The organism is Burkholderia sp. AU28863 (assembly GCF_002223195.1).
In the GTDB taxonomy this organism is placed as follows: domain Bacteria; phylum Pseudomonadota; class Gammaproteobacteria; order Burkholderiales; family Burkholderiaceae; genus Burkholderia; species Burkholderia sola.
Map to the genome: position 1 here is coordinate 338,065 of NZ_NKFE01000004.1, position 111,529 is coordinate 449,593.

Below are 111,529 nucleotides of genomic sequence, written 5' to 3' on the forward strand. Positions count from 1 at the left end.
TCGCGGCGGCGGTCGGCCTGAAGGAAGCGACGACGGGCGACACGCTGTGCGATCCGGCGAAGCCGATCATCCTCGAGAAGATGGAATTCCCGGAGCCGGTGATCTCGCAGGCGGTCGAGCCGAAGACGAAGGCCGACCAGGAAAAGATGGGCCTCGCGCTGAACCGTCTCGCGCAGGAGGATCCGTCGTTCCGCGTGCAGACCGACGAAGAGTCGGGCCAGACGATCATCTCGGGGATGGGCGAGCTCCACCTCGAAATCCTGGTCGACCGGATGAAGCGCGAGTTCGGCGTCGAGGCGACGGTCGGCAAGCCGCAGGTCGCGTATCGCGAAACGGTGCGTACGACGGCCGCGGACGTCGAAGGCAAGTTCGTCAAGCAGTCGGGCGGGCGCGGCCAGTACGGCCATGCCGTGATCACGCTGGAGCCGAACCCCGGCAAGGGCTACGAGTTCCTCGACGAGATCAAGGGCGGCGTGATTCCGCGCGAGTTCATCCCGGCCGTCGACAAGGGCATCACCGAGACGCTGAAGAGCGGCGTGCTCGCGGGCTACCCGGTCGTCGACGTGAAGGTGCATCTGACGTTCGGTTCATACCACGACGTCGACTCGAACGAAAACGCGTTCCGGATGGCCGGCTCGATGGCGTTCAAGGAAGCGATGCGCAAGGCGAAGCCGGTGCTGCTCGAGCCGATGATGGCCGTCGAGGTCGAGACGCCCGAGGACTTCATGGGCAACGTGATGGGCGACCTGTCGAGCCGGCGCGGCATCGTGCAGGGGATGGAGGACATCGCGGGCGGCGGCGGCAAGCTGGTGCGTGCCGAGGTGCCGCTCGCGGAGATGTTCGGCTATTCGACGTCGCTGCGTTCGGCCACGCAGGGGCGCGCGACGTACACGATGGAGTTCAAGCATTACGCGGAAACGCCGGCGAACGTGTCGGAAGCCGTGATCAACGCGAAAGTGAAGTAAGCGCCGCTCGCTCGCGCTCCGGCGCATGCGCGCAAGGCCCGTCCGGTTCGTTCCGGACGGGCTTTTTTTCGTCCGCGCGCATCGCGTTCGCGGCGGGTTGATCGGCGCGCCACGCTTTTTTTCGCGTGCCACAATGGATGGCGATTCGTCAGATGGAACCTGCCCGATGCCGCCCACCCCTGCCCTGCGCCGCCTGCTGACCCTCTATGCCGGCCTGATCGCCGCGAACGTCGCCGTCTGGCTGTGGGCGCTCGCGGTGCTGCGCGACCATCCGCTGCTGCTCGGCACCGCGGCAATCGCATACGGGCTCGGGCTGCGTCATGCGGTTGACGCGGATCACATCGCCGCGATCGACGTCGCGACGCGCAAGCTGATGCAGGACGGCCAGCGCCCCGTGAGCGTCGGCCTGTTCTTTTCGCTCGGTCATTCGACGATCGTGATCGCGGCGACGCTCGGCATCGCGCTGACCGCGTTCGCGCTGCGCGACCGGTTCGATGCATTTCGCGAGATCGGCGGCACGATCGGCACGGCGGTATCGGCTACCTTCCTGCTGGTGCTCGCGTGCGTGAACCTGACGATCCTGCGCGACGTGTGGCGACGCTATCGCGGCGCGTCCGGGCACACGCACGACGGCGCGCACGAGCATCGTCCCGCCGGACTCGTATCGCGGTTGCTGCGGCCGCTGTTCCGGTTCGTGTCGAGAAGCTGGCACATGTATCCGGTCGGCGTGCTGTTCGGGCTCGGTTTCGATACTGCAACCGAAATCGGCCTGCTCGCGATCGCCGCCGCACAGGCGAGCCAGGGGCTGCCGGTCTATACGGTCATGCTGTTTCCCGCGCTTTTCACCGCGGGCATGACGCTGATCGACTCGACCGACAACGTGCTGATGATTCAGGCGTACGGCTGGGCGATGGACGATCCGCAGCGCAAGCTGCTCTACAACGCGAGCATCACGTTCGTGTCGGCGGCCGTCGCGCTGGCGATCGGCGGGATCGAGGCGGCCGGCCTGCTGGCCGACAAACTGTCGCTGACGGGCCCCGTGCGCGACACGCTCGATGCGCTCGGCGAACGCTTCGGCTCGATCGGCTACGGCATCGTCGCGCTGTTCCTCGTCTGCTGGATCGCGTCGATCCTGTTCCACCGCTGGCAACGCGCGGCCGACGCGCCGGCGCGCTGAACGACTCCTCCGACGTTTCATTCCGGAAACAAAACGCTCCCCTACGACGTTGCACGCGCGGTCACGCGACTGCGCCCGCCTTTTGCGACGGGCCCCCGCGGCCGATGGCACGAATCTCGCAGAGTGAGATTCGCACGGCGGGCCCGCGTGCCGATCCGCGTTCGCGGCTGACATCCAGCGTCGGCCCGACGGCGATCGGCCGACGATAGGACTACGAATCTTTTACGCCCCCCTGCACCACACGTAAATCGTCGCGCGGCTACGAGGCATCGCGCGCATGGGGAGGCCATGATGCATAAAACGAAACAACCGTTCCGCGCGGCGGGACGGCGCCCGCGTGCAACCTTGCTGGCCGTGGCCGCGTTCGCGTGCTGCTGCTCGTATGCCGTCGCACAGAACACGACGCCTGACGCCGCGCCCGACGCGAACGCCAGCGCGGACACCATCATGACGCTGGTCGAGAACGCATCGCCGTGCGCCGCCAATCCGGCTGCGTGCGCGGTACACGTTTATGCCGGCCGGGGCATCGGCAATGGCGGCGCGGGTGCGGGCGGCAGCGGGAACGGCGGCGGCACCGGGAACGGGAACGGTAGCGGCGGCAACAACGGGAACGGCGCCGTCGGACCCGCCGGTGTCGGCGGAACGACGGGCGGAACCTCCGGCAGTACGAACGGCACGGGCCGCGGGGGCAATGCGTCCGGCAACGGTGGTTCAGGTGGTGGTACTTCGGGTGGCGGTACCTCGGGTGGCGGCACTTCGGGTGGCGGCACTTCGGGTGGCGGTACTTCGGGTGGCGGCACCTCGGGTGGCGGTACTTCGGGTGGCGGTACCTCGGGTGGCGGCACTTCCGGTGGCGGCACTTCCGGTGGCGGCACTTCCGGTGGCGGCACTTCCGGTGGCGGTACTTCCGGTGGCGGTACTTCCGGTGGCGGTACTTCGGGTGGCGGCACTTCCGGTGGCGGTGGCCACGGCGGTGGTGGCGATGGTGACGGCGGCGGTCACGGTCATGGCGGCGGCCACGGCGACGGCGGCGGCCATGGTGGCGGCGGCGGTCACGGCAACGGCGGCGGCCATGGTGGCAACGGTGGCGGCGGCGGCGGCGGTGGCGGTGGCGGCGGCGGCGGTGGCGGCGGCGGCGGCGGCGGTGGTGGCGACGGTGGCGGCCGCAGCATCGACAACGGCGGCAGCGGCGGCAGCGGCGGCAGCGGCGGCAGCGGCGGCAGCGGCGGCAGCGGCCATGGTAACGGCGGCGGTGGCCACGGCAATGGCGGTGGTGGCGCGGGCAATGGCGGCGGTAACGGCAACGGCGCCGGTGGCAATGGCGGCGGAAACGGTAACGGCGGGAGCGGCGGCGCAAACGGCACCGGCGGCCACGGCAACGGCGGCGGCAACGGTAACGGCAATGGCAGTGGCGGCGCCGGCAACGGCGGGGCCAACGGCGTCGGCAACGGCCGTGGCGCCGGCAACGGCGGCGGTCATGGCAACGGCGGCGGTCACGGCAACCACTGACCCGAAGCGTTGCCCTGCCGAAGTCGGTCAGAGCATCTCGAGCGCGCGCTTGCTGCGCGGCGGACGGAAATACGCGTCAAGCTGCGCGCGCTCGTCATCGCTGAACACGACATCGAGCGCGGCGCGGTTGTCGCGCACGTGCTCGATTCGCGACGCCTTCGGAATCGCGAATACACCCGGCTGCGCGAGCACCCATGCCAGTGTGACCCGCATCACCGACACGCCGCGCAGCCGCGCGATCTCGTCGAGCGGCGAGCGTTTCGGCAGCCGCCCGTGATCGACCGGGCTGTACGCCATCGCCGGGATCCGATGATCGGCCAGCCACGGCAGCAGGTCGAACTCCGGGCCGCGTCGCGCGATGTTGTAGAGAATCTGGTTGGTCGCGCACGCACCGCCGCCCGCTTCGTCGACGAGCTCGGCCATGTCGGCCGTATCGAAGTTGCTCACGCCCCAGTGACGGATCTTGCCCGCACGCTGCAACGCGTCGAAGCCCTCGACCGTTTCCGCGAGCGGCACCGAACCGCGCCAATGCAGCAGATACAGGTCGACGCGATCGGTACGCAGGCGCTTGAGGCTCGCGTCGCACGCGGCGACGATGCCGTGCCGGCTCGCATGGTGCGGATAAACCTTGCTGACGAGGAACACGTCGTCGCGCAGGCCCGCAAGCGCGTCGCCGACCAGTTCCTCGGTCGCGCCGTCGCCGTACATCTCGGCGGTATCGACCAGCGTCATCCCGAGTTCGACGCCCTCGCGCAGCGCGGCGATCTCGTCCGCGCGCCGCGCCGGCCGCTCGCCCATTTCCCAGGTGCCCATGCCCAGCTTCGGAATCGTCTCGCCGTTCGGCAAAACGACCGTGGCGATCGTGTCTGTCATGCGTTTCCTCGTTGCGGATTCGTGGCCCACACCGCGGCCGAAGCATCGGATACGACGCATCAGTGTAGTCAATCGGTGCGCCCCCGCCCTATTACGCGGCAAAAACCGGCTATAACGGCGCGGCATGATGACTTAGAATGGCCGCAACCTGATCGATACCCATTGTATGAAGGCACCCACGGACGACCGCTGGCAGGACCTGCGCCCCGACCCCGACAACGATACGCCGCTCTACCTGCAGCTCGCCCGCAAGCTCGGCGACGCGATCCACGACAACCGCTGGACGGCCGGCGAGGCGCTGCCTTCCGAGCGTGTGTTGTCCGAAGCGCTCGGCGTGTCGCGCATCACCGCGCGCAAGGCGATCGCGCTGCTCGTCGAGCAAGGCTTGATCCGCCGCACGCAGGGCGCCGGCAACTTCATCCAGCCGCGCTACGAGGATCCGCTGTCGCGGCTGTCGAGCTTCAGCGAAATGCTCGAGCGCCGCGGCTTCAAGCCGAGCTCGCAGTGGCTCGCACGTGAAATTCAGCCCGCGAACCGCGACGAGGTGATCCAGCTCGGACTGTCGCCGGCCGCATCGGTTACACGCCTGAAACGCCTGCGCCTCGCCGACGGCATCGTGATGGCCGTCGAGAACTCGACGTTCCCCGCGACGCTGATTCCCGATCCGCAGGCGATCGTCGGCTCGCTGTACAGCTATCTCGAAGCGCGCGGCACGCCGATCGTGCGCGCGCTGCAGCATTTCCGCGCGGTCAACGCGACCGACGAGATCGCCGAGCAGATGGGCATCGCCCCGCACGACGCGCTGTTGCTGATCACGCGGATCGGCTATACGTCCGACCAGCGCGCGATCGAACTGACCGATACCTACTGCCGCAACGACTACTACGATTTCGTCGTCGAACTGCGCAAGTAACGCGACGCGCGTCGCCGGCGCTTACAGCCAGCGCGGGTCGTCGGCGCCGAGCGGCACGGGCGGCCGCGCGAACGACGGCGGTGTCGCCGACAGTCGCTCGGCCGGCCGCACGGTGTCGAGCACGCCGAACGGCGACGCGATGCGGTCGATCCGGTCGCGCACGTCGGCCAACACGAGATCGGACGCGTGCAGCCCGTCAGGCACGGCGCCGAACGACTGCAGCCAGCGCCCCGTCTGCGCGAGCGACATCCGCACGTGCCAGCTTCCCCCTTCGCGCGCGCGCCGCGCGAGCGCGATCATCGCGCCGAACGCCGCGAGATACCCCGTCGCATGATCGAGCGCCTGGCACGGCAGATGGCGCGGCCCGCTCGCCTGCGCGGCCTGCTGCTCCTGCCATGCGATTCCGCTTGCCGACTGCACGAGGCTGTCGAACCCGCGCCGCTTCGCCCACGGCCCGGCGTGCCCGTACGCCGACACCGACACGTAGACGATGCCGGGCCGCCGTTCGGCCAATGCCTGCGGCGCGAAACCGCGCGCCGCGAGCGCGCCGGGCCGGTACGACTGCAGAAACACGTCCGCCTCGCGCACCAGTGCATGCAGCGTATCGACGCCTGCCGCGTCGCGCAGATCGATCCAGGTCGAGCGCTTGCCGCGCCCGTTGTCGATCACGAGCGGCGCGATGTTCGGCAGGTGCGGACCGTTGACGAGCAGCGTCTGCGCGCCGTGCGACGCCAGCGTGCGGCCCGCGACCGGCCCCGCGATGATGCGCGTCAGATCGAGCACGCGTACGCCGGCCAGCGGCTGGCCGGCTTCGCCGCGGCCGATCGGCTCGGCCGGCGCGTCGCCGATCCGCTCGATTTCGAACAGCGGCAGCGACGCGATCGCGCGCGCCTGCTCGTGCGCTGCCCATTCGTCAGGGGTTCTGATCAATGCCGCGCACAAGCCGGCGTCGGCCAGCGCGGTATCGAGCGCCGCGCCGTCCCACGTATGAATCGCGGCAGCGACGTCGGCGGGCCGCGGGCCGCAGCCGAGCACGTCGAGGATGCCGTACAAATGATGCGGGAAGTTCGCGTGCAGCTGAATCCAGCGCCCGTCACCCGTCTCGAAGAAGCCGGTCACCGGGTGACGCAACTCCGGCGGCGGCCCGTCGTCCACGCGCAGGTAGCGTTCGCTGCGGAACGCCACGAGCGCGTCGCGCACCGACACGTCGACCGATTGCGCCGCGCCCGTTCGCAGCCGATGGCATTCGGCAGCCGCGAGGCCGGCGGCCGCGATCGTCGCGACGGCGAGCGTGCCGACGTGAAACGTCGACGGCAGCGTCGGATCCTGCCCCGTCAGGGTCGTGCGGGCCAGCGCGTCGCGCTCGCCATGTGCGAGGTGCCAAAGATGCGCCAATGCGGATTCGGGTGTCATGGTGGAGGAGACGCCGTTGAGGAGACGGAATCGAGTCTAGAATTCGCGACAGGCACGATCAATCTTGATTGCGCGAATCAATACATAACGAATAGTTGTAGCGCGCCCGCGCTTCATGCGCGGCGACAGGAGCCACCGGCATGACATCCGTCAGTGCACAGGAAGCCGCCGGCATGCTCGGCGTCAGCGTGAGCACGCTCTACGCGTACGTGAGCCGCGGCCTGCTGCGCTCGCTGCCCGACGGCGCGACCAAGCGCCGCCGCTACGACGCCAACGAGGTGCGCCTGCTCGCGCGTCGCCGCGCCGATGCGAAGCGCGCGGGCGGCGTCGCCGAACGTTCGCTCGACTGGGGCGTGCCGGTCCTTGAATCGCGGATCACGCAGATCGCCGACGGCCGCCTGCGCTACCGCGGCGTCGATGCAATCGCGCTGGCCGACGCCGCGACGCTCGAGGAAACGGCCGCGCGGCTGTGGGATTGTCCGCCCGCGCGGCTGGCCGCCGCGTCGCTCGCTTCAAGCGGTTTCGACAGGGCCCAGTGGGACGACTGGGCGCGTCGCTGGGCGCATCTCGCGCCGCTCGAACGCACGCTGGTGCTGCTGCCGGCCGCCGCCGCATCGCTGCCGCGCCTGTGGGCGCAAGGGCGCGATGCGCAGCTCGATTCCGCGGCGCTGCTGTTGCGCGTCGCGACGGCCGCGCTCGCCGGCAGCGCGCCGGGCGACGCGCCCGTGCACCGCCAGCTCGCGGCCGCGTGGCGCGTGCGACGGCGCGACGAAGCCGACCTGCTGCGGCGCGCGCTCGTGTTGTGCGCCGATCACGAACTGAATCCGTCGACCTTCGCGGTACGCTGCATCGCATCGACGGGCACCCATCTGTTCGGTGCGATCTCGGGCGGGCTCGCGGCGCTGTCGGGGCCGCGCCACGGCGGCGAGACGTTCCGCGCGGGCACGCTGCTCGACGAAGCGGCCCGCGCCGCCGATCTCGATCGCTACCTCGCGCTGCGGCTGGCGCACGACGAACGCGCGGACGGCGGCCGCACGGCCCTGTCCGGCTTCGCGCACCCGCTGTACCCCGACGGCGACCCGCGCGCACGGGCGCTGCTCGATGCGCTGCATGCGACGGCGCCCGACCGGCCGGCGCTGCGCGCGGCGCGCGCGCTCGCCGCACGCGTCGAAGCGGCCACGGGCCTGCGGCCGACGATCGATTTCGCGCTCGCGGTGCTGGAGCGCACGCTCGCGCTGCCCGACGGCGCGGCGTTCACGCTGTTCGCGGCCGGCCGCACGGCCGGCTGGATCGCGCACGCGCTCGAACAGTACGCGGACGGGAAGCTGATCCGGCCGCGGGCACGCTACGTCGGCAGCGACGCGGCCGTGTGACGCCGCCCGTCGCGCCACGCGGCGAACGCGCGCCACCACGCGGGCGCGGTGCGCGCGGCCGACACCGCCAGCGGGCCGAACGCGAACGTCGCGCCGCGCGGCCCGGCACTGACCCACGCGCGCGTGCCGGGCAGCAACGTCAGCGATGCGCCCGCGCCCAGCCAGTGATCGTCGGGCCGACCCTCGACGGTCACCCACACGTCGCCTTCGGCCACTTCGAGCAGTGTGCGATCGACGATCCGCCACCGTCCGGCCGGCTCGTCGCCGTCCATTACGTAAAGTCGCAGTTCGCGCATCGCAGCCTCCTCATCGCATCGGTTCGATGACACCAGTATTTCGGAGAGCGGCGGCACACGGACAGATACGGCCGCGGACGGTTCTGGCTGAACTGTACTGGCCGCCCGACGGGGACAGACATCCGGTCGCGGGCCGCGCCGGCCCGGGTCCGGCCGGAACCGCGCGACATACCGCCCCGAACCTGCACGGTGCGGCGGCTTTCCCTACAATGTCGGCTGTCCCGCGCCACCGCCCCCGCCCTCATGTTCCAACGCCCGCCCGCCGCCGCTCCCGGCGAAAAGAACCTCACCGTGATGCTCTGGCTCGTTGCGACGGGCTTCTTCATGCAGACGCTCGACGCGACGATCGTCAACACGGCGCTGCCGTCGATGGCCGCGAGCCTCGGCGAATCGCCGCTGCGGATGCAATCGGTCGTGATCGCGTATTCGCTGACGATGGCGGTGATGATCCCCGTGTCGGGCTGGCTCGCCGATACGTTCGGCACGCGGCGCGTGTTCTTCAGCGCGATCCTGGTGTTCTCGCTCGGCTCGCTGCTGTGCGCGAACGCGCATACGCTGACGCAGCTCGTCGCGTTCCGCGTCGTGCAGGGCGTCGGCGGCGCGATGCTGCTGCCGGTCGGGCGGCTCGCGGTGCTGCGCACGTTCCCGGCCGAGCGCTACCTGCCCGCGCTGTCGTTCGTCGCGATTCCGGGCCTGATCGGCCCGCTGATCGGCCCGACGCTCGGCGGCTGGCTCGTGAAGATCGCGTCGTGGCACTGGATCTTCCTGATCAACGTGCCGGTCGGCGTCGCGGGCTGCATCGCGACCTTCTATTCGATGCCCGATTCGCGCAACCCGGCCGCCGGCCGTTTCGACCTGAAGGGCTATCTGCTGCTGACGATCGGCATGGTCGCGATCTCGCTGTCGCTCGACGGGCTCGCCGATCTCGGCATGCAGCACGCGGCCGTGCTGGTGCTGCTAATCCTGAGCCTCGCGTGCTTCGTCGCATACGGGCTGTACGCGGTGCGCGCGCCGCAGCCGATCTTCTCGCTCGAGTTGTTCAAGATCCACACGTTCAGCGTCGGGCTGCTCGGCAACCTGTTCGCGCGGATCGGCAGCGGCGCGATGCCGTACCTGATCCCGCTGCTGCTGCAAGTGAGCCTCGGCTACTCGGCGTTCGAGGCCGGGCTGATGATGCTGCCGGTCGCGGCGGCCGGCATGTTCTCGAAGCGGATCATCACGCGCCTGATCACGCAGCACGGCTACCGCAAGGTGCTGCTCGCGAACACGATCATGGTCGGCGTGATGATGGCGAGCTTCGCGCTGATGCGCGACACGGTGCCGGTGTGGGTGAAGGTCGTGCATCTCGCGCTGTTCGGCGGCTTCAACTCGATGCAGTTCACAGCGATGAACACGCTGACGCTGAAGGACCTCGGCACCGGCGGCGCGAGCAGCGGCAACAGCCTGTTCTCGCTCGTGCAGATGCTGTCGATGAGCCTCGGCGTCACCGTCGCCGGCGCGCTGCTCGCGACGTTCACCGGCATGCTGCGCACCGTGACGCCGAGCAACACGCTGCCGGCGTTCCATGCGACGTTCGTCTGCGTCGGCATCATCACCGCCGCGTCCGCGTGGATCTTCGCGCAGCTCGCGCCCGAGATCCGCAGCACCGCGCGCAAGACCGACCCGTCCGAGCGCGCGTGACCGGCGGCGCGCGCGGAATGGGGGCCGTGCGCACCATCGCGGTGCAACGCGGCCCGGCACGCGTGCGCGTATCGGCCGCGACCGGCGGCCGCACGTGGCGCCCTGCCGTGCATGCTTCTTGCTCGCCTATTCTGTAGGTAAACTGGCAGTCTTCCTTCGGCCGACATCATGAGCATGATCGAAATCGATCCCCCCGGCTTTCAGCCGCCCCGCCCGGTCGCAGGCGACGACGGGAACCGACGCACCGTGCTGTACGGCGGCTACACCGTGTTCAGCGTGTTCCAGCCGGTTTTCTCGGTGTCGCACCGGCGCGCGATCGGCTATCACGCGTCGCTGCGCGCGCACGACGAGGAAAGCCGTCAGGTGGCGTCGCACGAGGTGTTCACGCAGGCGGCGCGGCGCGGCGACCTGCTCGAGCTCGGCCGACTCGCCGAATCGTTGCATCTCGGTAACTTCCACGCGTTCGACAGCCACGACGAATGGCTCTTCCTGAGCCTGCATCCGGCCGCGCTGATGGACACCATCTACGGCGACGCGCTGCTCGCGAACCTGAAGGCGCTCGGGCTGCCGCCGCACCGCGTGGTGCTCGAGGTGCCCGAGCAGGCCGGCGGCGAGACGCCGCGCTATGCGGCGATCATCGACGGGCTGCGCAAGGCCGGCTTCCTGATCGCGCTCGTCGGGTTCGGCGCGAAGCACTCCAACGTCGATCGCGTGTGGCATCTGCATCCCGACATCGTCACGCTCGACCGCGGCATCCTCGCGCAGGCGAGCGAGCACTCGCATCTCGAACGCGTGCTGCCGGGACTCGTGTCGCTGCTGCACGAATCCGGCCAGCTCGTGCTGATGGGCGGGCTCACGACCGAACGCGACGCGCTGATCGCGCTCGAATGCGACGTCGATTTCGTGCAGGGCCAGTATTTCGCGGGGCCGAGCGTCGATCCGGTGCAACCGCAGGCCGCCGCGGGCTGCATGGATACGCTGTCGGCCGCGCTGCGGCTGCGCGTCGCGCAGCGCGAGCGCACGCAGGCGGAACGGCTCGCGCCGTACGTCGCCGCACTCGAGGAAGCGAGCCGCCGGCTCGGCGCGGGCGAATCGCTTACCGATGCGGCTACCGCCGTGCTCGGACTGCCCGAGACCGCGCGCTGCTTCCTGCTCGACGCGTCGGGCCGCCAGATCGGCGACAACGTGCTCGCGCGCGGCAGCGTGTCGCAACGCGCGAAGCGCTTCCGGCCGCTGCTGCATTCCGAAGGCGCGAGCTGGGAACGCCGCCCGTACTTCATCGACGCGATGCGCGCGCCGGGCCGCGTGCACCTGACGCCGCCCTACCTGTCGATCAACGAGGCGCACCTGTGCGTGACCGCGTCGATCGCCGCGCCGGCCGCGACCGGCATGCAGGTGCTCTGCGTCGACATCAACTGGGAAGCGGCGCTCAGCCGCGAGTAAGCGCGCCGGCGCGCCGCGTTCAGGCGTCGCCGCCCGTCTTGCGCACGATCAGCCGATGCACGCGCTTGCCGGACGACGCGCTGACGACCTCGTGTTCGTCGATCACCCACACGCCGGCGCCGAGCGCCGCATGCATCCGCGCCGAGTCCAGCGGCGTATAGAGGCGACCGCGCTCGTCGCGCAACACGCCGTTTCCGGCCACCCGCCAGCTCAGGTACAACGTGCCGCCCGGCATCAGCAGATCGGCCAGCCGCGCGGCGGCGGCGGCCGCGTCCGCCTGTTCGAGATGCATGACGACCGTTTCGCACAGCACGTTGCGAAACGCGCCGGACGGTACGCCGGCCAGCGCCGGCAGCGCGGCCAGTTCGAAAGTCAGCCCGCGATGGCGTCGCCGCGCCTCGTCGAGCAGCGCGGCGCTCGCATCGTAGCCGCACACGTCGAAGCCGCGCGACGCGAGCCACGCGGTGTCGCGCCCCGCCCCGCAGCCGACGTCGGCGGTCGGCCCCGGCGTGAAATACTGTTCGAGCAGCGCGTACATGTCGTCGGGCGCAGCCTGGTCGAGCCAGTCCTGCGCGTATTGCGCGGCATGGGTGTCGTAGGCATCGAGAGTCGGGCGATCCGCCATGGCGAGTGCTCCGCAAAGGCGTCGTATGACGCACTCCGCATCTTAGTCGCTGCGCGCGGTCCGCGCCGACCGGGGAACGTGCGACGCCGGGTGTCACGCCGGCCTGCGCGGCCGGCACGTCGCCGGCACGCGGTGCCTGCGGCCCGGCCGGCCCATCAGACGTGCGAATGCGCGCCGCCATGCACGGGACCGGCGCGCCGCTCGACTTCGCGGCGCACGTCGCCGCGCAGCCCCGCGAAGAACGCGACTTCGGCAACCACGAACAGCGGCCCGACGATCAGGCCGACCAGATCGTCGATGAACGCGGGCTTGCGGCCTTCGAACCAGTGCCCGACGAACTGCACGATCCAGCCGACGACGAACGCGCCGACGCCGATCGCGAGCCATTGCGCGGTCGGCAGCAGCGCCAGCGACTGCGCGGCCCACAGGCCGAGCGCGAGCAGCACGGTCATCACGATCCCGAACCGCAGGTCGAGACGCAGGTAGAACAGCGCGGACAAGACGGCGAGCAGCAGCGCCGGCGACAGTGCGACGCCGGCCAGCGGCCCGAGCGCCGGCCGCGACAGCAGCACCTCGACCGCGAACACGATCATCGGGATGCCGACCAGATGCGTCGCGATGTTGCGCGCGTCGCGATGGTAGGCCGCATACTGGGAAAGATGGTCTTCGAGGGTCTTCATCGCGTCTCCTGATCGGTTGTTGAGCGCTATGATGCGCGTCACGCCCGAGAACCTCTGTCAGCTACCCGACATCGCGTGCCCATGCCTGCCTCGCTCGCCCCGTACCTGCCGCAGATCGAAGCGAACCCGTGGTTCGCCGCGCTGCCGCCCGCGCTGCGCGCGGTGCTGATCGCCCGCGCGACGCTGCGCCGTCTGCCGTCCGGCCACGCGCTGTTCCGGCGCGGCGACCCGCCGTGCGGGCTGTACGCGGTACTGGCCGGTTCACTCACGATAGGTGCGGTCGATCCGCGGGGCAAGGAGACGCTGCTGACGGTGGCCGAGCCCGTCACGTGGTTCGGCGAGATCGCGTTGTTCGACGGCCAGCCGCGCACGCACGACGCCATCGCGCTCGACGACGCGCTGCTGCTGCACGTGCCGCAGGCTGCACTGCTCGCGATCCTCGAGACGACGCCGCAATACTGGCGGCAGTTCGCGCTGCTGATGGCGCAAAAGCTGCGCCTGAGCTTCCTGACCGTCGAATCGATGAGCGTGATGCCGGCCGCGCAGCGGCTCGCCGCGCGGCTGCTGATGATCGTCGAAGGCTACGGCGGCATCAGCGCCGGGCGCACGCACATCCGGCTGTCGCAGGAAACGCTCGCGTCGATGCTGTCGCTGACGCGGCAGACCACCAACCAGTTGCTGAAGGCGCTGCAGGCCGACGGCGTCGTGCGGCTGCACGTCGGCGAGATCGAGATCGTGGACATCGACGCCTTGCGCCGCGCGAGCGGGCTCGGCCACGGCGCGTACTGAACGCCGCGCAACGACCTCTATCGGCCGGTATGGGCCGCCATGCACTGCCCGCGGCCGCCGAGTTGCGCTATCGTGGCGGCTCGTTCCGTCCGCCGCGCGCACCGCCTTGAACACCTCGACAGTCCCCGCCCCCGCCCGTCATCCGTGGCCCGTATTCATCGCGTTCCTGCGGCTCGGCCTCACGTCGTTCGGCGGCCCGGTCGCGCATCTCGGCTACTTTCGCGCGGAATTCGTCACGCGGCGCGGCTGGCTCACCGAGCGCACCTATGCCGATCTCGTCGGGCTGTGCCAGTTCCTGCCGGGGCCGGCGAGCAGCCAGGTCGGGATGGCGATCGGTCTCGCGCGCGCCGGGTATGCGGGCATGTTCGCCGCGTGGCTCGGGTTCACGCTGCCGTCGGCGCTGATGATGATGCTGTTTGCGCTCGGCGTTCACGCAACGGGCGCGCCGATCGAAGCCGGCGCACTGCACGGGCTGCGCATCGTGTCGGTCGCGGTGATCGCGCAAGCCGTGTGGGGCATGGCGCGCACGCTGTGCCCGGATGCGCGGCGCGTCACGCTGATGGCCGCGGCCGCATGCGTCGCACTGCTCGCGCCGGCCGCCTGGACGCAGGTCGCGGTGATCGTCGTGGCCGGCGCGGCCGGTCTCGTGCTGCTGCCGCAACCGGCGCGCGACGCGCACGAACCGCTGCCGCTGCACGTGTCGCCCCGCGCGGGCATGCTGTGGCTCGCGCTGTTCGCGGCGCTGCTCGTCGCGCTGCCGTTCGCGGCCCGCGCGCTGCGCTCGGATACGCTCGCCGTCGTCGATGCGTTCTTCCGCACGGGTGCGCTCGTGTTCGGCGGCGGCCATGTGGTGCTGCCGCTGCTGCAGGCGGCCGTGGTCGCACCCGGTTGGGTGAGCGATTCGGCGTTTCTCGCCGGGTATGGCGTCGCGCAGGCCGTCCCAGGCCCGCTGTTCACGTTCTCGGCGTTCCTCGGTGCGTCGCTGCGCGATGCGCCGAACGGCTGGCTCGGCGGCACGATCGCACTCGTGTCGATCTTCGCGCCGTCGTTCCTGCTCATCGCCGGCACCGCACCGTTCTGGGAGCGCCTGCGCCGCAGCGCGCACATGCAGGCCGCGCTCGCCGGCGTGAACGCGGCCGTCGTCGGGCTGCTGCTGGCCGCGCTCTATCACCCGGTCTGGACCGACACGATCGTCGCGCCGCGCGACCTGGCCGCCGCGCTGGTCGCGTTCGTCGCGCTGGTGTTCTGGCGCGTGCCGCCGTGGGCCGTGGTGATCGCGAGCGCGGCGCTCGGCTGGCTGCTCGGCATGGCCGGCTGAGTCGGCAAACGGCGTACGTTCGGGCCGCGCAAAAAACAAAAAGCCCTCGAACCGAGGGCTTTTCTTCGATGCCGCGCGCCGTGACGGCGCGCAGGCGCCGGACTTACGCGAAGTTCTTCGCCGCGAAGTCCCAGTTCACGATGTTCCAGAACGCTTCGACGAACTTCGGACGGGCGTTGCGGTAGTCGATGTAGTACGCGTGTTCCCACACGTCGATCGTCAGCAGCGCCTTGTCGGCGGTCGTCAGCGGCGTCGCGGCGTTGCTCGTCGACACGATGTCGAGCGAACCGTCGGCCTTCTTCACGAGCCATGCCCAGCCCGAACCGAACGTGCCGACCGCGGCCTTCGTGAACGCTTCCTTGAATGCGTCGTACGAACCCCACTTCGCGTTGATCGCGTCGCCCAGCGCGCCCGTCGGTGCGCCGCCGCCGTTCGGCGACAGGCTGTTCCAGAAGAACGTGTGGTTCCAGATTTGCGCGGCGTTGTTGAAGATGCCGCCCGACGACTTCTTCACGATCTCTTCCAGCGGCAGGTTTTCGAATTCCGTGCCCGGGATCAGATTGTTCAGGTTCGTCACATAAGCCTGATGGTGCTTGCCGTAGTGGTACTCGATCGTCTCTTTCGAGATGGTCGGCGCGAGTGCGTCTTCAGCGTACGGGAGCGGCGGGAGCGTATGAGCCATGGCGATTCCTTCGTTGAGTATGTAGGGAGGCTGTGTTGGATGCTGCCGAGCGTCCGATTGTAGGCGAGGACGAATAACCCCGCAAACTCACGGGCCATTTATCCGCGGTATGCGGAAAAGCGCTGCTGGCGCAACGCGGGGCAGGACGAACCCGACGATGCGCAGCATCCGTTCCCGCCGCGATGCGCGTGTTGCGACGACACGCGTTTCGCTTGGCACCCGTTACGTCAGATCGTATCCGTCAGCCGGGGCTGCACGTCGGCGAGCGACACGTCGGCCGAGCCTTCGGCGAGATGCACGGTCAGCCGTCGCTGCGGCTTCAGCGCGTTCGGCGCGCGCACCGCACGGCCCGTCTGCGCGTCGATCAGCGCCGCATAGCCGCGCTCGAGCGTGCGCTGCGGGCTCAGCACCTCGAGCCGTGCCGCACAGGCCGACACACGCGCCGTGTCGCGTTCGTGACGACGCTGCAACGCGCTTGCGAGACGCTGCGACAGCCCCGCGAGCGCGTGGCGCGCCTGGGACGGATCGGGCCGCGCGCGCTGCCAGCGCAGTTGCGCGAGCGCGAAACGCGCACGCGCATCGCGCACTGGCCGCGATGCCGCCGACGCGAGCCGCACCGCGAGCTGCTCGACGTGCGTGCGCTGCCGCTGCAGCCGCTCGGCCGGGCTCACGAGCCGGCGCGCAAGCCAGTCGAGCTGCTGCGCGCGCTGTTCGAGCCGGCGCGCCATGCCGCGCGCGAGCGCGCGCTGGCGCTCGTCGACCTCGCGCAGCAGCAGCGCGCGCTGCGGGCTCGCGAGTTCGGCCGCGCCGGTCGGCGTCGGCGCGCGCAGGTCGGCCGCGAAGTCCGCGATCGTGAAATCGGTTTCGTGCCCCACGCCGCTGACGACCGGCAGCTCGCTCGCCGCGATCGCGCGCGCCAGCGCTTCGTCGTTGAACGACCACAGATCCTCGATCGAGCCGCCGCCGCGACATACCAGCAGCACGTCGACCTCGCGCCGCGCGTTCGCGGTCGCAACCGCCGCGACGAGCTTTTCGGCGGAACCGGCGCCCTGCACGGGGGCCGGATAGACGATCACCGGAATGTGCGGCGCGCGCCGGGCGAGCGTGGTCAGCACGTCGCGCAATGCGGCGGCCTGCAGCGACGTGACGATGCCGATCGCGCGCGGATGGGCCGGCAACGGACGCTTGCGCTCGGGAGCGAACAGGCCCTCGCCTTCGAGTTGCGCCTTCAGCCGCAGGAACGCCTCGTACAGACGCCCCTGCCCGGTGCGCCGCACGGCTTCGACGTTGAGCTGCACCTCGCCGCGCGGCTCGTACATCGTGACGACCGCGCGCACCTCGATGCGGTCGCCTTCGCGCGGCGTGAATTCCGCGTATTGCGCGCGGCCGCGGAACATCACGCAGCGCATCTGCGCCTGCTGGTCCTTGATCGAGAAATACCAGTGGCCGCTCGCGGCGCGCGTGAAATTCGACACTTCGCCGGAAATCCACAGCAGCGGAAACGAACGCTCGAGCATCGTCGAAATCGCACGATTGAGCGCCGAAACGGGAATCACTTCGTCGCCGCCGCGCGTGGCGCCGGGTGCGGAAAAAGGAGAATCGGAAAGCATGGGCGGTCGGATGAATGCTGGCGGCGTCACGATAGTCCGACACGCGCGCGGCGTCCAGCGCCGCTGCATTCGCCGCCGCGCGCGGAAGGTGTCCACACTCTGGCATTCGTCCGCGTAAAACGCTCGGAAACCGCGAAAAAACCCAGACGATTCTTCGCAACACGTTGATTTTTATAATCTTTTAAACCTTTCAAAACGATTCTCATCCGATTCGATGCCCGCCGGGCGGGCGTTTGACGCGATCGAGCGGGGAGTTTTTCACAGAGTTATCCACAGGCCGCCTCGATCCCGCCCCGCGAGCCGCGGCGGCCCGTCGCGCTTGCCGCGCCGGCGTGCGGCGCGCTAGAGTGCCGCCTTCCACGGACCCAGCGGCATGCGCCGCCCAACGGAGAATCCGCCTTGACGAATCCGTCCCTCGCCGCGGCGCCCGACGCGCCGCGCCCGGCCCGATGAGCGCGCCCGGCACCCCGCTCGCGCGACTCGAAGCGCGCCTGACGCGCGAATGGCAGCGGCGCGGCGCGCTCGCGTGGGCGCTCACGCCGTTCGCCTGCGTGTTCGGCCTGTGCGCGGCGCTGCGGCGCACCGCTTACGCACGAGGCTGGAAGCAGCCGGTCGACGTCGGCGTGCCCGTCGTCGTGGTCGGCAACGTGACCGTCGGCGGTACCGGCAAGACGCCGACCGTGATCGCGCTCGTCGACGCGCTGCGCGCGGCCGGCTTCACGCCCGGCGTCGTGTCGCGCGGCTACGGCGCGAACGTGAAGGCGCCGACGGCCGTCACGCCGGCGTCGCGCGCGGGCGCGGCCGGCGACGAACCGCTGCTGATCGCGCGCCGCACCGGCGCGCCCGTGTGGGTGTGCCCCGACCGCGTCGCGGCCGCGCAGGCGCTGCGCGCCGCGCATCCGGACGTCGACGTGATCGTCAGCGACGACGGCCTGCAGCACTACCGCCTCGCGCGCACCGTCGAGCTCGTCGTATTCGACCACCGGCTCGGCGGCAACGGCTTCCTGCTGCCGGCCGGCCCGCTGCGCGAGCCGCTGTCGCGGCATCGCGACGCGACGCTCGTCAACGATCCGTACAGCGGCGCGCTGCCGCCGTGGCCCGACACCTACGCGCTCGCGCTGACGCCGGGCGCCGCATGGCACCTCGACCAGCCCGCCCTGCGCCGCCCGCTGTCGCAATTCGCGAACGAACGCGTGCTCGCCGCGGCCGGCATCGGCGCGCCGGAACGCTTCTTCGCGACGCTGCGCGCGGCCGGCCTCTCGCCGGCGACCCGCGCGCTGCCCGACCATTACGCGTTCGCCGACAATCCGTTCGTCGACGACGCCGTCGATGCGATCCTGATCACCGAGAAGGATGCAGTAAAATTGGGCGCTTCCTGGCGCGATGCCCGACTGTGGGTGGTCCCCGTCGAAGCCGCGCTCGACCCTCGCCTCATTGCCCTCGTTGTGGAGAAACTCCGTGGACGCTCGCCTGCTTGAAATCATTGTGTGCCCTATCTGCAAAGGCCCGCTCCACTACGACCGTGCCGCGCAGGAACTGATCTGCAACGCGGACAAGCTCGCATACCCGATCCGCGACGGCATCCCGGTGATGCTCGTCGACGAAGCGCGACAGACCGTCGAAGGCACGCCGGTCGATCCGGCGGGCCGCTGAATCGCCGGGCCGCTCGCCCGGCGCACCGATTCGCACCCGACGGCCCGGCCCCGGCCGGGTCGCCGCACTCCGCCGGGCGACCGGCTTCCGGCGTCGCCCGCCCCGTCCTTCTCAGCGCTCCCCGATGACTCAGCCGCAACCCTTCATCGCCGTCATTCCCGCCCGGCTCGCGTCGACGCGGCTCCCGAACAAGCCGCTCGCCGATCTCGGCGGCAAGCCGATGGTCGTGCGTGTCGCCGAACGCGCGCGCGAAGCGGGCGCGCAACAGGTGCTCGTCGCATCCGATGCGCAGAGCGTGCTCGACGCGGCGCGCGATCACGGCTTCGAAGCGGTGCTCACCCGCGCCGATCATCCGTCCGGCACCGACCGGCTCGCGGAAGTCGCGGCGGCCTTCGGCTGGCGCGACGACACCGTCGTCGTCAACGTGCAGGGCGACGAGCCGCTGATCGACCCCGCGCTCGTCCGCGACGTAGCGTCGCACCTGGCCGCACATCCGGCGTGCGCGATCGCGACCGCGGCCCACCCGATCCACGACGCGGCCGACGTATTCAACCCGAACGTCGTGAAGGTCGCGCTCGACGCGCAGAGCGTCGCGCTGTACTTCTCGCGCGCGCCGATTCCGTGGAGCCGCGACGCGTACCAGCCACACTGGCCCGACGTCTCAGCCATGCCAGCACCGGCTTTCCCGGTCTACCGGCACATCGGCCTCTATGCATATCGCGCGCGTTTCCTGCGCACCTATCCGTCGCTCGCGCAGGCGCCGATCGAACAGGCCGAGCAGCTCGAACAGCTGCGCGCGCTGTGGCACGGCGAGCGCATCGCAGTGCTGATCACCGAGTCCGCACCCGAAGCCGGCATCGACACGCCGGCCGATCTCGCACGCGTGCAGGCCCTTTTTCAGCCGGGTTCAAAATAACCCGTGGCATAATCAGGCGATTGTGCGAGCCGTCCGCGACCAGCGCGTCCTCGCTTGACCCCGCCCATGGCCCTGCCGGCAGCCGCGCGTCACTCGACCCGACGCGCCGCATCAGACCGGTCCGTCATGCGCCGTGCAAGCCCCGCGCCCGCCGTCGCCGACGCCTTTGCGTCTCGCCACACGAATCTACATACTTGGAGATATCACCATGCGTTTGATCCTGTTGGGCGCGCCCGGCGCGGGAAAGGGCACCCAGGCAAACTTCATCAAGGAAAAATTCGGGATTCCGCAAATCTCGACCGGCGACATGCTGCGTGCGGCCGTCAAGGCCGGCACGCCGCTCGGCGTCGAGGCGAAGGGCTACATGGATGCCGGCAAGCTCGTGCCGGACGCGCTGATCATCGGCCTCGTCAAGGAACGCCTGAAGGAATCCGACTGCGCGAACGGCTATCTGTTCGACGGCTTCCCGCGCACGATCGCGCAGGCTGACGCGATGAAGGACGCCGGCGTCGCGATCGACTACGTGCTCGAGATCGACGTCCCGTTCTCGGAAATCATCGAGCGCATGAGCGGCCGCCGCACGCATCCGGCATCGGGCCGCACGTACCACGTCAAGTTCAACCCGCCCAAGGTCGAAGGGCACGACGACGTGACGGGCGAACCGCTGATCCAGCGCGACGACGACAAGGAAGAAACTGTCAAGAAGCGTCTCGAAGTGTACGAGGCGCAGACCAAGCCGCTGATCACGTACTACGGCGACTGGGCGCAGCGCGGCGAGGAAAACGGTTTGAAGGCGCCGCAGTATCGCAAGATCTCGGGCCTCGGCACCGTCGACGAAATCCGCGAACGCGCATTCGACGCACTGAAGTAAGCAGCGCGTCGCGCACCCGCAAGCCGCCCGTTCCGGGCGGCTTTTTTTTCGCCTGCCGTGATGTGCACGCGCGGGCGCGTGTCGCCGCCGCAAGCGTCCGATGCTCGACGGCGAAGTGATTCGCAGGGACGGCACGATCCGGATGCAGCCGAAGTAACGACGGCGCGCGCACAAGAAAAACGCCCGCGATGCGGGCGTTCTTTCCGTGTGCGAGCAATGGCGTGCCGGCGCGCTCAATCCTCGCCGTCGCGCTGCATCCGCTGTCGCAATTCGCTGACCTGCGACTCGACGACGGTCGCGTCTTCCGCCTCGGGCCGCTCGCCGAGATATTGCTCGAGATCCTCGAGCGCGGGACGCAGATAGTCGAGCCGCGCATACGCGAAGCCGCGGTCGCGCACCTCGTCGAGCTGCTCGGGCAACAGGATCACGAGCCGCTGCTGCACCGCGAGCAGCCGTTGCCAGCGCTCCGTCTGCAGATAGATCGTCTTCAGGTTGCGCAGCATCCGCGCGATGATCTCGCGGCTCGTCGCCGGCTGCAGCAGCGCGCGCAACGCGCTGTCGACGGCGCCGGCCGCCCGCGCGACGTACGGCTCGAGCATCTCGACCATCTCGGCTTCGGACAGCGAATGGCCGTTGGTCGGATCGATGATCAGGTCGCCGTCCGGCAGCGTCACGCGCAGCAGGAAATGGCCGGGAAACGACACGCCGCGCGCCGGCACGCCGATCTGCTCGGCGAGCTCCAGGTACAGCACCGACAGCGAGATCGGGATCCCGCGCCGCCGTTTCAGCACGGCGTTCAGGTGGCTGTTATCGGGGTCGTAGTAATCGTTGTGATTGCACGCGAAGCCGAGTTCGCGGAAGAAGAAGTCGTTCAGCGCGGCGACGCGGCCCTTCAGGTCCGTATCGTCGGCGAGCCGCCGGCGCAGCCGCGCCGCCAGCATGTCGAGTTCGGCCAGCGTGCCCTGCAGGTCGAGGTCGGGATACGCGTCCTGCGCCAGCGACAGCGCGGCTTCCGTGACGGGCAGACTGTCGTCGTCCGCCACGAGCGTGCTGAAGTAGTCGAGGACGCGGGTCATTGCGGTCGTCACTTGGCGCGCCTTCTGAAGTAAGCGTATTTGAAGCCCATCACCCACAACATACCGAAATATAGTGCAGCAAACAGCACGAGGCACGCCGCCATCAGCGCAATGCGATCGAGCGGCTGCGCGCGCATGCCGGTCCAGTCGAAACTGATCGCGCACCAGTGCATCAGGCCCGCGAGCACGAGCGCCGCGCCGACGAGCTGCACGAAGAAGCGCAGCCAGCCCGGCGACGGCTGGTAGATGCCGCGCCTGCGTAGCCCGAGGAACAGCAGCAGCGAATTCAGGCACGCGCCAACGCCGATGCTCAGCGTGAGGCCCGCGTGGCCGATCAGCGGCACGAACACGTAGTTCGACAGCTGCGTGACGATCAGCACGCCGACCGCGATCTTCACCGGCGTCTTGATGTCCTGTTTCGCATAGAAGCCCGGTGCGAGGATCTTGATCAGGATGATGCCGACGAGCCCGATCCCGTAGGTCGCGAGCGCGCGCGCGACCATCGTGACGGTATGCGCGTCGAACTTGCCGTAGTTGAACAGCGTCGCGGTAAGCGGCGTCGCGAAGAAGAACAGCGCGAGCGCGCTCGGCGCCGCGAGCAGGAACGTGACGCGCAACCCCCAGTCGAGCAGCGCCGAATACTCGTGCGAATCGGCGTCGACGTGCGCCTTCGACAGGCTGGGCAGCAGGATCGTGCCGAGCGCGACGCCGAGCAGCGCGGTCGGGAATTCCATCAGGCGGTCGGCGTAATTGATCCACGACACGGCGCCCTGTCCGAGCCGCGACGCGATGTTGGTGTTGATGATCAGCGACAGTTGCGCGACGGACACCGCGAACGTCGCCGGCACCATTTTCGCGAGCACGCGCTTCACGCCCGGATGACGCAGCGCGCGCAGCGGGTTGACGCCGATCAGCGGCACCATGTCGATCTTCTTCAGGCCCGGCAACTGGACGAGAAACTGCAGCACGCCGCCGACGATGACCGCCCATGCAAGCGCGTAGACCGGCACCCTCAGGTGCGGCGCGACGAACACGGCCGCGGCGATGAACGCGACGTTGAGCAGCACCGGCGCGAACGCGGGCAGCGAGAAGCTCTTGTACGTGTTCAGCACGCCCGACGCGAGCGTGGTCAGCGAAATGAACACGATGTACGGGAACATGATCCGCGTCATCGTGACCGCGAGCGGGAACGCCTGGCCGTCGGCGTGCAGGCCGGACGCGACCGCGAACACGACCCACGACGCGCCGGCGATACCGACGACCGACAGCACGGCCAGCGCCCACGCGAGCACGGTGGACATCGCGTCGACGAGCGCCTTCGTCGCATCGTGCCCCTGCTGGTTCTTGAACTCGGCGAGGATCGGCACGAACGCCTGCGAGAACGCGCCTTCGGCGGACAGGCGGCGCAGCAGGTTCGGGATACGGAAGGCGACGTAGAACGCGTCGGTGTATTGACTGGCGCCGAACGCACGGGCGATCAGCGTCTCGCGGGCCAGTCCGGTCACGCGCGACAGCAGCGTGAAGCCGCTGACCGTCAGGAGGGCTCGGAATAGATTCATGGGGCGCTTATTATACGGACGTTGCGCGACCCGGCCATGGGCCGATGCCGAAAAGCGCCGCCACCGCCGGCGCCCCGCCCGGCGGGCGTTACGTCGAACTTGCCACTCGCTTGATTTTGTTGCTATAATCGCCGGTTTCTGGGCTCGTACATGCACGGCAACTGCCGTTTTCATGTCCCGGCCTCGGTTAAAATCACCGTTTTTTTATGCGCCCCTGGGCAATCGTTCTCAGGGGACGGATCGAAAAGCAGCGCTTGGCCGTCAGGCTCCAAGCTCTGGAAACAGGACAGGATAAGGAACCGTCATGGCTAACTCCGCACAAGCACGCAAGCGCGCCCGCCAGGCCGCGAAGGCAAACTCGCACAACTCGGCGCTGCGCTCGAAATTCCGTACCGCGATCAAGTCGGTTCGCAAGGCTGTTGAAGCCGGCGACCAGGCAAAGGCTGCCGAGCTGTTCAAGGCTGCCGTGAAGACGATCGACACGATCGCCGACAAGAAGATCGTTCACAAGAACAAGGCCGCTCGCAGCAAGAGCCGCCTGGCCGCAGCCGTCAAGGGCCTGCAGGCAGCAGCGTAACTCCGGTGCGCCCGCTCAGGCGGGCGTTCCTGTTTCCTGCGATCACGAAAAAGCCCGCCTAGGCGGGCTTTTTCGTTGCCTGCCGCCGGCGCATCGTGCGCGGCGGCGGCACTGACTTGCCTGACGGCGAGCGCAACACGTGCCCTCGCCCATCGGCATCACTCATTTCTTCGTGTTGTAGTCCGGCAGTTCGCACGCCTCGGTCACGACGAGGTTGTTGTCCTTCGCGAAATTCAGCACGAAATCGAAAGCCATCGGCTCGATGTCGCGCAACCGCGAATCGAGGATCACGCATTTGAGGTCGCCGAGCATCGTCGGGCGCACGTACAGCGAATACTTGAGACGCGCATTCGGCCCGCTCGCCCCCGGCCCGAAGCAGGCCATCACACCGGCCAGACGTTCCGACCAGTCGCTCGGGCGAAACTTTTTCCCGTCTTTCGTGATGCCCTGGATGAAAAATTCGGTCGGAGGGGTTTCAGCCATGTGGTTACCCAAGTGACGGCCCGGCGATGTCCAGGCAACGGCGCCTGGATACGCGAACACAAAGCTGGAGGGTCGGCCGCACGCGCCGATCGATATCCCGAAAACGGAGCGTCGATGCGCGCCGCCGGTGGACTGCACAGGATTTGTGCAGCGCACGGCTTGTGTCCGGCAGAGCGCGAAAAGCCTTGCCTGCCGGGCTGGAGAAAACTTTTGAATTATACCGCAGCGCGCCATTGCGCGGCGTCCCGACGCCCGCCTCCCGCACTGCCGGTCGCGCGCGGCAATCCTGCCCCGCGTCGCTCCACGGCTCGTCAAAGCACAGAAAATCCTTTATGCTGCTTTGAGTTATCCACACCCGACGGCGGCGCCGTCCGGCCTCGCTGCCGGGTGAGACCCGCCGTATTTCGTTTCATGACCGCCAAAACCATTCGTCACTACCTGCAGTTCAAGGATTTCTCGCTGGAAGACTACGAGTACGTGCTCGAACGCACGGGTATCCTGAAGCGCAAGTTCAAGAACTACGAGACCTATCACCCGCTGCACGACCGCACGCTCGCGATGATCTTCGAGAAGAGCTCGACGCGCACGCGCCTGTCGTTCGAGGCCGGGATCTTCCAGCTCGGCGGCCACGCCGTCTTCATGAGCACGCGCGACACGCAGCTCGGCCGCGGCGAACCCGTCGAGGATTCCGCGCAGGTCATCTCGCGAATGGTCGACATCATCATGATCCGCACGTTCGAACAGGACGTGATCACGCGCTTCGCGCAAAATTCCCGCGTGCCGGTGATCAACGGGCTGACGAACGAATACCATCCATGCCAGGTGCTCGCCGACATCTTCACGTACTACGAGCACCGCGGCCCGATCGCCGGCAAGACCGTCGCGTGGGTCGGCGACGCGAACAACATGCTGTACACGTGGATCGAGGCGGCGCAGATCCTCGGCTTCAAGCTGCGCCTGTCCACCCCGCCCGGCTATGCGCTCGACATGAAGCTCGTGTCGCCCGACAGCGCGCCCTTCTACGAAGTGTTCGACGATCCGAACGAAGCGTGCAAGGGCGCCGATCTCGTGACGACCGACGTGTGGACGAGCATGGGTTTCGAGGCCGAGAACGAGGCGCGCAAGCAGGCATTCGCCGACTGGTGCGTCGACGAGGAAATGATGGGCCATGCGAATCCGGACGCCCTGTTCATGCACTGCCTGCCCGCGCACCGCGGCGAGGAAGTGACGGCCGGCGTGATCGACGGCCCGCAGAGCGTCGTGTGGGACGAAGCGGAAAACCGCCTGCACGTGCAGAAGGCGCTGATGGAGTTCCTGCTGCTCGGCCGCCTCAAGCACTGACGCGCGGCAACGCACACGCGTAAAAAAGCGCCGGTCGACGATCGGCGCTTTTCGTTTGGGCGCGCCAAAAACCGGCGCGCGCCGTTACAGGCAGACCGGCTCCGCCTCCAGCTCGACACCGAACCGCGCGCGCACGTCAGCCTGGATCGCCCGCGCCAGCGCCAGCACCTCGGCGCCGGTCGCGCCGCCGCGATTGACGAGCACGAGCGCCTGGCGGTCATGGACGGCCGCCGCCCCGAGTGCGCGCCCCTTCCAGCCGCAGCGGTCGATCAGCCAGCCGGCCGCGAGCTTCACCTGCCCGTCCGGTTGCGGATACGACACGACCTCCGGCGCGCGGGCGCGCAGCGCATCGAACTGCGCGGCGTCGATCACCGGATTCTTGAAGAAACTGCCCGCATTGCCGAGCACCAGCGGATCGGGCAGCTTCGCGCGACGGATCGCGACGACCGCATCGAACACGTCGCGCGGCGTCGCCGCATCGGGCGCGATGCCGCGCGCGTCGAGCTCGCGCGTGACGTCCGCATAGCCGAGCCGCGGCGTCCATTGCTTCGGCAGCCGGAACGTCACCGCGACGATCGCGAACCGGCCGCGCCCTTCCCGCTTGAAGAAGCTGTCTCGATAGCCGAACGCGCAGCGCGCGGCGTCGAAGCGCTCGCTACGTCCGGTCGCCAGCTCGACCGCGATCAGCGAATCGAAATACGCCTTCATCTCGAGGCCGTACGCACCGATGTTCTGGATCGGCGCGGCGCCGACGGTGCCCGGGATCAGCGCGAGATTCTCGAGGCCCGGCATCCCGCGCTCGAGCGTCCACGCGACGAACGCGTGCCAGTTCTCGCCGCCGCCGGCCTCGACGTACCACGCGTCGTCGTCCTCGCGCACGACGCGGCGGCCGGCGATCTCGTCGAGCAGCACGACGCCGTCGAAATCGCGCGTGAACACGATATTGCTGCCGCCGCCGAGCACGAGTTGCGGCAGGCTCGCGACCCGCGGGTCGCGATGCAGCGCCTCGAATTGCGCCGCTTGCGTGATGCGCGCGGCGAAGCGCGCACGCGCGGCGATGCCGAACGTGTTGTGCGCGGCGAGCGGATGGTCGGGAAGCAGCGACAAGGCGGAATCGTCAGGAGGCATCGGCATTCGCGGTCACGTCGGCCCGGGCGGCGCATGGCTGGCCTTGGGCAAACGGAGGGGCATCGGTAAAATGGCAAATAGTCCGCAATTATAGCGAGTGCCCGCGCGCGAGCCGGGTGCCCGCATCTCAAGGGAGAATGCCATGCCATCGTTCGACGTCGTTTCCGAAGCGAACATGATCGAAGTGAAGAACGCCATCGAGCAGTCGAACAAGGAAATTTCGACGCGCTTCGACTTCAAGGGCTCCGACGCGCGCGTCGAGCAGAAGGAACGCGAGCTGACGCTGTTCGCCGACGACGATTTCAAGCTCGGCCAGGTCAAGGACGTGCTGATCGGCAAGCTGGCCAAGCGCAACGTCGACGTGCGCTTCCTCGACTACGGCAAGGTCGAGAAGATCGGCGGCGACAAGGTCAAGCAGATCGTCACCGTGAAGAAGGGCGTGACGGGCGACCTGGCAAAGAAGATCGTGCGCCTCGTGAAGGACAGCAAGATCAAGGTGCAGGCGAGCATCCAGGGCGACGCGGTGCGCATCTCGGGCACGAAGCGCGACGACCTGCAGAGCACGATCGCGATGCTGCGCAAGGACGTGACCGACACGCCGCTCGACTTCAACAACTTCCGCGACTGACCGGCAACCGCCGCGTCGGGTCATCCGGCCGGGCCCCGCACACGCGGCGCGCCCGGCGCGCGGCCAGCGCCGCGCGTTCTCAGGCCTTCCCGCCGTCCTGCGCACCGCCGTCCGCGGCCGCCTTCTTCTTGTCGCCGATCCGGCTCTCCTGCCCCGCGAGCAGCTTCGAAATGTTGCCGCGATGACGCCACACGAGCAGCACGCTCATCGCGAGCACGGCCCAGGCGATCGGGTTGTGGCCCGGCATGCCGAACAGGAACACGTCGAACACCGGCGCGAATACGGCCGCCACCAGCGCGGCGAGCGACGAATAGCGGAAGAAGAACGCGACGATCAGCCAGGTCAGCGCGGTCGCGAGCCCGAGCACCGGGTGCACGGCGAGCAGCACGCCGGCCGCGGTCGCGACGCCCTTGCCGCCCTGGAAGCGGAAGAACACCGGGTACAGGTGGCCGAGGAACACGGCGATCGCGACCCATGCCACCGCGACGTCGGGCAGGCCGAAGCGCCGGGCGAGCCAGACCGCGATCCAGCCCTTGAACGCGTCGCCGACGAGCGTCAGGATCGCGGCCTTCTTGTTGCCGCTGCGCAGCACGTTGGTCGCGCCGGGATTCTTCGATCCGTACGAACGCGGGTCGGCCAGGCCCATCACGGAACTGACGACGACGGCGAACGACACCGAACCGATCAGGTAGGCAACGAGGGCGGCGAGCAGGATCTGCATGCGGAGGACTCTTCTTTCAACGTATCGGGAAAGGGACGGCCGTGCGCGGCGAGCCGGCAGGCCGAAACGGCGCCCATTCTACCGAACGGGCGCGGGGTGCCACGAAGGTGAAACCCTCAGTCGACGCTCGCGCACTGCACGGGCCGCGCGCCGAGCAGCGACGTGAGCACCGCCGGCGCGAGGCTGACGAGGTAGCCGCGCCGGCCGCCGTTCAGGTAGATCGTCGGCAATTCGAGGATCGTCGCCTCGACGTAGACGGGCATCGTCTTGCGCGTGCCGAACGGCGACGTGCCGCCGACGAGATAGCCCGAATGGCGGTTCGCGACCTCGGGCTTGCACGGCTCGACGCGCTTCGCGCCGATCTGCCGCGCGAGATTCTTCGTCGACACGGTGCGGTCGCCGTGCATCAGCACGATCAGCGGCTTCGCGTGCTCGTCTTCCATCACGAGCGTCTTCACGACGCTGTGCTCGTCGACGCCGAGCTGGCGCGCCGATTCGCCGGTGCCGCCGTGCTCGACGTATTCGTACGGATGCTCGCCGAAGGCGACGCCATGGCGGCGCAGCCACTGGGTCGCGGGGGTTTCGGACACGTGTCTGGATTTGCTCATGGCGGCATTTTAATGGCGAACGATCGGCGCGCGCGATGGCGTGCCCGCGCCGACGGTATACTCGCGGCCCGTTTTCCGCCGGCCTGCCGCCTCGCCGTCGCGCGTATGCCCATCATCGTTGCGAACATCGTGAAGCGCTATTGCCCGATTGGCTGATTGTGGCGCGCCCGCCCTCATGGCACGATCGTTCGCAAATATCGTCGGCCGCCGCCGGCCCCTCATCTGGAGACGCCATGCCCTCGCCCATCCGTTCATCCGAATCGCTCGACGTCGATGCGCTGCTCGCCGCGCTGCCGCGCCGCATCGCCGACGTGCCCGCGCACCGGGCCGCGCAGTCTCCCGCGCATCCGGCGCTGATCGAGGATGCGCGCCGGCTGTCGTACGGCGAGCTGGCGCAGGCCGTCGACGCGGCGGCCGCGCGGCTCGCGCGCCTCGGCGTGCAAGGCGGCGACCGCGTGATGATCGTCGCGGAAAACTGCGTCGCGCAGATCGTGCTGCTGTTCGCGGCCGCGCGCCTCGACGCCTGGGCGCTCGTGTCGAACGCGCGGCTGTCGGCGGCCGAGCTCGACGCGATCGCCGCGCACGCGCGTCCGAAGCTGATCGCGTTCACGACCGACGCATCGGCCGACGCACGCGCCCACGCCGAGCGGCTCGGCGCGACGCCCGCCGGCGCGCTGCCGGTCGACATCGGCGCGTGGTCGTATCGCGTCGATGCGGGCGCGCCCGCCGAACCGGTGGCCGCCGACGGCGCGGGGCAATGCGCGGCGCTGATCTATACGACGGGCACGACCGGTACGCCGAAAGGCGTGATGCTGTCGCACCGCAACCTGCTGTTCATCGCGGCGATATCGAGCACGCTGCGCCGCGTGTCGCCGGACGACGTCGTCTACACGGTGCTGCCCGTGTCGCACGTGTACGGGCTCGCGTCGGTGTGCCTCGGCAGCCTGTACGCAGGCGCGACGCTGCGGCTCGCGCCGCGCTTTTCGCCGGAAGCGGTGCGCGTCGCGCTCGCCGACGAAGGCGTGACGATCTTCCAGGGCGTGCCCGCGATGCACGCGAAGCTGCTCGAACACCTGCACACGCACGGCCACGCCTGGCGCGCGCCGCGGCTGCGCTTCGCGTATTCGGGCGGCTCGCCGCTCGATGCGAACCTGAAGGCCCGCGTGGAGCGCCTGTACGGCGTGCCGCTGCACAACGGCTACGGGATGACCGAAAGCAGCCCGACGATCACGCAGACGCCGCTCGACGCGCCGCGCGCGGACAGTTCGGTCGGCGTGCCGATCCCGGGCGTCGACATGCGGATCGTCGCGCCGGACGGCACCGACGTGCCGCAGGGCGAAGTCGGCGAGATCCGCGTGCGCGGGCCGAACGTGATGCTCGGCTACTACCGCGACGCGGACGCGACGCGCGCAGCCGTGTCGCCGGACGGCTGGCTGAGCACCGGGGATCTCGCGCGGCAGGACGCGGACGGCGCGGTGACGATCGCAGGCCGCAGCAAGGAGCTGATCATCCGCTCGGGCTTCAACGTGTATCCGGTCGAGGTCGAACAGGTGCTGAACGCGCATCCGGACGTCGTGCAGGCGGCCGTGATCGGCCGCGCGATCGAAGGCAACGAGGAAGTGCTCGCGTTCGTCGAGCTGCTGCCGGGCGCGGCGGCGGACGAGGCGGCATTGCACGCATGGTGCGCGGATCGGCTCACGGCTTACAAACGCCCCGCGCACATCCGCGTGCTCGATGCGCTGCCGGCCGCGTCGACCGGCAAGGTGCTCAAGCACCGGCTGCGCGAGCTGGTCTGACGCGGCGGGCGCCAGCGGCGCAGCCCGCATCGGCGCCCGCGCCGCGCCGGACGGACGCGTCGCGCGTCAGCCGCGCGGGTGATGCTGCGCGTGCAGCGTCCGGAGCCGCTCGCGCGCGACGTGCGTATAGATCTGCGTGGTCGAGATGTCGCTGTGGCCGAGCAGCAGCTGCACGACGCGCAGGTCGGCGCCGTGGTTCAGCAGGTGCGTCGCGAACGCGTGCCGCAGCGTATGCGGCGACAGGTGCGCGCGCACGTCGGCCTGCTGTGCGTGGCGCTTGATGATGTTCCAGAACTGCTGACGCGTCATCCCGTCGCCGCGCGCGGTCACGAACAGCGCATCGGCCGCGCGTGCGCCGAGCAGCGCCGGCCGCGCATCGCGCAGGTAGCGTTCGATCCAGCCGTGCGCGACTTCGCCGAACGGCACGAGCCGCTCCTTCGACCCCTTGCCCATCACGCGCACGACGCCTTCGTTGAGGCCGACCTCGACGGTCTTCAGCGTGACGAGCTCACTCACGCGCAGCCCGCTCGCGTACATCAGCTCGAGCATCGTGCGATCGCGCAGGCCGAGCGGCGTGCCGATGTCGGGCGCGCCGAGCAGCGCCTCGACCTGCGCCTCGGACAGCGTCGACGGGAACCGGGCCGCCTGCTTCGCCGACGTGATCCGCAGCGTCGGGTCCGCGCTCGCGCGATGCTCGCGCACGGCCCAGCCGTAATAGCGGCGGAACACGGACAGCCGCCGGTTCGACGACGTCGCCTTGCCGTCGCTGCGCGCGGCGATGTAGCCGGTCACCATCGCCTCGTCGGCCGAGTCGAGCGACGCGTCGTGCATCGCGGCCAGCCAGTGGGAAAACAGCGCCAGGTCGCGACGGTACGCATCGAGCGTGTTGCGCGCGAGCCCGTGCTCGAGCCACAGCGCATCGCAGAATACGTCGATCGACGTGCGGCTCGCGAGCAGCGCGGGCGATGCCGCGACGGCATCGGTGTCGTTGTCGGCGCCGGGGGAAATCATCGGTTCGCTCATTGGTACGGCACGCCCTCGTGCGCCAGCAGCCAGCGCTTCACTCGCTGGTAATAGCCGTTGTCGTCGTGGTTCGCGAACCCGCCGAGGCCGCCCGCCGCGACGACGCGATGGCACGGAATCACGAGCGGGAAGTAGTTCGCGCCGCACGCCTGGCCGACCGCGCGCGGCGCACTGCCGATCCGCTTCGCGACCTGGCCGTAGGTCAGCACCGTCCCGGGCGGGATGTCGCTGATCACGTCCCACACGCGGTGCTGGAATGCGCTGCCGACATCGGCGAGCGGCAGGTCGAAACGCGCCGATGCGCGCTCGAAATAACGTTCGATCTGCTCGACCGCGCGCTTCGCGAGCGCCGAATCCGGATCGACCGACTTCATCGATTCGGGCAGATAGACGATCTCGCGCACCACCGCGGCATCCGTGCGGATGCCGACCTTGCCGAACGGCGCGTCGATGACTGCGTTGAACATTGCCTTCTCCTGACCGGGATGCGCGCGGCCCTGCCCGCGCGCCGACGACACTTTACGCCGCCTTCACGCCGCTCGCAGCGCCCATTCGACATGCTCGCGCACGACCGGCGACGGATCGTCGGCGCGGGCGCGCAGCGCGGCCACGATCGCGTCGCGCGCCGACGGCGCGAGCCGGTCCGCGCCGGCGCGCAACGCATTGCCGAGCCCGACCGCGAGATTGCGCAGCCAGCTTTCATAGCCGATGCGCCGGATCGCGCTGCCCTGCATCCGCGTATCGAACGTCTCGCCGTCCCACGCGAACAGCTCGACGAGCGTCGCGCGATCGAGGCCGTGCCGCACGTCGAAATCGGCGACGGGCGCGGCCTGCGCGAACTTGTTCCACGGGCACACGAGCTGGCAGTCGTCGCAGCCGTACACGCGATTGCCGATCATCGGCCGCAGCGGCTCGGGGATGCTGCCTTTCAGTTCGATCGTCAGGTACGAGATACAGCGGCGCGCGTCGACGCGGTACGGCTCGACGATCGCGCCGGTCGGGCACGCGTCGATGCAGCGCGTGCAGCTGCCGCAGTGCGCGCCGGGCGTTTCGGGTGCGCTGTCGGGCGACGTGTGCGCATCGGTCGGCAGCGGCAGGTCGACGTAAATCTCGCCGAGAAAGAACAGCGAGCCGGCATCGCGCTGCAGCAGCAGCGTGTGCTTGCCGCGCCAGCCGACCCCGGCCTTCTGCGCGAGTTCGACTTCGAGCACGGGCGCCGAATCGGTGAACACGCGGTAGCCGAACCCGCCGATCTCGTGCTCGATGCGCTCCGCGAGCGTCTGCAGCCGGTTGCGCAGCACCTTGTGATAGTCGCGGCCGCGTGCATAGATCGACACGACGGCCGCCCGCGGATCGTCGAGCCGCGCCCGTTCGCGCGCGCGCCAGTCGTGCGGCGCGAGCGCGCCGGGCTCGCCGCCGGGCGCGTCGGCCGCGAGCGTTTGGGCCGGCAGGTAGGCGAGCCGCACGGAAATCACGCGTCGCGTACCGGCCACAAGTTCGGCCGGCCGCGCGCGTTTCATCCCATGTTTGGCCATATAATCCATTTCGCCGTGGTATCCGGCTTCCAGCCAGGCGGCGAGGCCCGCTTCGGCATCCGAGAGATCGGTGTCGCTGATGCCGATCGCCCCGAAACCCAATTCGCGCCCCCACGCCCTGATGCGAGCGGCGAGCGCAGTCAACGCCGCATCGTCGAGCGCGCACGGCGCCGCGCCTTCGGCACGAGTCGAAGGCCGGTCGGATGCGGTGCGTTCCGGTAGTCGGTTCATCGCACTATTTTACGAGAATGCCAGCCACGCCCAGCCAACCGCCTCAAGCCATGTTGCCCGCCCCGCTCGCGGAGCGCGTGATCGCGCTCGCCGACGAAGCGGCAACCGAGGCCTTCGGCACCCGCTTCGCGCACGCGCTCGACGCGGCGCGCATCGAGCTCGCCCGCGCCCATGCGTTCGACGGGCTGCAGATCCAGCTGGTCGGCGATCTCGGCGCGGGCAAGACGACCCTCGTGCGCGCGATCCTGCGCGGCCTCGGCCACCCGGGCCGCGTGCGCAGCCCGACCTATACGCTCGTCGAGCCGTACGCGCTCGAGCGCAGCGACGGGGAACTCGAGGTCTATCACTTCGATCTGTATCGATTCAACGATCCGGCCGAATGGTCCGATGCAGGCTTTCGCGAATATTTCAATTCCAGCGCGATCTGCCTCGTCGAATGGCCGCAACAGGCGGGCGCGCTGCTCGGCGTGCCCGATCTGGTTTTCTCGCTCGACGTGGATGGCGACGGCCGTGCCCTCACCGTCCGGGCGTACAGCGCTTCAGGAAAGGCATGTCTCGAAAGATGTTGATCAAACCGTTCCGCTCGATCGAATCGGCGGCCACCGCGACGCACAACTGGCGGCGCCGTCAGATCCTGCGCGCGGGAGCGTCGACGCTGGTGCTCGGTCTCGTCGCGCCGCGGCTCGCGCATGCGTCGTCGGTGCTCGGCGTGCGCGTGTGGCCCGCACGCGATTACACGCGCGTCACGATCGAATCCGACCAGCCGCTGCAGAATAGCCAACAGCTGCTGCAGGGGCCCGACCGTCTGGTCGTCGACCTGAGCGGCCTCGACCTCGACCAGGCGCTGCGCGACCTCGTATCGAAGATCGCGCCGAACGATCCGCAGATCCAGTCGGTGCGCGTCGGCCAGTATCAGCCGCACGTCGTGCGGATGGTGTTCGACCTGAAGGGCTCGGTGAAGCCGCAGGTGTTCACGCTGCCGCCCGTCGGCACCTACAAGTACCGGCTCGTGTTCGACCTGTATCCGGCCGTCGCGCCCGATCCGCTGTCCGACCTGATCGCGCAGACGGAACGCAAGGAACAGGCGCTCAACGACACCGCGCGCGCGCAGCAGATGCAGCCGCCGTCCACGCTGGCCGGCCCGGGCACCCCGCCGCCCGGCGCGGGCGACAACAGCGACGCGTTCTTCCAGCGTTTCGCGCAGAACACGCCGGCCGCGCCGCATACGCCGCCGGCCGCCGGCACGCCGTCGACGCCCGCGAAGCCGGCCGTCAAGCCGCCGCCCGTCATCGCGCGCCGCGACGACAACGACGACGACGGCGACACCTACAAGTTCACCGCGCCGAAATCAGGCAAGGGCGGCACCGTACGCCTGCTGACCGTCGCGATCGATCCGGGCCACGGCGGCGAGGATCCGGGCGCGATCGGCGGCGGCGGCACGTACGAGAAGCACATCGCGCTCGACATCGCGAAGAAGCTGCGCGCGAAGATCGACGCCGCGCCGAACATGCGCGCGATGATGACGCGCGACGCCGACTTCTTCGTGCCGCTGAACGTGCGCGTGCAGAAAGCGCGCCGCGTCGGCGCGGATCTGTTCGTGTCGATCCACGCGGATGCGTTCACGACGCCGTCCGCACGCGGCTCGTCGGTGTTCGCGCTGTCCGACCACGGCGCGACGAGCGCCGCGGCGCGCTGGATGGCGAACAAGGAGAATTCGTCGGACCTGATCGGCGGCATCAACATCAAGACGGCGGACGCGGCGGTGAACCGCGCGCTGTTCGACATGTCGACGACCGCGCAGATCCGCGACTCGCTGCGCTACGGCAACTACGTGCTGAAGGAAGTGGGCGGCATCAACAAGCTGCACAAGGGCTCGGTCGAGCAGGCCGGGTTCGCGGTGCTGAAGGCGCCCGACATTCCGTCGATCCTCGTCGAGACCGCGTTCATCAGCAACCCGGACGAAGAGCGCCGCCTCAACGACGACGGCTATCGCGACGAGATGGCCGACGCGATCTTCCGCGGCATCAAGCGTTATTTCGCCGCGAATCCGCCGCTCGCGAAGAGCCGGATGGCCTGAGCGCCATCACTTCCCTGCCGCCGGCACGCAGCGCGTGCCGGCGCGTCACGACGCCGCAAAGCGGCTCAGCAATTTCCCGCCGAACACGTTCACCGCGAGCCCGCCCATCACGAGCGCGGCGCCGATCAGCTGCGATTGCGTCAGATGCTCGTCGAGCAGCAGCGCCGACGACGCGAGCCCGACGATCGGCACCAGCAGCGAGAATTGCGCGACCTGCGCGGCCGGGTAGCGCGACAGCAGGCGGCTCCACAGCCCGTAGCCGAGCAGCGTCGCGACGAACGCGAGATAGACGACCGCGAAGATCGACGCGCCGTCGAGCCCGGCGAGCGCGGTCGCGATCCGCCGCGGCCCTTCGAACCACAGCGACAGCAGGAAGAACGGCACGGGCGGCACGAGGCTCGCCCACACGACGAGCGACACGAGGTTCGCCTTCCCGACCTTCTTCGTGACGATATTGCCGACGGCCCACATCGCGGCCGAGCAGATCGTCAGCAGGAAGCCCGCGAGCGTCATCGCGCGGCCGCCCTGCGCGGCGATCACGACGAGCCCGCCCGCGGCGATCGCGAGCCCGACCAGGTTCTGCACGCGCAGCCGCTCGCCGAGGAACAGCATCGCGAACACCAGCGTGAAGAACGCCTGCGACTGCAGCACGAGCGACGCGAGGCCGGCCGGCATCCCGACGTACATGCCGGTGAACAGGAACACGAACTGGCCGAGCTGGATCGTCGCGCCGTACAGCACCAGCAGCCGCCACGAAATCTGCGGCCGCCGCACGAAGAACACTGCCGGCACGGCCGCGAGCGTGAAGCGCAGCGCGCCGAGCAGCATCGGCGGCATGCCGTGCAGGCCGACCTTGATCACGACGAAGTTCACGCCCCACGCCAGGATCACGACCAGCGCGAGCAGCAAGTCCTTCGGGGCCATCATCGGCGTCTCCTCGATCGTCGAATTGTCATTGTGAAGCCGGTCAGTCTACCGGCTTTCGCCGCCGCGGCCGATATCCGCGCGGCGCGCATGGAATCGGCGACGCGCGCGGCGGCTGGCGCCACGCCGCGGATGCCGCACGGCGCGTGCCTGCCGCGGCCGCGTCGCGCCGCGCGCATTTCGCGTTTCCCGCGTTCACCGTCACGCGGGCCGTCGCGCCGCCAGTACAATGACCGGCAACCCAGCCGTTCCCCACGAGGCCCGCCATGACCGACTCGATCAAAGCCCTGCTGAAGCCGCACGTGCGCGACATCGGCAACCTGCAGGTGCGCCGCACGCTGCCCGCGCTCGCCGCACGCCTCGTCGGCCCGTTCATCTTCTTCGATCACATGGGGCCCGCCGCGCTGCCGGCCGGCACGGGGCTCGACGTGCGCCCGCATCCGCACATCGGGCTCGCGACGGTCACCTACCTGTTCGACGGCGCGATCCTGCACCGCGACAGCCTTGGCTCGCTGCAGGAAATCGTGCCGGGCGACGTGAACTGGATGACGGCCGGCCGCGGGATCGTCCACTCCGAACGTACGCCCGACGCGCAGCGTGCGAGCGGCCACACCGTACACGGCATCCAGACCTGGGTCGCGCTGCCGAAAACGCACGAGACGACCGAGCCGTCGTTCGAGCATCACCCGGCCGACACGCTGCCCAAGCGCGATGAAAACGGCGTCGCGCTGACGGTGATCGCCGGCGACGCATTCGGGCTGCATTCGCCCGTGACGACGTTCTCGCGCACGCTGTACGTCGCGGCCGAATTCGCGGCCGGCGGCCGGCTCGAACTCGATGCGTCGCACGAGGAGCGCGCGGTCTACGTGGTCGACGGCGAGCTCGCGATCGACGGCACGCCGGTGCCGGCCGAACGGATGGCCGTGCTCGCGCCGGGCGCGCCGGTCACGCTGACGAGCGGCAGCGGCGCGCGCGCGATGCTGCTCGGCGGCGACCGGATCGACGGCGAACGCTTCATCGAATGGAATTTCGTCGCGAGCAGCCGGGACGCGATCGAGCGCGCGAAAGCGGCATGGACGCGCCAGGAAATGGGCAAGGTGCCCGGCGAGACCGAGTGGATTCCGCTGCCCGAATCGAAGCCGCGTTGAAAAAGCGGCGCGCCGCCCCCATCCTGACGATATTCGAACGGAAGAGAACGACATGGACACCACGCTTGCCACATTCGAGAGAGACGTCATCGAGGCGTCGCTGGACACGCCCGTGCTGGTCGACTTCTGGGCGCCGTGGTGCGGCCCCTGCAAGACGCTCGGCCCGCTGCTGGAAAAGCTCGAAGCCGATTACGCCGGCCGCTGGAAGCTCGTGAAGGTCAACGTCGACGAGAACCAGGAACTCGCCGCGCACTTCCAGACGCGCAGCATCCCGCACGTGATCGCGTTCGCCGACGGGCGGCCGGTCGACCAGTTCGTCGGCGTGCTGCCCGAAGGGCAGTTGCGCGCGTTCCTCGACCGGCTGCTGCCGGCGGCCGAGGAAGCCGAGCGCCGCGCCGCGCAGTACGCGATGGCCGAACAGCGCTTCGACGATGCGCGCACGCACCTCGAAGCGGCGCTCGCGCTGAACCCCGGCTACGATGACGCGCGCCTCGACCTGATCGAGCTGCTGCTCGCGCGCAACGAGGTCGACGCCGCGCGCGCGGAAACCGAGCGCCTGTCGCCGCAAACCGTGCAGAACGGCGACCCGCGCTACCAGGCGATCAAGACCCGTTTCGACGCGCTCGACGCCACGGCCGACCTGCCGCCGACCGACGCGCTCGAAGCGCGCATCGCGGCGAACCCGGCCGATCTCGACGCGCGCTTCGACCTCGCGCAGAGCCTGATCGCGCGGCGCGCGTACGAAGGGGCGCTGGAACAGCTGCTGGAAATCGTGACGCGCGATCGCGCATACGGCGACGACCTCGGCCGCCGCACGATGATCTCGGTGTTCGAACTGGCCGGCGATCGCCCGGACCTCGTCGCCGCGTGGCGACGCAAGCTGAGCATGGCGCTCAACTGATGCATGAGAGGCCGGGCCACGACGGGCCGAGCCACGAGAGGCGGGGCCGCAACGGCCCGGCCAACTCGCTTTAACTTGCCGACTCGCGCGTGGCGCACCGGCCGCGCCGCAACATTCTCATTCGCGACCCGCGCGCCGCGCGCTCAGCCGGCCGCCTGTGCCGCGATCGCCCGCAGCGCATGCGCGGCAGCCGCGAAGCCGAAGCTCGCGGTCACGCACACGCTCGAACCGAAGCCCGCACAGTTGAGCCCCGCGACGTGCGCGGCCGCGGACGGCTCCGCGCCGTCCTCGATGTCGCAGGCCGCCGCTTCCGGATAGATCAACGGCTCGTCCGAATACACGGCGCTGACCTTGAAGCGCGCCTTCGGCCCGCGCGGAAAACCGTGCTGCTTGCGCAACTGCGCGCGCACCTTCGACAGGAGCGGATCCTGGATCGTCAGCGCGAGATCGTCGATGCGGATGCGCGTCGGGTCGAGCTGCCCGCCCGCGCCGCCGACGACGATCAACGGCTGCCGTTTCGCGACGCACCATGCGATCAGCGCGACCTTCGTGCGCACGCTGTCGATCGCATCGATCACGTAGTCGAAGCCGCCGCCGAGCAGCGCGTCGAAGTTGTCGGGCTCGACGAAATCCTCGATCCGGTTCACGCGGCATGCGGGATCGATCAGCGCGATCCGCTCGGCCATCGCGTCGACCTTCGGCTTGCCGTAATTCCCGTCGAGCGCATGGACCTGCCGGTTCGTGTTGCTTTCCGCGACGTTGTCGAGATCGATCAGCGTCAGCGTGCCAACCGCGTTGCGCGCGAGCGCCTCGGCCGCCCACGACCCGACGCCGCCGATCCCGATCACGGCGACGTGCGCCCGCTCGAACGCGGCCGCCGCCGGCGCGCCGTACAGGCGCGCGACGCCGCCGAAACGCCGGGCGCGATCCACGTCAAGCTGGATTTCCGGGGTCGGGGTAAGATCGGATGAACGGGGCGGGGCAGCGTCGGCGGAGGACATGGCAGCAAGGAAAACGTAAGTCGTGCAGCCCTCTATTTTGCCTGAACTCCCCGCTCCCCCGCCCCACTGTGCACGCACGATTCTCGCGCGTTCGCTATACTGGCCCCAGATTGAAGCGTTTGCATAACATGACGACTCTCGCCGATCTCCGCATCAACTATTCGCGTGCTTCGCTCGACGAAGCCGATGCCGCCCCCGACCCGTTCGCCCAGTTCGATCGCTGGTTCAAGGAGGCGCTCGCCGCCAAGCTGCCCGAGCCGAACACGATGACGCTCGCGACCGTCGGCGCCGACGGCCGGCCGTCGGCCCGAATCGTGCTCATCAAGGGCGTCGACGAGCGCGGGTTCGTCTTCTTCACCAATTACGAAAGCCGCAAGGGTCACGATCTCGCCGTGCATCCGCAAGCCGCGCTGCTGTTCTACTGGATCGAGCTCGAGCGCCAGGTGCGCATCGAGGGCCGGATCGAGAAAACCAGCGCGGAAGAAAGCGACCGCTATTTCGCGTCGCGCCCGCTCGGCTCGCGCATCGGCGCATGGGCGTCGGACCAGAGCACCGTGATCGACAGCCGCGCGACGCTCGAAGCGCGCGAACAGGCCGTCAGCGAACGCTACGGCGACAACCCGCCGCGCCCGCCGCACTGGGGCGGCTACCGCCTCGTGCCCGACGCGATCGAATTCTGGCAGGGGCGCCCGTCGCGGCTGCACGACCGCCTGCTCTATACGCGCGACGCCACGGCGGCGCCGGGCTGGACGATCTCGCGCCTGTCGCCGTAAGCGCGGCGCCGGCGTGCGCCGGTCGTGTCTCGTTGTTGCATCCGGGTGCCTGCGCCGCAAGCGGTGGGCGCCGGTCAAGATACTTGGCTGTATTCGATTCAACGAACAAACGGAGAATCCAAATGTTCTGGGAAAAGAAGCTGGCACAGTGGGCGGATGAAGTACGGGCAAAGGCGAACATACCGGCGCGACTGGTGCTGTGGAACGGCGATCAACTCGATTTCGGCACCTTCAGCGCACCGCAGGTCACGCTGAAGGTAAACAGCGCATCGGCGTTGCCGCTGCTGCTCGAACCGAGCCTCGACAATCTCGGCGAGGCGTACGTGAAGGGCAAGATCGACATCGAAGGCAAGCTATCGGACATCATCAACATCGGCTACTCGCTCGCGCGCAGCACCGTGACGAGCGCGAGCAAGCTGGCACGCGTGAAGCGCTACTTCAATCACACGAAGAGCACCGACAAGAAGGCGATCCAGTACCACTACGACGTGTCGAACGAGTTCTACCGGCTGTGGCTCGACGAGAACATGGTGTACTCGTGCGCGTACTTCGAGAATGGCGACGAGGATCTCGCCACCGCGCAGATCAAGAAGATCGACCACATCCTGACGAAGATCCAGCTGCAGCCCGGCCAGCGCCTGCTCGACATCGGCTGCGGCTGGGGCGCGCTCGTGCTGCGCGCCGCGCAGAAGTTCGGCGCGACGTGCCTCGGCGTGACGCTGTCGCAGAACCAGTTCGACCTCGCGACCGCGCGCGTGAAGGCGGCAGGCCTCGAAGACAAGATCGAGATTCGTCTGCAGGATTACCGCGAGATCGAAGGTCAGTTCGATAGGATCACGAGCGTCGGGATGTTCGAACACGTCGGCCGCAAGAACCTGCCGCTCTACTTCTCGCGCGTGCGTGAGCTGCTCGCCGACGACGGCATCGCGATGAATCACGGGATCACGTCGACCGACGCGGAAAGCGGCGAAACCGCGCTCGGCGGTGGCGAATTCATCGATCGCTACGTGTTCCCGGACGGCGAGCTGCCGCACATCAGCCTCGCGCTCGAAGCAGCGCAGCGCGGCGGACTCGAGGCGGTTGACGTCGAAAGCCTGCGCCGGCACTATGCGCGCACGCTCGATATCTGGACGGAAAACTTCGAAGCGAAAGCCGAGGAAGCGAGAAAGCTCGTCGACGACGAAAAATTCCGCATCTGGCGCGTCTATCTCGCCGGTTGCGCGTATGCATTCGAGCACGACGACGTGTCGATCTTCCAGATCGTGTGTCGCAAGGCCGGACGCAGCGCGAAAACGCTGCCGTGGTCGCGGCGCTACATGTACGAACACGCGCTGCCGCGCTAGGCGGCGCCTCACGCAGGGCATGCATGGGTGACGGCAGGACGCGGCGCAAGGCGCCGCCGCAACGACAGCCGCGCGACGACGCCAACGAGTCGCACGCCGACGGGCAATTCGACCTGTTCGGCGTGCCGACGGATGCCGCACGCGCGTCGCCGGCCCATGACGATCGCCCCGCCAGCCCCGATGAACCCGTGACGCCGCACGCGCAGGAAAACGCGCGACCGACGCGGCCCGCCCGCACGACTTCCCGCCCCGCCGCCGATGACGACGAGCCCGCCCCGTCATCGGGCCTGCTGTGGGACGAACCGTCCCCGCCCGCTGCCGCGCCGAAGAAAGGCCGCCGCAAGCGCGGCGTACTGCCCGCGCCGATCTCGGCGGACGTGGCCGACGCCGCGGCAGGCCTCCCGCCGAACGTGCGGCTCGGCACGTCGTCGTGGTATTTCCCCGGCTGGAACGGCATCGTCTACGACGGCGATTTCGCGCAGACCAAGCTGTCACGCGAAGGGCTCGAAGCGTACGGCGCGCATCCGCTGCTGAAGAGCGTGAGCCTCGACCGGTCGTTCTACGGGCCGCTGTCGGTGGCCGATTACCTGCGCTACGCGCAGCAGGTGCCCGACGATTTCCGTTTCGTCGTGAAGGCGCCGGCCGCGGTGACCGACGCGGTGATCCGCGGCCGACGCGGCGAGCCGTCCGGGCCGAACCCGACCTTCCTCGATGCTCGGCTCGCGACCCGCGAATTCGTCCAGCCATGTCTCGACGGGCTCGGCCGGAAAGCCGGCGTGCTCGTGTTCCAGTTCTCGCCGCTGCCCGACCAGCTGCTCGCGGCGCCGGCCGCGCTGATCGACCGGCTCGCCGCGTTCTTCGCGGCGCTGCCGCCGCTGCCGCCGGACGCCGACGGCACGCGCTACGCGATCGAGATCCGCGACGCGAGCCTGCTCACGCCCCGCTTCATCCGCGCGCTGGCCGCGCTCGGCGTGCGCTACTGCGTCGGCCTGCACGCGCGGATGCCCGATCCGCTGCGCCAGGCCGCCGCGCTCGCACTGCTCGACGGCGACGCGCCGGGCCCGCTGTTCGTGCGCTGGAGCCTGCACGGCGGCTTCAAGTACGAGCAGGCGAAGGCGAAATACGAGCCGTTCGACAAGCTCGTCGACGAGGATCCGGCCACACGCTCGGCGCTCGCCGAACTGGCCGCGCGCTATGCGCTGGCCGGGCAGCCGGTGATCATCACGATCAACAACAAGGCGGAAGGCTCCGCGCCGCTGTCGTGCATCGCGCTCGCACGCGAAATCGCCGCCGCGTGCGCGCAGTGGCGCAACGAGGCGGCGTGACGCCGGCTTCCGCCGGCGTCGTTCAGGCGCCGCGCAGCGACTTCAGCCGGTGCGAGAACTTCTGCCGGAATTTCGCGAGCTTCGGCCCGATCACGACCGAGCAATAGCCCTGCCCCGGGTTCCGCGCGTAATAGTTCTGATGGTAGTCCTCGGCCGGCCAGTAGTTGCCGTCGAGCGGCACGACCTGCGTGACGATCGGCTGCCCGAACACCTGTTCGCGCTCGAGCTCGCGGATCACGTCGAGCGCCGTGTCGCGCTGCGCATCCGAATGCGTGAACACGACCGACCGGTACTGCGTGCCGACGTCGTTGCCCTGCCGGTTCAGCGTGGTCGGATCGTGCGTCGCGAAGAAGATCTCGAGGATCTCGCGATAGCCGATGCGCGCCGGATCGAACGTCACGTTGACGACCTCCGCGTGGCCCGTGTCGCCTTCGCAGATGTCGCGATAGCCAGGGTTGCGCGTATGGCCGCCCGCGTAACCCGACTGGACGGCCGTCACGCCGTCGACGTCGAGAAACACGGCCTCCGTGCACCAGAAACATCCGCCTCCGAGCGTCGCGGTTTCAAGCATCTCGTTCCCCATGAAATCAGTCCCTCGTTGATGACGGCAGCGGCACGCCCGTGCCGGCTGCCACCGTTCCATCCCGCCGCCGCGCGCCCGTGATACGGGACACCGTGGCGCTCCGGCAAGTATCTCACTCGCGCGCGAACCTGGCAGATTACGCAGGCGCCGCGCCCGACTCACCTACACGATTCTCGTCTACACTTAGGCACGCGCTAGCGCGGCGGCAAACCCGCCGTCACGCGCGCAGCGTTCGATGCATGCCCGACCCTGATGCAAACATCATCTGCCGGAACATCGCTATGCATGCCTTAACAGAATTCACCCGCGTCACCCGGCCGGCCGCTGCCGCGCCGCAGGGCGCCGCTTCGACTGCTTCATCACGTTGCAGACCGTCCGCCCCGCCCCCGGCGCGACGATCCCGCCTGTCGCCGTTACCTGCTTTCCCCGCTTTCACGATCTGATGCACGGCGCCGCGCGTGGCACCGACACGTGCGTCCGTGCGTCGATCGCACCCGCCGGCACGATGCACGCCGCGCGGCCATCCCGACCCGCACGCCCGCAACGAACGGCCGTGCGTTCACAATCCGAACCCATCGAGGAGGCATCACCATGAGCATGCGGCCCGACCCGACGTTTCACGCTTCGCCCGAGCTTGCGATGCAGGCGCCGGCGGAGGAGTTTGCCTATACGTTGTTGCTGAGTCCCGATTTCTCCAGACCCGACGCGCTCGCCGTGATCGACGTGAAGCCCGGTTCGTCGACGTACGGCAAGATCGTGCATACGGTGACGATGCCGAACACCGGCGACGAGTTTCACCACTTCGGCTGGAATGCCTGTTCGTCGTCGCTGTCACCGCTCACCGGCCATGCGTTCCTCGAGCGCCGCTTCCTGATCATCCCCGGCCTGCGCTCGTCGCGCATCTACGTGATCGACACGAAGCCGCATCCGACGCAGGCGCGCATCCACAAGATCATCGAACCCGACGAGATCTTCGCGAAGACCGGCTATTCGCGGCCGCACACCGTGCATTGCGGGCCGGAGGGCATCTACGTGAGCACGCTCGGCGGGGCCGGCAAGGACGGCACCGACGGCGCGCCCGGCATCTTCATCATGGATTGCGAGACCTTCGACGTGCTCGGCCGCTGGGAGATCGACCGCGGCCCGCAGGACAAGCATTACGACTTCTGGTGGAACCTGCCGCGCGACTACATGGTGTCGAGCGAATGGGCGCTGCCGCCGCAATTCGAGAACGGGATCGTCCCCGAGGACCTGCTCGCGAACAAGTACGGGCACCGGCTGCATTTCTGGGATCTGCGCGCGCGGCGCAACGTGCAGACGATCGATCTCGGCGCACAGCACCAGATGGCGCTCGAGGTGCGGCCCGCGCACGACCCGGTGCGCGAATACGGGTTCGTCGGCGTCGTCGTCGACACGACCAATCTCGAAGGCTCGATCTGGACCTGGTGGCGCGAAGACGGCAAGTTCCATGTGAAGAAGACCGCGACGATCCCGGCCGAGCCGGCCGCGGCCGACGAGTTGCCGCCGCTGCTGCAAGGATTCGGCGCGGTACCGCCGCTCGTGACCGACATCGACCTGTCGCTCGACGACCGCTTCCTGTACGTGTCGTGCTGGGGCACCGGCGAGATGCGCCAGTACGACGTGTCGGACCCGCACAACCCGGTGCTCGCCGGGTCGGTGCGCATCGGCGGCATCGCGCGCCGTGCGCCGCACTCGAACGGCCGCACGTTCGCGGGCGGCCCGCAGATGGTCGAGATCAGCCGCGACGGCCGGCGCGTGTACTGGACCAACTCGCTCTATTCGACGTGGGACGACCAGTTCTATCCGGACGGCGTGCCGGCCGCGCAGGTGCTCGCGCATGCGGGGCCGGACGGCGGGCTGACGCTCGCCGACGACTACTGGGTCGAATTCCCCGACGGCTATCGCGCGCACCAGATCCGGCTCGAGGGCGGCGACTGCTCGACCGACTCGTTCTGCTATCCGTCGGTCAAGCGTTGAGCGCCGGCCTTCACGCGCCGTTCGCGCTGTGGGCGGCCGTGCTCGCGAGCGGCGTCTATCACGGGCTCAACCCGGCGATGGGCTGGCCGCTCGCGGTATCGAACGCGCTGATGACGCGCCGCGGCCGCGCGCTCGTCGCGGCGCTCGGCTATCTCGCGCTCGGTCATGCGCTGGCCGTCTTCGCGGTGATGCTGCCGTTCGGGCTGCTCGCGGCGCTGCTCGCGTGGCAGTCGGCGATCCGGATCGGCGCGAGCGCGCTGGTGATCGGCTTCGGCGCGGTGCTGCTGATCCGGCGCCGGCATCCGCGGGCGCTCGCGCGGATTCCGCCGGCGCGGCTCGGCCTGTGGTCGTTCGCGGTCGCGCTCGCGCACGGCGCGGGGCTGATGCTCGTGCCGATCTACCTCGGCCTGTGCGGACTCGACCGGGATGCCGGCCACCGCGCGGCGGCCACGCTCGTCGATGCGCATCTGGGGATGGCGCTTGTCGTCGCGGCCGTGCATGCGGCCGCGATGATCGCCGCCGGCGGCGGGCTCGCGTGGCTCGTGTACCGCTATCTCGGGCTGAAGTTCGTGTCGCGGAGCTGGTTCAATCTCGATGCGGTGTGGGCGTCGAGCCTGATCGTCACCGGGGCGCTGTCGCTCGGGCTGGCGGCGGCGCGATAGCGCGGGCAGCGCTGCCGGCCGGGCAGCACGGTGTCGGCCTGAACGGCCGCACCGTTAAAAACGCGACGGAACGGCGATGCCGGCCGCGCGCCGCAGTGTTCGCTACGTCACCCTGACGTCGCGATGCGCCGCCCGACCGGGCCCGGCGGCCGCGATTCCGCTAAAATCGGGCCATGCGCACCCGTTCCCACTCGACCGCCTTGTCGTCCTTCGTCCGCCGCGCCCGTCACACCCGTGTCGTGTCGCGCCCGCCCGTCCCGTTCCGGATGGCTGCCCGATGAGCCACGCCAATCCGCCGGATTTCGACGCGGCCGCCTTCCGGCAGGCGCTCGGCCAGTTCGCGACGGGCGTGACGGTGATCACGACGCGCGCGCCGTCCGGCCAGTTGATCGGCATCACCGCCAGCTCGTTCAATTCGGTTTCGCTCGATCCGCCGCTCGTGCTGTGGAGCCTCGCGCACAAATCGGCGTCGACGCCCGTGTTCCGCGGCAACAGCCATTACGTGGTGAACGTGCTCGCGGCATCGCAGCTCGACCTGTGCAAGCGCTTTTCGACCTACAAGGGCGATCGCTTCGAAGGGATCGCGCATGCGGCCGGCAACTCCGGGATGCCCGTGCTCGACGGCGCGCTCGCATGGTTCGAATGCCACAACCGCAGCCGCTACGACGAAGGCGACCACGTGATCTTCGTCGGCGAAGTGGAGCGCTGCGGCGTGCGCGCGGTATCGGACACGGCGCCGCCGCTCGTGTTCCACGGCGGCGGCTTCCACGGCCTCACACCGCTTTGATCGCCCCCGTGCGCGCCAGCCCGACCGGCGCGCCCGCTTCGTCCTTCAGCGTCTGCAGCACGATGTTCGAACGGATGTCCATCACGCCCGGCGCCTTGTACAGGCGGTTCAGCACGAAATCCGAATAGTGCTTGAGGTTGTGCGCGAGCACGCGCAGCAGATAGTGGCTCTCGCCCGTCACGACGAACGCGCCGACCACCTCCGGCCATTCGCGCAGCGCTTCCGCGAAGCGCTCGTGCCATTGATTCTCTTCGTTGCGCATCGACACCTGCACGAACGCCTCGAGCTCGAAGCCGAGCTTCTCGCGGCTCAGGCACGCGCGATAGTGCTCGATCACGCCCTGCTCCTCGAGCAGGCGCATGCGGCGCAGGCAGGCGGATGGCGAAAGCGAGATGCGTTCGGCCAGGTCGAGATTGCTGATTCTGCCCTCCTCCTGCAATACCGCCAGAATCCGGCAGTCGGTGGCGTCGAGCGTGATCGCGTGCATTTTTGGTCCCCGTTTTCCCTCTGAGTCGAATTATCTGCCAATCCGGCGGATTGTCCATGTTTATTTCGCAAGCACTTTCTGCGAGCGTCCACCTATCATTCGAAGCATCGATTCACGCTTCGTCATGCCATGGACATACTCTGGGACATCTCGCCGCCGGTCAGCCCCGCCACGCCCGTGTGGCCGGGCGATACGCCGGTTTCCGTCGAACGCGTGTGGCGGATGGAGGCCGGTTCGCCGGTCAACGTCGCGCGCGTGACGCTGTCGCCGCACACGGGCGCGCACTGCGACGCGCCGCTGCACTACGACGCCGACGGCGCGCCGATCGGCGCGGTGCCGCTCGACACCTATCTCGGCCCGTGCCGCGTGATCCATTGCATCGGCGCATCGCCCGTCGTGCGGCCCGCCGATGTGGAAGCCGCGCTCGATGGCGTGCCGCCGCGCGTGCTGTTGCGCACTTATGCGTGCGCCGCGGTCGAGCAATGGGACAGCAATTTCTGCGCGGTCGCGCCCGACACCGTCGACCTGCTCGCCGCGCACGGCGTGAAGCTGATCGGCATCGATACGCCGTCGCTCGACCCGCAGGAATCGAAGACGATGGATGCGCATCACCGCGTGCGCGCGCACCGGATGGCGATCCTCGAAGGCATCGTGCTCGACGACGTGCCGCCCGGCGATTACGAACTGATCGCGCTGCCGCTGAAATTCGCGACGCTCGACGCAAGCCCCGTGCGCGCGGTGCTGCGTGCGCTGCCCGCATGCGCCGCCTGATTACCCCGACCCACGACCTTACATCATGATGATCAAGACCCGTGAAGATGCGCTCGCGCTCGACCGCGACGACCCGCTGGCCGCGCTGCGCGACCAGTTCTCGCTGCCCGACGGCGTGATCTACCTCGACGGCAACTCGCTCGGCGCGCAGCCGCGCGCATCGGCCGCCCGCGCGCAGCAGGTGATCGGCGCCGAATGGGGCGAAGGGCTGATCCGCAGCTGGAACACGGCCGGCTGGTTCGCGCTGCCGCGCCGCCTCGGCGACAAGCTCGCGACGCTGATCGGCGGCGCGCCCGGCGAAACCGTCGTGACCGACACCATCTCGATCAACCTGTTCAAGCTGCTGTCCGCGATGCTGCGCCACCAGGCCGAGCGCGCGCCCGAGCGCCGCGTGATCGTGTCGGAACGCTCGAACTTCCCGACCGACCTGTACATCGCGCAGGGGCTGATCGAGCAACTCGGCGGCGGCTACGAACTCCGCCTGATCGACGATCCGGCCGACCTGCCCGGCGCGCTCGGCGCGGATACGGCCGTCGCGATGATCACGCACGTGAACTACCGCACCGGCTACATGCACGACATGCCGGCCGTCACGCAGCTCGTGCACGACGCGGGCGCGCTGATGCTGTGGGATCTCGCGCACTCGGCCGGCGCGGTGCCGGTCGACCTGAACGGCGCGCGTGCGGACGGCGCGGTCGGCTGCACGTACAAGTACCTGAACGGCGGCCCCGGCTCGCCCGCGTTCGTGTGGGTGCCGCAGCGCCATCTCGCGCACTTCTCGCAGCCGCTGTCGGGCTGGTGGGGCCACCGCGCGCCGTTCGCGATGCAGCCGGGCTTCGCGCCCGACCCGGGCATCGCGCGCTTCCTGTGCGGCACGCAGCCGATCGTGTCGATGTCGATGGTCGAATGCGGGCTCGACGTGTTCCTGCAGACCGACATGCAGGCGATCCGCCGCAAGTCGCTCGCGCTGACCGACGCGTTCATCGCGCTCGTCGAGGAACGCTGCGCGGGCCTGTCGCTGAAGCTCGTCACGCCGCGCGCGCATCACCAGCGCGGCTCGCAGGCGAGCTTCGAGCATCCGCACGGCTACGAAGTGATGCAGGCGCTGATCGCGCGCGGCGTGATCGGCGACTACCGCGAGCCGTACGTGCTGCGCTTCGGCTTCACGCCGCTCTATACGCGCTTCGCCGACGTCTGGGATGCGGTCGAGACGCTGCGCGACATCCTCGCCACCGACGCGTGGAAGGCGCCCGAGTTCGCCGAACGCGGCGCGGTGACCTGAGCGGTTTTGCGTGGCGCGCCGCGGCTGCATGCGCGGCGCGCGCCACGCGTTCGTCATTCAAATCTGGAGAGAGTCGTGAATTCTGGTCATATGCAGCCGCCCGGCGGCGACGCGCCGGCAGGCTGCCCGTTCTCGGGCGCACGCGCCGCCCAACCGGCGCAAGCCGCGCACGAGGCCCCGCACGTGCCGGGCGAGGCCGACACGCAAGCCGGCTGGCACAACGCGCAACTCGATTTCTCGAAGTCGATGAGCTACGGCGACTACCTGTCGCTGAATTCGATCCTCGATGCACAGCATCCGCTGTCGCCCGATCACAACGAGATGCTGTTCATCATCCAGCATCAGACGAGCGAGCTGTGGATGAAGCTCGCGCTGTTCGAGCTGCGCGGTGCGCTCGATGCGGTGCGCACCGACGCGCTGCCGCCCGCGTTCAAGATGCTCGCGCGCGTGTCGCGCATCCTCGAGCAACTGGTGCAGGCGTGGAACGTGCTGTCGACGATGACGCCGTCCGAGTATTCGGCGATGCGGCCGTATCTCGGCCAGTCGTCGGGCTTCCAGTCGTACCAGTATCGGCAGCTCGAATTCCTGCTCGGCAACAAGAACGCGCAGATGCTGCAGCCGCATGCGCACCGGGCCGACATCCTCGAACAGGTGCGCGCGACGCTCGAGGCGCCGTCGTTCTACGACGAGGTCGTGCGCCTGCTCGCGCGGCGCGGGTTCCCGATCGCGCTCGAGCGGCTCGAGCGCGACTGGACGCAGCCGATGCGGCACGACGAGACGGTCGAGGCCGCGTGGCTCGAGGTCTATCGTCATCCGCAGCAGCACTGGGAGCTGTACGAGATGGCCGAGGAACTCGTCGATCTCGAGGATGCGTTCCGTCAGTGGCGCTTCCGTCACGTGACGACGGTCGAACGCATCATCGGCTTCAAGCAGGGCACGGGCGGCACGAGCGGCGCGCCGTACCTGCGCAAGATGCTCGACGTCGTGCTGTTCCCCGAGCTCTGGCACGTGCGCACCACGCTGTAACGCCCGTCATGCGCCCGCGCGTCACGACGACGGGCGGGCGAGTTCCTCCCCTTCGCGCGGCGGTACACGTTCGGACACGGATCCGCCACCGACGAGATCTCCGCGCCCTATCCTTGCGGCGCCGCACCATCCGCTGCGCACATACCGCCTGCCGGCGCCGCTATGGCCTTCTACCGCGCCCGCCAGCACAGTGCTCGACGAACTCGTCGCCCCTCACGCGCGAAGGACGCTGACACCTTTTGCCGCCGGCGCCGCCGCGCCCGCCCTGCCCCGCACGCCGCCGCAGCGCACCATCGAAATGCCGTGTCCGCGCCTTGACTTTCGTTCGGCCGAATACGATCATTCGCTCACACAAAGAGCAAAAGATCGAATTCGACAGGATAGACAGGCAGGAACAGGAGACACGGATGAGCGAATCGCCCTCCGCCCACGCGCCCGTGCTGCTGCACATCGGCGCAGGCTCGTTTCACCGCGCGCACCAGGCGTGGTATCTGCATCGCGTGAACGCGGCCGTGCCGGCCGACGAACGCTGGTCGCTGACCGTCGGCAACATCCGCGACGACATGCGCGCGACGATGGACGCGCTCGCCGCGCAGCATGGCGCGTACACGCTCGAAACCGTCACGCCGCAAGGCGAACGCGCCTACGAGTCGATCCGTGCGATCACGCGCGTGCTGCCGTGGTCGATCGACCTCGCGGCGCTGATCGACGCGGGCGCCGATCCGGCCTGCCGGATCGTGTCGTTCACCGTCACCGAAGGCGGCTACTACCTCGACGAACACAACCGGCTCGACGTCGCGAACGCAGACCTCGCCGCCGACCTGCAGGGCGCGCGCACGACGCTGTACGGCGCGCTCGCGGCGCTGCTCGCCGAACGCGTGAAACGCGGCGCCGGCCCGCTCACGCTGCAAAGCTGCGACAACCTGCGCAACAACGGCGCACGCTTTCGCTCGGGAATGCGCGAATTCCTCGAACGACGCGGCGAAGGCGGCCTGCTCGCGTGGTTCGATGCGCACGTCGCGATGCCGAGCGCGATGGTCGACCGCATCACGCCGCGCCCGACCGCCGACGTGCGCGAACGCGTGCGGGCGGCCACCGGCATCGACGACGCGTGCCCGGTAATGGGCGAATCGTTCATCCAGTGGGTGATCGAGGACCGCTTCGCGGCCGGACGGCCGCGCTGGGAATTGGCCGGCGCGGAACTCGTCGACGACGTGCATCCGTACGAGGAAGCGAAGATCCGCATCCTCAACGCGACGCACAGCTGCATCGCGTGGGCCGGCACGCTCGCGGGCTGCACCTACATCCACGAAGGCACGCACGACGCGGCGATCCGCCGCTTCGCGCACGACTACGTGACGCAGGACGTGATCCCGTGCCTGAGCCCGAGCCCGCTCGATCTCGCGCGCTACCGCGACGTCGTGCTGGAGCGCTTCGGCAACCCGTACGTGCTCGACACGAACCAGCGCGTCGCGGCCGACGGCTTCTCGAAGATCCCCGGCTTCATTGCGCCGACGCTCGTCGAATCGTTCGCGCGCGGCGCCGCGCCGGTCGCCACCGCCGTGCTGCCGGCGCTGTTCCTGCGCTTTCTCGAACGCTGGGCGCGCGGCACGCTGCCGTATGCGTATCAGGACGGCGTGATGGACGAAAGCAGCGCACGCGCGATCGTCGAAGCCGACGACCCGGTCGTCGCGCTGTGCGCCAGCCGCGCGCTGTGGGGCTCGCTCGCCGGCAACGCGGCACTGTTCGATGCGTTGCGCGCCGGGCTCGCGCGCGTCGATGCCTGGCTCGCCGCGCGTTGACGACGCGCGCGCCGACGCCCGGCCGCGCAGCCGGGCGAACCCGCTTGGCACAGGCCGTGCGGCACGGCTAAAGTAGCGGCTCCTCACCGACCGAACGGATCGCTCATGTATCTCGGCATCGACCTCGGCACCTCGGAAGTGAAGGTGCTGCTGCTGGCCCCGGACGGCACGGTGGTGGGCACCGCGGGCTCGCCGTTCACCGTGTCGCGCCCGCACCCGCGCTGGGCGGAACAGCATCCGGACGACTGGTGGCAAGGCACGCTCGCCGCGCTCGCGGCGCTGCGCGAACGGCATCCCCGGGCGTTCGCGCAGGTACGCGGTATCGGCCTGTCGGGCCAGATGCACGGCGCGGTGCTGCTCGGTCGCGACGATCGCGTGCTGCGACCCGCGATCCTGTGGAACGACATGCGCAGCGCCGACGAATGCGCGCTGCTCACCGAACGCGCGCCCGATCTCCACGCGCTGGCCGGCAACCTCGCGATGCCCGGCTTCACCGCGCCGAAGCTGCTATGGGTCGCGAAGCACGAACCCGACGTGTTCGCGGCCACCGCGTGCGTGCTGATGCCGAAGGACTACCTGCGGTTCCGGTTGACCGGCGCGAAAGTGTCCGATCCGTCCGACGCGGCCGGCACGCTGTGGCTCGACGTCGCGCGCCGCGACTGGTCCGATGCGCTGCTCGCCGCGTGCGGGATGACGCGCGAGCAGATGCCGCGCATCGTCGAGGGCAACGCGCCGTCCGGCACGCTGCGCGCGGACGTCGCGCGCGAACTGGGGCTGTCGGAGGCCGTGCCGGTCGCGGGCGGCGGCGGCGACAACGCGACGAGCGCGCTCGGCATCGGCGCGATCCACGCGGGCGACGGCTTCGTGTCGCTCGGCACGTCGGGCGTGCTGAGCGTGGTCGGCGACCGCTTCATGCCGAATCCCGCGTCGGCCGTGCATGCGTTCTGCCATGCGATTCCCGATCGCTGGCAACTGATGAGCGTCGTGCTGTCGGCCGCGAGCTGCCTGCGCTGGGTCTGCAAGCTGACCGGCACCGACGAGCCCGCGCTGCTCGCCGAAGTCGAGGTGCTCGACCCCGACGCGCTCGCGGCGGCCCCGCTGTTCCTGCCCTATCTGTCCGGCGAACGCACGCCGCACAACGATCCGTACGCGCAAGGCGCGTTCTTCGGGATGACGCACGCGACCGAGCGCGCGCACCTCGGCTACGCGGTGCTCGAAGGCGTGACGCTTGGCCTCGCCGACGGCCTCGACGCGCTGCACGCGGCCGGCGTCGAAACCGACCAGTTGTCGCTGATCGGCGGCGGCGCGCGCAGCGCGTTCTGGGCGCAACTGATCGCGGACGCGCTGAACGTGCGCACGCGCCAGATCGGCGGCGGCGAAACGGGCGCGGCGCTCGGCGCGGCACGGCTCGGCTGGCTCGCCGTCGGCGGCGATCCGCATACGGTGCTGACCAAGCCGCCGGTGCGCGCCGAATACACACCGGACGCCGCCCGCCATGCACGGCTGCGCGAACGCCTCGATGCGTTCCGCACGCTGTACCGTCACGTGCGGCCGCTGTACGAACCGTCGCGCGCACGGCTCGCGTAGGCGCGTCCCGTCGCGCGACCGGCCGCCGGCCGCGCGCGCGACATGCGTTACAGTGGATGCCGTCATGCGGCCCGCCGGCCGGCCCGCGGGCGGCCCCCCAGCTCCGAACCGAATCGCTATCGTGTCCAAGTCCTCAGAAAAACTCGATCTCGCCACGCGCGCCGCGTGGCTCTATTACGTCGCGGGCGACACGCAGAACGAAATCGCCGAGAAGCTGCAGGTGTCGCGCCCCGTCGCGCAGCGCCTCGTCGCGTTCGCGGTCGAGAAGAACCTGATCCGCGTGCGCGTCGACCACCGGCTCGCCGACTGTCTCGATCTCGGCGCGCAGCTGTCGAAACGCTACGGCCTCGCGATGTGCGAAGTCGTCCCCGTCGACGCCGATGCGCCCGACGCGATCGACCGCAAGCTCGCGGTCGCCGGCGCGCAGGTGATGGAGCGCTACCTGAACGAAACGCGGCCGATGGTGATCGCGGTCAGCAGCGGCCGGACGCTGAAGGCCGCGGTCGCGCAGATCGCGCAGATCGACCGCCCGCAGCACCGGCTCGTGTCGATGGTCGGCGCGATCGCGGCCGACGGTTCGTCGAACCGCTACGACGTCGCGCAGTACATCTCCGAGAAAACCGGCAGCAAGCATTTCCTGCTGCCCGCGCCGCTGTTCGCCGACAGCGACGCCGAGCGCGCGCAGTGGTGCAACCACCGGCTGTACCGGATCGTCGAGGCGCTGTCGGGCGAGGCCGACGTCGCGTTCGTCGGGATCGGCAACATCGGCCCGCACTGTCCGCTCTACGAAGACGGCTTCATCACCGAACAGGAGCGCGACGAGATGACCGCGCTCGGCGCGGTGGCCGAACTGCTCGGCGTGCCGATCGACGCGCAGGGTACGCAGATCACCGTGTCGACGAGCGCGCGCGTGACCAGCGTCGCGCTCGCCACGCCGCCGAAGCGGCCGACGATCGCATTCGCCGGCGGCCCGAAGAAACACGACGCGGTGATTGCCGCGCTGCGCGGCGGCTGGCTGTCGGGGCTCGTCACCGACGAAGCGTGCGCGCGCGCCGCGCTCGCCGCGAAGGCGGCCTGACGCCGCCGTCGCACACGCCGGCTCAAGTCCCGCGCGGCGCCGAAAACGCATGCCGGCGTGCGCGCCACGCGCCGACCCACGCCAGCGCCAGCAGCGCGACGAGCACCCACGGAATCGCGCCCGCGCCCGTCGCGCCGAGCAGCATCCCGCCCGCGATGCCGCCGCCGGCGATCGCGAGATTCCACACCGTCACGAGCATCGACTGCGCGACGTCGGCCGACTCCCCCGCCGCGTTCGCAGTGGCCGTCTGGAACAGCGTGGGCGCGCCGCCGAACGCGAGCCCCCACAGCACGACGCCCGCATAGACGATCGCGATTCCCGAACCGGCGCCGAGCATCGCCGCCGCCAGCGCGAACAGCGCAATGCTCGCGAGCGTCAGGCGTCGCTGCGCGGCGCCGATCCATGCCCCCGTCAGCGCGATGCCGACGAGCGACGCGACGCCGAACACGAACAGCACCACGTCGACCTGCGCGCCCATCCGCACGCCCGCAAGGAACGGCGCGACGTACGTGTACAGCATGTTGTGCGCGAGCACGTACGCGAACATCACCGTCAGCACCGGCCGTACGCCGGGCAGCATCATCACGCCCAGCACCGGCTCGCGCGCGCCGGCCTGCTGGCCCGGGTGGTCGGGCACGCGCAGGCGAATCCAGCCGATCAGCGCCAGCGCCGCGACCGTGATCCCCGCGAACGCGACGCGCCAGCCGAACGTCGCGCCGAGCGCGGTGCCGGCCGGAATGCCGATCGACATCGCCGCCGGTATGCCGAGCATCGCGACCGCGATCGCCCGACCGCGCAGCGACGGGTCGACGAGCCGGCTCGCGTAGCCCGCCAGCAGTGCCCACAGCAGCCCGGCCGACATCCCGGCGACGAAGCGCGCGGCCAGCGTGAGCGCGTAGTACGGCGACGCGGCCGTCAGCGCATTCGACACGACGAAGCCGGCCAGCGCCGCGAGCAGCAGCCGGCGCCGCCGCATCGCGCGGGTCGCGGCGACGAGCGGAATCGCCGCGACGATCGAGCCGAGCGCATAGACGGTCACCAGTTGGCCGATCAGCGCCTCGGTCACGCGCAGGTCCGCGCTCATCAGCGGCAGCAGGCCGGCCGGCAGGGCTTCGGTGAGCACCGTGATGAAGCCGGCGGTGGCAAGCGCGAGCAGGTTCGCGACGGGCAGGCGCGCACGGCCCGGTGCAGATGAACCCGCGGCAGGTCCGGCCCGGTCGGCCGCGGACGCGGAAACGGACGGGGAAGCGGATACGCACTCGCTCATGCCGCGCTCCGGTCGTCGACGCCATACACCGCATCGCGCACGTCGGTGACGATGCGCCCGTGCATCCCTTCGTACAACGTATTGGTCAGCGCGACGACCGTCAGCCCGGCCGCACGGTCGACGAACCACGCATGCCCGTATGCGCCGCCCCAGCGCCAGGTGCCGACCGACTCCGGCGACTGCGCGGCTGCCGGATCGTGCAGCACCGAAAAGCCGAGCCCGAAACCGAATCCCGGCGCATCCGGCAAGTCGCGCGCGCCCGGCTGCACCCGCGCCATCTCGTCGATCCAGCGCGGTGCGAGCCAGCCGTCGCGGCCCGTGCGCAGCGTATCGAGCAGCGTCAGGCAATCGTGTGCGGTGCCGACCATGCCCGCGCCGCCCGACGGCCACGCGGTCGCATCGAACGCGCGCGCCGGCTCGAAGCGGATGCCGACCGTGCCGTCGAACACCGGCACGAGATCGTCGTCGGCCATCCGGCGCGGCGCGCCCGGCGTGCTCACGTAGGGTGTCGCGACGCGCGCGGCGTCGTGCGCGACGAATCCGGTATCGGCCATCCCGAGCGGCGTCGTGACGAGCGCGGCCACGGCCTGTGCGAGCGGGCGGCCGTCGACCGCTTCGATCAGCGCGCCCACCACGTCGGTCGCGAGCGAGTAGCCCCACGACGTGCCGGGCGCGAACTGCAGCGGCACGCCGGCGATGCGCCGCACGTTCTCGGCGAGCGACAGGCTCGCGCGGTCCATCCCGTCGGATACGCGTGCACGCGCATACGGGCCGTCGCCGTCCGCCTCGAAGAAGCGATAGCCGAGGCCGGCCGTATGCGACAGCAGATGCCGCAACGTGATGTTCGCCGGCGTGCCGTCCGCGAGCGTCGGCGCGAATGCGGGGAGCCAGCGAGCGACCGGCTCGTCGAGCCCGATGCGACCTGCCGCGACCAGCCGCATTGCAGCGGCCGTCACGATCGGCTTCGATACCGACGCGAGCCGGAACAGCGCGTCCTCGCGCATCGGCGTGCCGGCTTCGCGATCGGCCAGCCCGGCCGCGCGCGCGTAGCGCAATTCGCCGTCGCGGGCGACCAGCACGACCGCGCCGACCACGCGCGCGTCGGCCAGCGCGCGATCGAGCACGGCGTCGAGCCGCGCGCGCAGCGCGGCGTCCGGTTCGACGCGGTGGGCGGTGACAGGCAGGGATGACATGGCGTGACCTCGAACGATGAAGGAACGTCCATCGTAGGGAGCCGGCGCGGGAAGAAAAACCGGGGTAGAGTTCCGGACACTCCGGACGTCGGTGTCCGCAATCGGGAACCTGCATGGAAAATCTTGGCGGTTTCGTCGTATTCGTCCAGGTCGCGGAAACGCGCAGTTTCGTCGCGGCCGGCCGCGCGCTCGGGCTGTCGGCGTCGGCGATCGGCAAGCGCATCGCGCGCCTGGAGGCGCGCCTGAACGTGCGGCTGTTTCACCGCAGCACGCGCAGCATCACGCTGACGGCCGAAGGCGCGCGCTTTCTCGAACGGTGCCGGCGCGTGATCGCGGAGATCGACGCGGCCGAGCAGGAACTGATGCACAGCGTCGAAGCGCCGCGCGGGCGGCTGCGCGTGAGCCTGCCGACGATCGGTACGCTGCTGCTGCCGGTGCTCGCCGATTTCATGGCCGCGTATCCGGAAATCGAACTCGACATCGATTTCAGCGACCGGCTCGTCGATGTCGTCGACGAAGGGTTCGACGCGGTACTGCGCACCGGCCGGCCGACGGACTCTCGGCTGTCGTCGCGGCTGCTCGGCCATTTCCGCCAGCACCTCGTCGCGTCGCCCGGCTACCTCGAGCGGCACGGTGCGCCGCGCACGCCGGCCGATCTCGCGCAGCACCGCTGCCTGCACTACCGCTTCCCGAGCAGCGGCAGGCTCGAGACCTGGCCGTTGCGCGCGCCGCGCGCCGGCACGCCGCCGGAGGTGCCCGTGTCGATGGTCAGCAACAACGCGGAAACACGGCTGTGCTTCGCGCGACGCGGGCTCGGCATCGCGTGCCTGCCCGAATTCTTCGTCCACGACGCGCTGGCCGACGGCACGCTGCGCACCGTGCTCGACGAACACGTCGAGAGCCGCACGCCGTTCTACGTGCTGTGGCCGTCGGGCCGGCACCCGACGCCGAAGCTGCGCGCGTTCGTCGACTACATGGCCGAGCGCCTGCGCCTCTGAGCCGCGCAGGCGCACGTGCCGTGCGTCACGCCGCCTTCGCGTGCACGCTCAGCCGCCGGAACGCCTGCCCGTTTTCGTCGAACAGGTGGCAGTGCTCGGCCTGTGCATGCACGCGCAGCGTGTCGCCGGTGCGGTACGTGTCGAGCGGCGGAATCCGCGCGATCAGCCCGTCCGGCGCGACGGCCGACTCCGCATACAGATACGCGGCGTCACCGAGCGACTCGACGGCCATCGTCCGGGCGGCCACGCCCGGCGCCGCCGCATCGACCAGCAGATGCTCGGGCCGCACGCCGACGGTCACCGCCGCGCCGCGCTGCAGCCCCGCCGCGTCCACCGCGACACGCTGCGTCTCGCCGCTGTCGAAGCGCACGAGCACGCCGCCCGCGTCGGCCGATTCGACCGTGCCCTTCAGGAAGTTCATCTTCGGCGAGCCGATGAAGCCCGCGACGAACTGGTTCGCCGGCGCGTGATACAGCGCGTTCGGCGTGCCGACCTGCTGCACCGCGCCGCCCGACAGCACGACGATCTTGTCGGCGAGCGTCATCGCCTCGACCTGGTCGTGCGTCACGTAGATCATCGTCGTCTTCAGCTCGTCGTGCAGCCGCGCGAATTCCAGCCGCATCTTCACGCGCAGCGCGGCGTCGAGGTTCGACAACGGTTCGTCGAACAGGAACACCTTCGGCTTGCGCGTGATCGCGCGGCCGATCGCGACGCGCTGCCGCTGGCCGCCCGACAACTGCTTCGGCTTGCGGTCGAGCAAGTGATCGATGTGCAGGATCTTCGCGGCCTGCTTCACCGCCTGGTCGATCTCGGGCTTCTTCGCGCCGGCCAGCTTCAGGCCGAACGCCATGTTGTCGTACAGCGTCATGTGCGGGTACAGCGCATACGACTGGAACACCATCGCGATGCCGCGCTTCGCGCTCGGCACGTCGTTGACCTTCGCGCCGTCGATCAGCAGATCGCCGTTCGAGATGTCCTCCAGGCCGGCGATCATCCGCATCAGCGTGGATTTGCCGCAGCCGCTCGGGCCGACGAACACGACGAATTCGCCGTCGGCGATGTCGAGGTTCACGTTGCGCAGCACTTCGGTGTCGTCGTAGCGCTTCGCGATGTTGCGCAGGAGCACGCTTGCCATGATCTGTCTCCGTTCGTTCGTGATGCGCCGCGTTGAAAGCGGCGCGCCTTCGTTCCTGATTGCTAGTTCGGCAGCACCTCGCCCGTCGCCTGCCAGCGCGCGACGTAGCCGGGCAGCTCGTGCATGTCGTCGAATACGTGACGCGCGCCGATGCCGCGCAGCGCGTCGATCTGGGCCGCGGATGCGTGCCCGCCGCCGATGAAGCCGAGCACGGTCATGCCGGCCGCGGCCGCGGCGGTGATGCCGGTCGCGCTGTCCTCGACCACGAGGCATTGCGCGGGCACCGCGCCGAGCGCGCGTGCGGCTGCCAGATACACGTCCGGCGCCGGCTTCGGCCGCGCGACCGAATCCGCGCAGAACAGCCGGTCGCCAAAAAAGCGCGCGAGGCCGGTGCGCGCGAGCGCCGCTTCGACGTACGCGCGATAGCTGTTGCTTGCGCAGGCCGTCGTCAGGTCGATCGCGGCCAGCGCCGCGTCGATGCCTTCGACCATCGGCGCATTGACGGCCGCCGCCTCGACTGCGCGACGGATCGCATCGACGTCGTCGTTCGTCAGCGCCTGCCCCACCGCCTCGGACGCGCCGGCCAGCACGCGCTCGATGCGCAGCCCGAGCAGCGGCATCACGGCCGGCCGCGCATCGACGCCCGGCCAGCGCGCATCGAGTTCGCGCACGATCACGTCGGCGGCGACGGCCTCGCTGTCGATCAGCACGCCGTCGCAATCGCAGATCAGCACGTTCATGCCGTGACCGGCCGCACGTTTGCCGGCCGCGTCTTTGCTTGCATCGTTCATTTAACCGCCCCGAACGTGAGCCCGCGCACGAGCTGCTTCTGCGACAGCCAGCCGACGATCAGGATCGGCGCGACCGCGAGCAGCGATGCGGCGGACAGCTTCGCCCAGAACAGCCCTTCGGGGCTCGAGTACGACGCGATGAACACGGTCAGCGGCGCCGCGTTCGAGCTCGACAGGTTGATGCTCCAGAACGCCTCGTTCCACGACAGGATCACGAGCAGCAGCGCGGTGGACGCGAGCCCCGGCAGCGCCATCGGCATCAGCAGGTAGACGATCTCCTGCCACGTCGACGCGCCGTCGATGCGCCCGGCCTCCAGGATGTCCTTCGGGATTTCGTTGAAATACGTGAAGGTCATCCACACCGCGATCGGCAGGTTGATCAGCGTGTAGACGATCACGAGCCCCGACACCGTATCGAGCAGCCCCGCGTTCTTCCACAGCAGGTAGATCGGCACGAGCACGCCGACCGACGGCATCATCTTCGTCGACAGCATCCACAGCAGCACCTTCTGCGTGCGATGGTTCGGGAAGAACGCCATCGCATACGCGGCCGGCACCGCGAACAGCAGCGAGATCAGCGTGACGCCGGCCGAGATCAGCACCGAATTCCACGCGAACCCGAAGTAGTTGCTGCGCGCGAACACCTCGCGGAAGCTGTCGAGCGTCGGGATGAAGAACAGCGACGACGCGTACGCCTGCTGCTCGGTCTTGAACGCGGTGATCGCCATCCAGAAGATCGGGAAGAACAGCAAGAGCGCGATCAGCCATGCGAGCGTGCCGGGCAGCGCGCGCCGCACGAGGTCGAACACGGCCGGCGCGCGCCGGCCTTCCAAAGTCAGGTCGCTCATTTCTCGTACTCCCCCTTCAGGTTGCGCGCGAGCATCCGCACGAGGAAGAACGACACGACGTTCGCGACCACGACGGCGATGATGCCGCCCGCGGACGCGAGGCCGACGTCGAACTGCTGCAGGCCGAGCGCGTAGATCAGGTACGACAGGTTGGTCGTCGCGTCGCCGGGGCCGCCGCCGGTCGTCGTGTAGATTTCCGCGAAGATCGACAGCAGGAAGATCGTCTCCATCATCACGACCACGGCGATCGCACGCTTCAGGTGCGGCAGCGTGATGTAGAAGAACATCGCGATCGGGCCGGCGCCGTCGATGCGCGCCGCTTCCTTCTGCTCCTGGTCGAGCGACTGGATCGCGGTGAACAGGATCAGGAACGCGAACGGCAGCCATTGCCACGCGACGATGATGATCACCGCGGTCAACGGGTAGTCGGCGAACCAGTCGATCGGCGTCATCCCGAGCGCGCGCATCGCGTTCGCGACGAGCCCGTACACCGGATGCAGGATCATGTTCTTCCAGATCAGCGCGGAGACCGTCGGCATCACGAAGAACGGCGCGATCGCGAGCAGGCGCGCGACGCCCTGCCCGTAGAACTTGCGATCGAACAGCACGGCCATCAGCACGCCGCCGATCACGGTGATCGCGAGCACCGCGCCGATCAGCACGAGCGTGTGCCAGATCGCGGGCAGGAACGACGGATCGGTCGCGAGGAAGCGGTAGTTGTCGAACCCGGCGAAGCCCTTCACGTCCGGGTTCAGCAGGTTGTAGCGCGAGAACGAATACCAGATCGTCATCGCGAGCGGAATCGACATCCACAGCAGCAGCACCGCGACGGACGGCGATACGAGCCAGCTCGCGCCGCCGCGCGCCCGGCGCGGCGCACCGGGCGGCGACGACGCGTCGCCGACCGACGGCGCGTGAGCGTGACTCAGGGGAAGACGCAGGTGACGCATGACGGAGTCCCTCCGGTTGATGCGCGGGCGCGAACGGCCTGCCCGCCTGTCGGCCTCGCCGGCCCGCGCCGTGTGCCACGGCGCACGATGCGGGCCGCGCGACGGCTTGCGCGTTACTTCTTGTAGCCGGCCTGCCGCACTGCGCGGTCGGCTGCGGCCTGGCCCGCGGCAAGCGCCTGGTCGACCGACATCTGGCCCGCAACCGCGCCCGCGATCGACTGGCCGACCACCGTGCCGAACGACTGGAATTCAGGAATCCCGACGTACTGCACGCCCGTGTACGGCACCTTCTTCAGCGACGGATCGTTCGGATCGGCCGTCTCGATCGCCTTCAGCACGAAGTCGGAGAACGGCGCGGCGGCCTTGTACTCGGCCCGCTGATACGTCGACGTGCGCGTGCCCGGCGGCACCGACGCCCAGCCCTCGTCCTTGCCGACCATCTCGATGTACTGCTTCGACGTCGCCCACGCGATGAACTTGCGCGCGGCGTCCTGCTGCTTCGACGTCTTCGGCACGGCCAGCGCCCACGCCCACAGCCAGTGCGAACCCTTCGGCGTCGCGGCGACCGGCGCGGCCGCGAAGCCGATCTTGTCGGCCACCTGCGACTGCTGCTTGTTGTACAGCATCCCGGCCGCGACCGTCGCGTCGATCCACATCGCGCACTTGCCCGACGCGGTCAGCGTCAGGTTCTCGTTGAAGCCGTTCGAGCTCGCGCCCGGCGGGCCGTTCTTCTTCAGCAGGTTCACGTAGAAATTGATCGCCTTCTTCCATTCGGGCGACGTGAGCTGCGCATTCCAGTTCTCGTCGAACCAGCGCCCGCCGAACGTGTTCACGACCGTCGACACGTACGCCATGTTCTCGCCCCAGCCGGCCTTGCCGCGCAGGCAGATCCCGTAGGTGCCTTTCGACTTGTCGGTCAGCTTGTCCGCGAATTCGGCGATCTGGTCGTAGGTCGGCTGGTCGGGCATCTTCAGCCCCTTCGCCGCGAACAGGTCCTTGCGGTAGAACGTCATCGAGCTTTCGACGTAGAACGGCAGCGCGTACAGCTGGCCGTTGTACGACAGGCTGTCGCGTGCGGTCTTCACGATGTCGTTCAGGTCGTAGTCGGCCGGCAGCCCCGTGATCGGCGCGAGCCAGCCGCGCTTGCCCCACTGCGGCGTTTCATAGGTGCCGATCGCCATCACGTCGAACTGGCCGCTGCCGGTCGTGATGTCGGTCGTCGCGCGCTGGCGCAGCACGTTCTCCTCGAGGATCACCCAGTTCAGCTTGATGTCGGGGTTCGCCTTCTCGAATGCCGGCGACAGCTTCTTCAACTCGATCATGTCGGGGTTGTTCAGCGTCGCGATCGTCAGCGTGCCGGCGGACGCCGCGCAGGCCGCCGTCGCGAGCGCGGCTCCGGCGAAACAGCGTGCGGCGGCGTCGAGCATCTTTCGTTGCATGGCATGTCTCCTGTGATTGTTCGAAATGTCGTCGGTCTTGCGTGGTGTTGCGTCGTTTCCTTCGCGGCCCCGTCATGCCGGCCGCTGCATCCCGCACGCGCGCGCATAGTGCGCGATCACGTCGCGTATCCGGTGGCGCACCCATGCGCGCGGTTCCTTCGCGAGGCCGCCCGCGCGGCACGCCGCGTAGACGTCCGGCAGCCACTGCGCGACGAGCGTCTCCGGCACCGGCTGCCGCGCGAGGTTGTCGAACAGTTGCTCGACCGCGGCCGCGACGGCCGGCTGCAGCCAGTAATAGCGGATGCGGTCGCTGTAGCTGAACTGGCGCGCGAGCCGCTGCGCGGTCTCGTCGCCGCGGTAGTACGGCGCCCAGTGTTCGGGCTGCGCGCGCATCGCCGCATCGACGACGTCGCGCAATCGCGAGCGCTGCGCGACGTCGTCGATCAGCGCGTCCTCGATGAACGTCAGCGCGAACAGCGCCTCGCGCAGCGCGAACGTCAGCGCGGGGCCGACCTTCAACACCGCGAAGTGATCGCGCACGAGCGCGGCGAGCGCGGCTTCGGTCTGATAATCGGTCGAATGCGCTTCGAACACGAGGCGCGGTGTCTGCAGGATACTCGCGCCGAGCGACGCCGCCCTGGCGCTGTCGTAATCGAGCACGTGGCGATCGTCGAAGTCGACGCCCGGCTGCGCGACGATCGCGACGACACGCGCCCACGCATCGTCGAGCCCGGCCGCCGCGAACGCGCGGCGGTGCGCATCGAGCGTCGCCGCGATGCTGTCGCTGCGCGTGACCGCGATCTGCGCGATTGCGTCGCCGCTCGCGTCACTACCGGCATCACCGCTCACTTCGCCGCCCGGCGTCGGCACCTCGGTGCCGATCACGTAGACGGGCGCGGTCCCGGCGCGCGCCGCCGCGTCTTCCGCGACGCGGCACAGCTCGGCCGCGCGCGCGGCGATCGTGCGATCGTCGAGCCGCGCCGGATCGTCCGCGCACGCCATGCTCGCATCGAGATGGATCTTTTCGAAACCGGCTTCGACGTAGGCCGCGACCATCGCGGCCGCTTCACGCATCGCGTCGGCCGCGCGGCGGTGCCGCCACGGGTTCGGGCCGAGATGGTCGCCGCCGAGCACGAGCGCCGACGGCGCGAGCCCGCAGCGTGCGGCGATCGCATCGACGTCGCGACGAAAATCGGCGGGCGTCATGCCCGTATAGCCGCCGAGATGGTTCACCTGGTTGCAGGTCGCCTCGATCAGCAGCGGCGAGCCGTCCGCGCGCGCGGCTTCGCACGCGGCCTCCAGCACGAGCCGGTGCGCGCTGCAGATCGAATAGATGCCGCGCTGCGCGTCCGCGCGGTTCGCGTCGAAGATCATCCGCAGCACGGCGTGCGCGTGCGCGGTGCGCGTGCGCTCGGCAACGGTCGTCAGGCCGGACATGCGATACCTCGTTCGGTCAGGAAACGGTCGATCTCGGCCGCGCTGCCGTTGCCTTCCATCGGGCCGCGCCGCGTGACGGCGATCGCGCCGGCCGCGTTCGCGGGACGCAATGCGACGTCGATCGGCACGCCGGCGACGAGGCTCGCGACCAGCGTGCCGCCGAAGCAGTCGCCGGCGCCGGTCGGATCGACTTCGTCGACCGGAAATGCCGGCGCTTCGGCCCGGTTCGCGCGATCGAACGCGACGCTGCCCTGCGCGCCGCGTTTGAGCACGACGCGCTCGAGAAGCGGATGCGTCGCGAGCAGGCCCGCGATCGCGCGCTCGGCCGGCTGCGGCCCGCAGAAGAACGGCAGGTCGGCTTCGCTCGGCAGGAACAAGTGACACGCGGCGAGCATCTCGTCGAGCGCCGCGCGCATCGGGCGAAAGCTCAGCATTTCGGGCCGCACGTTCGGATCGAACGACACCTTGGCGCCCGCGCGCGCGGCCTCGATCACGCCGCGCTGCACCGCCGCGATCGCCGATTCGCTCGTCAGCGACGAGCCCATCACGTGAAAGTAGCGGCAGCCGTCGAACATCGCGGTGTCGACGTCGGACGCATCGACGCATGCGGCCGCACTCGTGGAAAGCGTGAAGACGAAGCTGCGCGAACCGTCGTCGCGATACGCGACGAACGCGGTGCCGGTCGGGCGTGCGACGCGGCGGATGCGCGCGACGTCGACGCCGTCGCGTGCGAGCCGCGCGACGATCGCATCGCCGAACGCGTCGCGGCCGACACAGCCCGCATACGCGACGCGCGCGCCGAGCCGCGCGGCCTGATCGGCGAAGATCGCCGGCGCGCCGCTCGGGAACGGCCCTTCGAACAGGCCGGGCGTATCGAAACCCTGGCCGCGCTCGACGGCGACGAATTCGGCCAGCAGTTCGCCGGCGACGACGATCTCGGCCATCAGGCGAGCCCTCCTCGGTCGACGACGGCCGCGGCGTGCGGCGATGCCGCCGCGTCGCGGGCCGGCTGGCGACTGGCGCGTGCGAGCGGCGCCACGTCAGCTCATCCAGTTGCCGCCGTCGACGTTCAGCGTCTGGGCGGTGATGTAGTCGGCGTCGGCCGACGCGAGGAACAGCGCGGCGCCCGTCAGGTCGCCCGGCACGCCCATGCGGCCGAGCGGCACGGCTTCGCCCACGAGCCGCTTCTTCTCGCCGAGCGGCCGGTTCTCGTAGCGCGCGAACAGCGCATCGACCTGTTCCCACATCGGTGTGTCGACCACGCCCGGCGCGATGCCGTTCACGTTGATCCGGTGCGGCGCGAGCGCGAGCGCGGCCGATTGCGTATAGCTGATCACCGCGGCCTTGGTCGCGCAGTAGTGCGAAACGAGCGCCTCGCCGCGACGGCCGGCCTGCGACGACATGTTGACGATCTTGCCGCCGCGCCCCTGCTCGACCATCCGCTGCGCGACGGCCTGCATCAGGAAGAACAGCCCTTTCACGTTGACCGAGAACAGCCGGTCGAACACGTCCCACGATTCGTCGAGGAGCGGGCGCATGTCGAACAGCGCCGCATTGTTGAACAGGACGTCGACGCCGCCGAAGCGCTCGACCGCCGTCGCGACGATCCGCTCGATGTCGTCGCGGCGCGTGACGTCGGCCGTGACGGCCACCGCGCGGCCGGGGTTGGCCTCGATCAGCCGGGCGAGCGAGCCGCCTGCCGGCTTCACGTCGACGAGCACGCAGCGCGCGCCCTCGTCCAGATAGCGTTGCGCGACCGCCTCGCCGATGCCGCTTGCGGCGCCCGTCAGGATCGCGACCTTGTCTTCCAGTCTCACTGGCTGTCTCCGGTTCGTTCTTGCTGCACGACGGTCGCGGGGTGAGCGAACGCTCTTCGACCGATCAATTGCTCTGTTAGTGATCGAATGATCGGATACGCGATACGCGCTGTCAAGACGACGCGGCGGCTTTCTATGACGCGCTGCGGCACGAGGGCGCGCGACGACGCGGCGACGCGCCCGCACCGCAAGGCGGAAAGCGCGCGGTGCGGCGCAGTGGCATCGACGATGAAGGGGACGGAGCGACGACGGAAAATGGAATTCGCGCTGCACGGCGCGGCGATACGTTATATCATCGCGATACTGTGTTTCATCGCCCTGCTTCACGCCATGGCTACCTCATCGTCCATTGACGCCCGGCTGTCCCGGGCCGACGCATTCGCCGCCGAGCACGGGCTCGCGTGGACGCCGCTGCGCCGCCAGGTCTACGAACGCGTGCTGGCCGCGCAGCGCCCGATCGGCGCGTACGACCTGCTCGCGGAACTCGAACCGCAACGCGGCCGCGTGCCGCCGACAACCGTCTACCGCGCGCTGGATTTCCTCGTCGAGCACGGCTTCATCCACCGGATCGAATCGAAGAACGCGTTCCTCGCGTGCTGCGAGATCGGGGTGCCGCACGAAGGCCAGTTCCTGATCTGCGATTCGTGCGGCGACACCGTCGAGATTCCCGGCAGCGACCTCGCGAAACAATTGTCCGCGAGCGAGCCCGCGCACGGATTCGAAGTCCATCACCAGGTCGTCGAGCTGAACGGCCTGTGCGGGCACTGCAAGCGCAAGCCCGCGCAGCGCTGACGCCGCATCGCGCGGCGCCCGCGCCGCCCTTCCAACGAGGAGTTCCATGTCCATTGCCCTGAAGCGCGCGCCGCGGCGCGCCCTGTCGCCTGTCCGCTGGCTCGCCGCCGCCGTCGCCGCGCTGTCGTTCGCCGCGCCCGCGTTCGCGCAGGCGGCGACCGTCAACGTCGTCGCCGCCGAGAATTTCTACGGCGACGTCGCGTCGCAGATCGGCGGCCGCCACGTCGCGGTCACGAGCATCCTCAGCAATCCGGACCAGGATCCGCACCTGTTCGAAGCGAGCCCGAAGACGGCCCGCGCGCTGCAGCACGCACAGGTCGTGATCTACAACGGCGCGGACTACGATCCGTGGATGGGCAAGCTGCTCGGCGCATCGAAGCAGGCGAAGCGCGCGACGATCGTCGTCGCCGATCTGGTCGGCAAGAAGGCCGGCGACAACCCGCACCTGTGGTACGACCCGGCGACGATGCCGGCGGCCGCACGCGCGATCGCGGCCGAACTCGGCCGCGCCGACCCGGCGAACCAGGCCGAGTACGATGCGAACCTGCAGAAGTTCGTTGCATCGCTGAAGCCCGTCGACGACAAGGTCGCCGCGCTGCGCGCGAAGTACAAGGGCGTGCCGGTCACGGCCACCGAGCCCGTGTTCGGCTACATGTCGGACGCGATCGGCCTCGACATGCGCAACCAGCGCTTCCAGCTCGCGACGATGAACGACACCGAGGCGAGCGCGCAAGACGTCGCCGCGTTCGAGGGCGACCTGCGCAAGAAGCAGGTGCGCGCGCTGATCTACAACAGCCAGGCCGAAGAACCGATGACCAAGCGCATGCTGAAGATCGCGCGCGACGGCGGCGTGCCGACCGTCAGCGTCACCGAGACGCAGCCGGCCGGCAAGACATTCCAGCAATGGATGATCGGCCAGCTCGACGCGCTCGGCAGCGCGCTCTCAGCCGGCAAGTAATAGAAGACGACCGTTACGACATGACCGCCACTCCCCACGCCCTCGCACTCGATCGCGTCACGCTCGAACTGGGCGGCCGCACGATCCTGCGCGACGTCAGCTTCTCGATCGAGCCCGGCGAATTCGTCGGCGTGCTCGGACCGAACGGCGCGGGCAAGACGACGCTGATGCGCGCGGTGCTCGGCCTCGTCCCCGTGTCGGCCGGCACGCTGTCGGTCGGCGGCGTGCCGGTCGCGCGCGGCAACGCGTCGATCGGCTACATGCCGCAGATCAGAAGCGGCCTCGCGAACCGCCGGATGCGCGGCTACGATTTCGTCGCGATGGCCGCCGACGGCCATCGCTGGGGCCTGCCGCACACGAACGCGGCCACGCGCCGCGACGTCGATCGCGTGCTCGATCTCGTCGGCGGCCCGTCGCTCGCGCGCCGGCCGCTGTCCGAACTGTCGGGCGGCGAACGGCAGCGCCTGCTGCTCGCGCAATGCCTGCTCGGCAACCCGAAGCTGCTGCTGCTCGACGAGCCGCTGATCAGCCTCGATCCGAACCACCAGCGCGGCGTCGTCGAACTCGTGCGCAACGTGCAGCGCGAGCTCGGCATCACCGTGCTGTTCTCAGCGCACGAACTGAATCCGCTGCTGAACGCGCTCGACCGCGTGCTGTATCTCGGCAACGGCGTGGCCGCGCTCGGCACCGTCGACGAGGTGATCACGAAGCCCGTGCTGTCGAGGCTCTATGGATCGCCGATCGACGTGATGCGCGTGAACGGCAAGATCTTCGTGATGTCGGGCGACGTCGAAATCGAAAAGCACGATCACGAACACGAGGACGACGACGGCCATTCGCACGGCGGTGGCGGCGGCCACGGCCATCACCACCACGGACACGCTCATCCCGGGCATTCGCACGATGTTTGAATACGACTTCATGATCAACGCGTTCGCCGCGTCGGGGATCGTCGCGGTGCTCGCTGGCATCGTCGGCTATTTCCTGGTGCTGCGCGGGCAGACCTTCGCCGGCCACGCGCTGTCGCACGTCGGCTTCACCGGCGCGACGGGCGCGGTGCTGCTCGGCATCTCGCCGATCTGGGGGATGGTCGGCTTCACGCTCGCGGCCGGGATCGGCATGGGCGCGCTCGGCGAAAAGCTCGCGGGCCGCGACGTCGCGATCGGCGTGATCCTGTCCGGCGCGCTCGGCTTCGGCCTGCTGTTCCTGCATTTCTACACGTCGTTCGCGACGCAGGTCACCGCGCTGCTGTTCGGCAACGTGCTCGCGGTCAGTCACGACACGCTCGCGGTGCTCGCGGGCATCGGCGCGGTGAGCCTCGCCGCGCTCGCGCTGATCGCGCGGCCGCTGCTGTTCGCCTCGCTGCAGCCCGAACTCGCCGAAGCGAAGGGTGTGTCGCTCCGCACGGTGTCGATGCTGTTCCTCGCGGTATGCGCGCTCGCGGTGGCCGCGGCGACGCAGATCGTCGGCGTGCTGCTCGTGTTCACGCTGCTGGTTGGGCCGGCCGCGGCCGCGCAGAACGTGTCGACGCGACTGTCGACGGGTGTGCTGCTCGCCGCGCTGTTCGCACTGTTCGAAGCGTGGGCCGGCATCGTGCTCGCGTATCACACCGACTGGCCGACGAGCTTCTGGATCACCGCGCTGTCGGCGCTCGTGTACGGGGCGAGCCTGTTGCGCAGGGCATGACGACTCGCATGCGTGGGGATGGTGTTACGTGATCGTTTTCCATGCGCACACCGCCGTTGCCGCGAGCATCAGGAACCCGACCCAGGGTTTGGCGCCTGTGGCCCTGGACCTCGCGAGCAACACGATCTGTGTGATCGCAACCACCATGAGCAGTGCATAACTGACCAGCGTATGGTCGCCGGCTTCGCCCTTGATCGCGTCGAGCGCGACGGATGGATCGATTTCGTGCATCCACGCATACTTGTTCCCGGTGATCGTGACAACGACGAGCAATCCGATGACACATGCGACATGAATGACGAAGCGAAGGGGACGACCGTTCGGGGAATTGTTTAACACCTCGCCCTTCCTGTCGCTCATTCAGGCCAAAGCCTCGCTCAAACAAATTCACCACGATTAAATCGTCGGTCGTTATTCGGTGAATCGATTTGGCATCCTATAGAACGAGTACGAATTTGCGACGGCAGGTGATTTTTCCGGGCGAATGCCCCGGTAGAATGCGTAACGATGGATGACAGCCACGTCGCCCGTTGAAGCGCAACGACGTGGCGTCAGGGACGGCTCACCGCGCCAGCACGCGTGCGTGATGCGCGAGGTGATCGGCGATGAACGTCGAGATGAAGTAGTAGCCGTGGTCGTAGCCCGGATGGCGGCGCAGCGTCAGCGGCTGGCCCGCCTTCGCGCACGCGGCTTCGAACACGTCGGGGTTCAACTGGTTCGCGAGGAACTGATCGGCGAGCCCCTGATCGACGAGGATGCCGTCCGCGAACTTCGGCGCATCGGCGCGTGCGACCAGCTCGCTCGCGTCATGTGCCTTCCACGTCTCGCGATCGGCGCCGAGGTAGCCGGAGAACGCCTTCTCGCCCCACGGGCAGCGCGTCGGCGCGGCGATCGGCGCGAACGCAGACACCGACCGGTACAGGCCCGGATGACGCAACGCGAGCGTCAGCGCGCCGTGCCCGCCCATCGAGTGACCGAAGATGCCGAGCCGCGCGCCGTCGATCGGCAGTTCGGCCGCGACGAGTTCGCGCAACTCGCCCGTCACGTACGATTCCATCCGGTAATGCGTCGACCACGGCGCTTCGGTCGCATCGACGTAGAAACCCGCGCCGACACCGAAGTCCCACGCATCGGTCTCGCCCGGCACACCCGCGCCGCGCGGGCTCGTATCGGGCATCACGAGCGCGATGCCGTGCTGCGCCGCGTACTGCTGCGCGCCGCCCTTGATCGCGAACGTCTCGTCGGTGCACGTGAGTCCCGCGAGATAGAACAGCGCCGGCACGCGCCCGTGCGCAGCCTGCGGCGGCAGATACACCGAAAACTTCATCGGCAGGCCGATGGCCGCCGAATCGTGACGGTAGAAACGCTGCTCGCCGCCGTGGCATGCGTGCGCTGAAACGAGTTCGAGCATGGTCGCGCCCTCTCGATCAGTACAGCACGACCGAGCGGATCGACTCGCCGGCCTTCATCAGGTCGAAGCCTTCGTTGATCCGCTCGAGCGGCAGCGTGTGCGTGATCAGGTCGTCGATGTTGATCTTGCCTTCCATGTACCAGTCGACGATCTTCGGCACGTCGGTACGCCCGCGCGCGCCGCCGAACGCGGAACCCTTCCACTCGCGGCCCGTCACCAGCTGGAACGGACGCGTGCTGATCTCCTCGCCCGCTGCCGCCACGCCGATGATGAACGACTGGCCCCAGCCCTTGTGCGTGCATTCGAGCGCCTGGCGCATCAGCTTCACGTTGCCGACGCATTCGAACGAGTAGTCGGCGCCGCCGTCGGTCAGCTGCACGATGTGGTCGACGACGTTCTCGACTTCGTTCGGGTTGATGAAGTGCGTCATCCCGAACTTCTTCGCGAGCTCGACGCGCTTCGGGTTGATGTCGACGCCGATGATCTTGTCCGCGCCGACCATCTTCGCGCCCTGGATCACGTTCAGGCCGATCCCGCCGAGGCCGAACACGACCACGTTCGCACCCGCCTCGACCTTCGCCGAGTACACGACCGCGCCGACGCCCGTCGTCACGCCGCAGCCGATGTAGCAGATCTTGTCGAACGGCGCGTCCTCGCGCACCTTCGCGACCGCGATTTCCGGCACGACGATGTAGTTCGAGAACGTCGACGTACCCATGTAGTGGAACAGCGGCTTGCCGTCGAGCGAGAAGCGCGACGTCGCGTCGGGCATCAGGCCCTTGCCCTGCGTCGCGCGGATCTTCTGGCACAGGTTGGTCTTGCGCGACAGGCAGAACTTGCACTCGCGGCATTCGGGCGTGTAGAGCGGAATCACGTGGTCGCCCTTCCTCACGGTGCCGACGCCGGGGCCGACGTCGACCACCACGCCCGCGCCTTCATGGCCAAGGATCGCCGGGAAGATCCCTTCCGGATCGGCGCCCGACAGCGTGTAGTAGTCGGTGTGGCAGATGCCCGTCGCCTTCACTTCGATCAGCACTTCGCCGGCGCGCGGCCCTTCGAGATCGACTTCCTCGATCGTCAGCGGCGCACCGGCCTTCCATGCAATCGCGGCTTTCGTTTTCATCGTGTCACTCCTGTGTGTCTGTGAGGTCGGCCCGGGCCGGCGCGTCGACGCCGGCCGGGGTTTCATGCAAGGCGTAGAAACCGTGCCGCATGGCACGGCGCAACAATATCGTGCTCGCCATGATGGCCGCTCCCGCCGCGCATCGCGTGCGCGAAACGGTCGTCGGCTTGCCAGGATGCGTCATCGCTGGCGCAAAAGAACAAGCGTCCGAGTTTAAACGCCCGTCGTGAACCATGCATCCGTGCGCGCGTACAGATCGACGAAGCGCGCATGGCGTGCGGCCAGCAGACGGTCGTCGTGCGGTGCCGCGACCGGCGATGCGCTCGGCGCCAGCGCGCGCAACGCCTCTTCACGCCAATGCCCGATCGCGACGCCCGCGAGCAATGCGGCGCCGCGCGTCGCGGCGTTCGGGCAATCGATCGCGTGCAGCGACGCGCCGAGCGCATCGGCAAGCAACTGGCGCCAGCGCGGATCGACCGAGCCGCCGCCCGCGAGGCGCAGCGTCGTCACCGCGTCGCGACGATCGGCGTCGCGGATCGCATCGAGCCCCGCGCGCAGCGCGAACGCGACGCCTTCGAACGCGGCGCGCATCATTGCGCCGCGCGTGTCGCCGAGCCCGAGGCCGAGCCAGCCGCCGCGCGCATCCGGATTCATCCACGGCGAACGCTCGCCGGTCAGGTACGGCAGGAAGCACAGCCGCTCGGACGCCGGTTGCGCGAACGCGTCGTCATAGGCATCGGCCCATCGCGCGTAGCCAAGCCAGCCGCGCACGGCTTCGAGCGCGAGCCCGACGTTCTGCATCGCCGCCATCGTGTAATAGCCGCCGCCCGTCGCCGCACGATAGCGATGCAAGCCGCGCCGCGCGGGCGGCAACGCATCCGCGAGCACGACGATCTGCCCACCGCTGCCGGTCGTCAGCAACGCATCGCCTGCCACGGCCAGCCCGCTGCCGAGCGCCGCGCACGCGGTATCGGCCGCGCCCGTCGCGAGCGGCACGCCGGCCGGCAGACCGAGCGCGGCTGCGGCCTGCGCGCCGAGCACGCCACAGCGCGCCGTGGACGCGCGAACCGGCGCGAAGCGGTCGGCCGGCAGGCCGAGCGTGTCGATCAATGCACTGTCCCACGCGCCGTCGGGCGTCGCGAGCGCCGTTGCGCACGCGTCGCTCGGGTCCGCGGCGACGTCACCGCCGAGCGCGATGCGCAGCCAGTCCTTCGGCTGCACGGCCCAGCGCGCGGCGCGCAGCGCGTCGGGCTCGTGCAGTGCGAGCCAGCGCAACAGCGGGCCCGCCATGCCGGGCGCGACGGGGTTCGGGGCGACGGGGTTCGGGGCGACGGGGTTCGGGGCGACGGGTAATCCGGCGACGGGCCAGCCGGCCGCGTCCGCCTCGCGCACCGCGCGCGTGTCCGGCCACAGCAGCGCGGGCCGCACCGGCTGGCCGGCCGCGTCGATCAGCACGACGCCATGCATCTGGCCCGAAAAGCCGATCGCCGCGACCTGCGCACGCTCGTCGGCCGGCAGCCGCGCGGCCGCGCGCACGAGCGCCTGCCACCACGCGTCGGGCGCGATTTCCGCCCAGCCGGGCTGCGGCGACGACAACCCGTAAGGTTCGCTCGCGACGGCCCGCTCGACGCCGTCGGCATCGAGCGTGACGAGTTTGACGGAGCCGGTGCCGAGGTCGATTCCGAGCAGGCGCATGAGGTAAGCGGGATTCGAATGAACGGATGTCGATGATAACGGGATCGCGATGCGCGCCCCGCTTTTTGCCGCCGCTTCGACGCATCGAACGTGCGGTCTGGCCGCCGCGCTCCACCGGGCTGCACCTTGCACGCAAAAGCGGCTGTTCGCGGGTTAACCCGGCACGATTTGCGCACACCGCTTTTTGCCACTATGCGGCCCGCCCGATACACACCATAAAGCACCCCATATTTGACAGGGGGGCCGGCGCTATTTTGAAGCGCTATAAAACCGGTACACCTCACTCCCGCGGCAGTTTCCCGATGATCGCCCCCCTGTTCCATACCGAAATGGCATATCGAACCAGCAAAGAACGGAATAGAACCCAGTGCTCTTGTTGCATGGATTCAATCCGAATAACTTCGTATCACCCCGAAAACAAGATCATGGAGTGAGACAGATGCAATCGAACACGGTCCATCCGTGCGATGAGGTGCTGCCGACCGGCAAGCTGGTAACGCTTGGCCTGCAACACGTCCTCGTCATGTACGCCGGCGCCGTCGCCGTGCCGCTTATCGTCGGCGCGGCGCTCAAGCTGCCGAAAGACCAGATCGCGTTCCTGATCAGCGCCGATCTGTTTTCGTGCGGCATCGCCACGCTGATCCAGACGCTCGGCCTGTGGATCTTCGGGATCCGCCTGCCCGTCATCATGGGCTGCACGTTCGCGGCCGTCGGCCCGATGATCGCGATCGGCACGAACCCGGGCCTCGGCATTCTCGACATCTTCGGTTCGACCATCGCGGCCGGCATCATCGGCATCGTGCTCGCGCCGACGATCGGCAAGCTGTTGCGGTTCTTCCCGCCCGTGGTGGTCGGCACGGTGATCGCGGTGATCGGGCTGTCGCTGATGGAAGTGGGCATCAACTGGGCGGCCGGCGGCGTCGGCAATCCCGAGTACGGCAGCCCTGTCTATCTCGGCCTGTCGCTGCTCGTGCTCACGCTGATCCTGCTGATCAACAAGTTCGGCCGCGGCTTCATCGCGAACATCTCGGTGCTGCTCGGCATCGTCGCCGGTTTCGTGATCGCGTTCGCGATCGGCCGTGTGAACACTGAAGGCGTGTCGCTTGCACCATGGGTCGGCTTCGTGATGCCGTTCCACTTCGGCTGGCCGCACTTCGACCCGTTGTCGATCGTGACGATGGTCACGGTGATGTTCGTCACGTTCATCGAATCGACCGGCATGTTCCTCGCGGTCGGCGACATGGTCGATCGCCCGGTCAACCAGGAGCGCCTCGTGCGCGGCCTGCGCGTCGACGGCCTCGGCACGCTGATCGGCGGCATCTTCAACTCGTTCCCGCATACGTCGTTCTCGCAGAACGTCGGCCTGATCGGCGTGACGGGCGTGAAGAGCCGCTTCGTGTGTGCGACGGGCGGCGTGATCCTCGTGCTGCTCGGGCTGTTCCCGAAGATGGCGCAGGTCGTCGCGTCGGTGCCGCCGTTCGTGCTCGGCGGCGCAGGCATCGTGATGTTCGGGATGGTCGCCGCGAACGGCATCAAGGTGCTGTCGAAGGTCGACTTCGTGAACAACTCGCACAACCTGTTCATCGTCGCCGTGAGCGTCGGGATGGGCCTCGTGCCGGTCGTGTCGCCGCACTTCTTCTCGAAGCTGCCGCCCGCGCTCGCGCCGATCCTGCACAGCGGTATCCTGCTCGCGTCGGCGTCGGCCGTGATCCTGAACATCGTGTTCAACGGCGTGAAAGGCGAAAAGGATGCGCGCTGCGAGATTCGGCGCGCGGGGCACGACTTCGACGGACGGCCCGCCGACGTACACCACTGATTGCGCCGCGCCGAACGACGGCTCAACGCAGTAACGAAAAACGCCACGGCATGCCGTGGCGTTTTGCTTGATTCACCGCGCGATCCGACAGCGCAAGAGAAAACGCCACGGACTTTCGTCCGTGGCGTTTTCTCTTGCGCATACAGCCGGTTCGAAGCGCAAGCGCGGTAACCCGCGCCCGCCCTTCTCGGTGCTTACCCGTTCGCTGCCGCCGACGCAGGCGCAGGGGCCGCCGCCTTGTCGTAGTCGACCGGTGCATCCGGCGCGCGCGGCGCTTCGCCCGCGCGCTGGATCCAGCCGCCGCCGAGCGCGCGGTACAGATCGACCAGATTCGTCCAGCGCGCCAGGCGCGCGCTGATCAGCGACTGCTGTGCGGAGTACAGATCCGTCTGCGCGGTCAGCACCGACAGGTAGCTGTCCACACCGTTCTTGTAACGCAGGTCGGACAGATCGAAGCGACGCTGCTGCGCGTGCTCGTTGCGCTCCAGCGCCGCGATCTGCTGGTCGTACGTGCCGCGTGCGGCAAGCCCGTCCGACACTTCGCGGAACGCCGACTGGATCGCCTTCTCGTAGTTCGCGATCTCGATGCGCTTCTGCACGTTCGCGAGGTCCAGGTTCGCGATGTTCTGCCCGCCCTCGAAGATCGGCAGTGCGATGTTCGGCGCGAACGACCACGCCGCCGTGCCGGCCTTGAACAGGCCGCCCAGCGTCGGGCTCGCGGTGCCGAACGCGGCTGTCAGCGAGATCTTCGGGAAGAATGCCGCACGCGCCGCGCCGATGTTCGCGTTCGCGGCCAGCAGCGTCTGCTCGGCCTGCATCACGTCCGGACGACGCGTGAGCAAGTCCGACGGCAGGCCAGCCGGCACGTCCGTCAGCAGGTTCTGCGCGTCGAGCGGCATGCCCGCCGGCAGGTCGTCCGGCAGCGGCTCGCCGATCAGCAGCACCAGCGCGTTCAGCGCCTGCGCGCGAGCACGTGCCTGCGCCTGCTGGTTCGCAAGCGCCGTCTCGACCACCGTCTGCGCCTGACGCAGCTCGAGCTCGGAACCCGTCCCGTTGTCGAATTGCAGCTTGGTCAGGTCGTACGACGCCTGCGCGGTCTTCAGCGTGTCCTCCGTGACCTTCAGCAGGTCATCGGTCGACAGCAGCGTCAGGTACTGATCCGCCACCTGCGACACCAGCGAGATCTCGGACGCCTGCCGTGCGTACGACGTCGACAGGTACTGCGCGAGCGCCTGGTCCTTCAGGCTCTGCACGCGACCGAACAGGTCGAGCTCCCACGACGCCGACAATCCGACGTTGTAGGTACGCGAAATCAGCGGCTGGCCTGTCTGCGATACGCCGGCCGGGAAACGCTGGATGCTGCCCGTGCCCGTACCGTCGAGCGTCGGGAACAGCCCCGCGCGCGTGATCTGGTACTGCGCACGCGCGGCCTCGATGTTCAGCACCGACACGCGCAGGTCGCGATTGTTTTTCAGCGCGATCTCGATCAGCCGCTGCAGGCGCGGATCGACGAAGAACTCGCGCCAGCCGATGGCAGTCGCCGCCTGGCCGTTCGCGCTGCGCGCGCCGGCCGCGCCGGGCTGCGTCGCGTAGACGCCGCCGGCCGGGTACGCCTGCGCGACGGGCGCGTCGGGCCGCTTGTAATGCGGCGCCATCGTGCAGCCCGTGGCAAAGAGCGCGACTGCGATTGCAGTCAAAGCGTGTTTTTGCATCATCACTGTCCCTTGTTGCCTTGGTCGCCGTTGCCCGGCTTCTCTTCGTGGTGCGAGTGCTCCTGAGCCAGGCGCAGCGCCTCGTCGGCATCTTCCTTCTCGCCGCTGAAGATCGCACGGATCTTCACGAAGAACATCGGGATCATGAAAATCGCGAGGAACGTCGCCGTGATCATCCCGCCGATCACGCCCGTGCCGATCGCATGCTGGCTGGCCGAACCCGCGCCGTTGCTGATCGCGAGCGGCAGCACGCCGAGAATGAACGCGAGCGACGTCATCAGGATCGGGCGCAGCCGCAGGCGCGCCGCTTCCAGCGCGGCCTCGATCGGCCCCATCTTCTCCGTCTGCTGCAGTTCGCGCGCGAATTCGACGATCAGGATCGCGTTCTTCGCGGACAAGCCCACGGTGGTCAGCAGGCCGACCTGGAAGAACACGTCGTTCTCGAGGCCACGCATCGTGGCCGCAAGCAGCGCACCGATCACGCCGAGCGGCACGACCATGATCACCGAGAACGGGATCGACCAGCTTTCATACAGCGCCGCGAGACACAGGAACACGACGAGGATCGAGATCGCGTACAGAATCGGCGCCTGCGAGCCCGACTGGATTTCCTGGAACGACAGGCCCGTCCACGAATAGCCGATACCGACCGGCAGTTTCTTCGCGAGCGTTTCCATCGCCGCCATCGCCTGACCGGTCGACTTGCCCGGTGCGGCCTGGCCCTGGATTTCCATCGCCGACACGCCGTTGTAGCGCTCGAGCTTCGGCGAACCGTACGTCCAGTGACCGGTCGCGAACGCGCTGAACGGCACCATCCCGCCCGACCCGTTGCGCACGTACCAGATGTTCATGTCTTCCGGCGTCATCCGGAACGGCGCGTCGGCCTGCACGTACACCTTCTTGATCCGGCCGTCGGTGTCGAGGAAGTTGTTCACGTACTTCGACGCCCACGCGATCGAGAACGTCTGGTCGATCGCATCCGCCGTCACGCCCAGTGCATTCGCCTTCTCGCGGTCGATGTCGACCTTGTACTGCGGCGTGTCGTTCAGGCCGTTCGGACGGACACCCTGCAGCGTCGGATCCTTCGACGCCATCCCGAGCAGCTGGTTACGCGCGGCCATCAGCGCGTCGTGGCCGAGGCCGGCGTTGTCCGTCAGCTCGAAGTCGAAGCCGGCAGCCGTACCGAGTTCCGGAATCGACGGCGGGTTGAACGGGATCACGAGCGCGTCCTTGTAGCTCCCGTAACGACCGAACATCCGGCCGATCAGCGCCTGCACCTTCTGGTTCGCATGCTGACGCTGCGAATAGTCCTTCAGGCGCACGAACACGAGACCGGAGTTCTGGCCGCGGCCCGCGAAGCTGAAGCCGTTGACCGTGAACGCCGATTCGACGATTTCCTTCTCGTCCTTCAGCAGGTAGTCGGAAATGTTCGCGAGCGTCTTCGCGGTCGTTTCCTGCGTCGAACCCGACGGCGTCTGCACGATCACGAACATCAGGCCCTGGTCTTCATCGGGCAGGAACGACTTCGGCAGGCGCACGAACAGCAGCCCGACCGCGACGATCACGACCAGATAGATGATGAGCCAGCGGCCCGAGCGCTTGATCACGTGGTGCACGCCGACGTGGTACTTGTCGCGGCTGGTGTTGAACGTGCGGTTGAACCAGCCGAAGAAGCCCTTCTTCTCTTCGTGATGCCCTTGCGGGATCGGCTTGAGGATCGTCGCGCACAGTGCCGGCGTCAGGATCAACGCGACCAGCACCGACAGCACCATCGCCGACACGATCGTCAGCGAGAACTGACGATAGATCGCGCCGACCGACCCGCCGGAGAACGCCACCGGCACGAACACCGCCGACAGCACGAGCGCCACGCCGACGAGTGCGCCGGTGATCTGGCCCATCGCCTTCCTGGTCGCCTCCTTCGGCGACAGCCCCTCTTCCGCCATCACGCGCTCGACGTTCTCGACCACCACGATCGCATCATCGACCAGCAGGCCGATCGCGAGCACGAGACCGAACATCGACAGCGTGTTGATCGAGAAGCCGACCATCGACATGATCGCGAACGTACCGAGCAGCACGACCGGCACCGCGATCGTCGGGATGATCGTCGCGCGCAGGTTCTGCAGGAACAGGTACATCACGAGGAACACGAGCACGATACCTTCGAGCAGCGTCTTGACCACTTCCTCGATCGACAGCTTCACGAACGGCGTCGTGTCGTACGGATACTTCACGACGAGGCCGTGCGGGAAGAACGGTGCGAGCTCGTCGATCTTCGCGCGCACGGCCTTCGCGGTCGCGAGCGCGTTCGCGTTGGTCGCGAGCTGGATACCGAGTGCCGCGGTCGGCTGACCGTTGTACTTCGTGTCGAAGTTGTAGTTTTCGCCGCCGAGGCCGATCTGCGCGACGTCCTTCAGGCGAACCTGCGAGCCGTCCTGGTTGACCTTCAGCAGGATGTTGCCGAACTGCTCGGGCGTCTGCAGCAGCGTCGATTCGGTGATCGTCGCCTGCAGCACGGTGCCCGGCTTCGCCGGCGTGCCGCCGATCTGGCCGCCCGCGATCTGCACGTTCTGCGCGGTGATCGCCGAGCTGACGTCGACCGGCGTGAGGCCGTAGTTGGTCAGGCGGTTCGGGTCGAGCCAGATCCGCATCGCGTACTGCGAGCCGAACAGCGTGACGGTACCGACGCCGTTCAACCGGCTGATCGGATCCTTCACGTGCGACGCCACGAAGTTCGCGAGGTCGTACTTGTTCATGCTGCCGTCTTCGGAGTTGAAGGCGAGCACCAGCAGGAAGCTGCTGCTCGACTTCGTGACCGACAGACCGAGCTGCTGCACGACCTGCGGCAGAACCGGCGTCGCGAGCGACAGCTTGTTCTGCACCTGGACCTGCGCGATGTCGGCGTTGGTGCCCGGCGCGAAGGTCAGCGTGATCGTCGCGTTGCCCGAGTCGTCACTCGTCGACGACATGTACAGGAAGTTGTCGAGACCGCTCATCTGCTGCTCGATCACCTGCGTCACCGTGTCTTCCACCGTCTTCGCGGAAGCGCCCGGGTAGTTCGCGGTGATCTGGATCGATGGCGGCGCGATCGTCGGATACTGCGAGATCGGCAGCGTGAAGATCGCCGCAACCCCGGCCAGCATCAGGATGATGGCGATCACCCACGCGAAGATCGGGCGATCGATAAAAAACTTTGCCATGAAACAGGCTCCCTGTTATTTCGCGCTCGAGGCAGCGGCAGCACTCGCCGGCGCGGCGCCCGATGCGGCGGCACCGGAAGCGGCAGCGGCGCCGGACCCGGCGGCGGCCGGCGCGGCGGGGGCAGCAGCACCCGAGGCGGCATCGGCCGCCGGTGCGAGCTGCGCGGGGACCGTCTTCACGGTCGCGCCCGGGCGCACCTTGTCGACGCCTTGCACGATCACGTGATCGCCCGCTTGCAGACCGCCTTCGACGATCCAGTTCTGGCCTTGCATGCCGGTCGTCTTCAGCGGACGCGGCTCGACCTTGTTGCTGGCGTTCACCACCATCGCGATCGCCTGCCCCTTCTGGTCGTGCGTGACGCCGATCTGCGGCACCAGGAACGCGTTCTCGTTCACGCCTTCCTCGATCCGCGCGCGCACGAACATCCCCGGCAGCAGCACCTTGCCCGGGTTCGGGAACACCGCGCGGATCGTCACCGAGCCGGTGGTCTGGTCGACCGTCACGTCCGAGAACTGCAGCTTGCCGGCTTCCGAATAGGTCTTGCCGTCTTCCAGGATCAGCGACACCTTCGCCGCGCCCGGACCGCTCGTCTTCAGACGGCCGCTCTGCACGTCCTGACGCAGCTTCAGCCCTTCGAGGCTCGACTGCGTGAGGTCGACGTACACCGGATCGAGCTGCTGCACCGTCGACATCAGCGTCGCCTGGCTCGCCTGCACGTACGCGCCCGGCGTCACCTGCGAGATGCCGACGCGGCCGCTGATCGGCGACACGACATCCGTATAGCCGAGGTTGATCTGCGCGGTGTCGACCGCCGCCTTGCCGGCCGCGACATCCGCCGCGGCCTGGCCCTGCGTGGCGACCGCGTTGTCGTAGTCCTGCTTGCTGACCGCGTTCGCGGCGACCAGCACCTTGTAGCGCGCGACCAGTGCGTTCTGCGTGACGAGATTCGCCTGCGCCTTCGCGAGCGTCGCCTTCGCGCTGTTCAGCGCGGCGATGTACGGCGCCGGATCGATCTTGTAGAGGCGTTGACCGGCCTTGACGTCGGTGCCTTCGGTGAATTCACGGCGCAGCACGATGCCGTCGACCCGCGCACGGACCTGCGCGACGAGGAATGCACTGGTGCGGCCCGGCAGGTCGGTGAAGACCGGTACGGCTTGCGGCTGGACGGTGACGACGCCGACTTCCGGCGTTTGCGGCGGCGGTGCCGATTCTTTCTTCCCGCACGCGGCCAGGAAAACGGCGGCCGTCGCGACAGTGATTAAGCGGTATGGAACCCGTTCGACGCGCATGGAGCGACCTCTGTGTATAACCAATGGAATGAGTGCCGCGCCCGAGCGGAGCGCAACACGGATGCGCCTCGCGGCGCTGATCGAACACCTGAATTACTGGACTACTGGATACAGCAAGTCGGCACGAGACCTCCATGCCGACGGGATGCCGCGAACTGCGGACAAGTACTAGGGCGGGAATCAGCAGAGTGGGATATTAACTGATTGCCACTTGGGTCATTCGATCGTAGGGTGGTATTGTATATACATTCACGAATGTATGTAAAAAGCCCGTTTGTACGCCACCGGTTGTCTAGTCTTACGAATTGTTACCGGAAGCAAGCATAGCCCGTCTGCATGACGGCGACGAGGGGTGGCGACCCTCTATTCACCGACGATCGATCCAATCAGGCCTGCACATGGTCAGACGTACCAAGGAGGAGGCACTCGAGACGCGCAATCGCATTCTCGACGCCGCCGAACACGTGTTCTTCGAGAAAGGCGTGTCGCACACGTCGCTCGCGGACATCGCCAAGCACGCCGGCGTGACGCGCGGCGCGATCTACTGGCATTTCGCGAACAAGAGCGAACTGTTCGATGCGATGTTCGACCGCGTGTTCCTGCCGATCGACGAACTGAAGCGGATGCCGCTCGACGCGCCGGGCGGCAATCCGCTCGAGAAGGTGCGCCAGATCCTGATCTGGTGCCTGCTCGGCGTGCAGCGCGACCCGCAGCTGCGGCGCGTGTTCAGCATCCTGTTCATGAAGTGCGAATACGTCGCGGACATGGAGCCGCTGCTGCAGCGCAACCGCGCGGGGATGAGCGAGGCGCTGCACATGATCGACGCCGATCTCGCGGTGGCCGTGGGGCTCGAGCTGCTGCCCGAGCGGCTCGATACGTGGCGCGCGACGCTGATGCTGCACACGCTCGTCAGCGGCTTCGTGCGCGACATGCTGATGCTGCCTGACGAGATCGACGCCGAGCAGCATGCGGAAAAGCTCGTCGACGGCTGCTTCGACATGCTGCGCTACAGCCCGGCGATGCTGAAGGACGGCGACTGAGCGCGCGGCGCATCGCGCGCCGCGCCGCCGCGCCGGGTCAGGCCGCCTCCGCGCGCCGCGCGCGGGCCCGCCGGTTCGAGGCGGCCACCGAATCGCGCGCCGGCATCGGCGCGCCGGCCAGTCCCGCGATCCATGCGTCGGTCGACATCACCGCCGCGAAATTCGACTGGAACACCACCCCGTACGCGCGATGAATCTCTTCGGCGCTCACCGCACCCGCTTCGTTCTCGTAAGGCAGCGTGCCCGTCGCGTCGTTCAGGTACTCGACCTTCAGCCCCGCATGCGCCGCGTGATAGACCGTCGACGCATTGCAGTTGTGCGTCATGTAGCCGGCCACCGCGAGCGTGTCGATCCCGTGCGCGTCGAGCCACGCGGCGAGATCGGTGCCGGCGAACGAGCTTGCGTGCGCCTTTTCGATCCGGTGCGCGTACGGCCGGCTGGCGACCACCGCGTGCAGCGCGACGCCGTCGCTGCCGGGCGCGAAGATCGGCGCGCCGGCCGGCGCGACGTGCTGCACCACGATCACCGGCACGCCGGCCGCGTGCGCGGCGTCGATCGCACGGCCGATGTTCGCGAGCGACACGTCGAGCGGCGGATATTCGATCGGCAGGTTGCCCGTCACGTATTCGTTCTGGACGTCGATCACGATCAGTGCGCGGCGGTTGGCGGGACGGGAAGCGGAATGCGGGACGGTGTTCGACATGGCGGGCTCCTGGTCGGGAGGCGCTGCCCCGCCCCGGAGCAGGGCGGCCAGCAGTGCGATGCGATGCATTGTCGGACCGCGTGGCGTGCGCCGATAGTGGCCCGATAGCCATTCTTCGATAAAATCGGGCCATCGCCGTTCCGGAGTCCGCCATGCCCGCCGCCGCGTCCACCCCGTTTGCCATGTCCGCACCGACCGTCGTCGCCGTGATCGCGTACGACGGCATCAGCCCGTTCCACCTGTCGGTGCCGTCGGTCGTGTTCGGCAAGGAACGCGATGCGGCCGTGTCGCCCGTGTTCGAATTCCGCGTCTGCTCGGCCGAGCGCGGCCCGCTCGCGACGACGGGCGGCTTCACGATCACCGCGCCGTACGGGCTCGACGCGCTCGACGATGCGGATATCGTCATCGTGCCTTCCTGGCGCGACCCGGACGAAACGCCGCCCGACGCGCTGCTCGATGCAGTGCGTGCGGTCGCCGCGCGCGGCGCCGAGCTCGTCGGCCTGTGCCTCGGCGCCTACGTGCTCGCCGCGGCCGGCCTGCTCGACGGCCGCCCGGCCACCACGCACTGGGCGTGGGCCGACGATTTCGCGCAGCGCTTTCCGCGCGTGAAACTCGATCCCGACGTGCTGTACGTAAGCGACGGCAACCTGATGACGTCGGCCGGCACGGCGGCAGGCCTCGACTGCTGCCTGCACGTCGTGCGGCGGCGCTTCGGCTCGGACGCCGCGAACCGGATCGCGCGCCGCCTCGTGATCCCGCCGCACCGCCAGGGCGGCCAGGCCCAGTACGTGCCGCAGCCGGTCGCCGCGCACCCGCGCGACGCCCGGCTCGCGAGCCTGCTCGATTGGGTGCGCGCCCATCTCGACGCCGCGCACAGCGTCGATTCGCTCGCCGAACGCGTGCTGATGAGCCGGCGCACGTTCACGCGCCACTTCCGCCAGGCGACGGGCACGACCGTCACCGCGTGGCTGCAGGCCGAGCGGCTCGCGCGCGCGCAGCATCTGCTCGAAACCACCGGACAATCGATCGACGCGATCGCGCAGGCGGCCGGCTACGGCTCGAGCGTGTCGCTGCGCCAGCATTTCGCGGGCGCGCTCGGCACGTCGCCGTCTGCGTATCGAAGGGAATTTCGCGGCGCCGGCACCGGTACCGACGCGGGACGGTGACGCCCGCCGCGCGGGCGGCGGACACGTCGTGACGCAAAGCCGGGCGGCCGCTCAGCCGCCGTTGAACCAGCGTGCCGCGTAAAGCAGCAGCGCGACGAACACGATCATCACCGCCCACGCCCACACGGGCACCGTGCCGGAATCGCGATGCCGGAGCGCGCTCGCCGCCCGCCCGCTCAGCGTGCCGCCGAGGTGCGGCGGCAGCGAACGCTTCGTTGCGGCCATCAGCGATGCCGGCCGCAGAAATACATGCTGGCGTCGCTGTGCGGGGGCGCTCGCGCGATTCGGGGCGAGGCCGTGCTTCGCCTGCACGACCGCGCAGAATTCGCGGAAGAACGTGTCGGTCCATTCGCGCAGCGCATTGTCGATCTGCCGCCCCGGCAACTCCGCGAGCGGCCCGCTCGCCGTCGCCCAGACCACGTACTCGATTCGCGTGGCGGTCGCCTCGTCATCCGGCATCAGCACGAGTTCGACCTGGCCGCGCAGCGCGCCGAGGCCGTCGGCCCGCGCCTTGAAGTTCAGCACGCGGCGCGACTGCCCTTGCGCGTCGCCCTGCTCGGCGGCCGCATGCGCGCGCACGTCGTAGCGGGCGCGCAGCGGGCCGAGCGGCACCGTGATCGTCAGCGCGAACTCGCCGTGCGCGAGTTTCACGAACGATTCGCAATGATCGAAGCTCGCCCGCAGCAGCGCGAGATCCTCCAGCGCTTCCCGCACGACAGGCGGCGCGAGCGGTACGCGTAACGTGTCGTTCAATTCCATGACGCCTCCCCGATGAACGCGCGCCGCATCAGGACGTCTCGACGAGACTGTCGACCCGTGCGACATCGAAGGCGACGTAGTGCGCGAGCATGGCGGCCGCCTCCTTCGGTTCTTCGTAACTCCATGCGGCGTTCTCGATCACGCCGTCTTCCGTCTGCAAATCGAAATGTACGGCCTGCCCCCTGAACGGGCAGGCTGTCGTGACGCCCGATTTCACGAGCCGGTGCATGTTGACGTCGCTGCGCGGCAGGTAGTGGATGTCCGGGAGCCCCGCTTCACGCACGGTCAGCGCGCCGTGCGAATCGGCATACGTGATGCCGCGATGGATCACGCGCACGCGATGACGGTTCGGCACGATTTCGAGTCGGGGGTCGGCTGCATCGGACATCGTTTCTCCTTCGGGCGGCCGCCAGGCCGGGCAGGAAACGAAAAAGCCACGGCACGCATGCCGTGGCTTTCATTATGGGCGAAACTGCGTCCGATTGCGCGTCCCGGGCCCGGGCCGCGCGCCGGCGGCTACTGCGCACTCCACTGGAACGCGGCTTTCGCGCCGCCCTTCGCGCCGACCGTGACGGCGCGCGATTCGTCGCTGCCCTGGTACGACGCATGCACCGTATAGCGCCCCGGCGGCAGCTTCACCAGCATGTACGGCCCGCGCGCGTCGGTCGCCAGCACCTCGGTGCCCTTGCCGTCGACGATCCGGACATGGACGTCGGCCAGGAACTCGCCGCCCTTGCCGGTGAAGCGCAGCGCGAGCGGCCATGACGCCTCGTTATTCTGGAATGCCGTCGACTGGTCCTTGCCGATACCGCCCGACACATAGCTGATATCGCCTTGCTGGCTCGCGGCGGGCAGACCGTCCGACTGCGCGTACGCGCCGGTCGCACCGGCCGCGAGGCCGACGGTCAGCGCCGCGGCGACGGCAAATCGGGACGCGTTGCGTAGATATTGCATGGCTCTCTCCTTGGGGTCGGAACACATACGGGGCGCAGCGTCACGCGATCGAGCGGCGGCGGCGCCCGCCGCGGCCGGCCGGGCCGGCCGTCGGCCGTGGCCGGTCAGCTCAGGTCGACCGGCACGAAGATCTGTGCATTATCGCGCTGGATCAAGAGAGCAAGACTGTTGCCCGCGCCCTTCACCGCGTCGCGCAACTGCTCGGGGCTCGTGACCGGGCGGCCGTTCACCGCGAGGATCACGTCGCCGGGCTGGATGCCCGCGTTGGCGGCCGGCCCGCCGGCCTGCTGCACGATCAGCCCGTGCGACAGGTTGTCGGCGTTGCGCTCCTGCGGCGACAGCGGCCGCACCGCGACACCCAGGCGGCCCTGCTCGACCGGCCCGCCGTCGTTCGACGCGAGCTTCGCATCGGCCATCGCGCCGAGCGTCACGCTGATCGACTTCTTCGACTTGTCGCGCCAGATCTGCAGGTCGGCCTTCGAACCCGGTTTCAGGTTCGCGATCTGCGCGGGCAGCGACGTCGAATCGGCGACCGGCGAACCGTTGACCGCGAGGATCACGTCGCCCGGCTGCAGGCCGGCCTTCGCGGCCGGACCGTTGGCGTCGACCGAGCTGACGAGCGCACCGTCCGGCTTCGGCAGCCCGAACGAGCTCGCGAGCGTCTGGTTCAGCCCCTGCACGGCCACGCCGAGACGGCCGCGGCTCACGTGGCCCGTCTTCACGAGTTCGTCCTTCACCTTGATCGCCTCGTTGATCGGGATCGCGAACGACAGGCCCTGGAAGCCGCCCGTCTGCGAGTAGATCATCGAGTTGATGCCGATCACTTCGCCCTGCAGGTTGAACAGCGGGCCGCCCGAGTTGCCGGGGTTCACCGGCACGTCGGTCTGGATGAACGGCGTGTAGTTCTCGTCCGGCAGCGCGCGCGACTTCGCGCTGATGATGCCCGACGTGACCGTGTTGTCGAAGCCGTACGGCGAGCCGATCGCGACGACCCACTGGCCGACCTTGCTCTGTGCCGGATCGCCGATCTTCACGGTCGGCAGGCCGCTCGCGTCGATCTTCAACACGGCGACGTCGGACTGCTTGTCGGAGCCGACGACCTTCGCCTTGTATTCGCGCTTGTCGGTCAGCTTGACCGTGACGACGTTCGCGCCGTCGATCACGTGCGCGTTGGTGAGGATGTACCCGTCGGCGCTGACGATGAAGCCCGACCCGAGGCTCGCGCTGGGCTGGTCGTCCGGCTGCGCGTCGCCGCCCATGCCCGGCACCTGGCCGTAGAAGTGCTTGAAGAACTGGTAGAACGGGTCGCTCGGATCGATCGGCAGCTGCGGCTGCGGCGCGCGCCGCGACACCTGCTTCACGACATGCTTCGCGCTGATGTTCACGACCGCCGGGCCGTAGGTCTCGACGAGCCCGGAGAAATCGGGAATGCCGGTCTTGGCGGCGGCTTCGGCCGGCATCATGGCGGCCTGCGCGGGCGTGATGATCTGCGGATCGGCGCGGCGGGTACCGGCGAAATAGCCTGCCGACAGGGCGGCCGCCACGGCGACCGCGACGGTGCCGCGCGCAAGGAATCGGGTGTTCATCGTAGGACCTCCTCGTTGTTAGGACGCAGCGTAACGACCCTGACTTAAAGGAGGCTTAATCAGCCTTAAGCGGGGCTTAAGCGGCCTCCGTCGCGGGGCTGGCACGGCCCGTTCAGGCGGATTCGGAAGGCTGCGGCGCCTGGGCCGGCATCTCGGCATCGCGGAACACGACGCTGACGAGCAGGCCGCCCGCGGCCGCATCGCCGAGCGACACCGTCGCGCCCTGCTGCGCGGCCACGCGCTTGACGATCGCGAGCCCGAGACCGCTGCCCGACACGTCGGTGCGCGCGCGCGCCGTGCTGTCGCGATAGAAGCGGTCGAACACGCGCTCGCGCTCGTCGGCCGGAATGCCCGGCCCGCTGTCGGCGATCTGCACGCACGCGCGGCCGGCCGCGTCGCGCGTCAGCGACACGTCGATGCGGCCGCCGTCGGGCGTGTACTTCACCGCGTTGTCGAGCAGGTTGCCGAACATCACGCGCAGCGCGCCGACGTCCGCGACGACGCTCGCCGCGTGCGTTTCCTCGAAGCCGAGATCGATGTCGTGCCGCTGCGCGAGCGGCGCATGCGCGGCCACGCATTCGGCGAGCAGCGCCTGCAGGTCGACCGGTTCGCGCATCGTCGCGCCGTCCGGCTCGGCGCGTGCGAGCGCGAGCAGTTGCTCGGTCAGACGCGTCGCGCGCGACACGCCGTCCTGGAGATCCGCGATCGCCTCGCGGCGCGACGCATCGTCCTTCGCGCGCGCGACGAGCTGCGCCTGGATCTGCACGGCCGCGAGCGGCGTGCGCAATTCGTGCGCGGCGTCGGCGACGAACGCCTTCTGCGTGTCGAGCGCCGACGACAATCGCGCGAGCAGCCCGTTCAGCGCTCGCACGAGCGGCTGCACCTCGAGCGGCAGCCGGCCGTCGGGGAGCGGATCGAGCGCTTCCGGCCGGCGCGCCTCGACCGCGCGCGTCACGCGGCCGAGCGGCGCGAGCCCGCGCCCGACGATCCCCCACACCGCCGCACCGAGGAACGGCAGCAGCACGATCAGCGGCCATAGCGTGCGCAGCGCGACGTTCGCCGCCAGCCGGTTGCGCACCGACAGCGGCTGCGCGAGCTGCACGACGTTGTCGCCGACGATCGCGCCATACACGCGCCATTCGCCGCGATCGGTGCGCTCGGTCGAGAAGCCGAGCTCCGCGCGCGGCGCGATCGGCGCGCGCGGATGCGAGAAGTACATCAGCACGCCGTTGCGATTCCAGATCTGGATCACGATGCCTTCGTCGCCGTTGGTGCGCGAGCCGAACACCTGCGAGAACGGCTCCGACGGCAGCGCCGCGGCGATTTCCTGCAACTGGTAGTCGAACAGTTCGTTCGCCTCGGCGAGCGCCTGCCGATAGATGAGCCAGCCGGCCATGCCCACGCCCGCGACGACGATCGCGAGCAGCCAGATCAGCAATTGATGACGAATCGACCGCACGCGTCAGCTTTCCTTGACGACCATGTAGCCGAGCCCGCGCACGTTGCGGATCAGGTCCGAGCCGAGCTTCTTGCGCAGCGCGTGAATGTAGACCTCGACCGTGTTGCTGCCGATCTCCTCGCCCCAGCCGTACATCTTCTCCTCGAGCTGGCTCTTCGACAGCACCGCGCCCGGCCGCGCGAGCAGCGCCTCGAGCAGCGCGAACTCGCGCGCGGACAGCGCGACGGGCGCGCCGTCGAGCGTCACCTGGTGCGCGGCCGGATCGAGCGTCAGCGCACCGTGGCGGATCAGCGACTCGCTGCGCCCGGCCTGGCGGCGGATCAGCGCGCGCATCCGCGCGCCGAGCTCGTCGAGATCGAACGGCTTGACGAGGTAATCGTCGGCGCCCGCGTCGAGCCCCTTCACGCGATCGGCGACCGCGTCGCGCGCGGTGACGATCAGCACGGGCAGCGCCAGCCCGCGCCCGCGCAGCGTGCGCAGCACGTCGATGCCGTCGCGCTTCGGCAGCCCGAGATCGAGCAGCAGCAGATCGTACGTCTCGCCGCCGAGCGCGGTCAGCGCGGCGTCGCCGTCCTGCACCCAGTCGACCGCAAAGCCGTCCGAGCGCAGCGCCTTGCGCACGCCCTCGGCAATCATTCGATCATCTTCGACAAGCAGAATCCGCATCGGGCCACGCATCCATGGGGCGAGTCAAACACGGCGACCATTGTAGCGCCGCGAATCGCGTGCGCGGCACGCTGCAATGCAACAGTAAGGCGGATTGCAAGGGGCCTGCCGCGACTTGTCTCTACAATGTGCGCTTCGGCGCCCCGCGCGCCCTGCCCGAGCCCCTGCTTTTCCCGTATTCGCCCATGCCGATTTCCGACCTTTCCGCGCGGTTCGCCCCCCGCGCCCGCGTCTGCCTGCGGGCGGCCGCCGTCGTCGCCACCTGCACGGCGCTCGCGTTCGCGCCGTCCGCGCAGGCCCGCAAGAAACTCCACAAGGAAGCACGCAAGAGCGCCGTCGTGTCGCCGGCCGCGCGCGCGGCCGGCTTGCCCGCATCGGTGCTCGTCGCGCTGCAGCGCGCGAAGGTGCCGGCGTCGGCGATGAGCGTGGTGGTCGAGCGCGTCGGCGATCCGCAACCGCTGATCGCATGGAATGCGAGCCGGCCGATGCTGCCGGCCTCGACGATGAAGCTCGTGACGACCTTCTCGGGCCTGTCGATCCTCGGCCCCGACTACCGCTGGCGCACGACCGCGTACACGGACGGCACGGTCGACCCCGACGGCACGCTGCAGGGCAACCTGTACATCAAGGGCACCGGCGATCCGAAGCTCGTGCCCGAAGAGTTGATCGACCTCGTCGACAAGCTGCGCAAGGCCGGCGTCAAGCGCGTGGCCGGAGGCCTCGTGCTCGACAAGAGCTATTTCGCGGCGTCGACGCGCGACCTGCCGTCGTTCGACGACGATGCGAGCGCACCCTACAACGTCGGCCCCGATCCGCTGCTGTACGCATTCAAGGCCGTGTCGTTCACGGTCACGCCGGGCGACGACGGCAAGGTCGCCGTCGACGTGCTGCCGCCGCTCGCGGACCTGTCGATCGACAACCAGCTCGTCGAAGGCTCGGGCTCGTGCAGCGCGGCCGCCGCGGCCGCACGCCCGACGCTGACGGCCGGCGGCGGGATCATGACCGCGTCGTTCGCCGGCGACTACCCGCTGCGCTGCGGCGCGCACACGACCAACCTCGCGATCCTCGATCACACGACGTTCTTCGCGCGCGGCTTCCTCGCGCTGTGGCAGCAGGACGGCGGTACGATCACGGGGCCGGTGAGCGAAGGCAAGGTGCCGACCACCGCGCGGCCGCTCGCCGTGCATCACAGCCCGGTGCTCGGCAGCATCGTCTACGACATCAACAAGTTCAGCAACAACGTGATGGCACGCAACCTGTTCCTGACGATCGGCGCGGTCAGCGGCAAGCCGCCCGCGACGCCCGAGCAGTCGAGCCGCGCGATCCAGGCATTCCTGCAGAAGAACGGCATCGCGATGCCCGACCTCGTGCTCGAGAACGGCTCGGGGCTGTCGCGCGACGAGCACGTGAGCGCGCTGTCGCTCGCCGCGCTGCTGCAAGCCGCGAACGCGAGCCCCGTCGCGCAGGCGTTCGTCGATTCGCTGCCCATCGCCGGCATCGACGGCACGATGAAGAACCGCCTCACCAACGCGGGCGTGCTCGGCAACGCGCACATCAAGACCGGCACGCTGCGCGACGTGCGCGCGATCGCCGGCTACGTCGCCGGCGCGGACGGCCAGAGCTACGTCGTGGTCAGCTTCATCAACGACGATCGCGCGGAAGGCGCACGCGCCGCGCACGACACGCTGCTCGAGTGGATCTACGCGGGCGCGCACTGACGATCCGCGCACCGCGCATCGGGCCGTCGTGACAACGCGGCCCGCGCTTCTCGTCCTCTTTCGCCCGCGAAATTTCGCGCCGCGCGGTTTGAAACGCCGCCGCCACTCTCGCGTGACGCGCGGCGCGCACGCCGCGCACGCAAAACGGGGCCGCACCGCCCGGCCCCGCGCAGTACGGATTCCGTAGAAACCCTGTCCTCAGAGGGAACCCTCTACGCTCCCCCCTCGCCTAGCGCGTGACGATTGCGTAGGCTGTTGGCCTGACCGATATCTACAACGGGCCACACGCCCGGCCTCATGGCTTGCAGGGGAACGAAGGAGACACGCCCATGCGATTCGACGTCGAATTGCTTCTGCTCGCGCTGGCGCCCGTCTTCCTGCTCTGCATCGCGTGGGAGGCCTGGCACCTCGCCCGCACCCGTGCGCAGGATCGCATCTATGCGTGGCGCGATACGCTGTGCAACGCGGCGCTCGCGCTGATGCACCAGGGCGCCGACAAGCTCGCATGGCTGTTCGTGATTCCCGTCTATGCGTACTGCTACCGGCACTATCGTCTTTACACGTGGCACGACGGCTGGCTGTCGTTCGCCGTGCTGTTCGTCGCGCAGGACTTCCTCTACTACGTGTTCCATCGCGCGAGCCATCGCGTGCGCTGGCTGTGGGCCGCGCATGTCGTGCACCACTCGTCCGAGCGGATGAATTTCTCGACCGCGTTCCGCCAGAGCCTGATGTACCCGGTCGCGGGCATGTGGCTGTTCTGGCTGCCGCTCGCGTTCGCCGGCTTTCCGCCGCAACAGGTCGTCGGCATCGTGCTGATCAACCTCGCGTTCCAGTTCTTCGTGCACACGCAGGCGATCGGCAAGCTCGGCTGGCTCGAATACGTGCTGAACACGCCGTCGATCCACCGCGCGCACCACGCGCGCAACGCGCGCTACATCGATCGCAATTACGCAGGCGTCCTGGTGATCTGGGATCGCCTGTTCGGCAGTTACGTCGACGAAACGCCCGACGATCCGCCGCAGTACGGGATCGTCGAGCGGCTCGGCTCGAACAACCCGCTCGTCGCGACGTTCCACGAGTGGGTGGCGATGGCGTCCGACGCGTGGCGCGTCGGCGGATGGCGCAACAAGCTGCGCGCGATTTTCGGCCCGCCCGAATGGGCGAGCGCTTATCATGCGCAGATTGCCGAGGCCGCGAACCAGGATCCGCGCACCGCGCCGCCGGCGGCTGCGCGCGACCGATAAACCGTTTCAGCCAACGGCCGCCGCGCAGCCCGAAACCGAGCAGGCACGCGGCAGATGAGAAACACATCAGGGCCATATCTACGAGGAGATAGAACGATGCAGACACAACAACACGCACTTTCCCGCACGCGTCAGCGCATGCTGCGCACCGCCCAGGTCGCGATCGCCGGCGCCGCGCTCGCGCTGCTCGCCGCATGCGGCGGCGGTGACGACAACAACGGCAGCAGCGCGTCGACCACGCCGCCGTCGGGCGTGAAGATGCAGATCGTGTCGTTCGGCGACAGCCTGTCCGACGTCGGCACCTACTCGCAGATCAAGCTCGGCTTCGGCGGCGGCCGCTTCACGACCAACCCGGGCCAGGTGTGGACGCAGAACGTCGCGCAGTACTACGGCGACACGCTGCAGCCCGCGAACCAGGGCGGCTTCGGCATCCCGCTGCAGGCCACCGGCGGCCTCGGCTACGCGCAGGGCGGCTCGCGCGTGACGCTGCAGCCGGGCATCGGCCATGCGGACGCCAGCGTGCCGAACCCCGACTACGCGCAGGCGACCACCACGCCGATCGCCGACCAGGTCAAGCAGTACCTGACGCAGCACGGCAGCTTCAACGCCGGCCAGATCGTGCTGATCAACGGCGGCGCGAACGACATCTTCTACCAGGCCCAGGTCGCGCAGGCGCAAGGCAATACGCCGGCCGCGCAGCTCGCGGCGGCGCAGGCGATCGGCCTGGCCGCGCAGCAGCTCGGCGGGATCGTCCAGCAGATCGTCGCGGCGGGCGCCACGCACGTGTTCGTCGCGAACGTGCCGGACATCGGCGGCACGCCGCTCGCGCTGCAGGGCGGCACGCAGGCCGCGTTCACGCAACTGTCGGGCCTCTTCAACCAGACGCTGGCCGGCACGCTGGCCGCGCTGAAGGTCGACCCGACGAAGGTTGCGGTGGTCGATTCGTTCACGTGGCAGGACGGCATCGCGGCCAACTACCAGGCGAACGGCTTCAGCGTGAAGAACACCGATACGGCCTGCAACCTGAAGGCGATGGTCCAGGCCGCCACCCAGTACGGCGTCGCGAACGCGACCGCGTTCGGCTCGTCGCTGTTCTGCTCGCCGCAGACCTACACGGTCGCGAATGCGGACCAGACCTACATGTTCGCCGACACGGTCCACCCGACGACGCGCCTGCATGCGCTGTTCGCGCAGTACGTCGAACAGCAGATCGCGAAATCCGGCGTCGGCAAGTAAGCCGCCGGCCACGCGCCCAAACGAAAACGCCTGACCGGTTCGCGCCGGTCAGGCGTTTTTTCATTCCCGAGCGGAAGGCGAAGACTGCGTCAGTCGCGCGCGTCGAACGCGGCCGCCGCGCGGCCGAGGCGATCGTTGACCGCGATCCATTCGACGGTCTCGGGCAGCTTCTCGACGAGGATGCGCGCGACCTGCGCGCGATCGAGCGCCCGCAGCATCCCGTACAGGTCGCGTGCATAGGCCTGCGGATCTTCCGGCGCCGCGACGAAATGCACGCCGTCGGCCTGCGCCCAGTGTCCTGCCCGCGACGCGCGGGCAACGAGCGCGACGCGCTCGCCGTCGGTTTGCGCGGCCGCGAGCAGCGGCTCGAGCGCGTCGAACGGCAGCAGCGCGAGCGGCGTGCGCGGCGCGTAATGCGCTTTCAGCGTGCCCGACGCGCGCGGCGCCGTCGCGTCGCTGCCGTCCGGCAGTTTCGGCGCGCGGCCGAGCACGTCGGCGATCTGTTGCGGCGTCACGTGGCCCGGGCGCAGCAGTGCCGGGAAACCGCGAGACAGGTCGAGAATCGTCGACTCGATGCCGACTTCGGATGCGCCGCCGTCGAGCACGTGCACGGTATCGCCGAATTCGTCGCGCACGTGCTGCGCGGTCGTCGGACTCACGTGGCCGAACCGGTTCGCGGACGGCGCGGCCACGCCGCCGTGGCCGCCGCGTCGCGCGCTGAACGCGGCCAGCAGCGCCTGCGCGACCGGATGCGACGGACAGCGCAGCCCGACCGAATCCTGCCCGCCGCTCACGGCATCCGGAATGCGCGCGTGGCGCTTCAGGATCAGCGTGAGCGGGCCGGGCCAGAATGCATCGATCAGCGCGTGCGCGTCGGCCGGTAGGTCGTCGGCCCAATAGCCCGGATCGCCGCCGGGCGGCAGATGCACGATCACCGGATGGTTCGCGGGCCGCCCCTTCGCCGCATAGATACGCGCGACGGCTTCGGGGTTCGCCGCGTCGCCGCCGAGCCCGTAGACGGTCTCGGTCGGAAACGCGACGAGCTGGCCTGCGTCGAGCAACGCGGCGGCCGCGTCGATCTGCGCGAGCGTCACGTGCTTCGGGAGATCGATGGACATCGGCCGGCGCCTCAGTCGAGCGGCACGCGCAGCAGTTGCGCGCACGCGGTGGCGGCGGCGACGGCTTCGTCGCGCGTCTCGGCCGTGAAGTTCACGTGGCCCATCTTGCGGCCGACGCGCGCTTCTTCCTTGCCGTACAGGTGCAGGTGCGCGGCCGGCATCGCGGCGACCGTGTCCCACGGCGGCGTGACGGCCTCGGCCGCCGCACCATCGGGAAACCACACGTCGCCGAGGATGTTCAGCATCGCGGCCGGCGAATGCTGGCGCGGGTTGCCGAGCGGCATGCGCGTCATCGCGCGCACCTGCTGCTCGAACTGGCTCGTTGCGCACGCATCGACCGTGTAGTGGCCGGAGTTGTGCGGGCGCGGCGCCATTTCGTTCGCGACGAACGAGCCGTCCTCCAGCACGAAGAATTCGACGCACAGCACGCCGACGTAGCCGAGCGTATCGGCGATCCGCACGGCCGCCTGCTGCGCCTCCTCGACGCGCGCGGCATCGGCGGCCGGCGCCGGCACGACCGTCAGCGCGAGGATGCCGTTGTGATGCACGTTCTGCGCGAGCGGGAACGCGGCCGAGCGGCCATCGGCGCCGCGCGCGATCAGCGCGGACACTTCGTATTTCAGCGGCAGGCGCTTCTCCAGCACGCACGGCACGCCGCCGAGCGCGGCATGCGCGTCGCGCGCTTCCTGCGCGGTGGCGACACGCACCTGCCCCTTGCCGTCGTACCCAAGGCGGGCCGTCTTCAGGATGCCCGGCAGCACCGCGGTGAGCGCCGCATCGTCGAGCGCGGCGAGCGCCGCCGCCGATTCGATCACGACGTGCGGCGCGACCGGCACGCCCGACGCCTCGATGAACCGCTTCTCCGCGATGCGATCCTGCGCGACCGCGACGCAGCGGCCGGCCGGTGCGACGAACGTCGTGCGCGCGAGGAAATCGAGACTCGCGGCCGGCACGTTCTCGAACTCCGTCGATACGGCGTCGCACAGGTCCGCCAGTTCGGCGAGTGCGGCTTCGTCGTCGTACGCCGCGCGCAGGTGGCGATCGGCGACCGCGCCGGCGGGGCTCGTCGGATCGGGATCGAGCACGGCGACGCGGTAGCCCATCGACTGGGCGGCAAAGCAGAACATGCGGCCGAGCTGGCCGCCGCCGACCATGCCCAGCCACGCGCCGGGCAGGATCGGGGAAACGGAATCAGGAGTTGCGGTCATGTCAGTGGTCGGTCGCGGCGGAACGCGGAAATGCCCGCCGCAGTAGGAAAATCCGGCGCCGGCCGCCTCGTGCGGCCGCGCGCCACGCCGTCATTCCAGCGGCGGCAGCACCATCGCGTGCGCGGCCTCGTTCTGGCGCACGCGGAACGCGGCGAGCCGGTTCGCGTAGTCGACCGAGTTGCCGGACAGGATCGACACCGCGAACAGCGCGGCATTCGCGGCGCCGGCCTCGCCGATCGCGAACGTCGCGACCGGCACGCCCTTCGGCATCTGCACGATCGAGTGCAGCGAATCGACGCCCTTCAGGTACTTGCTCGCGACCGGCACGCCCAGCACGGGCACCGTGGTCTTCGCGGCCAGCATGCCGGGAAGGTGCGCGGCGCCGCCGGCGCCCGCGATGATCGCGCGCAGCCCGCGCTCGCGCGCCTTCTCCGCATAGTCGAACATCTCGTCGGGCATCCGGTGCGCGGACACGACCTTCGCCTCGTACGGCACGCCGAATTCCTGCAGGATGGCGACCGCATGCTTCATCACGTCCCAGTCGGAACTCGAGCCCATCAGCACGCCGATGAGCGGCGCGCCGTGCGTGTGGGCGGTCTGGACTTCACTCATTTCTTATCTTCCTCGATCAGGCAAGCGACTGGCCCGTGATGCGCTCGAGCGCTTCCTGGTACTTCGCGGCCGTCTTCTCGACGACGTCGGCCGGCAGCGCCGGCGCCGGCGCCGTCTTGCCCCACGGCTGCGCCTCGAGCCAGTCGCGCACGAACTGCTTGTCGAACGACGGCGGGTTCGTGCCCACTTCGTACTGGTCGGCCGGCCAGAAGCGCGACGAATCGGCGGTCAGCACTTCGTCCATCAGGTACAGCTTGCCGTGGTTGTCGAGGCCGAATTCGAACTTCGTGTCGGCGATGATGATCCCGCGCGTCGCCGCGTAGTCGGCCGCTTCCTTGTACAGGCGGATCGAGATGTCGCGGATCGTCGCGGCCAGCTCGGTGCCGATGCGGCGCTCGGTTTCCTCGAACGTGATGTTCTCGTCGTGCTCGCCCATCTCGGCCTTCGCGGCCGGCGTGAAGATCGGCTCGGGCAGCTTCTGTGCGTTCTGCAGGCCTTCGGGCAGTTGCACGCCGCACACGGCGCCCGACGCCTGGTATTCCTTCCAGCCGCTGCCGGCCAGGTAGCCGCGCACGACCGCTTCGATCATGATCGGCTCGAGGCGCTTGACGACCACGCCGCGGCCCTTCACCTGCTCGACCTCGTCGGCCGCGACGACCGCTTCCGGCGCGTCGCCCGTCAGGTGGTTCGGCACGATGTGCGCGAGCTTGTCGAACCAGAAGTTCGCCATCTGGTTCAGCACGCGGCCCTTGTTCGGAATCGGCTCGCCCATCACCACGTCGAAAGCCGACAGGCGATCGGTCGTGACGATCAGGAGCTTGTCGTTGCCGACCGCGTAGTTGTCGCGAACCTTGCCGCGACCGAGAAGCGGCAGCGAGCGGAGCGTGGATTCGTAAAGGGTAGACATCGTCTTTTCGCAGATAAGGAGCCAAACAAAAAGGGAAACGCCGTTCCCCGCGGCAGGCGGGAACGGCGGTCTTGCAATACGTCGGCGAACCGGCGGGCGCAACGCCCGGGCGGCTGCCGGCCGGCCCTCGTTCGGCCGGACGGAACGGCTGCCGGGGCCGGATCGGATCCGGCCAACCGGGCGGCCAGCCCGTGCCCGGCGGCAGAACCGGGCGGGGCAATCGTACTACAGTCTCAGCGCACGACCTGCGCGAGCGCGCCGGACTTGTACTGTTCGGCGATCTTGTCGAGCGACACCGGCTTGATCTTGCCGGCCTGGCCTTCGCAGCCGAACGCGAGGTAACGGTCGACGCACACCTTCTTCGCGGCTTCGCGCGCGGGCTTCAGGTAGTCGCGCGGATCGAACTTGCCCGGGTTCTCGAACAGGTAGCGGCGGATCGCGCCGGTGATCGCGAGACGCAGGTCGGTGTCGATGTTGATCTTGCGCACGCCGTGCTTGATGCCTTCCTGGATTTCCTCGACCGGCACGCCGTAGGTTTCCTTCATGTCGCCGCCGAATTCGCGGATCTCGGCCAGCAGTTCCTGCGGCACCGACGACGAACCGTGCATCACCAGGTGCGTGTTCGGAATGCGTGCGTGAATTTCCTTGATGCGCTGGATCGACAGGATGTCGCCCGTCGGCTTCTTCGAGAACTTGTACGCGCCGTGCGACGTGCCGATCGCGATCGCGAGCGCGTCGCACTGCGTGAGCTTCACGAAGTCGGCAGCCTGCTCCGGATCGGTCAGCAGCTGCTCGCGGGTCATCGTGCCTTCCGCGCCGTGGCCGTCTTCCTTGTCGCCCTTCATCGTCTCGAGCGAGCCGAGCACGCCGAGTTCGGCTTCGACCGTCACGCCGATCGAGTGCGCCATCTCGACGACCTTGCGCGACACGTCGACGTTGTATTCGTAGGAGGCGACCGTCTTGCCGTCGGCTTCCAGCGAACCGTCCATCATCACGCTCGTGAAGCCGCTGCGAATCGCTGCCGTGCAGACCGCCGGCGACTGGCCGTGATCCTGGTGCATCACGACCGGGATATGCGGATACGATTCGACCGCCGCTTCGATCAGGTGGCGCAGGAACGGCTCGCCCGCATACTTACGCGCGCCGGCCGATGCCTGCATGATCACGGGCGCGCCGACCTGATCCGCCGCCGCCATGATCGCCTGGACCTGCTCCAGGTTGTTCACGTTGAAGGCCGGCAGGCCGTAACCGTGCTCTGCCGCGTGGTCCAGCAATTGACGCATTGATACGAGAGGCATTGTGGAACTCCTTGGAATGAAAACCGGTGCGCCCTGACGCCGGCGCGGCGCTCGCTCCCCTCTGAACCGGGACGGCGCGGCGCGGCTGAGCGTCGAATAGCCGCATTTTATCGCGAAGCGCCTCCGATTCCGACCGCTGGGTGGCGCCCGCTCGCAATTTGTTACGTTCGCACGGCACAATCCGGCCAAAAAGGAGAAAAAAAGCCGCGCGGGGCTTCGGACCCCGCGCGGCGCTTGCGCAAAAAACAGTGCCGGATCGATTCCGGCCGATCCGGGCCGCCGGCCCGCGGGCCGGTTCGATACGGCTCAGCCGGCGCTCAATAGTGCTCGCCGACCCTCACGATCTTCAGCGTGTTGGTGCCGCCCGCCTGCCCCATCGGCTCGCCGACGGTCAGCACGACCATGTCGCCGTGCTGCACGTAGCCCTGCTTGACGACGATCTCCAGCGCCGCCTGCAGCGCCGAATCGCGGTCGCTGTTGAAGTCGACGTGCAGCGGCGTCACGTTGCGGTACAGCGCCATCGTGCGCTCGCTGCCGACGCGCGGCGTCAGCGCGAAGATCGGCACGTGCGTGTAGTGACGCGACATCCACAGCGCGGTCGCGCCCGATTCGGTCAGCGCGATGATCGCCTTCGCGCCGAGGTGGTACGCGGTGAACAGCGCGCCCATCGCGATCGACTGGTCGATCCGCGTGAACGTGCGGTCGAGGAAATCCTTGTCCAACTCGACTTCTTCCGATTTTTCCGCCTCGACGCACACGGCCGCCATCGTCTCGATCGTGACGACCGGGTACTTGCCGGCGGCCGTCTCGGCCGACAGCATCACCGCGTCGGTGCCGTCGAGCACCGCGTTCGCGACGTCCGACACTTCCGCGCGGGTCGGCACGGGCGCGTAGATCATCGATTCCATCATCTGCGTCGCGGTGATCACGAGCTTGTTCGACTCGCGCGCCATCCGGATCATCCGCTTCTGCAGCGCCGGCACGGCCGCGTTGCCCACTTCGACCGCGAGGTCGCCGCGCGCGACCATGATGCCGTCGGACGCGTCGAGGATGCTCTGCAGCGCCGGAATCGCCTCCGCGCGCTCGATCTTCGCGATCATCTTCGGCTTGATGCCGTATGGCGCGCCCGCGATGTTCGCGAGCTGGCGCGCCATTTCCATGTCGGTCGCATTCTTCGGGAACGACACCGCGACGAGGTCCGCGCCGAGCGACATCGCGGTGCGGATGTCTTCCATGTCCTTCGCGGTCAGCGCCGGCGCCGACAGGCCGCCGCCCTGGCGGTTGATCCCCTTGTTGTTCGACAGCTCGCCGCCCACCTTGACGATCGTGTGGATCTCGTCGCCGAGCACGCGCTCGACGGTCAGCACGATCAGGCCGTCGTTCAGCAGCAGCAGGTCGCCCGGCTTCAGATCGCGCGGCAGTTCCTTGTAGTCGAGACCGACGCGCTCGTCGTTGCCGAGTTCGCAGCCCGCATCGAGGATGAACGGCTGCCCCGGCGCGAGCGTCGTCTTGCCGTTCTCGAACTTGCCGACGCGGATCTTCGGACCCTGGAGGTCGGCCATGATCGCGATCTCGCGGCCGACCTTGCGGGCGGCCTCGCGCACCATTTCGGCGCGCTGGCGGTGATCGTCGGCCGTGCCGTGCGAAAAATTGAGCCGCACGACGTCGAGGCCCGCCTGCATCATCTGCAGCAGAATCTCCGGCGAACTGGATGCCGGGCCGATCGTGGCGACTATCTTGGTGGCGCGCTGCATGAAACTCCTCATCTGGATCAAGGTGGATGCGCTGGGTGAAACGCTGCGAGAGCCGGAACCGGCAGGCCCAGCGGCCGCCGTTCCGGGGGGCGTGCCGGTGCTGGCGCCCGGCATCGCTTTGTTCTGAATCTCGTGGTGCTGCACGGCCGCGTCGCCGGCGGCCGCCGGTGCGCGCGGGGCGGTGTTCGCCCGCGCGGGCGCGCGTGTGCGCTTGCCCGCGCCGGCCGGCTGCTCCGCTTTCGCGGAGCGCGCGGCCTTCGTCACCCCTGCGCGCGCCGCCACGCTCAGGCCGCCCGCGTTTCGAGCACTTCCACCGCCGGCAGCTTCTTCCCTTCGAGGAACTCGAGGAAGGCGCCGCCGCCCGTCGAGATGTAGCTGACCTGGTCGTGGATGCCGTACTTCGCGATGGCCGCGAGCGTGTCGCCGCCGCCCGCGATCGAGAACGCGGACGATTTGGCGATCGCTTCGGCGAGCGTCTTGGTGCCGTTGCCGAACTGGTCGAACTCGAACACGCCGACCGGGCCGTTCCACACGATCGTGCCGGCCTTCTCGAGCTGGCTGGCGAGCGCCCTGGCCGTATCGGGGCCGATGTCGAGGATCATGTCGTCCGCTTCGATGTCGGCGACCTGCTTCACCGTGGCCGCGGCCGTCGGCGAGAATTCCTTGGCGGTGACGACGTCGGTCGGGATCGGCACCGATGCGCCGCGCTCGCGCGCTTCGTCGATGATCGCCTTCGCCTCGGCGACGAGATCGGCTTCCGCGAGCGACTTGCCGATCGACAGGCCGGCCGCGAGCATGAACGTGTTCGCGATGCCGCCGCCGACGATCAGCTGGTCGACCTTGCCGGCCAGCGACTTCAGGATGGTCAGCTTGGTCGACACCTTCGAGCCGGCGACGATCGCCACCAGCGGGCGCGCCGGGTTGCCGAGCGCCTTGCCGAGCGCGTCGAGCTCGGCGGCCAGCAGCGGGCCCGCGCACGCGACCGGCGCGTACTTGGCGATCCCGTGGGTGGTCGCTTCCGCGCGGTGCGCGGTGCCGAACGCGTCGTTCACGTACACGTCGCAGAGCTTCGCCATCTTCTGCGCGAGCTCGTCCGAATTCTTCTTCTCGCCCTTGTTCACGCGGCAGTTCTCGAGCAGCACGACCTGGCCCGGCGCGACGTTCACGCCGTTCTCGACCCAGTTCGACACGAGCGGCACGTCGCGGCCGAGCAGTTCGGCGAGACGCTTCGCGACCGGCGCGAGCGAGTCTTCCGGCTTGAATTCGCCTTCGGTCGGACGGCCGAGGTGCGACGTGACCATCACGGCCGCGCCGGCGTCGAGCGCGGCCTGGATGGCCGGCACGGACGCACGCACGCGCGTGTCCTCGGTGATGTTGCCCTGGTCGTCCTGCGGGACGTTCAGGTCGGCGCGGATGAACACCCGCTTGCCGGCGAGCTGGCCGGCGGCGATCAGGTCGGTAAGACGCTTGACTTGGCTCATGTTGAACAGATTGAAGTAGTGGATGGGGAAAGGGGGTTCACGCTGGACGTGCGCGGGCTGCCGCGAAAGGGCGCCGGATGCGGCCGTGGCTGGCGGTTCGCAAGACGCGCACGGGTAAAAAATCTCGAACGGGCATTCTAGCCGATCCATCCGGCAGACTGACCCGTGCGGCGGCGAATTCCGCCTATTTGGGATCGCGCGCCGCAACCGAAGCCTTGCCGCATTGCAGCAATCCGCAGACGCAGGCGGGCAGCGCCCGGCAAGCCGGAACGGCGGCGCATCAGAAGATCAGGCGCAGCGCGGTGAACACGAGCATGCCGACGACGATCGTGCCGAGCATGCTGCGTCGCCACAAAAACCAGCCGAGGCCGGCGAGCGCCGCGTAGAACGGATGATTGGACAGCCCGAACGACAGCCCGGCCGGCGTTTCGAGCACGTCGGGCAGCACGACGGCGACCAGCGCGGCGGCCGGCGCGTAGCGCAGCGCGCGCTGCACGCGTTCGGGCAGCACGGTGCGCTCGCCGCCGATCAGGAACAGCGCGCGCGTGACGGCCGTGACGATCGTCATCCCGACGATGACGATCCAGATCTCGGTCGCGCTCATTCGATGTCCTTTTCGTGCACGGTTTCGGTCCGGATGCGCCGCCAGTCGGCGCGCTCGACGAAGAAATCGGCCGCGCAGCCGGCCGCGAGCGCGGCCAGCACCGCGATCGGCAGCGCGAGCCGGTACGGCAGGTCGAACGCGATCAGCGACACGATGGCCGCGACCGCGACGGCCGCGAGCGTCGAGCGGTTCGCGACCGCCGACACCATGATCGGGATCAGCGCGAGCGTGCCGGCCAGCTCCAGCCCCCAGCTCGCGGGAAAGACGCTCGCGAGCAGGATGCCGGCGAGCGACGACACCTGCCACGACGCCCAGCTCGCGAGCGCCATCCCCCAGAAATAGGCTTCCTTGCCCGGCACGCGGCCGTACGCGAAGCCCTGTTTCTGGAACAGCAGATAGATCACGTCGCCGTTGAAATAGCCGATCGCGAGGCGCCGCCACAGCGGCAGGTAGGAAAAATGGGGCGCGAGCCCGGCGCTGAAGATCACGAAGCGCAGGTTGACCATCGCGGCCGTGAGCAGCACGGTCCAGATCGGCAGCTTCGCCGCGAGGAGCGGCAGCACCGCGAGCTGCGACGAGCCCGCGTAGACGAACAGCGACATCGCGCTCGCCTGCCCGAGCGTCATCACGGATTTGCTCATCGCGATGCCGGTGACGAGCCCCCAGGACAGGATCGCCATCAGTGTCGGGGAATAGTCGCGCGCGCCCTGGATCAGCGCGAAGCGGTCGGTGGCGGACAATCGAGCGAGCATCGGAAAGCGGGCCGCGGCGGGCGGTTCGTCGGGCCGCCGGCGCCTCCTGCCGGTGCGACCCATCGTTATTGGAATCGGTACCGGACGATTATAGCGCCGGCCCCGTGCCACCCGACCGGATCGTCCCCAAATGACGCTAAAATAAGCGTCTTTCCGGTTCAACGCTGCACACCACCCGCAGCACATCACCGCTTCCAGGAGAATCCTATGTCAATGGCCGACCGCGACGGCAAGATCTGGATGGACGGCAAGCTGATCGACTGGCGCGACGCCAAGATCCACGTCCTGACCCACACGCTGCACTACGGCATGGGCGTCTTCGAGGGCGTGCGCGCGTACAAGACGGCCGACGGCGGCACCGCGATCTTCCGCCTGCGCGAGCACACCAAACGTCTGCTGAATTCGGCGAAGATCTTCCAGATGGACGTGCCGTTCGACCGCGAAACGCTCGAAGCCGCGCAACTCGCGGTCGTGCGCGAGAACCACCTCGAGTCGTGCTACCTGCGCCCGATCATCTGGGTCGGCTCGGAAAAGCTCGGCGTGGCCGCGAAGGGCAATACCATCCATGTCGCGATCGCCGCGTGGCCGTGGGGCGCGTACCTCGGCGAGGACGGCCTCGCGAAGGGCATCCGCGTGAAGACGTCGTCGTTCACGCGCCACCACGTGAACGTGTCGATGGTGCGGGCGAAGGCGTCGGGCTGGTACGTGAACTCGATCCTCGCGAACCAGGAAGCGACGGCCGACGGCTACGACGAAGCGCTGCTGCTCGACGTCGACGGCTACGTGTCCGAAGGCTCCGGCGAGAATTTCTTCCTCGTGAACAACGGCAAGCTGTACACGCCCGACCTGTCGTCGTGCCTCGACGGCATCACGCGCGACACGGTCATCACGCTCGCGAAGGACGCCGGCATCGACGTCATCGAGAAGCGCATCACGCGCGACGAGGTCTACACGGCCGACGAAGCGTTCTTCACCGGCACGGCCGCCGAGGTCACGCCGATCCGCGAACTCGACAACCGCACGATCGGCAGCGGCGCGCGCGGCCCCGTCACGGAAAAGCTCCAGTCGGCGTTTTTCGATATCGTGTCGGGCAAGAACGCGAAGTACGCGCACTGGCTGACGAAGGTCTGAGCGCGCCGCGCCACCGACCGCCCCACACAAGAGTGATAAGAGAAAGTCTCATGAGCGAAATCAAGGAAATGCCGCTGGTCGAGCTGACGGCCAAGGATCTTCCCGCCTACTGCCCGAACCCGGCCATGACGCGCTGGAATGCGCACCCGCGCGTCTTCATCGACGTATCGCACGGCGAGGCGCGCTGCCCGTACTGCGGCACGCGCTACAAGCTGCGCGACGGCGAGGTCGTCAAGGGCCACTGAGCCCCGGTGGCCGGGCCCGTGGGCCCGCCGACCCGCAAGGCGGCGCAGCCGGAAATCCGGCGCGCCGCCCTTCCCCATTATGGCAACCCGAACGCGGCGCCCGTGCGCCGTGCTTCATTACGACATCGGAAGTCGACCTGATGCGTCGAGCGCTGGTTATCGCACCGAACTGGATCGGTGACGCATTGATGGCGCAGCCGCTTTTTGCGCTGCTGAAAAAGCTCCATCCCCGCATCGCGATCGATGCCGTCGCACCCTCCTGGGTCGCGCCCGTGCTCGAGCGGATGCCCGAGATCCACGATGTCTACGCGACCGATCTCGCGCACGGCAAGCTGCAGCTGCTGCGCCGCTGGCAGCTCGCGAGCGACCTGCGCGACGTCGGCTACGACGCGGCGTACGTGCTGCCGAATTCGCTGAAATCCGCGGTGATCCCGTGGCTCGCGAACATCCCGCTGCGGATCGGCTATACGGGCGAGCACCGCTACGGGCTGTTGAACGTGCGGCACGCGAACCCGACCAAGTCGGGCGAGCGGCCGCCGATGACGACCCACTACGCGGCGCTCGCGTACGCGCCGGGCGCGAAGCTGCCCGAGTCGATGAAGACGCTGCCCGCGCCGCGCCTGGATGCCGACCTGAACGAGACGGCGCGCGTGTCCGCACGTTTCAATCTCGATACGCGCAAGCCGCTCGTCGTGTTCTGCCCCGGCGCCGAATACGGCCCGGCCAAGCGCTGGCCGCCCGAGCACTTCGCGTCGCTCGCGACCATCGTCCACCAGTCGTTCCCGTATACGCAGATCGTCGCGCTCGGCTCGCAGAAGGATGCGGCGGCCGCGCAGGCGATCGCCGACCACGCGCCGAACGTGCGCAACCTGTGCGGGCAGACGTCGTTGTCCGAGGCGTGCGCGCTGATCGCGCGCGCGAACGCGGTCGTCACCAACGATTCGGGGCTGATGCACGTCGCCGCCGCGTTGCGCCGGCCGCTCGTCGCGTTGTACGGATCGACCGATCCGCGCCACACCCCTCCGCTGTCGGATCTGGCGAAGGTACAATGGTTACATCTCGAATGCAGTCCCTGCTTCGAACGCGAGTGCCCGCTCGGCCACCTGAAGTGCCTGCGCGAACTCGGTCCCGAGCAGGTATTCGGCGATTTGCGCGGCATGCTCGTCGGGCAGCGCTGACCCTGACCGGCAGCGTCGCACGGCGCGCCGGGCAATCCGATTCACCGGTGTACGGCGGCTCGATCCGGGCCGCCGTGCTGAATACGGCGCGCGATGCGCGCGAGAGACAACCCCGATGCCACGTTTTGCCCGCCTGTTCGAAGCTGCTGCCGATACGCTGAACGCCTACTACCAGGCCGTCGCGGATGCCAATCTCGACGCGCTGCTGGCGCTGTGGATCGACGAGGATTTCGCCAGCTGCGTCTGGGCGGACGGCGAGCATCTGCACGGCCTCGACCAGATCCGCGGCGGGCTCGCCAACCGGCTCGCGACGCGCCCGGTCACGATCGAGCCGCTCGACATCCGCGTGTACGACAGCCTCGGCACGGTCGTCTATACGATCGCCGAAGCGCATCAGCAGGCCGACCTGACGGCCGAACCCGACATGGTTTTCGCGACGTACGTGATGATCCACGAACGTGGCGAATGGCGCATCGCGCACATCCACGCGAGCCCGATTCCTGAACAAGCGGCCGGACAATTCGCCGCGAAGATCCGTCACGGGCAGGGTCCGCTGCACTGACGAAAAACGAAGCAACGCATTAGCGGGGCGATCATGAGTACGGCTTCTCCGCCCACCTCGCCGCTGACCGGGCCCCCGGCCCCCGACGACGATTCATTGCGCTATCGCGCACCGCGCTGGCTGCCGAACAGCCATGTGCAAACCATCGTGCCCGCGCTGTTCGCGCGGCGTCCGGTTGTCGCTTATCGGCGAGAGCGATGGGAAACCCCCGACCACGACTTCATCGACCTCGACTGGGTCGCGCACCTCGACAGCGCGGCGCCAGCGCCCGACGCGCCGCTGTTCGTGCTGTTCCACGGCCTCGAAGGCAGCTCCGGCTCGCATTACGCGCTCGCGATGATGGCCACCGCGCGCGCGAACGGGTGGCACGCGGTCGTCCCGCACTTCCGCAGTTGCAGCGGCGAGATCAACCGCCAGCCGCGCTTCTACCATCTCGCCGACAGCGCCGAGGTCGACTGGATCCTGCGCCGGCTCGCCGCGCAGCACCGCGGGCCGCTGGTCGTGGCCGGCGTGTCGCTCGGCGGCAACGTGCTGCTGCGCTGGCTCGGCGAGCATCGCAGCGACACGTCGATCGTGCGCGCCGCCGCCGCGATCTCGACGCCGATCGACGTGCACGCCGGCGGCCGCGCGCTGTCGCAGGGGTTCGCGATGGTCTACACGCGCAGCTTCCTGAAGACACTCAAGCGCAAGGCGCTCGCCAAGCTCGACCAGTATCCGGGGCTGTTCGACCGCGAAGCGATGCTGCAGGCCGTGACGATGCGTGACTTCGACGAGGTCGTGACCGCGCCGCTGCACGGTTTCGCGAACGCGGACGACTACTGGACGAAGGCGACCACGCGGCCGCTGCTGCCCGCGATCGACGTGCCGACGCTGATCCTCAACGCCCGCAACGACCCGTTCCTGCCCGAATCGGCGCTGCCGGGCCCGGCCGACGTGTCGCCGGCCGTCGAGCTCGACCAGCCCGCGCATGGCGGCCATGCGGGCTTCATGACCGGGCCGTTCCCCGGCCGCCTCGACTGGCTGTCGGCGCGGGTGTTCGGCTATTGCTCGAAATTCGTCGACCATGGATGACATCGTCAGGCAAGCGCTCGCCAAATGGCCGAACGTGCCGCATTGCACCGGCTGGCTGCTGCTCGACCGGCGCGGCGCATGGCGGCTGCGCGACGACGCCGCGCAGGCGGCCGGCGAACTCGGTTCGCCGATCCGGCATGCGGCGCTGAACGCGTTCATCGGCCGCAACTACGCGTGCGACGCGCAGGGCCAGTGGTTCTTCCAGAACGGGCCGCAGCGCGTGTACGTCGAACTCGCCTATACGCCGTGGGTCGTGCGGCTCGCCGAGCATGACGGACAGCTTGCGCTCACCGACCAGACGGGTGCCCCGTTCGAACCGGATGCAGCGTGGCTCGACGACGGCGGCGGCGTGCTGTTTCGCGATGCCGGCACACCCGCGCGCATCGCGGCGCTGCACGATCACGACCTCGGGCTGTTCGCCGATCACGCGGATTTCGATGCCGAGCCGCCGGTGCTGCGCTGGCGCGACGGCCGTACGCTGCGGCTCGGCCGCATCGCGTGCGCTGACGTACCGGCGCGGTTCGGCTACGTCGCCAGCCCGGCGCGCCACGCGCGCGACGCCGCCGACAGCGGCCAGTGAGCCGCGGCGGCGGCGGCCGCGCTCGCCGCGCGGCGGTCGCTACCCGCGGCCGTTCTTCTCGTCGTCGCGCTCTTCCTTGTAGCGCGCCTCGAATTCCAGCAGCCGCGCGCCGATGATCGACTGCTCGTAAAACGACACGTCCTTCGCGTCGCGCGCTTCCTTCAGTTGCCGGATCGCCGACGGCCACGCGCCGTCGAGCGCCAGTTTCTCCGCCAGCGCCCGGCGCCGCGCGAGCACGTCGCCCTTGCCGTCGCTCGCCTTCGCGAGGTAATCCCACCAGTCCGGCTGTTCGGGGTCGGCCTTCGCCTGCGCCCGCGCGAGCGTCTGCGCGTCGGCGAAGCGCCGCGCGGCGATCAGCGCCTGCAGGTGCGCGACGATCGCCGCGTGCGACGCCGGCCAGCGCCGCTGCGCAAGCGCCGACAGCCGTACCGCATCGTCGGTCCGGCCCGCGCGGCGGGCGATGTCGGCGGCCAGCACGTCGAGGCTCGGCGAACTGGTCGCCGGATCGTCGTCGCGCCGCTCGCGCTCGTCGAACGCGCCGCGCGCCGATGCGAGCGCCTTGTCCGCCGCATCGTACTGGCCGAGCAGCGTGTTCGCGAGCGCGATGCCGTACCAGTTCGCCGCGACGTTCGGCGCGGTGCGATCGTCGATCTCGAGCTGCATCCGGCGCGCCTCGGCCGAGATGTCGGTCGGCGCCCGGTTCTGCAGGATGCGCAGTCGCGCACGCACGAACCCGTATTCGGCCGACTGGCGCGGCTGTCGGTACGGCGCGCGGCGCGCCCGATCCTCCATGTCGGCAATCCGCTCGCCGGTCAGCGGGTGCGTGCGCGCGTAGGCCGGCACACCCGCATCGCCCATCGACGCGCGGTCGAGCCGTTCGAAGAAGCCCGGCATGCCATACGGGTCGTAGCCGGCCCCCGCGAGCAGCTGGAAGCCGACGCGATCGGCCTCGCGCTCGGCCGAACGCGAGAAGCGCAGCTGGTTGTCGACCGCGTACGCCTGCCCGCCCATCGCGATCGCGCTGCCGAGATCGCCGCTGCGCGCGAGCACGCCAGCCAGCACGCCGAGCAGCATCGTCGCGAGCGCCGTGTAGCCTGTCTTCTCGCTCGCACCGATCATCCGTGCGATGTGGCGCTGCAGCACATGTCCCATCTCGTGGCCGACCACCGATGCGAGCTCCGACTCCGTCTGCGTCGTCACCACCAGCCCGCTGTTGATCCCGATGAAGCCGCCCGGCATCGAGAACGCGTTGATCTGCGGATCGCGCACCGGGAACAGGTCGAAGTCGGGCGTGTAGCCGCCGATGTAGCGCGCCGCCGCCGCGGCCGCGAGCCGCGCCGCCATCGCGTTCAGGTAGTCGCGCACGAGCCAGTCGTCGAGATAGTCGGGATCGCGCCGCACTTCGCGCATCACGCGCTCGCCGAGCCGGCGCTCGGCCTGCGGCGTCAGCGCGCCGCCGGAGCCGTCGCCGAGATCGGGCAGCTCCAGCGCACGCAGCGGCGCGCGCAGGCTCGCGACCGGCGCCGACGCACCGTCCGCGCCCGAGAACCGGCTCTCCGCGCCGCCGTACGTCCCGAACACGCCGGTCGCGATGCCGGACGGCACGGTGGATATCGACGTCGCGCCGCCAACCGCCGGCTCGAGCGGCGGCGCGGATGCGCTTTGCGCATGGCCGCCCGGCGGCAGCGCGAGCGCGGCCGACAGCGACACGGCAAGCAACTGTTTGACACGCATGGCAGGATGAAAACGACGCCGTCCCGCGCGCGGCGCGCATCGCGGCGTGTGGTCTGAATATTCGGGTCATTGTACCGGCGCCGCGACGACTGTCCCGTGCCGCGCGTGCGTCATCTGCGCCTGCGGCAACGCGGACGCCGCTGCTATGATAGGCG

At 68.9% G+C, this 111,529-nt stretch carries 106 protein-coding genes (1 of these 106 cut by a window edge); 52 read left to right on the forward strand and 54 right to left on the reverse strand.

Going from position 1 to position 111,529, the window contains the following annotated elements; genetic code table 11:
* The 3 genes from fusA to CFB81_RS36080 form a co-directional block, all read left to right on the forward strand.
* A protein-coding gene (fusA, locus tag CFB81_RS13085; protein ID WP_023477042.1) for an elongation factor G crosses the window boundary here: on the forward strand, positions 1–965 show its end. The gene continues 1,147 nt to the left of window position 1, outside the view; only the last 965 of its 2,112 coding nucleotides appear in the window; its start codon lies off the left edge, out of view; the stop codon is at positions 963–965.
* Positions 966–1,131: 166 nt separating this feature from the next.
* Positions 1,132–2,142: a HoxN/HupN/NixA family nickel/cobalt transporter gene (locus CFB81_RS13090; protein WP_069620443.1), complete on the forward strand. Its 1,011-nt coding sequence runs from the start codon at positions 1,132–1,134 to the stop codon at positions 2,140–2,142.
* 291 nt (positions 2,143–2,433) lie between these two features.
* Positions 2,434–3,651, forward strand: a complete 1,218-nt coding sequence (locus CFB81_RS36080; RefSeq protein WP_089435837.1) for a hypothetical protein — start codon at positions 2,434–2,436, stop codon at positions 3,649–3,651.
* A 27-nt stretch (positions 3,652–3,678) separates the two neighbouring features.
* Here CFB81_RS36080 and CFB81_RS13100 read toward each other — a convergent pair whose 3' ends face one another.
* The gene (locus CFB81_RS13100; protein ID WP_089435515.1) at positions 3,679–4,524 is read right to left on the reverse strand and encodes an aldo/keto reductase; all 846 of its coding nucleotides are present in this window, start codon (positions 4,522–4,524) and stop codon (positions 3,679–3,681) included.
* A 166-nt stretch (positions 4,525–4,690) separates the two neighbouring features.
* On the opposite strand from CFB81_RS13100, the gene CFB81_RS13105 reads away from it, so the two are divergent.
* Positions 4,691–5,437 (forward strand): GntR family transcriptional regulator, encoded by a 747-nt coding sequence (locus CFB81_RS13105; protein ID WP_006489667.1) that lies wholly within the window; start codon positions 4,691–4,693, stop codon positions 5,435–5,437.
* A 21-nt stretch (positions 5,438–5,458) separates the two neighbouring features.
* Here CFB81_RS13105 and CFB81_RS13110 read toward each other — a convergent pair whose 3' ends face one another.
* Entirely contained in the window at positions 5,459–6,850 is a 1,392-nt protein-coding gene (locus tag CFB81_RS13110; protein ID WP_089435516.1) for a CoA transferase, read from the reverse strand.
* A gap of 140 nt (positions 6,851–6,990) precedes the next feature.
* On the opposite strand from CFB81_RS13110, the gene CFB81_RS13115 reads away from it, so the two are divergent.
* The gene (locus CFB81_RS13115) at positions 6,991–8,223 is read left to right on the forward strand and encodes a citrate/2-methylcitrate synthase (RefSeq protein ID WP_089435517.1); all 1,233 of its coding nucleotides are present in this window, start codon (positions 6,991–6,993) and stop codon (positions 8,221–8,223) included.
* On the opposite strand, the gene CFB81_RS13120 is transcribed toward CFB81_RS13115, so the two are convergent.
* Positions 8,196–8,519, reverse strand: a complete 324-nt coding sequence (locus tag CFB81_RS13120; protein WP_089435518.1) for a DUF2917 domain-containing protein — start codon at positions 8,517–8,519, stop codon at positions 8,196–8,198. The genes CFB81_RS13115 and CFB81_RS13120 overlap by 28 nt on opposite strands.
* A gap of 243 nt (positions 8,520–8,762) precedes the next feature.
* Between CFB81_RS13120 and mdtD the strand changes: the two genes are divergently transcribed.
* Together mdtD and CFB81_RS13135 are read left to right on the forward strand one after the other, a co-directional pair.
* The gene (gene mdtD / locus CFB81_RS13130) at positions 8,763–10,199 is read left to right on the forward strand and encodes a multidrug transporter subunit MdtD (RefSeq protein ID WP_012329084.1); all 1,437 of its coding nucleotides are present in this window, start codon (positions 8,763–8,765) and stop codon (positions 10,197–10,199) included.
* Between the two features lie 168 nt (positions 10,200–10,367).
* Positions 10,368–11,642 carry an EAL domain-containing protein gene (locus CFB81_RS13135; protein ID WP_089435519.1) on the forward strand — a complete coding sequence of 425 codons (1,275 nt, stop codon included), beginning with the start codon at positions 10,368–10,370 and terminating at the stop codon, positions 11,640–11,642.
* A gap of 19 nt (positions 11,643–11,661) precedes the next feature.
* On the opposite strand, the gene CFB81_RS13140 is transcribed toward CFB81_RS13135, so the two are convergent.
* Both CFB81_RS13140 and CFB81_RS13145 read right to left on the reverse strand, forming a co-directional pair.
* Positions 11,662–12,267: a bifunctional 2-polyprenyl-6-hydroxyphenol methylase/3-demethylubiquinol 3-O-methyltransferase UbiG gene (locus CFB81_RS13140; protein WP_089435520.1), complete on the reverse strand. Its 606-nt coding sequence runs from the start codon at positions 12,265–12,267 to the stop codon at positions 11,662–11,664.
* Positions 12,268–12,422: 155 nt separating this feature from the next.
* Positions 12,423–12,947 carry a DUF962 domain-containing protein gene (locus CFB81_RS13145; protein ID WP_069621277.1) on the reverse strand — a complete coding sequence of 175 codons (525 nt, stop codon included), beginning with the start codon at positions 12,945–12,947 and terminating at the stop codon, positions 12,423–12,425.
* Positions 12,948–13,028: 81 nt separating this feature from the next.
* Here CFB81_RS13145 and CFB81_RS13150 point away from each other — a divergent pair, with 81 nt between their 5' ends.
* Both CFB81_RS13150 and chrA read left to right on the forward strand, forming a co-directional pair.
* On the forward strand, positions 13,029–13,736 hold the full coding sequence (locus CFB81_RS13150) for a Crp/Fnr family transcriptional regulator (RefSeq protein WP_089435521.1): 708 nt from the start codon (positions 13,029–13,031) through the stop codon (positions 13,734–13,736).
* A 106-nt stretch (positions 13,737–13,842) separates the two neighbouring features.
* Entirely contained in the window at positions 13,843–15,054 is a 1,212-nt protein-coding gene (gene chrA, locus CFB81_RS13155) for a chromate efflux transporter (protein WP_069621275.1), read from the forward strand.
* A gap of 103 nt (positions 15,055–15,157) precedes the next feature.
* Here chrA and sodB read toward each other — a convergent pair whose 3' ends face one another.
* Positions 15,158–15,736 carry a superoxide dismutase [Fe] gene (gene sodB, locus CFB81_RS13160; protein ID WP_006489396.1) on the reverse strand — a complete coding sequence of 193 codons (579 nt, stop codon included), beginning with the start codon at positions 15,734–15,736 and terminating at the stop codon, positions 15,158–15,160.
* Between the two features lie 227 nt (positions 15,737–15,963).
* Complete coding sequence (gene xseA, locus CFB81_RS13165; RefSeq protein WP_069621274.1) at positions 15,964–17,346, reverse strand: exodeoxyribonuclease VII large subunit; 1,383 nt, start codon at positions 17,344–17,346, stop codon at positions 15,964–15,966.
* A gap of 449 nt (positions 17,347–17,795) precedes the next feature.
* On the opposite strand from xseA, the gene lpxK reads away from it, so the two are divergent.
* The 4 genes from lpxK (at position 17,796) to adk (ending at position 20,786) form a co-directional block, all read left to right on the forward strand.
* Entirely contained in the window at positions 17,796–18,824 is a 1,029-nt protein-coding gene (lpxK, locus tag CFB81_RS13170; protein ID WP_089435522.1) for a tetraacyldisaccharide 4'-kinase, read from the forward strand.
* A complete protein-coding gene (locus CFB81_RS13175; RefSeq protein ID WP_006482216.1) occupies positions 18,805–18,999 on the forward strand; it encodes a Trm112 family protein in 195 nt (64 codons plus the stop codon). Before lpxK ends, CFB81_RS13175 begins: the two co-directional genes overlap by 20 nt.
* Positions 19,000–19,123: 124 nt before the next feature.
* Positions 19,124–19,915, forward strand: coding sequence for a 3-deoxy-manno-octulosonate cytidylyltransferase (gene kdsB, locus CFB81_RS13180; protein WP_050017063.1), 792 nt, complete (start codon positions 19,124–19,126; stop codon positions 19,913–19,915).
* A gap of 208 nt (positions 19,916–20,123) precedes the next feature.
* Complete coding sequence (adk, locus tag CFB81_RS13185; RefSeq protein ID WP_050017061.1) at positions 20,124–20,786, forward strand: adenylate kinase; 663 nt, start codon at positions 20,124–20,126, stop codon at positions 20,784–20,786.
* Between the two features lie 233 nt (positions 20,787–21,019).
* Here the strand turns inward: adk and CFB81_RS13190 are convergent, their stop codons facing one another.
* Both CFB81_RS13190 and murJ read right to left on the reverse strand, forming a co-directional pair.
* Positions 21,020–21,862, reverse strand: coding sequence for a SirB1 family protein (locus CFB81_RS13190; protein ID WP_011546044.1), 843 nt, complete (start codon positions 21,860–21,862; stop codon positions 21,020–21,022).
* Between the two features lie 8 nt (positions 21,863–21,870).
* Positions 21,871–23,421 (reverse strand): murein biosynthesis integral membrane protein MurJ, encoded by a 1,551-nt coding sequence (gene murJ / locus CFB81_RS13195; protein WP_089435523.1) that lies wholly within the window; start codon positions 23,419–23,421, stop codon positions 21,871–21,873.
* A gap of 304 nt (positions 23,422–23,725) precedes the next feature.
* On the opposite strand from murJ, the gene rpsT reads away from it, so the two are divergent.
* On the forward strand, positions 23,726–23,998 hold the full coding sequence (rpsT, locus tag CFB81_RS13200; protein WP_006482211.1) for a 30S ribosomal protein S20: 273 nt from the start codon (positions 23,726–23,728) through the stop codon (positions 23,996–23,998).
* Between the two features lie 162 nt (positions 23,999–24,160).
* Here the strand turns inward: rpsT and CFB81_RS13205 are convergent, their stop codons facing one another.
* Complete coding sequence (locus tag CFB81_RS13205; RefSeq protein WP_011546046.1) at positions 24,161–24,481, reverse strand: DUF3579 domain-containing protein; 321 nt, start codon at positions 24,479–24,481, stop codon at positions 24,161–24,163.
* Between the two features lie 411 nt (positions 24,482–24,892).
* Between CFB81_RS13205 and argF the strand changes: the two genes are divergently transcribed.
* Positions 24,893–25,822 carry an ornithine carbamoyltransferase gene (argF, locus tag CFB81_RS13215; RefSeq protein WP_006482207.1) on the forward strand — a complete coding sequence of 310 codons (930 nt, stop codon included), beginning with the start codon at positions 24,893–24,895 and terminating at the stop codon, positions 25,820–25,822.
* 84 nt (positions 25,823–25,906) lie between these two features.
* Here argF and murB read toward each other — a convergent pair whose 3' ends face one another.
* A complete protein-coding gene (gene murB, locus CFB81_RS13220) occupies positions 25,907–26,956 on the reverse strand; it encodes a UDP-N-acetylmuramate dehydrogenase (RefSeq protein ID WP_089435524.1) in 1,050 nt (349 codons plus the stop codon).
* A gap of 136 nt (positions 26,957–27,092) precedes the next feature.
* Between murB and CFB81_RS13225 the strand changes: the two genes are divergently transcribed.
* Entirely contained in the window at positions 27,093–27,578 is a 486-nt protein-coding gene (locus CFB81_RS13225) for a YajQ family cyclic di-GMP-binding protein (protein WP_006482217.1), read from the forward strand.
* A 79-nt stretch (positions 27,579–27,657) separates the two neighbouring features.
* Here the strand turns inward: CFB81_RS13225 and plsY are convergent, their stop codons facing one another.
* Positions 27,658–28,299, reverse strand: a complete 642-nt coding sequence (gene plsY, locus CFB81_RS13230) for a glycerol-3-phosphate 1-O-acyltransferase PlsY (protein WP_089435525.1) — start codon at positions 28,297–28,299, stop codon at positions 27,658–27,660.
* A 116-nt stretch (positions 28,300–28,415) separates the two neighbouring features.
* Positions 28,416–28,907: a Cys-tRNA(Pro) deacylase gene (ybaK, locus tag CFB81_RS13235; RefSeq protein ID WP_069621269.1), complete on the reverse strand. Its 492-nt coding sequence runs from the start codon at positions 28,905–28,907 to the stop codon at positions 28,416–28,418.
* Between the two features lie 233 nt (positions 28,908–29,140).
* Between ybaK and CFB81_RS13240 the strand changes: the two genes are divergently transcribed.
* Positions 29,141–30,703: a class I adenylate-forming enzyme family protein gene (locus CFB81_RS13240; protein ID WP_089435526.1), complete on the forward strand. Its 1,563-nt coding sequence runs from the start codon at positions 29,141–29,143 to the stop codon at positions 30,701–30,703.
* 66 nt (positions 30,704–30,769) lie between these two features.
* Here the strand turns inward: CFB81_RS13240 and xerD are convergent, their stop codons facing one another.
* From xerD to queG, 3 genes are all read right to left on the reverse strand, one after another.
* Positions 30,770–31,726: a site-specific tyrosine recombinase XerD gene (gene xerD / locus CFB81_RS13245; protein WP_089435527.1), complete on the reverse strand. Its 957-nt coding sequence runs from the start codon at positions 31,724–31,726 to the stop codon at positions 30,770–30,772.
* A complete protein-coding gene (locus tag CFB81_RS13250) occupies positions 31,723–32,193 on the reverse strand; it encodes a methylated-DNA--[protein]-cysteine S-methyltransferase (RefSeq protein WP_069621266.1) in 471 nt (156 codons plus the stop codon). Before CFB81_RS13250 ends, xerD begins: the two co-directional genes overlap by 4 nt.
* A gap of 63 nt (positions 32,194–32,256) precedes the next feature.
* Positions 32,257–33,492 (reverse strand): tRNA epoxyqueuosine(34) reductase QueG, encoded by a 1,236-nt coding sequence (gene queG / locus CFB81_RS13255; protein WP_069621265.1) that lies wholly within the window; start codon positions 33,490–33,492, stop codon positions 32,257–32,259.
* Positions 33,493–33,509: 17 nt separating this feature from the next.
* Here queG and tsaE point away from each other — a divergent pair, with 17 nt between their 5' ends.
* Positions 33,510–34,061: a tRNA (adenosine(37)-N6)-threonylcarbamoyltransferase complex ATPase subunit type 1 TsaE gene (tsaE, locus tag CFB81_RS13260; protein ID WP_069621264.1), complete on the forward strand. Its 552-nt coding sequence runs from the start codon at positions 33,510–33,512 to the stop codon at positions 34,059–34,061.
* A complete protein-coding gene (locus tag CFB81_RS13265) occupies positions 34,043–35,569 on the forward strand; it encodes an N-acetylmuramoyl-L-alanine amidase (protein ID WP_089435528.1) in 1,527 nt (508 codons plus the stop codon). Before tsaE ends, CFB81_RS13265 begins: the two co-directional genes overlap by 19 nt.
* A gap of 45 nt (positions 35,570–35,614) precedes the next feature.
* Here CFB81_RS13265 and CFB81_RS13270 read toward each other — a convergent pair whose 3' ends face one another.
* A complete protein-coding gene (locus tag CFB81_RS13270; protein ID WP_175977498.1) occupies positions 35,615–36,493 on the reverse strand; it encodes an EamA family transporter in 879 nt (292 codons plus the stop codon).
* A gap of 266 nt (positions 36,494–36,759) precedes the next feature.
* Here CFB81_RS13270 and CFB81_RS13280 point away from each other — a divergent pair, with 266 nt between their 5' ends.
* Both CFB81_RS13280 and trxA read left to right on the forward strand, forming a co-directional pair.
* On the forward strand, positions 36,760–37,641 hold the full coding sequence (locus CFB81_RS13280; protein ID WP_089435530.1) for a pirin family protein: 882 nt from the start codon (positions 36,760–36,762) through the stop codon (positions 37,639–37,641).
* A 52-nt stretch (positions 37,642–37,693) separates the two neighbouring features.
* Positions 37,694–38,542: a thioredoxin gene (trxA, locus tag CFB81_RS13285; protein WP_089435531.1), complete on the forward strand. Its 849-nt coding sequence runs from the start codon at positions 37,694–37,696 to the stop codon at positions 38,540–38,542.
* 143 nt (positions 38,543–38,685) lie between these two features.
* On the opposite strand, the gene tcdA is transcribed toward trxA, so the two are convergent.
* Positions 38,686–39,543, reverse strand: coding sequence for a tRNA cyclic N6-threonylcarbamoyladenosine(37) synthase TcdA (gene tcdA / locus CFB81_RS13290; protein WP_089435532.1), 858 nt, complete (start codon positions 39,541–39,543; stop codon positions 38,686–38,688).
* A gap of 128 nt (positions 39,544–39,671) precedes the next feature.
* On the opposite strand from tcdA, the gene pdxH reads away from it, so the two are divergent.
* From pdxH to CFB81_RS13305, 3 genes are all read left to right on the forward strand, one after another.
* Entirely contained in the window at positions 39,672–40,316 is a 645-nt protein-coding gene (gene pdxH, locus CFB81_RS13295) for a pyridoxamine 5'-phosphate oxidase (RefSeq protein WP_089435533.1), read from the forward strand.
* A gap of 122 nt (positions 40,317–40,438) precedes the next feature.
* Positions 40,439–41,659, forward strand: a complete 1,221-nt coding sequence (locus CFB81_RS13300) for a cyclopropane-fatty-acyl-phospholipid synthase family protein (protein ID WP_069616894.1) — start codon at positions 40,439–40,441, stop codon at positions 41,657–41,659.
* 23 nt (positions 41,660–41,682) lie between these two features.
* Complete coding sequence (locus CFB81_RS13305; RefSeq protein WP_089435534.1) at positions 41,683–42,984, forward strand: DUF72 domain-containing protein; 1,302 nt, start codon at positions 41,683–41,685, stop codon at positions 42,982–42,984.
* A 22-nt stretch (positions 42,985–43,006) separates the two neighbouring features.
* Here the strand turns inward: CFB81_RS13305 and msrA are convergent, their stop codons facing one another.
* On the reverse strand, positions 43,007–43,567 hold the full coding sequence (gene msrA / locus CFB81_RS13310) for a peptide-methionine (S)-S-oxide reductase MsrA (protein ID WP_050017027.1): 561 nt from the start codon (positions 43,565–43,567) through the stop codon (positions 43,007–43,009).
* Positions 43,568–44,158: 591 nt separating this feature from the next.
* On the opposite strand from msrA, the gene CFB81_RS13315 reads away from it, so the two are divergent.
* The 3 genes from CFB81_RS13315 to CFB81_RS13325 all read left to right on the forward strand — a co-directional run bounded on the left by CFB81_RS13315 (position 44,159) and on the right by CFB81_RS13325 (position 47,014).
* Positions 44,159–45,565, forward strand: coding sequence for a selenium-binding protein SBP56-related protein (locus CFB81_RS13315; protein WP_089435535.1), 1,407 nt, complete (start codon positions 44,159–44,161; stop codon positions 45,563–45,565).
* On the forward strand, positions 45,562–46,227 hold the full coding sequence (locus tag CFB81_RS13320) for a hypothetical protein (protein WP_089435536.1): 666 nt from the start codon (positions 45,562–45,564) through the stop codon (positions 46,225–46,227). Before CFB81_RS13315 ends, CFB81_RS13320 begins: the two co-directional genes overlap by 4 nt.
* A gap of 277 nt (positions 46,228–46,504) precedes the next feature.
* Positions 46,505–47,014: a flavin reductase family protein gene (locus tag CFB81_RS13325; protein ID WP_011353017.1), complete on the forward strand. Its 510-nt coding sequence runs from the start codon at positions 46,505–46,507 to the stop codon at positions 47,012–47,014.
* Here CFB81_RS13325 and CFB81_RS13330 read toward each other — a convergent pair.
* Positions 47,001–47,501, reverse strand: a complete 501-nt coding sequence (locus CFB81_RS13330) for an Lrp/AsnC family transcriptional regulator (RefSeq protein ID WP_006477992.1) — start codon at positions 47,499–47,501, stop codon at positions 47,001–47,003. The two genes, CFB81_RS13325 and CFB81_RS13330, sit on opposite strands and share 14 nt — an antisense overlap.
* A 129-nt stretch (positions 47,502–47,630) precedes the next feature.
* On the opposite strand from CFB81_RS13330, the gene kynB reads away from it, so the two are divergent.
* The 6 genes from kynB (at position 47,631) to CFB81_RS13360 (ending at position 55,047) form a co-directional block, all read left to right on the forward strand.
* Entirely contained in the window at positions 47,631–48,272 is a 642-nt protein-coding gene (gene kynB, locus CFB81_RS13335) for an arylformamidase (RefSeq protein WP_089435537.1), read from the forward strand.
* A 28-nt stretch (positions 48,273–48,300) separates the two neighbouring features.
* Positions 48,301–49,554: a kynureninase gene (gene kynU / locus CFB81_RS13340; protein ID WP_373452648.1), complete on the forward strand. Its 1,254-nt coding sequence runs from the start codon at positions 48,301–48,303 to the stop codon at positions 49,552–49,554.
* A 90-nt stretch (positions 49,555–49,644) separates the two neighbouring features.
* Positions 49,645–50,580, forward strand: coding sequence for a tryptophan 2,3-dioxygenase (gene kynA, locus CFB81_RS13345; RefSeq protein ID WP_089435538.1), 936 nt, complete (start codon positions 49,645–49,647; stop codon positions 50,578–50,580).
* Positions 50,581–50,987: 407 nt separating this feature from the next.
* Complete coding sequence (dalD, locus tag CFB81_RS13350) at positions 50,988–52,382, forward strand: D-arabinitol 4-dehydrogenase (RefSeq protein WP_089435539.1); 1,395 nt, start codon at positions 50,988–50,990, stop codon at positions 52,380–52,382.
* Between the two features lie 105 nt (positions 52,383–52,487).
* Positions 52,488–53,969: a xylulokinase gene (xylB, locus tag CFB81_RS13355; protein WP_089435540.1), complete on the forward strand. Its 1,482-nt coding sequence runs from the start codon at positions 52,488–52,490 to the stop codon at positions 53,967–53,969.
* Between the two features lie 64 nt (positions 53,970–54,033).
* Positions 54,034–55,047, forward strand: a complete 1,014-nt coding sequence (locus CFB81_RS13360; RefSeq protein WP_089435541.1) for a sugar-binding transcriptional regulator — start codon at positions 54,034–54,036, stop codon at positions 55,045–55,047.
* Between the two features lie 22 nt (positions 55,048–55,069).
* Here CFB81_RS13360 and CFB81_RS13365 read toward each other — a convergent pair whose 3' ends face one another.
* Positions 55,070–56,314 carry an MFS transporter gene (locus CFB81_RS13365; RefSeq protein ID WP_179235957.1) on the reverse strand — a complete coding sequence of 415 codons (1,245 nt, stop codon included), beginning with the start codon at positions 56,312–56,314 and terminating at the stop codon, positions 55,070–55,072.
* Positions 56,311–57,507 carry a serine hydrolase gene (locus CFB81_RS13370; protein WP_089435542.1) on the reverse strand — a complete coding sequence of 399 codons (1,197 nt, stop codon included), beginning with the start codon at positions 57,505–57,507 and terminating at the stop codon, positions 56,311–56,313. The genes CFB81_RS13365 and CFB81_RS13370 overlap by 4 nt, the downstream gene beginning before the upstream one ends.
* Positions 57,508–57,620: 113 nt before the next feature.
* On the opposite strand from CFB81_RS13370, the gene CFB81_RS13375 reads away from it, so the two are divergent.
* A complete protein-coding gene (locus CFB81_RS13375) occupies positions 57,621–58,505 on the forward strand; it encodes a LysR family transcriptional regulator (protein ID WP_089435543.1) in 885 nt (294 codons plus the stop codon).
* A 25-nt stretch (positions 58,506–58,530) separates the two neighbouring features.
* Here the strand turns inward: CFB81_RS13375 and CFB81_RS13380 are convergent, their stop codons facing one another.
* From CFB81_RS13380 to CFB81_RS13415, 8 genes are all read right to left on the reverse strand, one after another.
* Positions 58,531–59,640: an ABC transporter ATP-binding protein gene (locus tag CFB81_RS13380; protein WP_089435544.1), complete on the reverse strand. Its 1,110-nt coding sequence runs from the start codon at positions 59,638–59,640 to the stop codon at positions 58,531–58,533.
* Positions 59,641–59,702: 62 nt separating this feature from the next.
* On the reverse strand, positions 59,703–60,431 hold the full coding sequence (locus CFB81_RS13385; RefSeq protein ID WP_089435545.1) for an HAD family phosphatase: 729 nt from the start codon (positions 60,429–60,431) through the stop codon (positions 59,703–59,705).
* Complete coding sequence (locus tag CFB81_RS13390) at positions 60,428–61,279, reverse strand: carbohydrate ABC transporter permease (RefSeq protein ID WP_089435546.1); 852 nt, start codon at positions 61,277–61,279, stop codon at positions 60,428–60,430. The genes CFB81_RS13385 and CFB81_RS13390 overlap by 4 nt, the downstream gene beginning before the upstream one ends.
* Positions 61,276–62,229, reverse strand: a complete 954-nt coding sequence (locus tag CFB81_RS13395; protein WP_011546081.1) for a carbohydrate ABC transporter permease — start codon at positions 62,227–62,229, stop codon at positions 61,276–61,278. Before CFB81_RS13395 ends, CFB81_RS13390 begins: the two co-directional genes overlap by 4 nt.
* A gap of 113 nt (positions 62,230–62,342) precedes the next feature.
* On the reverse strand, positions 62,343–63,668 hold the full coding sequence (locus tag CFB81_RS13400) for a sugar ABC transporter substrate-binding protein (RefSeq protein WP_006477974.1): 1,326 nt from the start codon (positions 63,666–63,668) through the stop codon (positions 62,343–62,345).
* 72 nt (positions 63,669–63,740) lie between these two features.
* On the reverse strand, positions 63,741–65,105 hold the full coding sequence (locus CFB81_RS13405; protein WP_089435547.1) for a D-tagatose-bisphosphate aldolase, class II, non-catalytic subunit: 1,365 nt from the start codon (positions 65,103–65,105) through the stop codon (positions 63,741–63,743).
* Positions 65,093–66,049, reverse strand: a complete 957-nt coding sequence (locus tag CFB81_RS13410; protein WP_089435548.1) for a sugar kinase — start codon at positions 66,047–66,049, stop codon at positions 65,093–65,095. Before CFB81_RS13410 ends, CFB81_RS13405 begins: the two co-directional genes overlap by 13 nt.
* A 96-nt stretch (positions 66,050–66,145) precedes the next feature.
* Positions 66,146–66,922 carry an L-iditol 2-dehydrogenase gene (locus tag CFB81_RS13415; protein WP_089435549.1) on the reverse strand — a complete coding sequence of 259 codons (777 nt, stop codon included), beginning with the start codon at positions 66,920–66,922 and terminating at the stop codon, positions 66,146–66,148.
* A gap of 330 nt (positions 66,923–67,252) precedes the next feature.
* On the opposite strand from CFB81_RS13415, the gene CFB81_RS13420 reads away from it, so the two are divergent.
* Genes CFB81_RS13420 through CFB81_RS13435 form a run of 4 tightly spaced genes read left to right on the forward strand, consistent with a single transcriptional unit; the run spans position 67,253 to position 70,358 of the window.
* Positions 67,253–67,714 carry a Fur family transcriptional regulator gene (locus CFB81_RS13420; protein WP_050017093.1) on the forward strand — a complete coding sequence of 154 codons (462 nt, stop codon included), beginning with the start codon at positions 67,253–67,255 and terminating at the stop codon, positions 67,712–67,714.
* 46 nt (positions 67,715–67,760) lie between these two features.
* On the forward strand, positions 67,761–68,672 hold the full coding sequence (locus tag CFB81_RS13425) for a metal ABC transporter solute-binding protein (RefSeq protein WP_089435550.1): 912 nt from the start codon (positions 67,761–67,763) through the stop codon (positions 68,670–68,672).
* A gap of 20 nt (positions 68,673–68,692) precedes the next feature.
* A complete protein-coding gene (locus tag CFB81_RS13430; RefSeq protein ID WP_089435551.1) occupies positions 68,693–69,583 on the forward strand; it encodes an ABC transporter ATP-binding protein in 891 nt (296 codons plus the stop codon).
* The gene (locus CFB81_RS13435; protein WP_089435841.1) at positions 69,576–70,358 is read left to right on the forward strand and encodes a metal ABC transporter permease; all 783 of its coding nucleotides are present in this window, start codon (positions 69,576–69,578) and stop codon (positions 70,356–70,358) included. The genes CFB81_RS13430 and CFB81_RS13435 overlap by 8 nt, the downstream gene beginning before the upstream one ends.
* A gap of 24 nt (positions 70,359–70,382) precedes the next feature.
* Here CFB81_RS13435 and CFB81_RS13440 read toward each other — a convergent pair whose 3' ends face one another.
* The 3 genes from CFB81_RS13440 to CFB81_RS13450 all read right to left on the reverse strand — a co-directional run bounded on the left by CFB81_RS13440 (position 70,383) and on the right by CFB81_RS13450 (position 72,892).
* The gene (locus CFB81_RS13440) at positions 70,383–70,718 is read right to left on the reverse strand and encodes a hypothetical protein (protein WP_143328592.1); all 336 of its coding nucleotides are present in this window, start codon (positions 70,716–70,718) and stop codon (positions 70,383–70,385) included.
* Between the two features lie 202 nt (positions 70,719–70,920).
* Positions 70,921–71,769, reverse strand: a complete 849-nt coding sequence (gene fghA, locus CFB81_RS13445) for an S-formylglutathione hydrolase (RefSeq protein WP_089435553.1) — start codon at positions 71,767–71,769, stop codon at positions 70,921–70,923.
* A 16-nt stretch (positions 71,770–71,785) separates the two neighbouring features.
* Entirely contained in the window at positions 71,786–72,892 is a 1,107-nt protein-coding gene (locus tag CFB81_RS13450) for an S-(hydroxymethyl)glutathione dehydrogenase/class III alcohol dehydrogenase (protein WP_006483756.1), read from the reverse strand.
* 89 nt (positions 72,893–72,981) lie between these two features.
* Here CFB81_RS13450 and CFB81_RS36085 point away from each other — a divergent pair, with 89 nt between their 5' ends.
* Positions 72,982–73,122, forward strand: coding sequence for a hypothetical protein (locus CFB81_RS36085; protein WP_179234902.1), 141 nt, complete (start codon positions 72,982–72,984; stop codon positions 73,120–73,122).
* On the opposite strand, the gene CFB81_RS13455 is transcribed toward CFB81_RS36085, so the two are convergent.
* The gene (locus CFB81_RS13455; RefSeq protein ID WP_089435554.1) at positions 73,106–74,587 is read right to left on the reverse strand and encodes a xylulokinase; all 1,482 of its coding nucleotides are present in this window, start codon (positions 74,585–74,587) and stop codon (positions 73,106–73,108) included. The genes CFB81_RS36085 and CFB81_RS13455 overlap by 17 nt on opposite strands.
* A 439-nt stretch (positions 74,588–75,026) precedes the next feature.
* Here CFB81_RS13455 and CFB81_RS13460 point away from each other — a divergent pair, with 439 nt between their 5' ends.
* Positions 75,027–76,403 carry a nucleobase:cation symporter-2 family protein gene (locus CFB81_RS13460; RefSeq protein WP_050016976.1) on the forward strand — a complete coding sequence of 459 codons (1,377 nt, stop codon included), beginning with the start codon at positions 75,027–75,029 and terminating at the stop codon, positions 76,401–76,403.
* 194 nt (positions 76,404–76,597) lie between these two features.
* Here CFB81_RS13460 and CFB81_RS13465 read toward each other — a convergent pair whose 3' ends face one another.
* Genes CFB81_RS13465 through CFB81_RS13475 form a run of 3 tightly spaced genes read right to left on the reverse strand, consistent with a single transcriptional unit; the run spans position 76,598 to position 82,608 of the window.
* The gene (locus tag CFB81_RS13465; RefSeq protein ID WP_089435556.1) at positions 76,598–78,118 is read right to left on the reverse strand and encodes an efflux transporter outer membrane subunit; all 1,521 of its coding nucleotides are present in this window, start codon (positions 78,116–78,118) and stop codon (positions 76,598–76,600) included.
* A complete protein-coding gene (gene bpeB / locus CFB81_RS13470; protein WP_089435557.1) occupies positions 78,118–81,318 on the reverse strand; it encodes an efflux RND transporter permease BpeB in 3,201 nt (1,066 codons plus the stop codon). Before bpeB ends, CFB81_RS13465 begins: the two co-directional genes overlap by 1 nt.
* Before the next feature lie 15 nt (positions 81,319–81,333).
* Positions 81,334–82,608: an efflux RND transporter periplasmic adaptor subunit gene (locus CFB81_RS13475; RefSeq protein WP_089435558.1), complete on the reverse strand. Its 1,275-nt coding sequence runs from the start codon at positions 82,606–82,608 to the stop codon at positions 81,334–81,336.
* Positions 82,609–83,006: 398 nt separating this feature from the next.
* On the opposite strand from CFB81_RS13475, the gene CFB81_RS13480 reads away from it, so the two are divergent.
* Positions 83,007–83,648 carry a TetR family transcriptional regulator gene (locus CFB81_RS13480; RefSeq protein ID WP_089435559.1) on the forward strand — a complete coding sequence of 214 codons (642 nt, stop codon included), beginning with the start codon at positions 83,007–83,009 and terminating at the stop codon, positions 83,646–83,648.
* Positions 83,649–83,685: 37 nt separating this feature from the next.
* Here CFB81_RS13480 and CFB81_RS13485 read toward each other — a convergent pair whose 3' ends face one another.
* Positions 83,686–84,351, reverse strand: coding sequence for a cysteine hydrolase family protein (locus tag CFB81_RS13485; RefSeq protein ID WP_089435842.1), 666 nt, complete (start codon positions 84,349–84,351; stop codon positions 83,686–83,688).
* Between the two features lie 152 nt (positions 84,352–84,503).
* On the opposite strand from CFB81_RS13485, the gene CFB81_RS13490 reads away from it, so the two are divergent.
* On the forward strand, positions 84,504–85,517 hold the full coding sequence (locus CFB81_RS13490) for a helix-turn-helix domain-containing protein (protein ID WP_089435560.1): 1,014 nt from the start codon (positions 84,504–84,506) through the stop codon (positions 85,515–85,517).
* Positions 85,518–85,568: 51 nt separating this feature from the next.
* Here the strand turns inward: CFB81_RS13490 and CFB81_RS13495 are convergent, their stop codons facing one another.
* From CFB81_RS13495 to CFB81_RS13520, 6 genes are all read right to left on the reverse strand, one after another.
* Positions 85,569–86,276 carry a CoxG family protein gene (locus tag CFB81_RS13495; RefSeq protein ID WP_089435561.1) on the reverse strand — a complete coding sequence of 236 codons (708 nt, stop codon included), beginning with the start codon at positions 86,274–86,276 and terminating at the stop codon, positions 85,569–85,571.
* A gap of 28 nt (positions 86,277–86,304) precedes the next feature.
* A complete protein-coding gene (locus CFB81_RS13500; protein WP_089435562.1) occupies positions 86,305–86,664 on the reverse strand; it encodes a DUF427 domain-containing protein in 360 nt (119 codons plus the stop codon).
* Positions 86,665–86,792: 128 nt separating this feature from the next.
* Positions 86,793–87,230, reverse strand: coding sequence for a carboxypeptidase-like regulatory domain-containing protein (locus tag CFB81_RS13505; protein WP_089435563.1), 438 nt, complete (start codon positions 87,228–87,230; stop codon positions 86,793–86,795).
* Between the two features lie 104 nt (positions 87,231–87,334).
* The gene (locus CFB81_RS13510) at positions 87,335–88,816 is read right to left on the reverse strand and encodes a DegQ family serine endoprotease (RefSeq protein WP_089435564.1); all 1,482 of its coding nucleotides are present in this window, start codon (positions 88,814–88,816) and stop codon (positions 87,335–87,337) included.
* Between the two features lie 112 nt (positions 88,817–88,928).
* Positions 88,929–90,275 carry an ATP-binding protein gene (locus tag CFB81_RS13515; RefSeq protein ID WP_089435565.1) on the reverse strand — a complete coding sequence of 449 codons (1,347 nt, stop codon included), beginning with the start codon at positions 90,273–90,275 and terminating at the stop codon, positions 88,929–88,931.
* A gap of 3 nt (positions 90,276–90,278) precedes the next feature.
* A complete protein-coding gene (locus CFB81_RS13520) occupies positions 90,279–90,941 on the reverse strand; it encodes a response regulator (protein ID WP_050014536.1) in 663 nt (220 codons plus the stop codon).
* 185 nt (positions 90,942–91,126) lie between these two features.
* On the opposite strand from CFB81_RS13520, the gene dacB reads away from it, so the two are divergent.
* The 3 genes from dacB (at position 91,127) to CFB81_RS13535 (ending at position 95,139) form a co-directional block, all read left to right on the forward strand.
* Positions 91,127–92,659 carry a D-alanyl-D-alanine carboxypeptidase/D-alanyl-D-alanine-endopeptidase gene (gene dacB / locus CFB81_RS13525; protein ID WP_089435566.1) on the forward strand — a complete coding sequence of 511 codons (1,533 nt, stop codon included), beginning with the start codon at positions 91,127–91,129 and terminating at the stop codon, positions 92,657–92,659.
* 329 nt (positions 92,660–92,988) lie between these two features.
* The gene (locus tag CFB81_RS13530; protein WP_089435567.1) at positions 92,989–93,903 is read left to right on the forward strand and encodes a sterol desaturase family protein; all 915 of its coding nucleotides are present in this window, start codon (positions 92,989–92,991) and stop codon (positions 93,901–93,903) included.
* A 96-nt stretch (positions 93,904–93,999) separates the two neighbouring features.
* Positions 94,000–95,139, forward strand: coding sequence for an SGNH/GDSL hydrolase family protein (locus CFB81_RS13535; RefSeq protein ID WP_089435568.1), 1,140 nt, complete (start codon positions 94,000–94,002; stop codon positions 95,137–95,139).
* Positions 95,140–95,228: 89 nt separating this feature from the next.
* On the opposite strand, the gene CFB81_RS13540 is transcribed toward CFB81_RS13535, so the two are convergent.
* From CFB81_RS13540 to pyk, 6 genes are all read right to left on the reverse strand, one after another.
* A complete protein-coding gene (locus tag CFB81_RS13540) occupies positions 95,229–96,257 on the reverse strand; it encodes an L-threonylcarbamoyladenylate synthase (RefSeq protein ID WP_089435569.1) in 1,029 nt (342 codons plus the stop codon).
* A gap of 11 nt (positions 96,258–96,268) precedes the next feature.
* Entirely contained in the window at positions 96,269–97,465 is a 1,197-nt protein-coding gene (locus CFB81_RS13545; RefSeq protein ID WP_089435570.1) for a 5-(carboxyamino)imidazole ribonucleotide synthase, read from the reverse strand.
* A 90-nt stretch (positions 97,466–97,555) separates the two neighbouring features.
* On the reverse strand, positions 97,556–98,077 hold the full coding sequence (purE, locus tag CFB81_RS13550) for a 5-(carboxyamino)imidazole ribonucleotide mutase (protein ID WP_089435571.1): 522 nt from the start codon (positions 98,075–98,077) through the stop codon (positions 97,556–97,558).
* Positions 98,078–98,093: 16 nt separating this feature from the next.
* Entirely contained in the window at positions 98,094–98,984 is an 891-nt protein-coding gene (locus CFB81_RS13555) for a phosphoribosylaminoimidazolesuccinocarboxamide synthase (protein ID WP_027785305.1), read from the reverse strand.
* 233 nt (positions 98,985–99,217) lie between these two features.
* The gene (gene fba, locus CFB81_RS13560; protein WP_006481730.1) at positions 99,218–100,282 is read right to left on the reverse strand and encodes a class II fructose-bisphosphate aldolase; all 1,065 of its coding nucleotides are present in this window, start codon (positions 100,280–100,282) and stop codon (positions 99,218–99,220) included.
* Between the two features lie 317 nt (positions 100,283–100,599).
* On the reverse strand, positions 100,600–102,036 hold the full coding sequence (gene pyk / locus CFB81_RS13565; RefSeq protein WP_089435572.1) for a pyruvate kinase: 1,437 nt from the start codon (positions 102,034–102,036) through the stop codon (positions 100,600–100,602).
* On the opposite strand from pyk, the gene CFB81_RS36540 reads away from it, so the two are divergent.
* Positions 102,035–102,163 carry a hypothetical protein gene (locus tag CFB81_RS36540; protein WP_256975618.1) on the forward strand — a complete coding sequence of 43 codons (129 nt, stop codon included), beginning with the start codon at positions 102,035–102,037 and terminating at the stop codon, positions 102,161–102,163. The genes pyk and CFB81_RS36540 overlap by 2 nt on opposite strands.
* 157 nt (positions 102,164–102,320) lie before the next feature.
* Here CFB81_RS36540 and CFB81_RS13570 read toward each other — a convergent pair whose 3' ends face one another.
* From CFB81_RS13570 to CFB81_RS13580, 3 genes are all read right to left on the reverse strand, one after another.
* Positions 102,321–103,517, reverse strand: a complete 1,197-nt coding sequence (locus CFB81_RS13570) for a phosphoglycerate kinase (RefSeq protein ID WP_089435573.1) — start codon at positions 103,515–103,517, stop codon at positions 102,321–102,323.
* A 280-nt stretch (positions 103,518–103,797) separates the two neighbouring features.
* Positions 103,798–104,121 (reverse strand): AzlD domain-containing protein, encoded by a 324-nt coding sequence (locus CFB81_RS13575; RefSeq protein WP_089435574.1) that lies wholly within the window; start codon positions 104,119–104,121, stop codon positions 103,798–103,800.
* Entirely contained in the window at positions 104,118–104,873 is a 756-nt protein-coding gene (locus tag CFB81_RS13580; RefSeq protein WP_089435575.1) for an AzlC family ABC transporter permease, read from the reverse strand. The genes CFB81_RS13575 and CFB81_RS13580 overlap by 4 nt, the downstream gene beginning before the upstream one ends.
* A 207-nt stretch (positions 104,874–105,080) precedes the next feature.
* On the opposite strand from CFB81_RS13580, the gene CFB81_RS13585 reads away from it, so the two are divergent.
* The 6 genes from CFB81_RS13585 (at position 105,081) to CFB81_RS13610 (ending at position 109,640) form a co-directional block, all read left to right on the forward strand.
* Complete coding sequence (locus CFB81_RS13585; protein WP_089435576.1) at positions 105,081–106,004, forward strand: branched-chain amino acid transaminase; 924 nt, start codon at positions 105,081–105,083, stop codon at positions 106,002–106,004.
* A 50-nt stretch (positions 106,005–106,054) separates the two neighbouring features.
* Positions 106,055–106,249 carry a zinc-finger domain-containing protein gene (locus CFB81_RS13590; RefSeq protein ID WP_006482499.1) on the forward strand — a complete coding sequence of 65 codons (195 nt, stop codon included), beginning with the start codon at positions 106,055–106,057 and terminating at the stop codon, positions 106,247–106,249.
* Between the two features lie 140 nt (positions 106,250–106,389).
* On the forward strand, positions 106,390–107,427 hold the full coding sequence (gene waaF, locus CFB81_RS13595; RefSeq protein WP_027785312.1) for a lipopolysaccharide heptosyltransferase II: 1,038 nt from the start codon (positions 106,390–106,392) through the stop codon (positions 107,425–107,427).
* Positions 107,428–107,542: 115 nt separating this feature from the next.
* Complete coding sequence (locus CFB81_RS13600; RefSeq protein WP_006477934.1) at positions 107,543–107,989, forward strand: nuclear transport factor 2 family protein; 447 nt, start codon at positions 107,543–107,545, stop codon at positions 107,987–107,989.
* A gap of 33 nt (positions 107,990–108,022) precedes the next feature.
* Complete coding sequence (locus CFB81_RS13605) at positions 108,023–109,060, forward strand: hydrolase (RefSeq protein ID WP_089435577.1); 1,038 nt, start codon at positions 108,023–108,025, stop codon at positions 109,058–109,060.
* Positions 109,053–109,640, forward strand: coding sequence for a DUF2946 family protein (locus CFB81_RS13610; protein ID WP_089435578.1), 588 nt, complete (start codon positions 109,053–109,055; stop codon positions 109,638–109,640). Before CFB81_RS13605 ends, CFB81_RS13610 begins: the two co-directional genes overlap by 8 nt.
* A 39-nt stretch (positions 109,641–109,679) precedes the next feature.
* On the opposite strand, the gene CFB81_RS13615 is transcribed toward CFB81_RS13610, so the two are convergent.
* The gene (locus CFB81_RS13615; protein WP_089435579.1) at positions 109,680–111,374 is read right to left on the reverse strand and encodes a M48 family metalloprotease; all 1,695 of its coding nucleotides are present in this window, start codon (positions 111,372–111,374) and stop codon (positions 109,680–109,682) included.
* Positions 111,375–111,529 lie beyond the last annotated feature (155 nt).

Bases quoted from the DNA above. Each gene is read 5' to 3' on its own strand.
- CFB81_RS13090 (WP_069620443.1), top strand. From the start codon at position 1,132: ATGCCGCCCACCCCTGCCCTGCGCCGCCTGCTGACCCTCTATGCCGGC.
- CFB81_RS36080 (WP_089435837.1), top strand. From the start codon at position 2,434: ATGCATAAAACGAAACAACCGTTCCGCGCGGCGGGACGGCGCCCGCGT.
- CFB81_RS13100 (WP_089435515.1), bottom strand. From the start codon at position 4,524: ATGACAGACACGATCGCCACGGTCGTTTTGCCGAACGGCGAGACGATT.
- CFB81_RS13105 (WP_006489667.1), top strand. From the start codon at position 4,691: ATGAAGGCACCCACGGACGACCGCTGGCAGGACCTGCGCCCCGACCCC.
- CFB81_RS13110 (WP_089435516.1), bottom strand. From the start codon at position 6,850: ATGACACCCGAATCCGCATTGGCGCATCTTTGGCACCTCGCACATGGC.
- CFB81_RS13115 (WP_089435517.1), top strand. From the start codon at position 6,991: ATGACATCCGTCAGTGCACAGGAAGCCGCCGGCATGCTCGGCGTCAGC.
- CFB81_RS13120 (WP_089435518.1), bottom strand. From the start codon at position 8,519: ATGCGCGAACTGCGACTTTACGTAATGGACGGCGACGAGCCGGCCGGA.
- mdtD (WP_012329084.1), top strand. From the start codon at position 8,763: ATGTTCCAACGCCCGCCCGCCGCCGCTCCCGGCGAAAAGAACCTCACC.
- CFB81_RS13135 (WP_089435519.1), top strand. From the start codon at position 10,368: ATGAGCATGATCGAAATCGATCCCCCCGGCTTTCAGCCGCCCCGCCCG.
- CFB81_RS13140 (WP_089435520.1), bottom strand. From the start codon at position 12,267: ATGGCGGATCGCCCGACTCTCGATGCCTACGACACCCATGCCGCGCAA.
- CFB81_RS13145 (WP_069621277.1), bottom strand. From the start codon at position 12,947: ATGAAGACCCTCGAAGACCATCTTTCCCAGTATGCGGCCTACCATCGC.
- CFB81_RS13150 (WP_089435521.1), top strand. From the start codon at position 13,029: ATGCCTGCCTCGCTCGCCCCGTACCTGCCGCAGATCGAAGCGAACCCG.
- sodB (WP_006489396.1), bottom strand. From the start codon at position 15,736: ATGGCTCATACGCTCCCGCCGCTCCCGTACGCTGAAGACGCACTCGCG.
- xseA (WP_069621274.1), bottom strand. From the start codon at position 17,346: ATGCTTTCCGATTCTCCTTTTTCCGCACCCGGCGCCACGCGCGGCGGC.
- lpxK (WP_089435522.1), top strand. From the start codon at position 17,796: ATGAGCGCGCCCGGCACCCCGCTCGCGCGACTCGAAGCGCGCCTGACG.
- kdsB (WP_050017063.1), top strand. From the start codon at position 19,124: ATGACTCAGCCGCAACCCTTCATCGCCGTCATTCCCGCCCGGCTCGCG.
- adk (WP_050017061.1), top strand. From the start codon at position 20,124: ATGCGTTTGATCCTGTTGGGCGCGCCCGGCGCGGGAAAGGGCACCCAG.
- CFB81_RS13190 (WP_011546044.1), bottom strand. From the start codon at position 21,862: ATGACCCGCGTCCTCGACTACTTCAGCACGCTCGTGGCGGACGACGAC.
- murJ (WP_089435523.1), bottom strand. From the start codon at position 23,421: ATGAATCTATTCCGAGCCCTCCTGACGGTCAGCGGCTTCACGCTGCTG.
- rpsT (WP_006482211.1), top strand. From the start codon at position 23,726: ATGGCTAACTCCGCACAAGCACGCAAGCGCGCCCGCCAGGCCGCGAAG.
- CFB81_RS13205 (WP_011546046.1), bottom strand. From the start codon at position 24,481: ATGGCTGAAACCCCTCCGACCGAATTTTTCATCCAGGGCATCACGAAA.
- argF (WP_006482207.1), top strand. From the start codon at position 24,893: ATGACCGCCAAAACCATTCGTCACTACCTGCAGTTCAAGGATTTCTCG.
- murB (WP_089435524.1), bottom strand. From the start codon at position 26,956: ATGCCGATGCCTCCTGACGATTCCGCCTTGTCGCTGCTTCCCGACCAT.
- CFB81_RS13225 (WP_006482217.1), top strand. From the start codon at position 27,093: ATGCCATCGTTCGACGTCGTTTCCGAAGCGAACATGATCGAAGTGAAG.
- plsY (WP_089435525.1), bottom strand. From the start codon at position 28,299: ATGCAGATCCTGCTCGCCGCCCTCGTTGCCTACCTGATCGGTTCGGTG.
- ybaK (WP_069621269.1), bottom strand. From the start codon at position 28,907: ATGAGCAAATCCAGACACGTGTCCGAAACCCCCGCGACCCAGTGGCTG.
- CFB81_RS13240 (WP_089435526.1), top strand. From the start codon at position 29,141: ATGCCCTCGCCCATCCGTTCATCCGAATCGCTCGACGTCGATGCGCTG.
- xerD (WP_089435527.1), bottom strand. From the start codon at position 31,726: ATGAGCGAACCGATGATTTCCCCCGGCGCCGACAACGACACCGATGCC.
- CFB81_RS13250 (WP_069621266.1), bottom strand. From the start codon at position 32,193: ATGTTCAACGCAGTCATCGACGCGCCGTTCGGCAAGGTCGGCATCCGC.
- queG (WP_069621265.1), bottom strand. From the start codon at position 33,492: ATGAACCGACTACCGGAACGCACCGCATCCGACCGGCCTTCGACTCGT.
- tsaE (WP_069621264.1), top strand. From the start codon at position 33,510: ATGCCAGCCACGCCCAGCCAACCGCCTCAAGCCATGTTGCCCGCCCCG.
- CFB81_RS13265 (WP_089435528.1), top strand. From the start codon at position 34,043: ATGTCTCGAAAGATGTTGATCAAACCGTTCCGCTCGATCGAATCGGCG.
- CFB81_RS13270 (WP_175977498.1), bottom strand. From the start codon at position 36,493: ATGGCCCCGAAGGACTTGCTGCTCGCGCTGGTCGTGATCCTGGCGTGG.
- CFB81_RS13280 (WP_089435530.1), top strand. From the start codon at position 36,760: ATGACCGACTCGATCAAAGCCCTGCTGAAGCCGCACGTGCGCGACATC.
- trxA (WP_089435531.1), top strand. From the start codon at position 37,694: ATGGACACCACGCTTGCCACATTCGAGAGAGACGTCATCGAGGCGTCG.
- tcdA (WP_089435532.1), bottom strand. From the start codon at position 39,543: ATGTCCTCCGCCGACGCTGCCCCGCCCCGTTCATCCGATCTTACCCCG.
- pdxH (WP_089435533.1), top strand. From the start codon at position 39,672: ATGACGACTCTCGCCGATCTCCGCATCAACTATTCGCGTGCTTCGCTC.
- CFB81_RS13300 (WP_069616894.1), top strand. From the start codon at position 40,439: ATGTTCTGGGAAAAGAAGCTGGCACAGTGGGCGGATGAAGTACGGGCA.
- CFB81_RS13305 (WP_089435534.1), top strand. From the start codon at position 41,683: ATGGGTGACGGCAGGACGCGGCGCAAGGCGCCGCCGCAACGACAGCCG.
- msrA (WP_050017027.1), bottom strand. From the start codon at position 43,567: ATGGGGAACGAGATGCTTGAAACCGCGACGCTCGGAGGCGGATGTTTC.
- CFB81_RS13315 (WP_089435535.1), top strand. From the start codon at position 44,159: ATGAGCATGCGGCCCGACCCGACGTTTCACGCTTCGCCCGAGCTTGCG.
- CFB81_RS13325 (WP_011353017.1), top strand. From the start codon at position 46,505: ATGAGCCACGCCAATCCGCCGGATTTCGACGCGGCCGCCTTCCGGCAG.
- CFB81_RS13330 (WP_006477992.1), bottom strand. From the start codon at position 47,501: ATGCACGCGATCACGCTCGACGCCACCGACTGCCGGATTCTGGCGGTA.
- kynB (WP_089435537.1), top strand. From the start codon at position 47,631: ATGGACATACTCTGGGACATCTCGCCGCCGGTCAGCCCCGCCACGCCC.
- kynU (WP_373452648.1), top strand. From the start codon at position 48,301: ATGATCAAGACCCGTGAAGATGCGCTCGCGCTCGACCGCGACGACCCG.
- kynA (WP_089435538.1), top strand. From the start codon at position 49,645: ATGCAGCCGCCCGGCGGCGACGCGCCGGCAGGCTGCCCGTTCTCGGGC.
- dalD (WP_089435539.1), top strand. From the start codon at position 50,988: ATGAGCGAATCGCCCTCCGCCCACGCGCCCGTGCTGCTGCACATCGGC.
- xylB (WP_089435540.1), top strand. From the start codon at position 52,488: ATGTATCTCGGCATCGACCTCGGCACCTCGGAAGTGAAGGTGCTGCTG.
- CFB81_RS13360 (WP_089435541.1), top strand. From the start codon at position 54,034: ATGCGGCCCGCCGGCCGGCCCGCGGGCGGCCCCCCAGCTCCGAACCGA.
- CFB81_RS13365 (WP_179235957.1), bottom strand. From the start codon at position 56,314: ATGAGCGAGTGCGTATCCGCTTCCCCGTCCGTTTCCGCGTCCGCGGCC.
- CFB81_RS13370 (WP_089435542.1), bottom strand. From the start codon at position 57,507: ATGTCATCCCTGCCTGTCACCGCCCACCGCGTCGAACCGGACGCCGCG.
- CFB81_RS13375 (WP_089435543.1), top strand. From the start codon at position 57,621: ATGGAAAATCTTGGCGGTTTCGTCGTATTCGTCCAGGTCGCGGAAACG.
- CFB81_RS13380 (WP_089435544.1), bottom strand. From the start codon at position 59,640: ATGGCAAGCGTGCTCCTGCGCAACATCGCGAAGCGCTACGACGACACC.
- CFB81_RS13385 (WP_089435545.1), bottom strand. From the start codon at position 60,431: ATGAACGATGCAAGCAAAGACGCGGCCGGCAAACGTGCGGCCGGTCAC.
- CFB81_RS13390 (WP_089435546.1), bottom strand. From the start codon at position 61,279: ATGAGCGACCTGACTTTGGAAGGCCGGCGCGCGCCGGCCGTGTTCGAC.
- CFB81_RS13395 (WP_011546081.1), bottom strand. From the start codon at position 62,229: ATGCGTCACCTGCGTCTTCCCCTGAGTCACGCTCACGCGCCGTCGGTC.
- CFB81_RS13400 (WP_006477974.1), bottom strand. From the start codon at position 63,668: ATGCAACGAAAGATGCTCGACGCCGCCGCACGCTGTTTCGCCGGAGCC.
- CFB81_RS13405 (WP_089435547.1), bottom strand. From the start codon at position 65,105: ATGTCCGGCCTGACGACCGTTGCCGAGCGCACGCGCACCGCGCACGCG.
- CFB81_RS13410 (WP_089435548.1), bottom strand. From the start codon at position 66,049: ATGGCCGAGATCGTCGTCGCCGGCGAACTGCTGGCCGAATTCGTCGCC.
- CFB81_RS13420 (WP_050017093.1), top strand. From the start codon at position 67,253: ATGGCTACCTCATCGTCCATTGACGCCCGGCTGTCCCGGGCCGACGCA.
- CFB81_RS13425 (WP_089435550.1), top strand. From the start codon at position 67,761: ATGTCCATTGCCCTGAAGCGCGCGCCGCGGCGCGCCCTGTCGCCTGTC.
- CFB81_RS13430 (WP_089435551.1), top strand. From the start codon at position 68,693: ATGACCGCCACTCCCCACGCCCTCGCACTCGATCGCGTCACGCTCGAA.
- CFB81_RS13435 (WP_089435841.1), top strand. From the start codon at position 69,576: ATGTTTGAATACGACTTCATGATCAACGCGTTCGCCGCGTCGGGGATC.
- CFB81_RS13440 (WP_143328592.1), bottom strand. From the start codon at position 70,718: ATGAGCGACAGGAAGGGCGAGGTGTTAAACAATTCCCCGAACGGTCGT.
- fghA (WP_089435553.1), bottom strand. From the start codon at position 71,769: ATGCTCGAACTCGTTTCAGCGCACGCATGCCACGGCGGCGAGCAGCGT.
- CFB81_RS13450 (WP_006483756.1), bottom strand. From the start codon at position 72,892: ATGAAAACGAAAGCCGCGATTGCATGGAAGGCCGGTGCGCCGCTGACG.
- CFB81_RS36085 (WP_179234902.1), top strand. From the start codon at position 72,982: ATGGCACGGCGCAACAATATCGTGCTCGCCATGATGGCCGCTCCCGCC.
- CFB81_RS13455 (WP_089435554.1), bottom strand. From the start codon at position 74,587: ATGCGCCTGCTCGGAATCGACCTCGGCACCGGCTCCGTCAAACTCGTC.
- CFB81_RS13460 (WP_050016976.1), top strand. From the start codon at position 75,027: ATGCAATCGAACACGGTCCATCCGTGCGATGAGGTGCTGCCGACCGGC.
- CFB81_RS13465 (WP_089435556.1), bottom strand. From the start codon at position 78,118: ATGATGCAAAAACACGCTTTGACTGCAATCGCAGTCGCGCTCTTTGCC.
- bpeB (WP_089435557.1), bottom strand. From the start codon at position 81,318: ATGGCAAAGTTTTTTATCGATCGCCCGATCTTCGCGTGGGTGATCGCC.
- CFB81_RS13475 (WP_089435558.1), bottom strand. From the start codon at position 82,608: ATGCGCGTCGAACGGGTTCCATACCGCTTAATCACTGTCGCGACGGCC.
- CFB81_RS13480 (WP_089435559.1), top strand. From the start codon at position 83,007: ATGGTCAGACGTACCAAGGAGGAGGCACTCGAGACGCGCAATCGCATT.
- CFB81_RS13485 (WP_089435842.1), bottom strand. From the start codon at position 84,351: ATGTCGAACACCGTCCCGCATTCCGCTTCCCGTCCCGCCAACCGCCGC.
- CFB81_RS13490 (WP_089435560.1), top strand. From the start codon at position 84,504: ATGCCCGCCGCCGCGTCCACCCCGTTTGCCATGTCCGCACCGACCGTC.
- CFB81_RS13495 (WP_089435561.1), bottom strand. From the start codon at position 86,276: ATGGAATTGAACGACACGTTACGCGTACCGCTCGCGCCGCCTGTCGTG.
- CFB81_RS13500 (WP_089435562.1), bottom strand. From the start codon at position 86,664: ATGTCCGATGCAGCCGACCCCCGACTCGAAATCGTGCCGAACCGTCAT.
- CFB81_RS13505 (WP_089435563.1), bottom strand. From the start codon at position 87,230: ATGCAATATCTACGCAACGCGTCCCGATTTGCCGTCGCCGCGGCGCTG.
- CFB81_RS13510 (WP_089435564.1), bottom strand. From the start codon at position 88,816: ATGAACACCCGATTCCTTGCGCGCGGCACCGTCGCGGTCGCCGTGGCG.
- CFB81_RS13520 (WP_050014536.1), bottom strand. From the start codon at position 90,941: ATGCGGATTCTGCTTGTCGAAGATGATCGAATGATTGCCGAGGGCGTG.
- dacB (WP_089435566.1), top strand. From the start codon at position 91,127: ATGCCGATTTCCGACCTTTCCGCGCGGTTCGCCCCCCGCGCCCGCGTC.
- CFB81_RS13530 (WP_089435567.1), top strand. From the start codon at position 92,989: ATGCGATTCGACGTCGAATTGCTTCTGCTCGCGCTGGCGCCCGTCTTC.
- CFB81_RS13535 (WP_089435568.1), top strand. From the start codon at position 94,000: ATGCAGACACAACAACACGCACTTTCCCGCACGCGTCAGCGCATGCTG.
- CFB81_RS13540 (WP_089435569.1), bottom strand. From the start codon at position 96,257: ATGTCCATCGATCTCCCGAAGCACGTGACGCTCGCGCAGATCGACGCG.
- CFB81_RS13545 (WP_089435570.1), bottom strand. From the start codon at position 97,465: ATGACCGCAACTCCTGATTCCGTTTCCCCGATCCTGCCCGGCGCGTGG.
- purE (WP_089435571.1), bottom strand. From the start codon at position 98,077: ATGAGTGAAGTCCAGACCGCCCACACGCACGGCGCGCCGCTCATCGGC.
- CFB81_RS13555 (WP_027785305.1), bottom strand. From the start codon at position 98,984: ATGTCTACCCTTTACGAATCCACGCTCCGCTCGCTGCCGCTTCTCGGT.
- fba (WP_006481730.1), bottom strand. From the start codon at position 100,282: ATGCCTCTCGTATCAATGCGTCAATTGCTGGACCACGCGGCAGAGCAC.
- CFB81_RS36540 (WP_256975618.1), top strand. From the start codon at position 102,035: ATGAAACTCCTCATCTGGATCAAGGTGGATGCGCTGGGTGAAACGCTG.
- pyk (WP_089435572.1), bottom strand. From the start codon at position 102,036: ATGCAGCGCGCCACCAAGATAGTCGCCACGATCGGCCCGGCATCCAGT.
- CFB81_RS13570 (WP_089435573.1), bottom strand. From the start codon at position 103,517: ATGAGCCAAGTCAAGCGTCTTACCGACCTGATCGCCGCCGGCCAGCTC.
- CFB81_RS13575 (WP_089435574.1), bottom strand. From the start codon at position 104,121: ATGAGCGCGACCGAGATCTGGATCGTCATCGTCGGGATGACGATCGTC.
- CFB81_RS13580 (WP_089435575.1), bottom strand. From the start codon at position 104,873: ATGCTCGCTCGATTGTCCGCCACCGACCGCTTCGCGCTGATCCAGGGC.
- CFB81_RS13585 (WP_089435576.1), top strand. From the start codon at position 105,081: ATGTCAATGGCCGACCGCGACGGCAAGATCTGGATGGACGGCAAGCTG.
- CFB81_RS13590 (WP_006482499.1), top strand. From the start codon at position 106,055: ATGAGCGAAATCAAGGAAATGCCGCTGGTCGAGCTGACGGCCAAGGAT.
- waaF (WP_027785312.1), top strand. From the start codon at position 106,390: ATGCGTCGAGCGCTGGTTATCGCACCGAACTGGATCGGTGACGCATTG.
- CFB81_RS13600 (WP_006477934.1), top strand. From the start codon at position 107,543: ATGCCACGTTTTGCCCGCCTGTTCGAAGCTGCTGCCGATACGCTGAAC.
- CFB81_RS13605 (WP_089435577.1), top strand. From the start codon at position 108,023: ATGAGTACGGCTTCTCCGCCCACCTCGCCGCTGACCGGGCCCCCGGCC.
- CFB81_RS13610 (WP_089435578.1), top strand. From the start codon at position 109,053: ATGGATGACATCGTCAGGCAAGCGCTCGCCAAATGGCCGAACGTGCCG.
- CFB81_RS13615 (WP_089435579.1), bottom strand. From the start codon at position 111,374: ATGCGTGTCAAACAGTTGCTTGCCGTGTCGCTGTCGGCCGCGCTCGCG.